At 29.9% G+C, this 115,343-nt stretch carries 91 protein-coding genes and 1 other RNA gene (1 of these 92 running past the window's edge); 44 read left to right on the forward strand and 48 right to left on the reverse strand.

Translation table 11 applies throughout. The features are described 5' to 3' along the window. The 3 genes from Q1A46_RS14530 to Q1A46_RS14540 all read left to right on the forward strand — a co-directional run. The coding region (locus Q1A46_RS14530; protein ID WP_299680195.1) for an Ig-like domain-containing protein at positions 1-3,009 on the forward strand (3,009 nt) is incomplete at its 5' end. A gap of 19 nt (positions 3,010-3,028) precedes the next feature. After that, positions 3,029-3,961 (forward strand): type IX secretion system membrane protein PorP/SprF, encoded by a 933-nt coding sequence (locus Q1A46_RS14535; protein WP_299680198.1) that lies wholly within the window; start codon positions 3,029-3,031, stop codon positions 3,959-3,961. Between the two features lie 11 nt (positions 3,962-3,972). Continuing rightward, positions 3,973-6,120 carry an OmpA family protein gene (locus Q1A46_RS14540; protein ID WP_299680201.1) on the forward strand — a complete coding sequence of 716 codons (2,148 nt, stop codon included), beginning with the start codon at positions 3,973-3,975 and terminating at the stop codon, positions 6,118-6,120. 61 nt (positions 6,121-6,181) lie between these two features. On the opposite strand, the gene Q1A46_RS14545 is transcribed toward Q1A46_RS14540, so the two are convergent. From Q1A46_RS14545 to Q1A46_RS14560, 4 genes are all read right to left on the reverse strand, one after another. Beyond that, positions 6,182-6,634 carry a hypothetical protein gene (locus Q1A46_RS14545; RefSeq protein ID WP_299680203.1) on the reverse strand — a complete coding sequence of 151 codons (453 nt, stop codon included), beginning with the start codon at positions 6,632-6,634 and terminating at the stop codon, positions 6,182-6,184. 65 nt (positions 6,635-6,699) lie between these two features. Continuing rightward, positions 6,700-9,597: an FAD-binding and (Fe-S)-binding domain-containing protein gene (locus Q1A46_RS14550; protein WP_299680206.1), complete on the reverse strand. Its 2,898-nt coding sequence runs from the start codon at positions 9,595-9,597 to the stop codon at positions 6,700-6,702. A gap of 167 nt (positions 9,598-9,764) precedes the next feature. Then, positions 9,765-10,223: an Lrp/AsnC family transcriptional regulator gene (locus Q1A46_RS14555; RefSeq protein WP_299680209.1), complete on the reverse strand. Its 459-nt coding sequence runs from the start codon at positions 10,221-10,223 to the stop codon at positions 9,765-9,767. 29 nt (positions 10,224-10,252) lie between these two features. Next, positions 10,253-11,683: a VOC family protein gene (locus Q1A46_RS14560; protein WP_299680212.1), complete on the reverse strand. Its 1,431-nt coding sequence runs from the start codon at positions 11,681-11,683 to the stop codon at positions 10,253-10,255. A gap of 304 nt (positions 11,684-11,987) precedes the next feature. On the opposite strand from Q1A46_RS14560, the gene Q1A46_RS14565 reads away from it, so the two are divergent. After that, a complete protein-coding gene (locus tag Q1A46_RS14565; RefSeq protein WP_299680216.1) occupies positions 11,988-12,146 on the forward strand; it encodes a YqaE/Pmp3 family membrane protein in 159 nt (52 codons plus the stop codon). Between the two features lie 114 nt (positions 12,147-12,260). After that, a complete protein-coding gene (locus tag Q1A46_RS14570; protein WP_299680219.1) occupies positions 12,261-14,765 on the forward strand; it encodes a M14 family metallopeptidase in 2,505 nt (834 codons plus the stop codon). A gap of 34 nt (positions 14,766-14,799) precedes the next feature. Here the strand turns inward: Q1A46_RS14570 and Q1A46_RS14575 are convergent, their stop codons facing one another. The 13 genes from Q1A46_RS14575 to Q1A46_RS14635 all read right to left on the reverse strand — a co-directional run bounded on the left by Q1A46_RS14575 (position 14,800) and on the right by Q1A46_RS14635 (position 28,098). Beyond that, the gene (locus Q1A46_RS14575; protein ID WP_299680221.1) at positions 14,800-15,144 is read right to left on the reverse strand and encodes a tRNA-binding protein; all 345 of its coding nucleotides are present in this window, start codon (positions 15,142-15,144) and stop codon (positions 14,800-14,802) included. Between the two features lie 6 nt (positions 15,145-15,150). Continuing rightward, positions 15,151-15,618, reverse strand: coding sequence for a DUF962 domain-containing protein (locus Q1A46_RS14580; protein ID WP_299680224.1), 468 nt, complete (start codon positions 15,616-15,618; stop codon positions 15,151-15,153). A 68-nt stretch (positions 15,619-15,686) separates the two neighbouring features. Beyond that, positions 15,687-16,772: an energy transducer TonB gene (locus Q1A46_RS14585; RefSeq protein ID WP_299680227.1), complete on the reverse strand. Its 1,086-nt coding sequence runs from the start codon at positions 16,770-16,772 to the stop codon at positions 15,687-15,689. A 166-nt stretch (positions 16,773-16,938) separates the two neighbouring features. Further along, complete coding sequence (locus Q1A46_RS14590) at positions 16,939-17,619, reverse strand: energy transducer TonB (RefSeq protein WP_299680229.1); 681 nt, start codon at positions 17,617-17,619, stop codon at positions 16,939-16,941. 282 nt (positions 17,620-17,901) lie between these two features. Beyond that, positions 17,902-18,831, reverse strand: a complete 930-nt coding sequence (locus Q1A46_RS14595; protein ID WP_299680232.1) for a peptidylprolyl isomerase — start codon at positions 18,829-18,831, stop codon at positions 17,902-17,904. Between the two features lie 9 nt (positions 18,832-18,840). Continuing rightward, the gene (locus tag Q1A46_RS14600) at positions 18,841-20,394 is read right to left on the reverse strand and encodes a hypothetical protein (protein WP_299680234.1); all 1,554 of its coding nucleotides are present in this window, start codon (positions 20,392-20,394) and stop codon (positions 18,841-18,843) included. An 11-nt stretch (positions 20,395-20,405) separates the two neighbouring features. Continuing rightward, positions 20,406-21,995, reverse strand: a complete 1,590-nt coding sequence (locus Q1A46_RS14605; RefSeq protein WP_299680237.1) for a peptide chain release factor 3 — start codon at positions 21,993-21,995, stop codon at positions 20,406-20,408. 153 nt (positions 21,996-22,148) lie between these two features. After that, complete coding sequence (locus tag Q1A46_RS14610) at positions 22,149-23,117, reverse strand: alpha/beta fold hydrolase (RefSeq protein ID WP_299680239.1); 969 nt, start codon at positions 23,115-23,117, stop codon at positions 22,149-22,151. A 10-nt stretch (positions 23,118-23,127) separates the two neighbouring features. Then, on the reverse strand, positions 23,128-23,535 hold the full coding sequence (locus Q1A46_RS14615) for a nuclear transport factor 2 family protein (RefSeq protein WP_299627146.1): 408 nt from the start codon (positions 23,533-23,535) through the stop codon (positions 23,128-23,130). 50 nt (positions 23,536-23,585) lie between these two features. Then, the gene (locus tag Q1A46_RS14620; RefSeq protein ID WP_299680242.1) at positions 23,586-24,149 is read right to left on the reverse strand and encodes a TetR/AcrR family transcriptional regulator; all 564 of its coding nucleotides are present in this window, start codon (positions 24,147-24,149) and stop codon (positions 23,586-23,588) included. 91 nt (positions 24,150-24,240) lie between these two features. Further along, on the reverse strand, positions 24,241-25,812 hold the full coding sequence (locus Q1A46_RS14625; protein WP_299680245.1) for a kelch repeat-containing protein: 1,572 nt from the start codon (positions 25,810-25,812) through the stop codon (positions 24,241-24,243). Between the two features lie 6 nt (positions 25,813-25,818). After that, entirely contained in the window at positions 25,819-27,303 is a 1,485-nt protein-coding gene (locus tag Q1A46_RS14630) for a DUF5018 domain-containing protein (protein WP_299680248.1), read from the reverse strand. Positions 27,304-27,375: 72 nt separating this feature from the next. After that, positions 27,376-28,098: a peptidylprolyl isomerase gene (locus tag Q1A46_RS14635; protein ID WP_299680251.1), complete on the reverse strand. Its 723-nt coding sequence runs from the start codon at positions 28,096-28,098 to the stop codon at positions 27,376-27,378. A gap of 102 nt (positions 28,099-28,200) precedes the next feature. Between Q1A46_RS14635 and idi the strand changes: the two genes are divergently transcribed. The 8 genes from idi to Q1A46_RS14675 all read left to right on the forward strand — a co-directional run bounded on the left by idi (position 28,201) and on the right by Q1A46_RS14675 (position 33,007). Beyond that, on the forward strand, positions 28,201-28,728 hold the full coding sequence (gene idi / locus Q1A46_RS14640) for an isopentenyl-diphosphate Delta-isomerase (protein ID WP_299680254.1): 528 nt from the start codon (positions 28,201-28,203) through the stop codon (positions 28,726-28,728). Beyond that, positions 28,729-29,142: a 6-carboxytetrahydropterin synthase gene (locus Q1A46_RS14645; RefSeq protein WP_299680257.1), complete on the forward strand. Its 414-nt coding sequence runs from the start codon at positions 28,729-28,731 to the stop codon at positions 29,140-29,142. 11 nt (positions 29,143-29,153) lie between these two features. After that, the gene (locus Q1A46_RS14650; protein ID WP_299680260.1) at positions 29,154-30,128 is read left to right on the forward strand and encodes a type I phosphomannose isomerase catalytic subunit; all 975 of its coding nucleotides are present in this window, start codon (positions 29,154-29,156) and stop codon (positions 30,126-30,128) included. A gap of 208 nt (positions 30,129-30,336) precedes the next feature. Continuing rightward, positions 30,337-31,062: a 3-deoxy-manno-octulosonate cytidylyltransferase gene (gene kdsB / locus Q1A46_RS14655; protein ID WP_299680263.1), complete on the forward strand. Its 726-nt coding sequence runs from the start codon at positions 30,337-30,339 to the stop codon at positions 31,060-31,062. A 2-nt stretch (positions 31,063-31,064) separates the two neighbouring features. Continuing rightward, complete coding sequence (locus Q1A46_RS14660) at positions 31,065-31,757, forward strand: HAD family hydrolase (RefSeq protein WP_299680265.1); 693 nt, start codon at positions 31,065-31,067, stop codon at positions 31,755-31,757. Beyond that, a complete protein-coding gene (locus tag Q1A46_RS14665; RefSeq protein WP_299680267.1) occupies positions 31,757-32,386 on the forward strand; it encodes a CatA-like O-acetyltransferase in 630 nt (209 codons plus the stop codon). Before Q1A46_RS14660 ends, Q1A46_RS14665 begins: the two co-directional genes overlap by 1 nt. 20 nt (positions 32,387-32,406) lie before the next feature. Next, a complete protein-coding gene (locus Q1A46_RS14670) occupies positions 32,407-32,673 on the forward strand; it encodes a hypothetical protein (protein ID WP_095070874.1) in 267 nt (88 codons plus the stop codon). A gap of 133 nt (positions 32,674-32,806) precedes the next feature. Next, the gene (locus Q1A46_RS14675; protein ID WP_299680272.1) at positions 32,807-33,007 is read left to right on the forward strand and encodes a hypothetical protein; all 201 of its coding nucleotides are present in this window, start codon (positions 32,807-32,809) and stop codon (positions 33,005-33,007) included. Between the two features lie 50 nt (positions 33,008-33,057). Here Q1A46_RS14675 and Q1A46_RS14680 read toward each other — a convergent pair whose 3' ends face one another. Genes Q1A46_RS14680 through Q1A46_RS14695 form a run of 4 tightly spaced genes read right to left on the reverse strand, consistent with a single transcriptional unit; the run spans position 33,058 to position 36,141 of the window. After that, the gene (locus Q1A46_RS14680) at positions 33,058-33,519 is read right to left on the reverse strand and encodes a hypothetical protein (protein WP_299680275.1); all 462 of its coding nucleotides are present in this window, start codon (positions 33,517-33,519) and stop codon (positions 33,058-33,060) included. Between the two features lie 15 nt (positions 33,520-33,534). Then, positions 33,535-34,062 carry a hypothetical protein gene (locus tag Q1A46_RS14685; RefSeq protein WP_299680278.1) on the reverse strand — a complete coding sequence of 176 codons (528 nt, stop codon included), beginning with the start codon at positions 34,060-34,062 and terminating at the stop codon, positions 33,535-33,537. 34 nt (positions 34,063-34,096) lie between these two features. After that, a complete protein-coding gene (locus Q1A46_RS14690; protein WP_299680281.1) occupies positions 34,097-34,642 on the reverse strand; it encodes an RNA polymerase sigma factor in 546 nt (181 codons plus the stop codon). Positions 34,643-34,701: 59 nt separating this feature from the next. Next, positions 34,702-36,141, reverse strand: coding sequence for a TonB-dependent receptor (locus Q1A46_RS14695; protein WP_299680284.1), 1,440 nt, complete (start codon positions 36,139-36,141; stop codon positions 34,702-34,704). 81 nt (positions 36,142-36,222) lie between these two features. Here Q1A46_RS14695 and Q1A46_RS14700 point away from each other — a divergent pair, with 81 nt between their 5' ends. Beyond that, a complete protein-coding gene (locus Q1A46_RS14700) occupies positions 36,223-37,023 on the forward strand; it encodes an MBL fold metallo-hydrolase (RefSeq protein WP_299680287.1) in 801 nt (266 codons plus the stop codon). Between the two features lie 128 nt (positions 37,024-37,151). Continuing rightward, positions 37,152-37,661: a hypothetical protein gene (locus Q1A46_RS14705; RefSeq protein WP_299680291.1), complete on the forward strand. Its 510-nt coding sequence runs from the start codon at positions 37,152-37,154 to the stop codon at positions 37,659-37,661. Positions 37,662-37,735: 74 nt separating this feature from the next. Here the strand turns inward: Q1A46_RS14705 and Q1A46_RS14710 are convergent, their stop codons facing one another. From Q1A46_RS14710 to meaB, 3 genes are all read right to left on the reverse strand, one after another. Further along, positions 37,736-38,083, reverse strand: coding sequence for an RDD family protein (locus tag Q1A46_RS14710; protein WP_299680294.1), 348 nt, complete (start codon positions 38,081-38,083; stop codon positions 37,736-37,738). Between the two features lie 100 nt (positions 38,084-38,183). Continuing rightward, positions 38,184-38,894, reverse strand: a complete 711-nt coding sequence (locus Q1A46_RS14715) for an energy transducer TonB (RefSeq protein WP_299680297.1) — start codon at positions 38,892-38,894, stop codon at positions 38,184-38,186. A 155-nt stretch (positions 38,895-39,049) separates the two neighbouring features. Next, the gene (meaB, locus tag Q1A46_RS14720; protein WP_299680300.1) at positions 39,050-40,132 is read right to left on the reverse strand and encodes a methylmalonyl Co-A mutase-associated GTPase MeaB; all 1,083 of its coding nucleotides are present in this window, start codon (positions 40,130-40,132) and stop codon (positions 39,050-39,052) included. 103 nt (positions 40,133-40,235) lie between these two features. Here meaB and Q1A46_RS14725 point away from each other — a divergent pair, with 103 nt between their 5' ends. The 7 genes from Q1A46_RS14725 (at position 40,236) to Q1A46_RS14755 (ending at position 47,204) form a co-directional block, all read left to right on the forward strand. Further along, on the forward strand, positions 40,236-40,796 hold the full coding sequence (locus Q1A46_RS14725) for an RNA polymerase sigma factor (RefSeq protein ID WP_299680303.1): 561 nt from the start codon (positions 40,236-40,238) through the stop codon (positions 40,794-40,796). Then, complete coding sequence (locus Q1A46_RS14730) at positions 40,780-41,331, forward strand: hypothetical protein (RefSeq protein ID WP_299680304.1); 552 nt, start codon at positions 40,780-40,782, stop codon at positions 41,329-41,331. Before Q1A46_RS14725 ends, Q1A46_RS14730 begins: the two co-directional genes overlap by 17 nt. After that, on the forward strand, positions 41,312-42,325 hold the full coding sequence (locus Q1A46_RS14735) for a hypothetical protein (protein ID WP_299680306.1): 1,014 nt from the start codon (positions 41,312-41,314) through the stop codon (positions 42,323-42,325). Before Q1A46_RS14730 ends, Q1A46_RS14735 begins: the two co-directional genes overlap by 20 nt. A gap of 266 nt (positions 42,326-42,591) precedes the next feature. Continuing rightward, entirely contained in the window at positions 42,592-44,073 is a 1,482-nt protein-coding gene (gene cysS, locus Q1A46_RS14740; RefSeq protein WP_299680308.1) for a cysteine--tRNA ligase, read from the forward strand. 5 nt (positions 44,074-44,078) lie between these two features. Next, complete coding sequence (gene yidD / locus Q1A46_RS14745; protein WP_299680310.1) at positions 44,079-44,324, forward strand: membrane protein insertion efficiency factor YidD; 246 nt, start codon at positions 44,079-44,081, stop codon at positions 44,322-44,324. A 15-nt stretch (positions 44,325-44,339) separates the two neighbouring features. Beyond that, the gene (gene lgt, locus Q1A46_RS14750; RefSeq protein ID WP_299680312.1) at positions 44,340-45,197 is read left to right on the forward strand and encodes a prolipoprotein diacylglyceryl transferase; all 858 of its coding nucleotides are present in this window, start codon (positions 44,340-44,342) and stop codon (positions 45,195-45,197) included. Positions 45,198-45,341: 144 nt separating this feature from the next. After that, positions 45,342-47,204 (forward strand): hypothetical protein, encoded by a 1,863-nt coding sequence (locus Q1A46_RS14755; protein WP_299680315.1) that lies wholly within the window; start codon positions 45,342-45,344, stop codon positions 47,202-47,204. Positions 47,205-47,208: 4 nt separating this feature from the next. On the opposite strand, the gene Q1A46_RS14760 is transcribed toward Q1A46_RS14755, so the two are convergent. The 10 genes from Q1A46_RS14760 to Q1A46_RS14805 form a co-directional block, all read right to left on the reverse strand. Then, a complete protein-coding gene (locus Q1A46_RS14760; protein ID WP_299680318.1) occupies positions 47,209-48,846 on the reverse strand; it encodes a tetratricopeptide repeat protein in 1,638 nt (545 codons plus the stop codon). A 70-nt stretch (positions 48,847-48,916) separates the two neighbouring features. Next, positions 48,917-49,075, reverse strand: a complete 159-nt coding sequence (locus tag Q1A46_RS14765; RefSeq protein WP_299680321.1) for a hypothetical protein — start codon at positions 49,073-49,075, stop codon at positions 48,917-48,919. Between the two features lie 349 nt (positions 49,076-49,424). Beyond that, positions 49,425-49,592 carry a hypothetical protein gene (locus Q1A46_RS14770; protein WP_299680323.1) on the reverse strand — a complete coding sequence of 56 codons (168 nt, stop codon included), beginning with the start codon at positions 49,590-49,592 and terminating at the stop codon, positions 49,425-49,427. A gap of 15 nt (positions 49,593-49,607) precedes the next feature. Continuing rightward, a complete protein-coding gene (locus tag Q1A46_RS14775) occupies positions 49,608-51,830 on the reverse strand; it encodes a T9SS type A sorting domain-containing protein (RefSeq protein ID WP_299680326.1) in 2,223 nt (740 codons plus the stop codon). A gap of 282 nt (positions 51,831-52,112) precedes the next feature. Then, positions 52,113-54,581 carry a hypothetical protein gene (locus Q1A46_RS14780; RefSeq protein WP_299680329.1) on the reverse strand — a complete coding sequence of 823 codons (2,469 nt, stop codon included), beginning with the start codon at positions 54,579-54,581 and terminating at the stop codon, positions 52,113-52,115. Positions 54,582-54,596: 15 nt separating this feature from the next. Further along, positions 54,597-55,463 (reverse strand): hypothetical protein, encoded by an 867-nt coding sequence (locus Q1A46_RS14785; protein ID WP_299680332.1) that lies wholly within the window; start codon positions 55,461-55,463, stop codon positions 54,597-54,599. A 7-nt stretch (positions 55,464-55,470) separates the two neighbouring features. After that, positions 55,471-57,258, reverse strand: a complete 1,788-nt coding sequence (locus Q1A46_RS14790) for a hypothetical protein (RefSeq protein WP_299680335.1) — start codon at positions 57,256-57,258, stop codon at positions 55,471-55,473. A 676-nt stretch (positions 57,259-57,934) separates the two neighbouring features. Then, a complete protein-coding gene (locus Q1A46_RS14795) occupies positions 57,935-66,547 on the reverse strand; it encodes a hypothetical protein (RefSeq protein ID WP_299680337.1) in 8,613 nt (2,870 codons plus the stop codon). 186 nt (positions 66,548-66,733) lie between these two features. Further along, complete coding sequence (locus Q1A46_RS14800) at positions 66,734-68,389, reverse strand: tetratricopeptide repeat protein (RefSeq protein WP_299680339.1); 1,656 nt, start codon at positions 68,387-68,389, stop codon at positions 66,734-66,736. A gap of 13 nt (positions 68,390-68,402) precedes the next feature. Further along, entirely contained in the window at positions 68,403-70,286 is a 1,884-nt protein-coding gene (locus Q1A46_RS14805) for a tetratricopeptide repeat protein (protein WP_299680341.1), read from the reverse strand. A gap of 360 nt (positions 70,287-70,646) precedes the next feature. On the opposite strand from Q1A46_RS14805, the gene Q1A46_RS14810 reads away from it, so the two are divergent. Both Q1A46_RS14810 and Q1A46_RS14815 read left to right on the forward strand, forming a co-directional pair. After that, positions 70,647-70,817, forward strand: a complete 171-nt coding sequence (locus tag Q1A46_RS14810) for a hypothetical protein (RefSeq protein ID WP_299680344.1) — start codon at positions 70,647-70,649, stop codon at positions 70,815-70,817. A 163-nt stretch (positions 70,818-70,980) separates the two neighbouring features. After that, positions 70,981-71,208 carry a hypothetical protein gene (locus Q1A46_RS14815; RefSeq protein WP_299680346.1) on the forward strand — a complete coding sequence of 76 codons (228 nt, stop codon included), beginning with the start codon at positions 70,981-70,983 and terminating at the stop codon, positions 71,206-71,208. 67 nt (positions 71,209-71,275) lie between these two features. On the opposite strand, the gene Q1A46_RS14820 is transcribed toward Q1A46_RS14815, so the two are convergent. Next, complete coding sequence (locus Q1A46_RS14820; protein WP_299680349.1) at positions 71,276-72,724, reverse strand: NAD(P)/FAD-dependent oxidoreductase; 1,449 nt, start codon at positions 72,722-72,724, stop codon at positions 71,276-71,278. A gap of 92 nt (positions 72,725-72,816) precedes the next feature. On the opposite strand from Q1A46_RS14820, the gene Q1A46_RS14825 reads away from it, so the two are divergent. The 4 genes from Q1A46_RS14825 to Q1A46_RS14840 all read left to right on the forward strand — a co-directional run bounded on the left by Q1A46_RS14825 (position 72,817) and on the right by Q1A46_RS14840 (position 77,254). Beyond that, a complete protein-coding gene (locus tag Q1A46_RS14825) occupies positions 72,817-73,827 on the forward strand; it encodes an AraC family transcriptional regulator (RefSeq protein ID WP_299680352.1) in 1,011 nt (336 codons plus the stop codon). A 306-nt stretch (positions 73,828-74,133) separates the two neighbouring features. Next, positions 74,134-74,436, forward strand: coding sequence for a hypothetical protein (locus Q1A46_RS14830; RefSeq protein ID WP_299680355.1), 303 nt, complete (start codon positions 74,134-74,136; stop codon positions 74,434-74,436). A 40-nt stretch (positions 74,437-74,476) separates the two neighbouring features. Further along, positions 74,477-76,720, forward strand: a complete 2,244-nt coding sequence (locus Q1A46_RS14835) for a T9SS type A sorting domain-containing protein (protein WP_299680358.1) — start codon at positions 74,477-74,479, stop codon at positions 76,718-76,720. A 237-nt stretch (positions 76,721-76,957) separates the two neighbouring features. Continuing rightward, positions 76,958-77,254, forward strand: coding sequence for a hypothetical protein (locus tag Q1A46_RS14840; RefSeq protein WP_299680361.1), 297 nt, complete (start codon positions 76,958-76,960; stop codon positions 77,252-77,254). A gap of 75 nt (positions 77,255-77,329) precedes the next feature. On the opposite strand, the gene Q1A46_RS14845 is transcribed toward Q1A46_RS14840, so the two are convergent. Beyond that, positions 77,330-78,151: a DUF4249 domain-containing protein gene (locus Q1A46_RS14845; RefSeq protein ID WP_299680365.1), complete on the reverse strand. Its 822-nt coding sequence runs from the start codon at positions 78,149-78,151 to the stop codon at positions 77,330-77,332. Positions 78,152-78,155: 4 nt separating this feature from the next. Beyond that, the gene (locus tag Q1A46_RS14850) at positions 78,156-80,525 is read right to left on the reverse strand and encodes a TonB-dependent receptor (protein ID WP_299680369.1); all 2,370 of its coding nucleotides are present in this window, start codon (positions 80,523-80,525) and stop codon (positions 78,156-78,158) included. Positions 80,526-80,825: 300 nt separating this feature from the next. Here Q1A46_RS14850 and Q1A46_RS14855 point away from each other — a divergent pair, with 300 nt between their 5' ends. The 7 genes from Q1A46_RS14855 (at position 80,826) to Q1A46_RS14885 (ending at position 88,897) form a co-directional block, all read left to right on the forward strand. Next, entirely contained in the window at positions 80,826-81,458 is a 633-nt protein-coding gene (locus Q1A46_RS14855) for a Crp/Fnr family transcriptional regulator (protein ID WP_299680372.1), read from the forward strand. Between the two features lie 70 nt (positions 81,459-81,528). Beyond that, positions 81,529-82,512, forward strand: coding sequence for a DUF3365 domain-containing protein (locus tag Q1A46_RS14860; protein ID WP_299680375.1), 984 nt, complete (start codon positions 81,529-81,531; stop codon positions 82,510-82,512). Positions 82,513-82,570: 58 nt separating this feature from the next. Continuing rightward, the gene (locus Q1A46_RS14865) at positions 82,571-82,987 is read left to right on the forward strand and encodes a DUF983 domain-containing protein (RefSeq protein WP_299680378.1); all 417 of its coding nucleotides are present in this window, start codon (positions 82,571-82,573) and stop codon (positions 82,985-82,987) included. A gap of 130 nt (positions 82,988-83,117) precedes the next feature. After that, entirely contained in the window at positions 83,118-84,413 is a 1,296-nt protein-coding gene (locus Q1A46_RS14870) for a TolC family protein (RefSeq protein ID WP_299680381.1), read from the forward strand. Positions 84,414-84,424: 11 nt separating this feature from the next. Then, on the forward strand, positions 84,425-85,495 hold the full coding sequence (locus Q1A46_RS14875) for an efflux RND transporter periplasmic adaptor subunit (protein WP_299680384.1): 1,071 nt from the start codon (positions 84,425-84,427) through the stop codon (positions 85,493-85,495). Positions 85,496-85,503: 8 nt separating this feature from the next. Further along, positions 85,504-88,707: an efflux RND transporter permease subunit gene (locus Q1A46_RS14880; protein ID WP_299680387.1), complete on the forward strand. Its 3,204-nt coding sequence runs from the start codon at positions 85,504-85,506 to the stop codon at positions 88,705-88,707. A gap of 1 nt (position 88,708) precedes the next feature. After that, positions 88,709-88,897 (forward strand): DUF2892 domain-containing protein, encoded by a 189-nt coding sequence (locus Q1A46_RS14885; RefSeq protein WP_299680391.1) that lies wholly within the window; start codon positions 88,709-88,711, stop codon positions 88,895-88,897. Between the two features lie 49 nt (positions 88,898-88,946). Here Q1A46_RS14885 and Q1A46_RS14890 read toward each other — a convergent pair whose 3' ends face one another. Continuing rightward, on the reverse strand, positions 88,947-90,611 hold the full coding sequence (locus tag Q1A46_RS14890; protein WP_299680393.1) for a tetratricopeptide repeat protein: 1,665 nt from the start codon (positions 90,609-90,611) through the stop codon (positions 88,947-88,949). A gap of 259 nt (positions 90,612-90,870) precedes the next feature. Here Q1A46_RS14890 and Q1A46_RS14895 point away from each other — a divergent pair, with 259 nt between their 5' ends. The 5 genes from Q1A46_RS14895 to Q1A46_RS14915 all read left to right on the forward strand — a co-directional run bounded on the left by Q1A46_RS14895 (position 90,871) and on the right by Q1A46_RS14915 (position 101,293). Next, positions 90,871-97,137: a BspA family leucine-rich repeat surface protein gene (locus Q1A46_RS14895; protein WP_299680396.1), complete on the forward strand. Its 6,267-nt coding sequence runs from the start codon at positions 90,871-90,873 to the stop codon at positions 97,135-97,137. A 4-nt stretch (positions 97,138-97,141) separates the two neighbouring features. Then, on the forward strand, positions 97,142-97,315 hold the full coding sequence (locus tag Q1A46_RS14900; RefSeq protein ID WP_299680399.1) for a hypothetical protein: 174 nt from the start codon (positions 97,142-97,144) through the stop codon (positions 97,313-97,315). A 433-nt stretch (positions 97,316-97,748) separates the two neighbouring features. Beyond that, complete coding sequence (locus Q1A46_RS14905; protein WP_299680402.1) at positions 97,749-98,888, forward strand: FIST signal transduction protein; 1,140 nt, start codon at positions 97,749-97,751, stop codon at positions 98,886-98,888. Between the two features lie 3 nt (positions 98,889-98,891). Continuing rightward, the gene (locus Q1A46_RS14910) at positions 98,892-99,941 is read left to right on the forward strand and encodes an ATP-binding protein (protein ID WP_299680405.1); all 1,050 of its coding nucleotides are present in this window, start codon (positions 98,892-98,894) and stop codon (positions 99,939-99,941) included. 410 nt (positions 99,942-100,351) lie between these two features. After that, complete coding sequence (locus Q1A46_RS14915; RefSeq protein WP_299680408.1) at positions 100,352-101,293, forward strand: type IX secretion system membrane protein PorP/SprF; 942 nt, start codon at positions 100,352-100,354, stop codon at positions 101,291-101,293. Positions 101,294-101,367: 74 nt separating this feature from the next. Here the strand turns inward: Q1A46_RS14915 and Q1A46_RS14920 are convergent, their stop codons facing one another. The 10 genes from Q1A46_RS14920 to Q1A46_RS14965 form a co-directional block, all read right to left on the reverse strand. Beyond that, positions 101,368-103,209, reverse strand: a complete 1,842-nt coding sequence (locus tag Q1A46_RS14920; RefSeq protein WP_299680411.1) for a PLP-dependent transferase — start codon at positions 103,207-103,209, stop codon at positions 101,368-101,370. 50 nt (positions 103,210-103,259) lie between these two features. Further along, a complete protein-coding gene (locus Q1A46_RS14925) occupies positions 103,260-103,784 on the reverse strand; it encodes a hypothetical protein (RefSeq protein ID WP_299680415.1) in 525 nt (174 codons plus the stop codon). Between the two features lie 40 nt (positions 103,785-103,824). Beyond that, positions 103,825-106,416: a glycoside hydrolase family 2 protein gene (locus Q1A46_RS14930; protein WP_299680418.1), complete on the reverse strand. Its 2,592-nt coding sequence runs from the start codon at positions 106,414-106,416 to the stop codon at positions 103,825-103,827. 166 nt (positions 106,417-106,582) lie between these two features. Next, positions 106,583-107,053 carry a YHS domain-containing (seleno)protein gene (locus Q1A46_RS14935; protein ID WP_095070924.1) on the reverse strand — a complete coding sequence of 157 codons (471 nt, stop codon included), beginning with the start codon at positions 107,051-107,053 and terminating at the stop codon, positions 106,583-106,585. 33 nt (positions 107,054-107,086) lie between these two features. Continuing rightward, positions 107,087-107,440 (reverse strand): hypothetical protein, encoded by a 354-nt coding sequence (locus tag Q1A46_RS14940; protein WP_095070926.1) that lies wholly within the window; start codon positions 107,438-107,440, stop codon positions 107,087-107,089. 11 nt (positions 107,441-107,451) lie between these two features. After that, positions 107,452-107,805, reverse strand: coding sequence for a hypothetical protein (locus Q1A46_RS14945; RefSeq protein ID WP_299680426.1), 354 nt, complete (start codon positions 107,803-107,805; stop codon positions 107,452-107,454). Positions 107,806-107,883: 78 nt separating this feature from the next. Then, positions 107,884-108,930 (reverse strand): AraC family transcriptional regulator, encoded by a 1,047-nt coding sequence (locus Q1A46_RS14950; protein WP_299680429.1) that lies wholly within the window; start codon positions 108,928-108,930, stop codon positions 107,884-107,886. Positions 108,931-108,978: 48 nt separating this feature from the next. Next, a complete protein-coding gene (locus Q1A46_RS14955) occupies positions 108,979-109,635 on the reverse strand; it encodes a hypothetical protein (protein WP_299680432.1) in 657 nt (218 codons plus the stop codon). A gap of 6 nt (positions 109,636-109,641) precedes the next feature. Beyond that, positions 109,642-112,035, reverse strand: a complete 2,394-nt coding sequence (locus Q1A46_RS14960) for a carboxypeptidase-like regulatory domain-containing protein (protein ID WP_299680435.1) — start codon at positions 112,033-112,035, stop codon at positions 109,642-109,644. Positions 112,036-112,095: 60 nt separating this feature from the next. After that, a complete protein-coding gene (locus tag Q1A46_RS14965; RefSeq protein ID WP_299680437.1) occupies positions 112,096-113,790 on the reverse strand; it encodes a M23 family metallopeptidase in 1,695 nt (564 codons plus the stop codon). A gap of 147 nt (positions 113,791-113,937) precedes the next feature. On the opposite strand from Q1A46_RS14965, the gene Q1A46_RS14970 reads away from it, so the two are divergent. From Q1A46_RS14970 to rny, 4 genes are all read left to right on the forward strand, one after another. After that, complete coding sequence (locus Q1A46_RS14970; protein WP_299680440.1) at positions 113,938-114,228, forward strand: hypothetical protein; 291 nt, start codon at positions 113,938-113,940, stop codon at positions 114,226-114,228. Positions 114,229-114,240: 12 nt separating this feature from the next. Further along, positions 114,241-114,531, forward strand: coding sequence for a cell division protein ZapA (locus Q1A46_RS14975; protein WP_299680442.1), 291 nt, complete (start codon positions 114,241-114,243; stop codon positions 114,529-114,531). A gap of 56 nt (positions 114,532-114,587) precedes the next feature. After that, a non-coding RNA gene (gene ssrS, locus Q1A46_RS14980) (6S RNA) lies at positions 114,588-114,693 on the forward strand. A 60-nt stretch (positions 114,694-114,753) separates the two neighbouring features. After that, on the forward strand, positions 114,754-115,343 hold the 5' portion of the coding sequence (rny, locus tag Q1A46_RS14985; protein WP_299680444.1) for a ribonuclease Y. It continues 976 nt past the right edge of the window; the window shows 590 of its 1,566 coding nt (coding positions 1-590); it begins with the start codon at positions 114,754-114,756; its stop codon lies beyond the right edge, outside the window.

Consider the following 115,343-nt stretch of genomic DNA (forward strand, 5'->3'; position numbering starts at 1 on the left):
TTTGCAGACTTAGATGGCGATGGAGTTCAAGATCCAGGCGAGCCAAGTACGACTACGAATCCAGATGGAAGCTATACGTTGACAGGCGTTCCAGCGGGAAGTGCAGTAGATATTGTTGTTGTAGAAGGAGATTTACCATCAGGAAGCACACAAACAGAAGGAACGAATCCAACTTCAGTTACTCCAGTAGGAGGCGGAAGTGTTGATGCAGGAAACGACGGATACCAAGTACAAGGTGATGTTAGTGGAGTTGTTTACGGCGATACCAACGGAAACGCAACACAAGACGGATCAGAGAGTGGTTTAGGCGGTGTTACCGTATTTGCAGACTTAGATGGAGATGGAGTTCAAGATCCAGGTGAGCCAAGTACAGTTACTAATGCTGATGGAAGTTATACATTAACAGGCGTTCCAGCGGGAAGTGCAGTAGATATTGTTGTTGTAGAAGGCGATTTACCATCAGGAAGCACACAAACAGAAGGAACAAACCCAACTTCAGTTACTCCAGTAGGAGGTACAAATGTTTCAGCAGGAAATGACGGATACCAAACACAAGGTGATGTTAGTGGAGTTGTTTACGGCGATACCAACGGAAACGGAACACAAGACGGATCAGAAAGTGGTTTAGGCGGTGTTACAGTATTTGCAGACTTAGATGGTGATGGAGTTCAAGATCCAGGCGAGCCAAGTACGACTACGAATCCAGATGGAAGCTATACGTTGACAGGAGTTCCAGCGGGAAGTGCAGTAGATATTGTTGTTGTAGAAGGTGATTTACCATCAGGAAGCACACAAACAGAAGGAACAAACCCAACTTCAGTTACTCCAGTAGGAGGTACAAATGTTTCAGCAGGAAATGACGGATACCAAACACAAGGTGATGTTAGTGGAGTTGTTTACGGCGATACCAACGGAAACGGAACACAAGACGGATCAGAAAGTGGTTTAGGCGGTGTTACAGTATTTGCAGACTTAGATGGTGATGGCGTTCAAGATCCAGGCGAGCCAAGTACGACTACGAATCCAGATGGAAGCTATACGTTGACAGGCGTTCCAGCGGGAAGTGTAGTAGATATTGTTGTTGTAGAAGGCGATTTACCATCAGGAAGCACACAAACAGAAGGAACAAACCCAACTTCAGTTACTCCAGTAGGAGGCGGAAGTGTTGATGCAGGAAACGACGGATACCAATCACAAGGTGATGTTAGTGGAGTTGTTTACGGCGATACCAACGGAAACGGAACACAAGACGGATCAGAAAGTGGTTTAGGCGGTGTTACCGTATTTGCAGACTTAGATGGTGATGGCGTTCAAGATCCAGGGGAGCCAAGTACGACTACGAATCCAGATGGAAGCTATACGTTGACAGGCGTTCCAGCAGGAAGTCCAGTAGATATTGTAGTTGTAGAAGGCGATTTACCATCAGGAAGTACACAAACAGAAGGAACAAACCCAACTTCAGTTACTCCAGTAGGAGGCGGAAGTATTGATGCAGGAAACGACGGATATACAATATTAAATACAGTTGATGTACTAGATGATGTTGCTACAACAAATGAAAATACACCAGTTGATATCAATATTTTATCAAATGATACTGATGTTCCAAATTCAGGAACATTAACAGTTACGAATGGTTCAAATGGTATAGTAACTGTAGACAACGGTGGTACACCAAATGATCCAAGTGATGATACTGTAATTTATACACCTAATCCAGGGTTTACAGGTACTGATACATTTACATATACAGTTTGTGATGATCAAACGCCACCAAACTGTGATACAGCTACGGTGACTGTTGATGTTATAGATATACGTTTGCCTGGAGCAGAGGATGATACAGCTACTACAGATGAAAATGAAGAAGTAGAAATAGATATCTTAGCAAATGATACAGATACACCTTCAACAGGAACATTAACAGTTACAGATCCTGCAAATGGTTCAGTAACGATTAATGATGGAGGTACACCAAACGATCTAAGTGATGATACTGTAATTTACACACCAGATCCTGGGTTTAATGGTACAGATACATTTACATATACAGTATGTGATGATCAAATGCCACCAAACTGTGACACCGCTACAGTTACTGTTGATGTCCTACCAACTCCTGATACTAATCCGGATACAGCAACAACAGATGAAGATGAATCAGTTGAAATAGATATATTAGGAAATGACACTGATGTACCATCATCAGGAACATTAACAGTTACAGATGGTTCAAATGGTACAGTAACTATAGACGATGGAGGTACACCAAATGATCCAAGCGATGATACTGTAATTTATACACCAGATGAAGATTTCAATGGTACAGATACTTTCACATATACACTTTGTGATGATGCTATGCCACCAAATTGTTCAACAACTACAGTAACAGTAGATGTTAATCCAACACCAGATGCAGAAGATGATAATTCTGAAACAAATGGAGGTGATACAGTTATTATTGATATCTTTGATAATGATAATGACATACCAGATGATGGAACATTAACAATAGATGATGGACCAGATAATGGTGATGTAGATGTGGATGATGGAGGTACACCAGATGATCCAAGTGATGATACTGTGACATACACACCAGATCCAGGATTTACAGGAACTGATACATTTACATATACTATATGTGATAGTGCAACACCAGCAAATTGTTCAACAGCAACAGTTACTATAGAAGTTACAGATCCTTGTTTAACAGTTTATAATGAATTTAGTCCAAATGGAGATGGAAAAAATGACTACTTAAAAATTAACTGTATAGATAATTATACAAACAATACGGTAGAAATTTTTAACAGATGGGGTAATACAGTCTATAAGATTAAAGGATATAATAATAATGATTCTAGTAGAAGATTTGAAGGTATTTCAAACGGTAGAGCAACTATCCAAACATTAGATAAATTACCAGTAGGAACTTACTACTACGTAATTGATTTAGGAGATGGAAGTCCTATCTTAAAGGGTTGGATATATATTAATAGATAATAAAGTGTAAAAATAAAGAATGAAGTCACTTTTATTAAAAAGAATAGTTTTATTGATTAGCATCTGTTACATAACAGATGCTATATCTCAGCAAGATCCCCATTATACACAGTACATGTTAAATACGATGTCTGTTAACCCAGCTTATGTTGGGTCAAAAGGACATACAGTGCTTACTGCTTTAGGAAGAACTCAATGGGTTGGTTTTGAAGGAGCACCTGATACTCAAAATTTAAGTTACGATACAAGTATAGGTTATAGCGGATTAGGTATAGGGATTAATTTAGTAAATGATAAATTAGGTCCATCACATGAAACTTATCTTGATGGTAATCTTTCTTATACAGTTCAAACTGGAGATGAAGGAAATCTTGCTTTTGGTTTAAAATTAGGAGGTAGACTCTTAAATGTAGATTGGTCACTTGGAAGATCGAGAGATAATGATCAAATTTTTGATCCATCAAATAATATTGTAAATAAGTTTTTACCAACTGTGGGAGCTGGTATCTATTATCATGAGCCACAATGGTATATTGGTTTATCTGTACCTAACTTTTTACGTCAAGAACATTACGATGCGACTAATAGTGTTGAAGAAACGGCAGTGGAAAGATTACACTATTTTTTAATTGCAGGTTATGTTTTCGATCTTAATGAAAATATCAAATTTAAACCTGCAGCATTAGCAAAATTAGTTTTTGGAGCACCATTATCAATTGATGTTTCTGCTAACTTTTTATTTAATGATAAGTTTAGAGCTGGACTGGCTTGGAGATGGGATGATTCTGTTGCTGCATTAGCTGGTTTTCAAGTAAGTGAATCATTGCACATAGGATATGCTTTTGATTTAACCACATCGAACTATAATGTGGTAAACAGTGGAACTCACGAAGTACTTTTACGATACGAAATTTTTAAACAGGCTAGAATGAAATCCCCCAGATTTTTTTAAAGCTTAAAATAATGAAAAAACAGACACTATCAACCACCTTAATTCTAACACTACTAACAGCATTACCATTATTATCTCAAAGCAAAAGAGTTGCCGATAGATATTTTGAAGAATTTGCATATTTTAAAGCAGCTAAAATTTATGAAGCTGTCTATAAAAAAGGAGATACTTCAAAGTATGTTTTAAAGAGAATTGGAGATTCATATTACAATAATTCTAGAACAGAAGAAGCAGAGATTTGGTTTAAAAAGTTAATAGAAATAGCTAAAGAAACCGATCCTAATTACCTTTTTAAGTACGCTCAAGTATTAAAAAGTAATGGAAATACAAAAAAATCAGATTCTATATACTTTGCGCTTAAAAAAGATAAACCTACAAATGATAATAAGAAATATATAGATAAAGTAAACCATTTTCAAGATTTTTTAAATGGAGGAAGAAAAAAATTAAGTGTTAGAAATTTAGCTACAAATACTCCATTTTCAGATTTTGGAGGGGTTATTTTTAATAATGAAATTTATTATGCTTCAGCAGCTCCAAGAGGAATTAAAGGAGAAAAAGTTTATCGTTGGAACAATCAACCTTTTTTAAATTTATATAAATCTAACGGTTATATTCAAAAGTTAGAAGATACTAAGTATGACACTATTTATGGAGTTGAAGGTAAAAATATATTACCATCTCCAGTAAATACATCATTTCATGAATCTTCTGCAGTTTTTACTAAAGATGGAAAATACATGTATTTTTCTAGAGTAAATTATGATGGAAAAAAACTTCGAAAGGATAAAAAACAAACAGTAAACTTAAAGTTATATAAAGCTGAAAATATAAATGACAATTGGGAAAATATTGAAGAATTACCATTTAATAGTGACGATTATTCTGTAGGTCATCCAGCTTTAAGTCCAGACGAGAAAACATTGTATTTCACTTCAGATATGCCAGGTTCATTAGGAGCAACAGATCTTTTTAAAGCTGAAATAAAAGAAGATGGTTATGGTGAACCAGTTAATTTAGGAAACACAGTTAATACTTCAGAAAGAGAAATGTTTCCTTTTGTATCAGAAGATGGTGTGTTATTCTTTTCTTCAAATGGACATAGAGGTTTAGGTCTTTTAGATATTTTTCAAACAAAAATTTATGAAGATGGAACTTTCAGTAAAGTTGTAAATCTTGATTTTCCTTTCAATAGTAAAAAAGATGATTTCGCTTTTTATGTAGATACCACTGGAAAAAAGGGATTCTTTTCTTCAAATAGATCAAAAGGAAAAGGAGACGATGATATTTACAGTTTTTATATCTCTCAATTACCTAAACCAAAAGAATGTTTACAAACTATAACGGGTACTCTTACAGATAAAGTTACTAAAGCTCCAATAGCAAATGCTATTATAAAATTAGTAGATAAAGCAACTGGTACAATCGTAAATGAAGCTTTAACAAATAGTGAAGGTAAATACAGTTTCGATAAAGTAGTTTGTGGTACAGATGTTTTATCTGTTATTGCAGAACAAAGAGATTATAGATCAGCAGCAAAAAAAGACTTTAATTTAACAAAGGAAAATGGTAAAGTGATTAGAGTTGATTTAATGTTAGATCCATTAATCGTAGGTAATCAAATTGTAATTAAACCGATTTATTTCGATTTTAATAAGTCATTTATTAGAGAAGATGCACAGTATGAATTAGAGAATATTGTTGCTGTTATGAATAATCATCCAAAAATGATTATTAAGATTGAATCTCATACAGATAGTAGGGGAGGAAAAACGTATAACAGAAAATTATCTGACAGAAGAGCAAAATCTACAAGAGATTTCTTAGTCTCAAGAGGTATTGCATCTAGTAGAATTGAAAGTGCAATTGGTTATGGAGAAGATCAGTTGTTAAATCATTGTGATGATAAAAACAGTAGAAAATGTTCAGAAGAAGAACATCAATTAAATAGAAGATCATATTTCTATATTGTTAGCGGTAAAAACGATATTACAATAGAAAATAGTAAACCTAGAATTATTGATAGAAAAGGTTATAAAGATCAAAAAGCGATAATGCAAAGGTTAAGAAGAATACGTACTCCAAAAAGAAAACTTCTAAAAGGAAGACTTGGAAGACGCGACAATAAGTGTTACAAGAGTGAAGAAGATTGTAACTAATTTTAATATAATCCCTAAATTATTTTAAGTTTAAGCGAGAAAGTTTACTTTCTCGCTTTTTTTATGTTAAAACACCAGTAGCTGGTTTATAGTTTTTATAATACTGCATTAAAATAAAAGAACACATAACAGAAGATGCAGTTCCTTCAATAGATAGTGCAAACACAACCATTTCTAAACTGAGCTCTTTCCCCCATAAAGATGAGTTTTCTAAAACCGACATAAAGCTAGAATCTATAAAACCAACATAAACAATTAAGCCTATAATTGTTAATGCAATACCAATAACGGAAGAACCAAAACCAACATAAAAATTATTAAAGTAAGATTCCTGTTCATTTAAATCAATATTTTGTTTTATAGCTCTGTTAACACCATAAAAAACAAAAAGAAAATTTAAAAAACGTAGTTCAGAAACATTATCTAATCCTAATACTTTCATCAATAGAAAAAAAGCAACAATACAAGAATAGATTAATAAACCATTCTTAAAAATTATTTTATTCGTGCTCATACTTAAGAATTTTTAAAAGTTAGATACTCTTAAATATACGAAATAAAATAATGATTTTCAATTAATTAGATTAAAGCTTCTTTTAGTAAGGTGATTGGATGCTTAGCAACTTTGCTTGTACCGTCATATATTTGATGTCTACAACTTGTACCTGAAGCAGCTATTTCTGTGCTGTTAGAAGCATTTCTAACCTTTTTGAATAATGTATCTTCACCAACTTGCATACTAACTTTATAATGCTCTTTTTCGTATCCAAATGAACCAGCCATACCACAACAACCTGTATTCATTATTCGAACAGTATAGTTTTCAGGAATATTAAGCATTGTAAAAATCGAATTTGTGGTTGATAAAGATTTTTGATGACAATGTCCGTGAATCTTAATTTCTTTACTAGAAGATGTAAATTGACTTGAAGTTATATTTCCTTTCTCAATTTCTTTAGAAAGAAACTCTTCAATAGTAAACGTATGTTCAGCAATTTCAGTAGCCGCTTTTTTATCATCAGCTAATCGTAAATATTCATCTCTAAAAGTTAAAATAGCAGAAGGTTCAATTCCTATTAAAGGTTTGTTTTCTGAAACTTTATCTTTAAATAATTCGACATTTTTATTAGCGATAGTTTTAGCTTCTTTTAGAAAACCTTTTGAAATATAACTTCGTCCGCTTTCTTCATGATTTAAAACCTCAGCCTTGTAACCTAAAGCATTTAACACAGCTATTGAATCTTTACCAATTTCAGTGTCATAAAAATTGGTGAACTCATCATTAAATAACAATACCGTTTTTTCGCTGTCTTTCTGATTCGTTCTTTTCAACCAAGCGTTTAAAGTTTGTTTTGCTAATTTCGGAACAGTTCTTTCTTGTGCAACTCCCATTACTTTTTTAGCTAAACTCGTATTGGTTAAGAAGTTTGTAATTGTAGGAAATTTGCTTCCTAACTTGTTATACTTTGCATTATTTGCAAATAATTTACTTCTGAAAGAATATCCGTTAGTTTCTTGATATTGATATAAAAACTCGGCTTTTAAAGAAGCAACATCAACATTACTCGGACATTCACTAGCACAAGCTTTACAACTTAAACATAAATCGAAAACAGTTTTTAACTCTTTATGATTAAATTTATTTACTTGATCTGAGTTTGTTAAAAATTCACGAAAAGCATTTGCTCTCGATCGAGTAGTATCTTTTTCGTCTTTAGTTGCTCTGTAACTCGGACAAAGAGTTCCGCCTGCTTCAGGAGATTTTCTACAATCACCAGAACCATTACATTTTTCTGCCAAACGTAAAATTCCTTGACTATCAGAAAAATCGAAAATGGTATTAATTTCTGGTTCATTTCGATCTACTTCATAACGTAAACTTTCATCCATTTTAAAAGCATCCGTTATCTTTCCTTTATTGAATACGTTATTCGGATCAAAAGCTTTTTTAATACGCTTTAAAAGTTGGTAATTACGATCACCAATCATTAAAGGAATAAATTCGGCTCTTACAATTCCGTCTCCATGTTCACCACTAAAAGAACCATTATATTTCTTTACAAGTTCTGCAGTTTCCGTTGTTATCTTTCTAAATAAATCAACATCCTCAGCTTTTTTAAGATTTAAAATAGGTCTTAAATGCAATTCTCCAGCTCCTGCATGCGCATAATACACAGCTTGTTGCTGATATTTGTCCATAATTGCAGAGAATTCTTCAATGTATTCAGGTAAATCATGTAAATCCACAGCAGTATCTTCAATACAAGCCACTGCTTTTTTATCACCAATCATATTACCTAATAAGCCAAGTCCAGCTTTTCTTAAATCTAGAACTTTTTTAATATCATCACCAAATACTTTAGGATAATGATATCCGAAGTTATTGTCTTTTAAATCTTGAATTAATTTATCAGCTAATTCTTCAACTTTCTCTTTAGAATCAGCTTTTACTTCTAACATTAAAACAGCTTCAGGATCTCCTTGAATAAAAAATCTATTCTTAGCTTGCTCTCTGTTATTTTTGGTACAATCTAAAATCACTTTATCCATCAATTCACAAGTGAATAAATTATGATTCATGGTTGTAATAGTAGCTTTTAAACTCTCATTTACACTAGTAAAATGTGGAGTTACCATAATGCTATGAGTAGGAGGAAGGTCGTCTAATTGAATCGTAATAGCAGTCATAAACGCTAAAGTTCCTTCACTTCCTGAAAGAAATTTTGCTGTATTAACGGTATCATCTTCACCGCCAAATAAATTTGAAGTCAAAAATTCATCAACAGCATAACCAGTATTTCTTCTATGAATTGCTGCTTTCGGAAACTCTTTTAAAATTTCATCTTGAGTTTCTTTAGAACTTAATTCAAAGAAAATAGATTTGTAGATCTTTCCTTCTAAATCATCTTGAGTTGTCTTTTTACGGAATTCTTGAGAGGAAATTTCAGAAAAAGTAGCTTTAGACCCATCTGATAAAAGTGCATCAATAGCAATTACTTTATCTCTAGTAACTCCATATCGAATAGAAGTACTTCCCGAAGAATTATTTCCTACCATACCACCAATCATACAACGATTTGATGTAGATGTATTCGGACCAAAAAATAATCCGTAAGGTTTTAAAAAACGATTTAAATCGTCTCTAATAATTCCTGGTTCTACAGTAATGGTTTTATTTTTTTCATCAAACGCAAGAATATTCGTAAAGTGTTTCGAAACATCAACTATAATTCCATCACTAACACATTGTCCAGCTAACGAAGTACCAGCAGTTCTAGGAACTAAAGTAATATTATGCTGTACAGAAAAATCGATTAATATTTTAATGTCTTCAATAGTTTTAGGAAAAGCAACAGCTGTTGGTGTTTTTCTATATACCGAAGCATCTGTAGCATAAATACTTTTATGAAGATTATCAAATACGAGTTCTCCTGATAATTTTTCTGAAACAATTTGTAGTTGTTTGTCTAGTGTCATGATAAATAAGGAATTTACCTTTTAATAGTTGTGTTGTTTTCTATTGATTTTTGAATCAAAACCTCTAATTTACTACAATCTTATGATTCAAAAGATCAATTTATCTTTAAAAACTATTTTGCTGAGAATATGGCAAAAAAAGTGTTGTTATTTCACAAAAAAGACAATTATTGAATTACTGAGTTTCTTTTGAAACAAGTATCAAAACAAATGAAAGAGTCTGTACCTGCAACTCCATTAATTAAATGCACTTTGTCGTATAAAACTTTTTGTAAATGTTCGTTATCACGAGTATAAGTAAGAATAAAAATAGCGTAACTACCAGAAACAAAATTGCACTCAACAATTTCATCTATTTTTTCAAGTTCTCGCATTACTTCTTTAGCAAATCGAGCTTCTCTTAAACGAATACCAGTATACGATTTTGTTTTGTAACCTAGTTTTTTCTCATCGAGAACAAACTCAGCATTTTTAATTACTCCTTCAGTAGTTAATTTTTTAATACGTTGATGAATTAAAGAATTAGAAACATTCAATTCTTCAGCGATTTGAGAAAATGCTTTTCTAGCATCATCTCTAAGTTTAGATAAAATTTGTCGATCTATGTAGTCAAATTGATTTTCCAAGAGTATAATTTTATGTTTCTAATCATACATTAAGTATTAAGTTCAGCTAAACATTTCTGAATAGTTTCATCTTGCATGTCTTCATACCATTTCATTAATTCGTATACAGGAGCTCCTAAATCTTTTTCAAATAATAATTGATTGGAAGTTCCTTCGTAATTACGTTTGGCATCATCTGTTCCTAAGTTTGAAGCAAAAATTCCTGCTGCACTTACAGGTAAGAAATCCTCGTAAACCATCGGTTCTATTTTTAAATAGCCGTCTTCTAATAGTTGAGGAACATCTTCCTTTCTAAATAAACGATCTTTAGAAATATTTTTAGCTTTTTCAGTTGTAAAATAATGGAAATAGGCTAATTTTTCTGAATGTAATTCAGCATAATTATCTGGAAAAACTGTAAAATTTTCTTGTAGTAATTTGTTGTATTCAGCTGCATTTTCAGCATTAGGAGAACCTCCAATTGCTTTACGTGTTTTACCAAGTAATTCATTATATAAGTCAAGTCCTTTCTGAGTTAAAGCTGCTCCACGTTGTTCAATTTCGCCAAAACGAGCTTTATGTTCACCCATTTTTCCGTTTCCGTTATCGTTTTTAAAAGTAACTTTTTCAGTTAATGCTTTAAAACTTGTTTGACGTAATAGGATAGGACATTTTCTAGTTGGCGGACCTTCAATATTATCTTTCGGTGGAATATGACGAGCTTCCATACTTGCTTGTACTTTATCTATATCTAAACTTCTTGGAGTTAGATGGTTGATATGAGGACCTTTAAAAGCAACTACATCTGCAATTAAACGATGCTGTTTTAGTAAAGCTTCATACATTTCATAATCTACAGTAGCCGTGTCATGCCATCTAAAAGTTTCTAATGCTTCTTGAACAAAAATTTCGGCATCTTCTTTGTTTAATCCGCCTTGTTTTTCAGATTTTTCAATGAGCTCTAAAGCTTTCTGTGTAAAGATTTGACGATCTTCTAAAATAGTTTCAACACGTTCACGTAAATTATTATCATCAATTAAATCTAAACGCAATAAAGAAGTGAAAACTCTAAAAGGAGCTTGATTTAAAGCTGTGTTTTCAATTGCTCTAAAGGCTGTAGAATGTACAGGAACGCCAGCTGTAGCTAAGTCGTAATATCCAACAGGAAACATCCCCATAACTTTAAATAAACGTCGCATTGTAAATAATTCGTATGGTTTTCCTAAACGAATAGCACCATGACGTTCCATGTTTAATCGAGTAATCTCTCCTGTATTAGCAAGTTGTTCTTTTATCAAAGTAGATTCAGAAAGAACAGTATCGTTAATATCATGAACTAAATCTAATAAATCTCCGTATAACGGAACTTCATTTTTATACATGTCAGACATGATTGAAGCAAAACGGTTACGAATATATTCTGGCGAAACAAATGCTTTTGTATCTAAATTAGAATTATCTACAATATTTTTTGATGACATAACGAATCGATTTTTATTACAAAATAAATAAATTTAATCTCTATTCTGGTTTATAAAAGTGAAATTTACTTTTAAATCAGGTTTTTTGAGTTATATTAACTTTTTAGATCTTGTTTTTAAAAGAGAAAAAACATTTTTTATTTTAAAATAGCCTTTTTAAAATCAAATTGACTTTTCTTTGATGATGAATCTATTGATTTAATGTTAGAATGCTTGAAAAAGAATGAATTGTAGAGTGATATTTGTATAAACTGTAACAAATCAGAAATAAAATCGTCTTTTAAATAAAAATGCGATTTTCTATATGAATATATTAAGAGTTTTATTAGCTATTATATTTCCTCCACTATCAATTATCGATAAAGGTTGTGGATCTTTTGTAATTATTTTTCTATTGACACTTTGTGGATGGATTCCTGGAGTAATTGGTGCTTTAGTGATTTTAAATAATCCTAACAGTTAATCTTGTTCATTTAGTTAAGTATTAATTTTTTCTTAAAATTTAGATTCATTTAGGTATTCGATTAAAGTTCAAACTATTGGTCATATCTTTGTTAGGTACACCGAATACTTCAAAATGAAAAAAATACTTACACTATTACTGTCTTCAGTAATCTTGTCTTCTTTTGCACAAAGCAAATTAGATTTATCTTATTATTTACCAAAAAATGTAACTTACAATAAAAATATTCCTACTCCAAAATCTGTTATTGGACATGAGGTAGGAGAGTGGCATATTACTCACGATAAGTTACTATATTATATGAAAGCTCTAGCAAAAGCTTCAGATAGAGTTGTTATTGAAGAAAGAGGAAAAACTTACGAAGACAGACCTTTGATTTTATTAAAAATTACTTCTTCTAATAATCATAATAAATTAGAAGATATAAGGAAAAAGCATATTGAATTAACAGATAATAGTTCAGTAGATGTTTCAAATTTACCTATTGTAGTTTATCAAGGATTTTCCATTCACGGTAATGAAGCTAGTGGAGCAAATGCTGCGTTAGTAGCTGCATACCATTTGGCAGCTGCTGAAGGAAAAGAGATAGAAAATCTGTTAAATAATACAGTTATTTTATTCGACCCGTGTATGAATCCAGATGGAGTACAACGTTTTTCGTATTGGGCAAATAGCAATAAATCAAAAAATATAAATCCAGATCCAAACGATAGAGAGTATACTGAAATTTGGCCAAGAGGAAGAACAAATCATTATTGGTTTGATATGAATAGAGATTGGCTTCCAGTTCAGTTACCGGAAAGTAAATCTCGTATTAAAACTTTTCATGAATGGTTACCAAATATTCTAACGGATCACCATGAAATGGGAAGTAATTCTACATTTTTCTTTCAACCAGGAATTCAAAGTAGAACTCATCCTTTAACTCCAAAGTTAAATCAAGAATTAACAAAAGAGATAGCTACATTTCATGCCAAAGCGTTAGACGAAATAGGTTCTTTATATTATTCAGAAGAAAGTTTTGATGATTTTTACTATGGTAAGGGATCTACTTTTCCGGATATAAACGGAGGAATAGGAATTTTATTTGAACAAGGAAGTTCCAGAGGTCATGCACAAGAAACAGACAATGGAGTTTTAACGTTTCCATTTACTATTCGTAATCAGTTTACGGCCGCGCTTTCTACTTTAGAAGCAGCAAACAATATGCGTGTTAAATTGTTAAATTATCAACAACGTTTTTACAAGAACTCTAAATCATTTGAAAAAGAAAAAGCTATTGTTTTTGGAGATGAAAAAGATGCTGCCAAAGCTTATCAATTAGCTGAAGTATTACACAGGCACAAGATTAAAGTACATAAATTAAAGGCTGATTTTAATGAGGGCAGTTTAAAATTTAAGAAAAACTCTAGTTACGCTGTTCCTTTAAATCAGAAAAATGTACGATTAATAAATGCAATGTTCGATGTAAGAAAGAGTTTTCAAGATAGTTTATTTTACGATGTTTCTGCATGGACATTCAATCATGCTTTTGGTGTAGATTTTTTAAAGGATGTTTCTTTATCTAAGGTTGGTGATGAAATTAAGAAGCCAATATTACAAGAAGGAAATATTGATTTTAAAAGTGAAGTAGGTTATTTAATGCCTTGGAACGAGTATTATGCTCCAAAAGCATTGAATCATATTTTAAATAAAGGTTTACGTGTCAAAGTGGCCATGAAAACTTTTAAAAACGGATTAAAAACGTATGATTACGGAACAATTTTTATTCCTGTTCAAAATCAAGAACTTAACGGTAAAGAACTTTTTGAGTTTTTATCTAAAAGTGCTAAAGACAGTCATTTGAATATTTTTGGTGTTAAAACTGGACTCAATGATGGTATTGATTTGGGGAGTAATAACTTTAGAAACATTAAGAAACAGAAAGTAGCTGTTTTAGTAGGGAATGGAATATCGCCAAGTGATGCAGGAGAGATTTGGCATTTATTCGACCAAAGATTTGATATGCGTATTACAAAGCTAGATGTTTCTAATTTTAGGAGAACAGATCTATCAAAATATTCAACGATTATAATGCCAAATGTATCTTCATTGGATAATATTGTCGATAGTAAGTTAAAAGAGTGGACTATAAACGGAGGTGTTCTTATTGGTTATAAAAATGCATCTCGTTGGTTATCTAACAATAAGTTTATTAAGTTAGAGTTTAATAGTAAAAAACCTCTAATAGCTAAAAATATTAAATTCGAAGATAGAAGATTGTTTTCAGGAGCTCAAGTAATAGGAGGAGCAATATTTAAAGCAAACTTAGATAGATCTCATCCTGTAAATTTTGGATATAAAAATAATTCAATTGCATTATTTAGAAATAGTACTTTATTTATAAAAGCTGATAAGAATAGTTATAATAATCCTATTCGTTATACTAACGATCCACTATTGAGTGGATATATTTCTAAACCTAATTTAGAGCAGTTAAAAGAAACAGTACCTTTTAAAGCTAGTCAATTAGGTAGAGGGAAAGTTTTAGTTTTTACTGACAATACTAATTTTAGAGCATTCTGGTTTGGAACAAATAAGTTATTGATGAACGCAGTTTTCTTTGGAGATAAAATGTAAATCAAATAATATTAAATATGGAATTCAAGTAATCCTAAGAAACTTGAGTTCCATTTTTTATATTTTCTTTAGAATTAGATAATACTACAACTTCATTATTATCATTATATACACCTAAAACTAAGCATTCACTCATAAAATTTGCTATTTGTTTAGGTTTAAAATTAATAATACAGTTTACCTTCTTATTAATTAAATCTTCTTTACTATATAAACTTGTAATTTGTGCACTAGTTTTTTTTATACCTATAGCACTGCCAAAATCTATTGTTAATTGATAAGCAGGTTTTCTTGCTTTAGGAAAGTCATTAACACTTATAATAGTACCAACTCTAATATCTATTTTTAAGAAATCATCAAAATTAATAGTAGTTTCCATCATTAGTTATTTCTTAGAGGATAATTTTTCTATTACCCATAATGGACCAATTAAAAGGAATTGTAAATCTTTGATAAATGAAGGTTTTTTTCCTTCAACCTTATGTCCATAGAATTGTCCAATCCATGCTATAACAAAAATAGCTATAGAAACAATTAATAAATTTGAATGATTATTTATCCAATTATTACCAGCAATTGCTAAAAGTATAAAAATGATCATTTTTATAAAGTACCAAAATCCTAATCTTAAGTAAAAGAAAACAGACAAGAAAACACCTATTACAAAAGCCCAATTCTCAATAAGAGGATTATATAGTTTAAATGTGTTTTTGATTAGGGTAGGAGGTATGGACATAAATAAACCAATAACACTAAAAAAAATTGCAGGCACACAAATGTAATGTATCAATTGATTTGTTTCGTTTTGGTGACTAACTGCATATTCTTCAAACCATTGTTTAGCTGTTCTCATAATTTTTTAAATTAAAAAAGGCCAGAATTACTTCTGACCTTTGTAGTATATAAATCTCTGTTAGTATATTATTTGTTTAAAGCAAAGTTTATAGGGAAACTATATCTAACTTTAACTCTTACGCCTTTTTTCATTGCAGGCTTTAACTTAGGCATTCTGCTTAAAATTGAAACTAAAGCATCTTCTAAGATTTTTCCTCCCTCTGGGCCTTTAGCTCTAATATTTACAACTTCACCGTTAGTGTCAACGATAAAAGAAGCAGTTACTTTACCTTGAATATTTTTTCTTTTAGCTTCTTCTGGGTAAGCAAAGTTTTCATTGATGAATTTAGAAAACTGAACATTAAAACAGCTTTGAGAATCTTTAGCATTACAATCAGAAAATAAAGGAACTGAATCTACACTTTTAAATCCAAAGATATCTTTTGTGTTTTCTGGAATCTTCTTAACTCTTTTTACGTTAGAAGGTCTTTTTCCAGGAATTCTAAAGTTAATAGGTACACCATATTTAACTTTAACACTTTTACCGTTATGCTTACCAGGTTTAAACTTTGGTAATCTCTTAATGATACGAATAGCTTCTTTTTCAAGTAATTCTCCCTGATATGGTCCTCTTACATTTAAATCAGCAACATCACCATTCTTATCGATAACAAATTGAACTAAAACTCTACCTTGGATAGACTCTTCATAAGCTTTACCAGGATAAGAGAAGTTTCTTCTAATATGATCATCGATATTTTTCTTGAAACATTTTTCTTGTTTAAAAATTGCTACTTTCTCACAATCTTCAAATAAAGGAATTTCTTCTACAAGGTTAAAAGGAACCTTTTCTACAACATCTTCACTACTTAAATCTAAATTACCAACTAAAGAAGCTTTTTTCTTTAATTCAGCTAATTTATTTGAAGTAGCACTAGAAGTATTTACACCTGTAACAGCATTTCTTTTACGAATAACTCTTCGTCTAGAAGTTACTTCTACAGATATTTTTTTTGTTTTTCCGTCTTTACTGTCTACTGAACATTTTGTGATACTGTTTAAGTCTAATGCAGGATCTCCTGCTGGTGTATCACATGTTTCGTCTTTTGATTGAGAAAATGCAAATTGCTGAAAAAGGAATATTGCAGCAACTGCGAAAACTTTTTTAAACATACTTTCTTAGGGATTAGAGATTATCTATGCGGCTAAGATATGAATTTATGTCGACTAAAAAAAATTTACGAGTTTTTTTTAATCGATTGCAAATAAGCGAAATACATAATTTAGTCATATATTTTATCTCATCCAAAAAATATGCCAAAAGGAATAAACGTCAAATTTACTCACTAAAATTAATAGGTAAACTGTACTTTACATTTACAGGTAAACCGTTTTGTTTACCTGGAGTAAATCTTGGTAATTTACTTACAACCCTCTCTATTTCTTGTTCAAGTTGTTTGTTTTTATTCCTAGATTTAATAAGAAGATTATTTACGTTACCTTTCACATCAACAGTAAATTGTAAGAAAACTCTACCGTTTAATCCTTCATCAGAAGCTCTTTCTGGATCAAAGTTTTTAGCAAAGTGTTTAGAGAATTGTTCGTTAAAACAATCACTTTTATTTCCATTATTATTTTCACAATTAGGGAATAATGGAACTTCATCTACAACTGAAAATAAAATTTCTTGAGCTATTACTTTTTTTGTAACAAGTTTGCTGCGGATCTCAAGTTTATCGTTACTTGAATTAATTTCCTTTTTAAGATTATTGGTATTACCTAATGAATTAGCCTTATTCCTTTTTCTTATAACTCTTTTTCTGATTTTACTTGAAGCAACATTAAGAGTAACTTTTCTTTTATTGTCTGATTCCTTTTTAATAGTACATTTAGAAATACTATTTAAATCATTAATTAAAGGTTCATTTGGTGTATCGCATGTCTCTTTAGATTGAGAATAAACATAAGTAGATAGTAACATTAAAATGGTTACTAGCAGTGGGGGGGTAAAATGTTTCATGGTTTGAGGGGAATTTTTATTATTAAACTAAACTATATCTTCATTTACAAATTTCGGTTTTAAGTTATTTTATGATGTTAAGGATCTTTTATTGAAAAGTTAAATCAGATGAAAAAGAACTATAAATTTTATTTTTAATTTCATAATAAATTTACAGTTAATTAACATTTGTGTCAGTGAATCTCTAACTCTTTCAAAATTAGTGAATTAAAAAAGCTAATCTATTAACATTTGTTAATAAATTAGCTTTTTATTTGTTTGTTTTACTGTTTGTTAACAGTTTTATTTAATATTCATTAATTCTACGTCAAAAATTAATGTAGCATCAGGAGGAATTACTCCACCAGCTCCACTAGATCCGTAAGCTAAGTTAGAAGGAATTACTAAACGAGCTTTATCTCCAACTTGTAGTAATTGTATTCCTTCATCCCATCCTGGAATTACTTGACCAACTCCAATAGCAAAATCAATTGGTTGTTTACGTTTATATGAAGAATCAAAAACAGTTCCGTCTAATAATTGTCCTTTATAGTGTACAGAAACCATTGCTCCTTTAGTTGCTTTTTTTCCTTCACCTTTTTGAATGATTTTATAACGCAATCCACTTGGAGTTTCATCATAACCAGCTGCAACCTGATCTAAAAGTTCTTTTTGCTTAGCTTTTTCAGCAGCTTCTCTTTTTTCACGTTCTCCTTCAAAAGATCTAAAAGCCTCAACTGCATTCCAAGCTTCGGCAGTTTCACCAACTCTTAAAATTTCAACATTCATATCGTCACCTTGCTCAACAGCATCAACAACATCTTGTCCTTCAATTACACTACCGAAAACAGTATGCTTTCCGTCTAACCATGGAGTAGCAACATGAGTAATAAAGAATTGAGAACCGTTAGTTCCTGGCCCAGCATTTGCCATAGAAAGTTTTCCAGGAGCATCGTGCTTTAATTCTGGGTGAATTTCATCGTCAAATTTATAACCTGGATTTCCAGTACCTGTTCCTTGTGGGCAACCACCTTGAATCATAAAGTCAGCAATAACTCTATGAAACTTTAATCCATTATAATAAGGCTCACCTTGAGGACGAGCTGTGTTTTCTAAATTTCCTTCAGCTAAAGCAACAAAGTTACCAACTGTTCCAGGAGTTTTTTCGTATTCTAAATTCACTAAAATGTCTCCTTTAGGAGTAGTGAACTTTGCGTATATTCCGTTATTCATTATAAATTATTATTTGTCAGTGTTATTTTTAAGTGAGGCAAAGTTATAACTTATACCTATATTAAAGTTGTTTGAATTTACATTTCCGAAAGGCGAATATAATTTTCCACCAGAAACGTGTAAAGCTATATTGTTAGTAGCGAAATAATTGAATCCTATAGTTGGTCTTGCTACAATTCCTTCGTCAGTATCTACACCAGCACCACCAGCAGCACCTCCAACTAAATTTACAAAAGCATTTACTTTATGATTCAAAAATGTATTTGTTTTTACACCAAAACCAGCCAATCCATGTGCATAACCACCAGATCTTCCTCCATAAGCAAAACCAGCTTCACCGATTAGGTATACATTATTAAAGATATCGTAAGTAAAGTTTAAAGCTAATAGTTGTAAATCGGTTACCAATACATTATTAGGATCATCTGTTTTTTGAACTTTAAAATACGTCTGATTTTGTATAGATGCTGAAATTCCTTGAGTTTTAAAGTTTGTATTCGGTGTTCCGTCTGAAGTTTCAGTTCCACTACTCAAGTTCATATATTTTAGTCCGAAACCTAAAGTGTAGGCTTCAAAATCTCCATCTAAAGCTCGGTAATATCCACCATGTCCGCTTAATGCTAGATTGTCGGAAATTTTTAAATCTAAACCAGCAGAAGGATAAACAGTTAATCCGCCTTCAGGAGCAATTCTTCCTCCAGCTGCACCAACAGCCAGTTTTCCAAAAACATTGATATACTTTGATTGATACGGATGATAACCAGCACCAACAAATAAATCCATAAAACCAGCTCTTAATCCTTTATATATAGCATCAGTATGTGCAAATAAAAATGTATTCTCGTTTACATACTTCTGATATTCAAAACCTAATACATATAATGTAGTATCTAAAGGATCTCCATTATCTTTTTTAGATTCTCCGAAAGGAAAGAAGAAATCGAAACGAACTTGCTGTGTATTTTTAACAATAGGTCTTTTCCAATAAGAATCGTTACCCAAAGTGTTTGTGAACTCTTGATTTGCATTTTCATAATCTGTATATCTGAAAATACTTGGAATTTCAACAAAGAAAGAAACAGAATTATCTTTAATACTTCCTGTATAAAAGTTTAAATGACTGAATTGTACTCCAAAACCATAGTTTTTCTTTTTATATTGTAAACCAATATTTGGATTGATAAATGCTCCATCATTTACTAAAACTCTATAACCACCTCCGCCACCGAAGTGGAAGTTAGCATCAAAATAAAGATTGTCAATTATTTTTTTGTTGATACCTAATTCTGCACCTAAAGTGAATAATCCACCTTGATCTCCAGTTACAGCAAAATGAAATCCAGCTCCACCATATAACCAGTCGTTAAAAGGAATTTGATAATGCAATCCGACCAATCCCATAGTAGATTCAGTAAATCTTGCATTGTCTGGCATAGAAACCGGAATAAAATTTAAACGAACTCTGTTGTTTAATTCTTTTCCTTTTAATTCAGAAATATCTTTTTGACCAAATACAGTTGTAGTCACAAAAAGAAGAAAAATGAACTGAATCGTTTTTTTCATAAATCAAAAAATTAATTAAATTCACTAGTAAAATGTAATTTCACTGTTGGAAATTTACTTTGTGTCATTTGAATTGTAAACGGAGAATCTGCTAAGAAAACTAATTGTCCTTGTTTGTCTTTAGCCAAATAACGTTGCTTTACACGTTTGAATTCTTTAAATTCTTCGTTCTTTTCATCTTCAGGTTCTACCCAACAAGCTTTATGTACTGCAATATTTTCGTACGTACATTTAGCATTATATTCATGCTCTAAACGATATTGAATTACTTCGTACTGAAGTGCACCAACAGTACCAATAATTCTTCGTCCATTCATATCTAAAGTAAATAACTGTGCAACACCTTCATCCATTAATTGGTCTAAACCTTTATATAATTGTTTTGCCTTTAAAGGATCTGCATTGTTTACATATCGGAAATGTTCTGGAGAGAAACTCGGAATTCCTTTGAAATTTAATTTTTCTCCTTCAGTTAATGTATCTCCAATTTTGAAGTTACCCGTATCGTGAAGTCCAACAATATCACCAGCAAAAGATTCTTCAACAATTTCTTTCTTTTCAGCAAAGAAAGCATTCGGACTAGAAAACTTTACTTTTTTGTTATTACGAACGTGTAAGTATGGCGTATTTCTTTTGAATGTTCCTGAAACGATTTTTACGAAAGCTAAACGGTCTCTGTGTTTAGGATCCATATTCGCGTGAATTTTGAAAACAAATCCTGTTAATTTATTTTCTTTAGAATCTACTAAACGAGTATCCGACATTTTAGGTTGTGGATTCGGAGCAATATCAATAAAACAATCTAATAATTCTTTAACTCCAAAATTATTTAAAGCAGAACCAAAGAATACAGGTTGTAATTGTCCATCGTCATAAGCCTTTTTATCAAAGTCAGGATATACTTCATAAACCAGTTCTAATTCTTCACGAAGTGTTTCAGCAGCATCTTCTCCAACAAGTTCATCTAATTTAGGATTGTTTATATCATCAAATTCAACACCTTCAGAAATAGTTTGCTTGTTATCACCAGAGAAAATATTGATTTTCTTTTCCCAAATGTTATAAATTCCTTTAAAGTCGTAACCCATTCCGATAGGGAAACTTAAAGGTGTAACTTTTAATCCTAATTTTTGTTCAACTTCGTCTAAAAGATCAAATGCATCTTTACCTTCACGGTCCAACTTATTGATAAAAACAATCATTGGGATATTACGCATTCTACAAACTTCAACTAGTTTTTCAGTTTGTTCCTCGACACCTTTTGCTACATCTATAACAACAATAACACTATCTACAGCAGTTAATGTTCTAAATGTATCTTCAGCAAAATCCTTGTGACCAGGAGTATCAAGAATATTAATTTTCTTTTCTTTATAATTGAAAGCAAGAACAGAAGTAGCAACAGAAATACCACGCTGACGTTCAATTTCCATGAAATCGGAAGTAGCACCTTTTTTAACTTTATTACTTTTTACGGCACCAGCTTCTTGAATGGCTCCACCAAAAAGTAATAGTTTCTCTGTTAATGTTGTTTTACCCGCATCAGGGTGAGATATAATTCCGAATGTTCTTCTTTTTTGTATTTCTTCTAAAAAACTCATTAGCTATAATTGAGGGCGTAAAGATATATCTAATTAAAAAAAGAGCCAAGTGTTTAGAGTTTTATCCAATTACTAAAGAAGTGTTTATAAAAAAGAAAAGCGCAAGTACTATGACTCACACTTTTCTACTAATCTAAAATGAAATTTGAAGGCTTATTTTTTCTGAATATTTTTCATGAAAACTCTAATTTTTTGAATGATTTCTTCGCCATCTTCTTCCAAAGCAAAATGACCTGTATCATATATATTATAGTCTATGTTTTTTACATCCTTTTTGAATGCTGCTGCACCACTTTCTGGAAAAAAAGCATCGTTTTTACCCCAAACAATTAAAAGAGGAGGTTGATTGTCTCTTAAATATTGTTGCCATTTTGGATATAGTTTTACATTATTTTGATAATCGTAAAATAAATTTATATGCATTTTATGCGAACCTGGTCGAGATAATCTTAAATAATCTAAGTGCCAAGTATCTGGATTTACATTTTCCGGATTTCTTGTTCCATGTGTGTATTGCCATTCTAATCCTTCTAAAGAAAAAGCAGGTAATAAGGCATTTTCAGTTTCTTCGTTACGATTTGCCCATAACTCTCTAATTCCTTTCCACGCATCACCTAAACCTTCTTCGTAAGCATTACCGTTTTGATTTATAATAGCTGTAATTCTTTCAGGATGTGCAGTAGCTAACCTAAAACCAATTGGAGCTCCATAATCTTGAATCATTATAGCATAAGAATTAATTCCTTTTTCTTCTAAGAATATATTAATAATGTTAGCAATATTATCAAAAGTATATTCATATTGATCAATAGGAGGGAAGTCACTATTACCAAATCCAGGGTAATCAGGAGCAATAAGATGATATTCATCTGCAAGTTGCGCTAACACTTTTCTATATTGATGTGATGAAGTTGGGAAACCATGTAATAAAACGATAGTTGGATTTTTCGGATTTCCTGCTTCTCTGTAAGCAATAGATATTCCATTAACAGTTTGCTTTTTGTATTTAATTTGTGTCATTGTGTTTTGTTGTATTGTTGTTGTTTGTTTTTGTATTTCTTTTTTCTGACAACTAAATGCCAAAATGATAAAAGAAAAGAGTATAGGTTTTAGAAGTTTCATGTTGTTTGTTTTATAATTTTCTATCTGTTTCTTTAATTTTTAAATCGTTGATACTAGCGTATCGTTTTTGCATAAGTCCATTTTCATCAAATTCCCAGTTTTCATTACCATATGCTCTAAACCATTGTCCTTCTTCATTTTCGTATTCATATTCGAATCTCACTGCAATGCGATTTTCAGAAAAAGCCCATAGCTCTTTTTTAAGTTTATAGTTAAGTTCTACATTCCATTTATTTGATAAAAAATCTTGAACTTCTTTTCTACCATTAATAAATTGATCACGATTCCTCCATTCTGTATCTATTGAATATGCTTCTGATACTTTAATAGGGTTTTTACTGTTCCAAGCATCTTCTGCCATTTGAACTTTTTGTTTAGCTGTCTCCAAAGTAAATGGAGGTAATGGATGTTTTTTCATGTTTATATTTTTAATTACCGAACATTCGGTAAAATTTTAATTTAAATTTTTTATTGATCTAAATATTCGTTTTCTATTTGCACTAAAGTATTTTCAAAAATAGTAATATCATTAAGTCCTTTAGTAACGATTAAACTACCCTGAACTTTAATTAAAGTTTGATATGCTTTTTCTTTTGCATCAGTAGGAGAGAAGCCTAAAGCAAGACCTAATGTTTCAAATGTATTGATCCATTTTTTCATTCCTCCACTAATTTGATTTTCAAATAATTCTAAGCTAGATTGCATAGATAATGCTCTAAAAATACAAGTTTCTTCTCCGCCTTTATATAAAACTCTAACTGCTTCTAAACCTGTTTTTAATCTTTCTTTAGGAGTTTTTTCTGTATTTAATAATTCAAAAAAAACTTTTTCATCAACCCAATTATCAATGTGATTTAAAACGGCATCAGCCATACCTTTTTTTCCATCAGGAAATCTATGATATAAGCTTGCTTTTTTTAATCCAGTTGCATCAGATAAATCTTTTAAACTAGCACCTTCGTATCCTTTTGAACGGAATACTTTACTTAATCCGGCTAAAATTTCAATATCTAATACTTTTTGTGGTCTCATAGGACAAAGATATAAAAATATATTTAATTACCGAACGATTGGTAAAAAAATAAATTAAATCTGAATTAGTAATTCAGATTTAATTTATTTTTTAATAAATATGCCATATATCATTTAATAAACTTCCTTCCCAACCACCAAGAATCCATAATTTATTGTCATAAACGATATTTGCATGATTTCCTCTACCATTAAAATTTGTAATTTCAGTTTCTTTTTCCCAAATAATTCCATCTTTACTAGACCAGAAATCATTATTTAAACTACCAGAAATTACCCACATTCTATTTTTAAATACAGTTGAAGAATGACCGTGTCTAGGACTAAAATTGGAATTTATATTTTCAATTTTCCAATTGATTCCGTCAGAAGAAGACCACACATCATTTAAATCACCCAACCCATTTCCTTGATTGCTATTTATGCCACCGATTACCCAAATTTTATTTTTGAATATTATAGAAGTATGTTCGAATCTAGCTACAAAAGCTGCATTATTGGTTTCTAAATTCCAATTAAGACCATCGGAAGAAGACCAAATATCATTAAATTCTGAATTGTTATTTTTACCACCAATGATCCAAATTTTATTATTAAATACTACAGTTGTATGACCTTGCCTAGCAGGAAAAGTAGCATTGTTGGTTTCTAAATTCCAATTGATACCATCTGAAGAAGACCATACATCATTTAAAATAGAATTGATACCACCACCACCAATAATCCAAACTTTATTATTAAATACTACGGAAGTGTGATTAGTTCTGGGAGAAAAAGATGAATTCATGTTGTTAGCAACTTCTAAATTCCAATTAACTCCATCTGAAGAAGACCATACATCATTCAATAAGCCACCATTAACACTATTGTTAGAAGCATGATAACCGCCAATAACCCAAAACTTTTGATTAAATTTAACTACACTATGTTCAGTTCTAGTCGAAAATTCTGCATTTTGGGTTACTACTTTTCCTATAAAGTTTCTTGTTCTAAAAGAAAATATATTGCTCTCTGTAGTATTACCATTTTGGTCAGATGCTATTACTTTCCATGAATATATAGTGTTAAAATCCAAATCATCAATGATTTGAAATGAGTTTGTTGTCAGATTACTACTAATTACACTTGTAGGGTTTTCATTTCCTTTATCTAATAGAACAGTGTATGTTATATTGTCATTGTCAGGGTCAATAGACTTTTCCCATGAAAAATTAGGTTTTAAAATAACATTGCTCTCATTATTTTTTATTTCATTTAAAACAAAACTTGAAGGAGGAAGATTGTTCCTAGTAGTAAAGTTGTAAACTTCACTTTTAGTTATATTGCCTCTTTCATCTTTAGCAATCACTTGCCAATAATATTTGCGGTTATAATCTAAAGTTTCAGTAATAGAAAAACTAGTTTCGCTAATATCTGAAATAAGTATTTTATTGAGGTTATCAGATTCATAATCTAATAAAACACTATAAGTAACTTTTTCTCCTTCAGGATCATTTGCTCTTCCCCATGATAAAGTTGGAGACAATTTTATATCTGTTGAGTTATTAGGGAGGTTAACCAAGATAAAATTATTTGGAGGTAAGTTGGGTACTATTTCTTTATCATCTGAACAAGAAATAATTAAAAGGAATGTTATTAACAAAAGATATAGTTTTAACTTCATAGTATCTTAATTTACATTAATTCTAACCTGATCTCCTGTTCTGTTATTTGGACCAAGAAAAATAACATTTCTAGTTACTGCATCGTAAGGGAAAAATGCAGAACGACTGAAACTATTATTCATCTTTAGTAAGTACTCTGTTTTTTCAGGGTTAAGCTCTACATCAACACTACCAGCAGGATTAAATAAATAAAAACTACCGTTAGAACGTACACCAATAAAGTCAGTTAAATTTTCACCAGTTATGATTAAATTATCACCAAAGCTGTAGGAATTTTGATTAATAGAGTTAATTTTTGGAGAATTTTCTGCTAAGACGTCTATAACTACATCAGATTTCACAATTAAATCATTTAACTTATAAACGATATTGTAATTATTACTAGTTATTGTGTTTTCTGGTATTTTGGTAGTTACTACATAATTTAAAACTCTTTGATTTTCATAAGTTTCTAATTTATCTACAGATAATTTAGTCTCGTTTACACCGTCATTAAGAAAAATTTCAGCATCTGTAATACTAGGGTTTAAAAAACTTAAGGTAATAAATAATTCACCTCTAGTGAATAGTAATTGAGCACCGGTTCTTGGGCCTATGGCTGTTTGGGCATTAATTTCATAAGCTTTATTTATCTTAACTTCATATTCTGTAGTTTCGCCATTTTCAGCTGTTACTGTATAAATAACAGGATTAGTAAAATCTACAATTTCTCCAGAAGCAGGTGAAATACTTGCATTTTCAGAAATAATAATTTCAGGAGTTAATCTAGAAATATTCAAAGATCCAGTTTCAAAAGAAATTGTTTTCTGATCTTCATCTAATCTAGCTTCAATATTCTCTCCATTTAAACCAACTTTAAAATTTATTATCTTTTTTTCTGTGTTAAAAGGTCTATTTTTAATGTTAACTTGATAACTTTTTTGCTCTCCATTCTCGGCAGTTACTGTGTAATTTACAATTGTTCTGAAGTCTTGAGCTATATTTGGATTAGGAAATATAGTTGCCTTATCTGAAATTTTAATATTTGGTACTAAATTATTTAATTCAGCGCCTACAAGATCTAAGGTAATATTTCCAGTTTGCTGTTCTATATCAGCGGAATAAATTTGATTGTTGATATTTAATTGGAATAGTGTAACTAAGTTTTCAGAACTTAAAATTTTATTATTTACGATTACTACATATTCTCTTTCAATTCCATTTTCAGCAGTAACAGTATATCTAATGTTGTTGTTGAAATTTTGTGGTGTATTAATTTGTGGGCTAATACTAGCACCATCGGAAATTTTAATTTTTGGAATTAATGATGTTATGTCTGCATCAGTTAAATTAAAAGTTATAGAATTGTTTTCATTATTAATATCTCCAGATATTAAATTTCCATTTATTTCTAAATGGAAAAGAGTAATGAAATTTTCAGTTCTTAAAGGTTCATCATCTGAGCAGTTGAATAATAAAAACAACGAAAAAATAAATATTATTTTTTTCATGGAACAATTTATATTTTGAGTTAAACAATTTTCAACGCAAAATTACAACTATTTCATTACTCTTGATGTGTTTTATTCAATAATTTCAACAGTCATAGGGATGTCTGAAAGAGGCCATTCATCACTACCGACTTTTACTTGAGCTATTTTGTTTATAGTAGAATACCCAGAAATTAACTGACCAAAAACAGTAAATTCATCATCTAAATGGTGAGCACCTTTTTTATTTTGTACGATATAAAAGTTAAAAGGACTTGATAGTTTATTTGGATTGTCTTCAATACTTCTAGCTGCTGCTAAAGCACCATAACGATGTCTTCTTTTTTTTCTGAATTCTGGTCTTAATCTATAATGTTGATACTTTTTCCTGAATTTCGCAGTAGCAGTTGTTTCAGAATCTCCACCTTGTACCACCCAATTTTTTGCAACTCTATAAAAAACAGTGGTATCGAAATATTTGATTTTTGTTAAAAAAATAAAATTCGCTCTATGTATTGGAGTATCATTAAAGAGCCTAAGTTTTATATTACCAAAACTAGTTTTAATTAAAACTTTAGTTTCTTTATTTTCTTTACCATATTGTTTGAAAAATTCTTGAGCATTTTTCTTATTCAATGTATCCCAACTAGGTCTAATCTCTTTTTCTTTCTTTTTGATCTTTATTTCTTTCTTAATTGGTTCAACAACTTTAATTTCTTTTTTCGGTTTTGTTTCTTTCGCTTTTTTCTTTGTTTGATTACAATTGAAAAGGATAAAACAGGTAAATAGCAAGAATATAAATTGTAAAAACTTCATTAGAATTAATTTTTAGGTGTGTAAATATAATCGATGTTCACATAAGAATGATTTATTCGTGGTTTTTTTATGAGACCTAGTAATTCATTACATTTGTAATGTATGACAGAAAATGTAATTTTAGTAGATGAGCTTGATAATGAAGTTGGGTTAATGCCTAAGATGGAAGCTCATGAAAAAGCAGTACTTCATCGAGCTTTTTCAGTCTTTGTTTTTAACGATGATAATGAATTAATGCTTCAACAAAGAGCAAAAGACAAATATCATTCTCCTTTATTATGGACTAATACTTGTTGTTCTCATCAAAGAAAAGGAGAAACAAATATTAGTGCAGGTAAAAGACGTTTGCAAGAAGAAATGGGTTTTTCTTGTGAGTTAGAAGAGGTATTTTCTTTTATTTATAAAGCTCCTTTTGATAATGGTCTTACAGAGCATGAATTAGATCATGTAATGATTGGATACTATAATGGTGAACCAGAAATTAATCCTGAAGAAGTAGAAAGTTTCAAATGGATGTTATTAGATGATGTAAAGATTGATATAGAGAAAAATCCAGACGATTATACGGCTTGGTTTAAAATAATTTTTGAAAAGTCTTACGACAAAATTGCTAATTTTAATAATAAATAAATGCCTAGAGTAACTGTACACAGAAAAGCTCATTTTAATGCGGCTCATAGATTATATAGAAAAGATTGGTCTGATGAGAAAAACTTTGAGGTATTTAATAAATGTAGTAATACCTATTTTCATGGACATAATTATGAACTAATAGTTTCTTTAACAGGAGAAATAGATCAAGAAACTGGTTATGTTTACGACTTAGGAAAATTAAAAGATATTATAAAATCAGAAGTTGAGGAGGCTTTCGATCATAAGAATCTTAATGTTGAGGTAGAAGAGTTTAAAGATTTGAATCCAACTGCAGAAAATATTTCGGTGGTTATTTATAATAAACTACGACCTCATATTTCTGAAGATTTAGATATGGAAATTACACTGTATGAAACTCCTAGAAATTTTGTAACTTACTCAGGAAGTTAATTCTGTGAAAAATGCTCAATCAATTTATTAAGTTTACCCCAATTCTTAAAGAAAAGATATGGGGCGGAAACAAACTAGGTAAACATTTAAACAAAGAATCTGAATCAGAAAGTTTGGGTGAAAGTTGGGAGATCTCCGATGTTAAAGGAGATACTTCTATAGTTTTTAATGGAGATTTAAAAGGAAAAGATTTAAAAGAATTAATAAAAACTTATCAAGGAGATTTAGTTGGAGATAAAGTTTTTAAGCAATTTGGAGAAAAATTCCCTCTATTAATAAAGTTTATAGATGCTAAAACTCCATTAAGCATTCAATTGCATCCAAATGATAAGTTAGCTAAAGAACGCCATGATTCATTTGGTAAGACGGAAATGTGGTATGTTATGCAAGCTGATGAAAAAGCAAACTTAATTGTAGGGTTTCAAAAAGAAAGCAATAAGGAAGAATATTTAAAACATTTAAATAATAAATCACTTCTAGATATCTTAAATGTAGACGAGGTTAAAAAAGGAGATGTTTATTTTATTCCTACAGGTAGAATTCATGCTATTGGGGCTGGAGTTTTATTAGCTGAAATTCAACAAACTTCTGATATTACGTATCGTATTTATGATTGGGATCGTCAAGATTCAGAAGGGAATTACAGAGAACTGCATACAGAATTAGCTTTAGATGCTATTGATTTTACTGCTATTCCAGATTATAGAACTTCTTATAGTGAAGAATTGAATTCTTCATCGGAAATCGTATCATGTCCATATTTTACAACGAATGTTTTACCGATAGAAGGAGAGTTATCCATAAATCATCAAAACAAAGATAGTTTTGTAATATATATGTGCGTATCTGGTAAGGTTAGTTTTGTGTACAAAGATCAAGAAGAAATTTTAATAGCTGGCGAAACATTATTAGTCCCTGCTAAACTTAAAGAATTTAGCCTTAAATCAGTTGAAAAATCTGAGCTTTTAGAGGTATATATAAAATAAAAAGCCCAAAATCTACGTTTTGAGCTTTTTAAACAAACAAACCAAATTAACTTACAAAAGAATTTACTCAAACATAGTCAGATTACTATCAGCGGCAAAACCGACTCCATATTATAAATGTTAAAGTTTTGGTTTTTTAACATTTTTAAAGTGCTATTTTCAGAATATGTAAATATGTATCTTTGACCTATTCTAATGACCATTTTTTATGAAAATTATCGCAATGATTCCTGCTCGATTTAACGCAAGTCGATTCCCTGGAAAACTGATGAAAGACTTAGCAGGTAAGCCTGTTATTTTACGTACTTATGAAAGTGCATTACAAACTAAATTATTCGATGAAGTTTATGTTGTAACTGATTCAGATGTTATTTATGATGTAATTAAGGCCGCAGATGGAAAGGTAATTATGAGTAAAAAAGAACATGATTGTGGTTCTGATAGAATTGCAGAAGCTGTAGAAGATTTAGATGTAGATATTGTGATTAATGTTCAAGGAGATGAACCTTTTATAGATAAAGTTTCACTGAGTAAGTTAATTGAAGTGTTTAAAGGAGATATTAATAAAAAAATTGATTTAGCTTCTTTAAAAGTAAAAATGAATGCTACAGAAGATATAGAAAATCCTAACAATGTAAAAGTAATTACCGATCAGGATGATTTTGCAATTTATTTTTCAAGATCTGTAATTCCTTATCATAGAGATCAAACTTTAAAGGTTAATTATTTCAAACATAAAGGTGTTTATGCATTTAGAAAAAATGCATTGATGGATTTTTATAATACACCAATGACTCCTCTAGAAGCAGCAGAAAAAATTGAAGCAATTCGTTATTTAGAAGTAGGGAAAAAAATAAAAATGATTGAAACTTCAGTAGAATCTATTGGTATAGATACACCTGAGGATTTAGAAAAAGCCAAAAAGTTATTCTAAAAATGTATAGAGATATTAAAGTAATTGCCTTTGATGCCGATGATACCTTATGGGTAAATGAAACCTATTTTAGAGATGCAGAAAATGAATTTGCTGCTCTTTTAAATGATTATGAAACTGAAAATAAAATTCATCAAGAGTTATTTAAAAAGGAAATTGATAATTTAGAATTGTATGGATATGGTGTAAAAGGATTTACGCTGTCTATGATAGAATGTGCTTTAGAATTATCAAACTATCAAATACCTCAGAAAACTTTAGATCGAATCCTTACTATTGGTAAAGAAATGTTAGAAAAACCAATAGAATTATTAGATGGAGTAGAAGAGGTTTTACAGCAATTACAAGGGAAATATAAATTAATTGTAGCAACTAAAGGTGATTTGTTAGATCAGCAACGTAAACTAGAGAAATCTGGAATTTCTAAATATTTTCACCACGTAGAGGTAATGAGTGAAAAAAAGCCTGTTGACTATAAAAAAATGTTACAAAGATTAGATATTAATCCTGCTGATTTATTAATGATAGGAAATTCTTTAAAATCTGATGTCTTGCCTTTAATAGAAATTGGAGCTTCAGCAATTCATATACCTTTTCATACTACTTGGGCGCACGAAACAGTGTCTAAAGAACAAAAATCAACAACGGAATATAAAACATTGTCTAATATCAAAGAAGTTATCGATTTATTATAATGAAGTCATATTTAGATATTGAAACTTGGAATAGGAAAGAGATATATGAACATTTTAGATCTTTAAACGATCCTACTTTTGCAACCGTTGTAAATATTGATGTGACTAATGTTCATAGTATTTGTAAAATAAAACAAAAATCTTTTTTTACTACATATTTACACGAGTGTACTAAAGCGCTTAATTCTGTAGAAAACTTTAAATATAGAATAGAAGAAAACAAAATTACGATTTACGAAAAGTTAGATGCTTCGGCAACAATTTTAAGAGAAGATAAAACTTTTGGTTTTTCATTTATTGAATTTCACGAGGATTATGAAGTTTTTCACAATAACTTTTTAAAAGAGAAAGAACGTATTGTAAATTCGACCAATCTCTTTCCTCCAAAATACTCTCTAGGATGTTACCACTGTTCAGCAATACCTTGGTTTACATTTACAAGTCATAAAGAGCCTGTTTCTGGAGACAAAGACAATAGTGTTCCACAATTATCTTTTGGTAAAGTTTTTAAGTCTAATAATAAATTATTTATGCCTGTAGCAATTAATGTAAATCATGCTTTGGTAGATGGATATCATGTTGGTAAGTTTTTTGAAAATTTTCAGAATGGTTTAGATAAAATCGACTAATTTTGTCAAAAATTTTAATTATGGCAAGCGTTAAAAATTTAAAGAAAGATATCAATTATACTCTAGGAGATATTATTGAAGAATGTTATTTATGGGAGTTAGAAAACCCTGGAGCTGATACTGCTACATCTCAAGGAATAATTGACGAAGCTATTACTGCTTTTGATGAATTATTAGATAAGGTTAATGCTAAAGATGTAGAAAATAAAAGATCTCACTTTAAAAGCATAAGTTCTGAATTAGAACAAAAAGCAAAAGCTTTAGTTGATAAAGTAAATGCTTTATAAGAAAAAACACTTATTAATTAGGTAATTAGCTCTATTTCTTTAAGAAATGGAGCTTTTTTTTGGTAGTATTTTAACAAAATGCTTTTTATTTTTTTGTATATTTAAAATGTAATAATTCAAATTCCCTTAACTTATGCCTAGAGCAATGTTCGAATATACCAAAGTGGTATTGCAAAAAGTGAGTTTTAATACAGAGCTTTTTTGCAAAGAATTAGAAAAAGCAATGAAACGATTATTACCTTATGAAGTAGACGAATTAGTAATTTGGGTAAAGCAGTATACTGCGAATAGACCAGAACTTTATGTTTGCATGGGAGTAATTGATAATAAATAAAAAAAGAAGCTTTAAAGCTTCTTTTTTAGTTTATATAAAGATATATTCAATTATTGATTTCTCCTGTTTCTTCCTCTTCTTTCCTTAAAACGTTTAATCATAGTTTTATTAAAACGATGTTCTAAGATTTCTAATTGAAGAACTTTCTTCGCTGATAAGAAATTTAAAAGATCATTGTGAAAAGAAGCTTTTATTTCTTCGTGAGAAGCTTTAATTTTATGGAATAAATTCAAATATCGTTTAGCTTCTTCTTCGGTAATATTCTCAAGTCCTCCAGCAGATTTTATTTTATTTCTGATCTCTTCTTTCTCTTGTTTAAAAAGCTTATGTTTTGCTTTGTCAAACTTATTATACAAAGGCCAAAATTTTTCAGCTTCTTTTTCAGAGAGATCTAAATTTTCAGTTATAAAAGCTATTTTTTTAGCTTTTATTATCCTTGATTTGTCTGGTCTTTGAGCAAAAGTTGCTAAAGAGACAAAAATTAATAATATAAAAAGTATTGTTTTTTTCATTTTCTAAAATTTCATTTACTGTATTTCATCTAGTAAAGATGAATTGTCAATATTATCTAAATAATCTTCTATACTATTATCATCAGAAGCGTAAGATAAATCATTTTCAGAAAAATCTTGATCATCAAATAATAAAGCAAGCTCATCAGTTGTTACATCACTGTTTTCAAACCACTCATCTATAGTGATATTAGTTTCTTCGGTTGTAGTTGGAATATTTATAAATTGAAAGGTAATAAACAAGACAACTGAAGCTGCAGCTGCAAAAGAAGTGAACTTTACCATTCTCTTTCTAAGAGAAATAACTTTTGGTTCACTTGTTTTAGTTTCGTCATTAATTTTATTTAAAATTTGATCTTCTAAACTGTCAAAATAATGTTCTGGAGTTTCAAAACCACATTTTTCAGGTAAATCTTCTACAATTAATTTACTCATTAGATCATTTTCCAAATTGTTAAAGTAATTGTCTGGCATATTAAAGCCAGGTTGTTTACCTAATTTTTGGTTTAAAAAATCTTCGTTATGTTGTTTATTATCGTTCATTTCTATTAGTTAGACCTTAGAAATAGGAAAAGGTTTAATTATAATTCTTAATAAATTCTTCAATCTTTTTTACTGCATGAAAATAAGATGCTTTTAAAGCTCCAACAGAAGTATCTAAAACATCTGAAATTTCTTGATATTTTAAATCATCAAAATATTTCATGTTAAAAACTAACTGTTGTTTTTGAGGAAGTGTTGCTATAGCTTTTTGTAAGATAATTTGTATTTCATCACCTGAGAACCAGTCATCGCTTTTTAAATTAGAAACAATTTGTTGTTTATAGTCAGAAATGTCCACATTATTTTGCTTGGCTCTCTTATTTAAAAATGTAATAGCTTCATTGGTTGCGATTCTATACATCCAAGAATACAACTTACTATCTCCTTTAAAATTATCAATACTTTTAAAAATTTTTATAAAAGTATTTTGTAATACATCATCAGTATCGTCGTGCGATATGACTATTTTTCGAATATGCCAATACAAACGCTCTTTGTATTGCGATATTAAATTACGAAAAGCAGCTTCTTTTGTCGCTACGTTTTGTAATTGCGATACTAATGTAATTTCGTCAGTCAAATGAATTGGTTTTTCACTATGACTTTAAAATTAGTAAAAGGTTTAATTAAAAAAAAGAATTATTTTCTTCGTGAGTAACCAAATAAACGTTTTTCTTCGATCATTTCAGCGATTCCAGATGGTAACAATTCTTGCCAACCATCTTGTCCTTCTTGAATCATTTTTAAAACTTCTCTAGAGAAAATAGATAATATTTCAGGATCAAATTCTTCTATATCTACAAGTCTACCATTAATTTTAAAGAATTTATATAATTCCTTAATTCTAGGATGAACTTTTAAATTTGCTGAAGTAATGTATTCATTGGTTTCTTTGTCTTTATATGGATAAAGATATATTTTTAGATCTTTATAGAATAACTTTCCAAAAGCTTCTAAAATACCACCACTTACATTACGATAATATTTCTCATCGAAGATTTGAACTAAGTTATTTACTCCCATGGCAAGTGCCATTCTTTCTTTTGTGAATTCGCTAAAATATTCTACTAATCTGTAGTATTCCTGATAATTTGTAATCATTACATTCTGACCTAACGAACATAATAATTCAGCACGATCTAAGAAATCACGCTCATTAATTTCTCCTTCAGCTCTTAAATTACTTAAAGTGATTTCAAAAATAATCTGAGTCTTCTCGGGATTTACTTTTTTCTCATTTAAGAATTGAACTTTAGACTTTTCGTACATATCCATATTAACTTTAGTTACAGGTCTAAAGCTTCCACGTAATGCAAGAATGTTCTTTTTGTATAACACTTGAGCAGGTAATAAGTTATTACCATCTGGCCCAAACATTACAGCGTTAGTCATTCCGTTTTTAACTAACTGTAAACTCATTAAACGGTTATCAACATACATAAAACGAGGACCAGAAAAGTTAATCATATCTATTTCTAGTTTGTCTTTATCTATATTGTCGTAAAAAGATTTTAAAAGTTCTTTAGGATTATCATTTAAATAAAAAGCTCCGTAAATTAAGTTTACACCTAAAGTACCAAGTGTTTCTTGTTGTAATCTAGCCTCTGTTTCTTTAAAACGTAAGTGTAAAACAATCTCATTGTAATCTTCTAAAGGATCTAACTGAAAACGAATTCCGACCCAACCGTGTCCTTTAAATTTTTTAGCAAAATCAATTGTAGTAACAGTATTTGCGTAGCTGAAGAATAATTTTTCTGGATGTTTTTTACGATCTAAACGATCTTCAATTAAATTAATTTCATGTCTAAGCATTTTCTTTAATCGAGATTCCGTTACATAACGTCTATCATCTTCAATTCCATAAATTGCATCAGAAAAATCTTTATCGTAAGCACTCATTGCTTTTGCGATTGTTCCTGAAGCTCCACCAGCTCTAAAAAAGTTTCTAGCAGTTTCTTGTCCAGCACCTATTTCAGCAAAGGTTCCATAGATATTAGCATTTAAGTTAATTCTAAGCGCCTTCATTTTAGATGTTGGGACACTGCTTATTTTTTGATCCCCTTTTAAGATAATAGCCATTTTAGTTGTTTTTGTTTACGTGGACAAATGTACTGAAAATAGAAAGTATCAGTCAATTTTTATCTTATTTTTGTGGTAACAATGAATAATAAAAAGAAATTAAAAGTAACGTTTTTAGGAACAGGTACATCAACTGGTGTTCCTATGATAGCAAGTAAGAATCCGGTACGATTTTCAGAAGACGAAAGAGATAAAAGATTAAGAGCTTCAATTGTCTTTTCTTGGGAAGATAATAATGAAGAGATTAATTATATTATCGATTGTGGACCAGATTTCCGTCAGCAAATGATTAAAGCAAATATTGAATCAATAAAAGGTATTTTATTTACTCATGAGCATGCAGATCATATTGCGGGTTTTGATGAAATAAGACCATATTATTATCAAATGGGGCCAGTCCCAATTTACAGTGATAGCAGAGTTTTAAAATCACTTGAAAAACGTTATGAGTATATTTTTACGACAGAGAATAGATATCCTTCAGCTCCTGAAGTTAAACCTACTATCATTTCAGAAAAAGATCAGTTTCAATTTCATGGAGTAGAAGTAAAGCCGATAAAAGTAATGCATGGAGATTTACCAATTTTAGGATATCGCTTTGGTAATATTGCTTATTTAACAGATGTGAAAACTATTCCTGTTGAGGAAAAGGAAAAGTTAAAAGATTTAGATATTTTAATAACAACTGCTTTACGTTTAGAGCCTCATAAGACTCATGCTACTTTAAATGAAGCTCTAGAGTTAGTAGAAGAATTAAAGCCTAAAAAGGCATATTTTAGTCATATCAGTGAGTTGTTGGGGTTTCATGCAGATATAGAAAAGGACTTACCTGAAAATGTTTTTTTAGCTTACGATGGTTTAGAAATAACTAGTTGCGATTAATTTTTGAATCAAAATACATTTTAAGTTACTACAAATATTTGTTTTCAAACTACGGAAATTAATTTCATAATTTTTTTGAGTAAAAGTGCTTCTACTTTTGAAGTGTAAATTATTAATCAATTTAAATTATGAAAAAAGTATTTTTAACTATTGCAATGTTAACATTTGGTTTTGCAATTAGTGCTCAAAATTCAAATGAAAAGAAAACTAATACCCAAACTGAAAAAGGTAAATTTATTATTGAAGCTAATACAGGTTCTAATACTACAGGAAATACCGGGTTTTATTTAAGATCTACTGATGGTAATACATCTTTTGCAGTTGGTTTAGATGGAGGTTACTTTTTTATGGACAATTTTGCAGTTAAAACAGGATTAGGATATAATGATGGAAATGAAGCTTTTGTTTATAAAATAGGAGCAGAGTATTACATAGAAGGACAGTTTCCTGTGGGGATAGATTTTACAGGAACTTCGTTTTCTGGGGGAAGTGAAAACTGGATTGGAGTTCAAGGAGGTTATGCTTATTTTATAGGAGATAAAGTGAGTATTAAACCTACAGTTCGTTATAATATTGGTTTAGATGACGGGCAAAAAGGAGTTTTCCAAGGTTTAATTGGTTTTGCTCTTTATTTATAAAACGAATATTTATATCTGAAAATAAAAGTCAGGGGAATTTCTCTGGCTTTTTATTCTCAGATTTCATTTATTAGTTACTTAACTGAAATTAACTTTGTTCTAGATATCGAATCATGACCATTTTGTCCGCATAAAAAAGATAAAATATCGAAAGGATTTAAACGAAGTACAGATCTCCAAAAAATTCTTAAAGAAGAAGGTTTCTTATTATTTAACCCGATAACTTTTGTTTTGGTAATTAATTTACCCAAAGTTTGCCCATTATTAAAAGACTCTAAAAAGAAATAATACGAGATGTAAACGACCAAATAGAGAAACTGAGTAGGGTAAAAGAATATACTGAAAAATATAGTAATACATATAATTACCATATAATCAATTGTATGATTAATTATTCTTGCTCCTTTATTAATATCGCTCATAGTTCTTTTGCAAATCTAAACAAAGTTTAATTTAGATGATGATATAAAACAAAAAAACCATCAATAAATTGACGGCTTTTAAAAATGATATATTTTGATATTAATTATCTTCCAAAGAGAAATTAATTGGGAATCCGTACTTTACAGAAACTGGCTTACCATCTTTAGTAGCTGGAGTAAATTTTGGTAAATTAGAAACCACACGAACAGCTTCATCATTTAATATTTTACCTCCTTTAGGCCCTAAAGTCTTAATGTTAGTAACATTTCCATTTTTGTCAATAATAAAACGTACCCAAACTTCTCCTTCTTGCTTATTTAATAAAGCTTCATTAGGATAAACGAAATATTCTTGGATATGTTTAATCATTTCAGTGTTAAAACAATCTAATTGATCTCCATCATTGTTACAGTTTGGGAAAGCAGGAATTGCATCTACTGTAGCAAATTTTTGAGCTTTTCTTAATTCTTCTCTCGATAAGCTGTTTTTTAGAGCAGCTATATTAGTTTTTATTTTAAGAGATTTAAGATTGTTGGTACCTTGAACTGTAGATATACCAGAACTATTTAACGTATTAGCTTCTGATGCTGCATTCTTTTTACGTCTCTTTAAAAAACGTTTTTTTGAAGCAGATACTCTTACACTAATTTGTCTAGTTTTTTTATCTTTCTTATTAGTTGTTTGTTTAACTGTACATTTAGTAATACTGTTTAAATCTTCAACTAAATTTTCCTCTGTGTCGCATGTTTCTTTCTGAGACCACACTAAGGTAGTCACCATTAGAAAAGATAAGTATACTATTTTTTTCATAAGTTGGGGATTAATAATTTACACACATTTATGACCCATTTATATCCCGTAAGTCACATTCATAACGAGTTAGACTTGTAAATGTTTCATAACTTACATCAAATTAAAGAAAAATATAAGTTAAAAAATGTTAAACATCGATAAACGGTTGAAATTTAACTGTTATTGGTAATTTTCAATAGTTTATCGGCGCTAAAAAAAGGAGTAGTTTTACCTGAGTTTAATTGAAGAATTTCTTTTTTTAATTGATCATTAACCTCAGGATTTTCATAGAAACGTCTTTTTAATTCTTGTTCTATTGTTGAAAAAAGCCAGTGTTTATTTTGATTATTTCTTCTTTTATTAAAATAACCAGTTTTTTTAGCTGAATCGATATAAGAAAGTATCATTTGATAAATAGCATCTATACCAGAATTTTTAAGAGCACTTGCAGTTAATACTTTTGGTTGCCAACCATTTTCTTTTGGAGGATATAAATGCAAAGCTCTGTTAAATTCAACTTTAGCAATTTTAGCATTTTTTACATTATCGCCATCAGCTTTATTAATAACAATAGCATCTGCCATTTCTATAATTCCTCTTTTAATTCCTTGTAATTCATCACCTGCGCCAGATAGTTTCAGTAACAAGAAAAAATCAACCATAGAATGTACAGCAGTTTCACTCTGCCCAACGCCAACAGTTTCAATAATAATTGTATCAAAACCTGCAGCTTCACATAAAATTATACTTTCTCTAGTTTTTTGTGCAACACCACCAAGTGAAGTTCCAGAAGGAGAAGGACGAATAAAAGCATTTTTATCAACCACAAGTTGTTCCATTCTGGTTTTATCACCTAAAATACTTCCTTTATTAATTGAACTACTCGGGTCTACAGCTAAAACAGCTACTTTTTTGCCTATTGAAGTTAAATGTTTACCAAAACTTTCAATAAAAGTACTTTTTCCAACACCAGGAACTCCAGTAATACCAATGCGAACAGATGTATTGGCATGAGGTAAACACGCATTTAAAATTTCATTTGCTTTTTGTTGATGTCTTTTATTAGTACTTTCAATTAAAGTAATAGCTCTACTTAAAAATGTAATATCACCTTGAAGGATTTTTGCTACAAATTCTTGAGTATTTATTTTTTTTCTTCTGTTTAATTTTATTTTTTCAGCAGAAGTTTTGCTTGTAGTTTCAGGTTGTGAAACTCCATCTTTTTCCGATAAATTTGATTTTGAATTAGTTGCCATAAATCAAGGTGTGCATCATTCTATTTGTAAATTTAGAAATAAAAAATTATCCAAAATGCAACGCGCTAAAAAATGTGTCGTCTTTAAGACAAGAAATCAATAAATGAAATCAACTAAACAATTTCATCAAAAATTAATCCGTGCTTGTCAGAAGCGCGATAAAAAAGCACAGTTACAACTTTATAAGAGTTATAGTAAAGCTATGTTTTTGGTTGCGTATAGGTATGTAAATGATCAATTCTTGGCTGAAGATATTATGCAAGAAGCTTTTATAAAAGCATTTAAATATATAGGTAATTATAAAGGAGAAGTAAGTTTTGGTGCTTGGTTAAAAAAAATAGTAATCAATCAAAGTATCGATGAACTTAAGAAGAAAAAATTGGTTATGGTTTCTATAAATTCTGGAATATACAGAGAGTTAGAAGATGAAAATGATTGGGAAGTAGATAATTCGATAACATCAGAAATGATAATTGAAGCAATAAATAAACAAAAAGATAAATACAGATTGGTACTCACCTTATACTTGCTAGAAGGTTACGACCATAAAGAAATCTCAGAAATTTTAGGAATTACAGAAGTAACTTCTAGAACACATTTAATGAGAGGAAAAAAGTTAATAAAAGAACATTTAAAATTAACAAACTATGCCGAAGGATATTAGAAACTTAGTAAAAGACTTTCAGGAAGAAAATATTGAGTTATCTCAAAATCATGAAGGAAAGTTTTTAAATAAATTGGAAGAAGCATTTCCAGAGGAAAAGAAATCATATCGATGGTTGTATGCAGTTGCATCTATAGTTGTTTTACTAGGTTTAGGAATTAAATTTTATCCTGGTTTAGTAAAAGATCAACCAAAAGAAAATGAAGTATTAGAACAAGTAAGCTTAGGAGAAATTTCTCCTGAAATGAAAAAAATAGAAGATTATTATTTAACAGCTATAAATTATGAAATAGCTAGTTTAAATGTTACTCCAGATAATAAGGCCTTATTGGATGAGTATTTTGAGAAGATTAGTAAACTAGATACAGATTATAAGAGGTTAAATCAGAAGTTAAAAACGGATGGTATTACCAATGAAATAATCAATTCTTTAATCACCAATCTTCAATTACGTTTACAACTTTTAATTCATTTGAAAGATCAATTAAGTGATCTTCAATCTAAAGAAAATAAAAATGAAAATATCACTATATAAAATAACAGCAGCAGTATTCACACTAAGTACATTTCTTGTATTTAGTCAGAAAAAAGACAATAATTTTAAAGAAGAATTTAAAGTAAAGTCTGATGTAGTTATTGATATCAATACAAGACATTCGGATATTCAAATAGAAACCTGGAACAAAAATAAAGTAGTAGTAGAAGCTTTTATGATGGTGGAAGGTGAAGAGGTGACTGAAGAAATGAAAGATCACTTTTATGAGAAGTGGGATTTTGATGTTCATGGTAACAGTAAGAAAATAACAGTTAAATCAAGAACTAATCCTAGCTTTAATTTTCACTCATTCAATTTTGATGATCCAGACTATAGTTTTATCGTTAACGATTTATCAGATTATTCAATTGGTAGCTTAGATGTTTTAGATTCAATAGATTTTATAATGCCTCCTTTGCCACCAGAACCACCAATGATTTCAGGAGTTATTGCGCCTCCAGCACCACCGATGCCACCTTTTACGACATTTAAAATGTATACAGAATTTGATTTTGAGGAATATAAAAAAGATAAGAATTATTTAAAACGTTGGAAAGAAGAAAATAAAGAAGCGCTTGGGGAAAATGCTAAAGTGAAAATAGGAGACAAATCTATTTCTATAACGACAGACGATTCTAACATTACAATGTCTGGCTCAATAAATGGAGATCAAGATTTAATGATTTTTCTTAAAGATAGAGAAGAAAATAAAAAAGAACGAGAAAAGAAAATGAAAGCTTATCAGAAAGAGTGGAAAGAAAAGTCAAAAAAATTAATAGAAAAAGCTCAAAAACAATTAAAGAAAAATCAAGAAAAATTAGAAAAACAACTTAAAAAAATAGAAAAGCAAAAGAAGGAGCGCAAGAAAATTCAAATGGTTTTAAAAGATAGAAGTAAATTAAAAATTAAAAGATTAATTGTAATAAGAGCTCCAAAGAATGCAAAATTCAATATGAATGTGAAATATGGAGAATTGAGCTTCGGAAATGATTAAAACATAGATTACTGTATATTTATATTTCAAGGTTAATGATCTAACAATCATTAACCTTTTTTATTTCTTTAGAAGAAATAAAGAATATGGTTTTAAGTGATATAATATTTCAATAGCTCACTAGAATTATTGTTGACAATGTTTAATTTTAAACATTGTGTATCCCTTGTAAATACTCAAAATATCTTAAAATTACTTTTTTAAAAAAATTATGATTTCACTTTGTTAAAAGTACCTATATTTACATTTCAAAATAGTGTAATCTAATGGAGCTATACAAAGAAAATCAACTGAAAATTTATAATTCACTTTCTAAATCTAAAGAAGTATTTGAAACCGTAACAGAAGGAAGAGTAGGAATGTATGTTTGTGGGCCAACAGTATACAGTAACGTACATTTAGGAAACTTAAGAACATTTATGTCGTTCGACATGGTGTTTAGGTATTTATTACATTTAGGTTACAAAGTTCGTTACGTAAGAAATATTACTGATGCAGGACACTTAGAAAGCGATGCAGAAGAAGGTGAAGATAAAATAGCTAAAAAAGCACGATTAGAACAAATAGAGCCAATGGAAGTTGTACAGCGTTATACTGTAGATTTTCATGATATTACGGCAAAATATAATTTTTTACCTCCAAGTATAGAACCAACAGCTACTGGTCATATTGTTGAACAAATTGAAATGATTAAAGAAATCATGGATAAAGGTTTAGCTTATGAAGTAAATGGATCTGTTTATTTTGATGTTGTTAAATACAACGAAGAAGGTAATAATTACGGGATTTTATCTGGTAGAAATATAGAAGATGCAATTCACAATACAAGAGCTCTAGATGGGCAATCTGAAAAGAAAAATCCTCAAGATTTTGCTCTTTGGAAACAAGCAAATGAATTTCATATTATGCGTTGGCCTTCGCCTTGGGGAGAAGGATTTCCAGGTTGGCATTTAGAATGTTCTGTTATGAGCTCTAAATATTTAGGAGATCAAATTGATATTCATGGTGGAGGAATGGATTTAAAATTTCCTCATCACGAATGTGAGATAGCACAATCTCATGCTTGTTCAGGAGTTCAACCAGTTAATTATTGGATGCATGCTAACATGTTGTTGTTAAACGGACAAAAAATGTCTAAATCAACAGGAAATAGTATCTTACCTGGTGAAATTTTAACAGGTGAAAATTCAATTTTAAGTAAAGCTTTCGGGCCTGGAGTAGTGCGTTTTTTCATCATGCAAGCTAATTACAGAAGTGTGTTAGATTTTTCTAACGATGGATTATTAGCTTCTGAAAAAGGTTATAATCGTTTAATGGAAGCAGTTTCATTATTAAGTGCCTTAAAAACTAGCGGAAGTTCTTCTTTTGATGTTGTAAAATGGAGACAAGAATGTTATGATGCTATGAACGATGATTTTAATACACCAATAGCAATAGCAAAACTTTTTGATGCAGTTAAATTCATTAATCAGATTAAAGATAATAAAGCAACAATAACTTCTGAAGATTTAGAGTTACTAACAAAAACAATGAATGCTTTTGTTTATGATATTTTAGGATTAGTAAATGATGCTAAAGATCAAGGATCAAATAAACTAGATGGAACAGTAGAGTTATTAATTAAGTTAAGAAAAGAAGCAAGAGAAAATAAAGACTGGGCTTTATCTGATAAAATTAGAGATGAATTAGCAGAATTAGGAATTCAGTTAAAAGATGGTAGAGAAGGAACAACGTTTACTGTAAACTAATTTTTTTGAAAAAAATACTAATATATCCGTTCGTTTTATTAATTCGTTTTTATCAAACAGCAATATCTCCATTTACACCTGCTACTTGTAGATATAATCCTACATGTTCAGCTTATACATTAGAAGCTTTAAAAAAACATGGATTATTTTACGGAGGTTGGTTAGGTTTAAAAAGAATTTTTAGCTGTCATCCTTGGGGTGGAAGTGGTTATGATCCAGTACCGGAAAAGAAAACAAAAAACAAAAACTAAACTTATTTACAATACATGAATTTTTTAGCAATTACTTGGGATTGGGATCCGGAAATCTTTAACATTGGAGGTTTTAGTGTCCGTTGGTATAGCTTAATGTTTGTTATAGCATTTATATTAGGAACACATTTAATGAAAAAGATCTTTACGCAAGATGGAATTTCTCATGATAAAATGGATCCGTTATTTATGTATACTTTCATATCTATGTTAATAGGTATGCGTTTAGGAGAAGTTTTCTTTTACAATTGGCCAGATTATCAAGATAATCTTTGGAAAATCATTTTACCTTTTGAAAAAAGGGAAGGAGCTGAAGCTTTTTTTGGTTTAATTAAAGGATGGAAATTTACTGGGATTTCAGGTTTTGCTAGTCATGGAGCAGCAGTGGCAATACCAATTGCTTTATATTTTTATGCGAAAAAACATTTAAATAAATCTTGGTTATTTATTCTAGATAGAATGGGAATTATGGTTGCCTTAGCTGGATTTTTCATTAGAATGGGAAATTTTTTCAATTCAGAAATTTATGGAAAATTAACAGGAACGAGTTTTGGTGTAATTTTTAAAAGAGCAGGAGAGAGATATCCTGCACATCCTACACAATTGTATGAAGCATTTAGTTATTTAGCTTTATTCTTTATCCTTTGGAGATTATACTGGAAAACAGATAAAAAACTTAAAGAGGGCTATTTATTTGGAGTTTTTATGGTTGCTTTGTGGTCTTTACGATTTACAATAGAATTTTTAAAGAAGCCTCAAGTAGATGCAAGAGAAGATTGGATTTTAATGTTTAACACTGGGCAAGTACTTAGTATTCCTTTAATTTTAATAGGTCTTTGGTTTATTTTTAGAAAACCAAAAGAAACAAATTAAAAGCCAGAAAGATTATAAATTAATGAAATGCAGAAATACTTTTTAAGTTCTGCATTTTTTTTTGCTAAATTTCAACCGTCTAATTTTAATAGTTTATTTAAAAGCTATTCTATTCATATTTATTAACTAATTACTACAAAATCAATGATTAGAATTGTGAGTTTTCTTGCCTTGTTTTTTATAGGTATTTCTATTTTTGGTCAGAATAAAGCAGAAGAATTACTTAAAAAACTAGATAAAAGTACTGAAGTTGACGATCGAATTGCCTATTTAGATACGTTAACTAATCTCATGGTACGTAAAAATCATCCAAAGAAATTAGAATATTTACAAAAGTATGTAGCACTTACTACAAAAGAAGGAGAGTTTGATTTAGCTGCAAATAAATCTAGATTTATTATTCAAGAGTATATTAATAAAGGTGAATCAGAAGCAGCTTTTAAAGAGATTAAAAATCAATTAAATAATGTAAGTAAATTCAAGAAAAAAAATTCTGAAGCTCATATTTTACTTAAAAGAGCAGCTTATTATTACAATAAAGAGCAGTTAGATAGTGCAGCAATAGATTATGATAGATCTGGTGATCTTTTCTTAGAAAGTAAAGATTCTATTTTTACTGCAGATTCACGTTTTTTTGCTGGTCAGGTTTATTTTGATTTAAACAATTTTATAAATAGTGTAAAACGTTTTGAGGAAGCCTATGAGTTATACAATAAATTAGGCGATGCTAGTTATGCTAACTATGCATTAAATGAACTATCGAGTTTATATGGTAAAAACGGATTTCATGATAAAGCTATTTATGAGAGAAAAAGAATTTTAGCAGGAGCTAAAAAAGTGAATGATCCCGTAGCAATTTCTTATGCTTATTCACATTTATTTACGTCACATATCAAAAAAAATAAATTTGATATGGCCAGAAAGTATTTAGATTCTATGCATACAGCTTCTAAAAGCATTAAGAATGAAATGAGAAGAAATGGATTTAATCTTCACTTAGCTAAAATGAATACTAAATATTATTTAAAAGCTAATAATTTAGATAGTGTTGCAAAGTATTTAAAAGATTTCGAACAGAAATTAAAGCTTAATGAGCGAGGAGATCAATTTCATAAGAATTCCTTTTTATCTTATTCAGGACAGTATTACAAAGCAAAATCTGATTATTCTACCGCTGAAAATTATTACAAGAAATTACTTGATAAAAACAACAAATTAGGAGATGTAAAAATGATAATGGAAGCTAATAAACAGCTTTCAGAAGTTTTAGCAGCTCAAAATAAGTTAGAAGAATCATATCCGTATTTAAAAGCATATTCAATTGCTAAAGATTCAGAAGAAAAAAGAATAACAACGAATACTTTTTTATACTATCAATCTGAATTTGAAACTCAAAGAAAGGATAATGAAATTTTTAAAAATGAAACTGAAATTACTTTATTAGAAAAAGATAAAGAGATAGGAGAAGCTAAACGAAAAGTCTTATGGATAATTTTAATAGCTGTACTAATATTATCTGCTGTAGCAATATATTTAATTTGGTTAAGAGGAAATATAAAACGAAAAGCATTAGCCAAAAAGTTAGCTAAAAATCAAAAAGATTTAGAAGATTTTACCAATCAACTTTTAGAAAAAAGTAAAGTTCAAGAGTCTTTAACTCTAGAATTAGAAAAATTAAAAGAAGAAATAGGTAATCAAAAATCAATAGAAAAAATTAGAGATTTAACAGCAACAAAGATTTTAACTTCAGATGATTGGTATATCTTTAAAGAAAAGTTTACCAAAGTTCACCCAACCTTTTTTATTGGATTGAAAAATAAAGGTTATAATCTTACTAAATCTGAAGAACGTTTGTTAGCGATGGAAAAACTATACTTGGATACAAAACAGATAGCTACTATGTTAGCAATTTCAGATGATAGTGTAGTAAGAAGTAGATCTCGTCTTCGTAAGAAAGTAAACGCACCTAAAGGAAGTTCTATATTAGAATATCTTGAAGCTTCTTAATAAACTATAATTTTAATAAATAGTTATTTAAAGAATCATCTTTAGTAAGACCAAGTTTCTTCTTTAATCGAAATTTAGTAGATTTTACTGCTTCTAAACTTGTATTTCTTACGTGAGCAATTTCAGATCTAGAGAGACCAACTTTAATTAAAGAGCAAATTTCAACATCTGTTTTAGTAAGTTCAGGATGTTTTGTTTTTAACCTTTTTAAGTATTTGTTGTTCAATTTTTTTATATTTTTTTTAAAAAGGTTGATTTTCTCTTCTTCTATTTCTTGATCATTTTTTAATTGATTAATAACTAATTGTACTGATTGTTGTAATTCTTTATCAGATAATTCTTGAGGTTTTTCTGTAGATATTCCTTTTGTATCAAATGAAGATATATTATTCTCATTTACTGTTGTAATTTCTGATGTTACTTGATCTTTCTTTAAACGCTTATAGCTGAAATAAATTATTAATAAAAGAACTGTTATTACAATAACCATTATAATGCTATATAACTTACTTTGCAGTTTTTGATTTTTAATTTGAATGCTTAACAGTTTTCTTTCTCTTGCTTTTATAAGGCTATCTTTTAACTGTTTTTTCTCGTATTCATTTAAAATTTCTAAAGCTTTTAGTTCACGAGTCTTTTTAATACTATTTATTTCTTTATCAATTTTATTGTATTTTTCAATATCATTAAACGCTAAATCATACTTTTTCATAGCTTTATATATCTTACTTCTAATTTTATATGCGTTGAGAAGATATTGTTTAGAGTCTTCTGAAATAGCCATTTCTATACTATCATTAGCATAAATTAGAGCTTTGTCGTAATCATTAGTCCGTAAGTAAATATTAGCAATATTGGAGAGAGTTTTAATAATAGAACGTTTCTTATTTATTAATCTAGTGTACTTTAAATACTCTAAATAAATATGAAGAGCTTTGTCGTATTCTTTCTGAATAGAATATAATGAAGCTTTATTAGCAATTGCTTGTTGCTTCCCTTCTTCATAATCGCTCAATTCAAAGTAATGAATAGCTTTATCTAGTACATAAAAAGAAGAATCTATTTGTTTTGAATTTTTATAACAGGCAGACATCATGCTGTAGTTATTAGCAAGATTTTTGTACCTTTTATTAGCTAAATTTATAGCTATTGCTTTTTTAAATAATCGAATTGATTTTTGATGTTCTTTCTTAATTCTATATACGAACGCTATATTGTGATAAATGGTAGAAAGTTGTACTGTATCATTTATTTTTATATAAATTTTTTTGGCAGCATAGTAATCTTTTAAAGCACCACTGTAATCAGATTTTCTTCTTTTATAAATTCCAGAATTACCATATGCTTTAGCTCTTTGTAATCTAGTATCGTAGTTGGCTAAATCGAGAATTTCATGAATTTGATTGCAATACACAATTACTTTGTTGTAATCTCTTTTTTTTTGGTATTCAGCAAGTTTAATTAAAGCTTCAACTTTTAAAGAATCAGTTTCAGCTTTTTGTAAAGCACTTTCTAGTTTTACTAAAGTTGTATCGATTTTTTGTGCTTGTACAACAATGGATATAAACAGAAAAACATAGGAGACAAGTTTTTTCATGTTATGATTAATAATTGGTTTTTCTTCTTTAAAATAGTTTTTCATGTTAAGTTAAAAAATGAAGGTCAACCTCAGAAGTATAGTCGACCCTCACATAAAATCCCCGGTTTTAACTTTAAAATCCTTCACCAGGAGCTTCAGGTGAAGCTGCTTGTGCTTTTTTAGGACTCAAAATCAAGTACGTTCCAATGGCAGTTAATGCGGTATATTTTCCAAAATTCCCGATTTTTTTTAAAGCTTCTTTACGGGTAATTTCTTTTTGATTATTGTTCATCTTATTTACTCTATTATTTTACTTATTCCTATACTTTCTAATTGTATTTTCAACAATGCTTATACTTACTTTTTTAATTAAATATTTCAGATAATTTTTCATTTCAGTGTTTACGTTTTAAGCATGGTGCAATAGTATTTCATTTTTTTAATTAGAAAAAGGAATCGTAGGGTGCAAAAGAGGGTGCAATTCGTATAAACCTTTGTTTTATAGGTGTTTTTTTAGTTTTTATGAACCCTTAGTTGGTTTTTAGTATTAGAGTTTTGTTTCAGAGAATAAGCTAATTATTTCTTAGCTAGAAAAAGGCCAGTTTCTAAACCGACCTTTTGAGAATACTCCTAGTGTTAACTTAAAACCCGTCAAACCCTTCACCAGGAGCTTCAGGAGAAGCTGCTTGCGCTTTTTTAGGATTCAATATTAAATATGTTCCTAAAGCAGTTAAAGCTGTATATTTTCCGTAGTTACCTATTTTTTTTATTGCCTCTTTTCGTGTTATATTATTTTGATTATTTTTCATGATATCTACCTGCAATTATTCTATGATTATTTTTTTACTTGAATTTGATGTTTCCGATTGAAGTTTAACAATATAAACTCCAGGAGTAACATCGTTTAAATTAATTTTTGAAGAAGTAGTTGGATCAATTTTAGTATTTACAACCTCTTTTCCTAGAATTGAATATATTCTCACAGCTGTGGTAGAACTAATTCCAGTGATGGTAATTTCTTTAGTGCTTGATTTAAAGATATTAACCTTGTCAGATACTAAATTTTCATCTTCTGTATTTAAAACTTTAGCACTTGTATGTAAGTAAAATCTACCAGTTGTATTTTCTGTATCTTCTACTTTTATCTTATAAGTATCATCACCAAGTTCTACAAAAGTGCTGTTTAATTTATCTTCTAAATAGATGTTCGTATCAGAAGGTAATTCAGTAGTAAGAATAGAAAACTCAACTTCAGTATTTTTTTCAGCAACTAAACCTACTGGAATTACAACATCTCCAAATTCACTAATTGGTAATGATTGTACTGTAAAATTAGTTGTAGTACTTTCATCTGCAAGTTGAGTGAAAACATCTAAGTTTGCACCTTCGAAATTTCCAATATCATAACCAGCATCTAATCCTTTTGTAGCTGTATCTGTAAATAAAATTTTAGTAGTAACTTTATTACCATTAGCACTTACATTTAATTCTATTTTAGAACTTTCTTTTGTGTTTACAAATCTCATAGAACTTCCACTAGAAATATCTATTCCTCTTTGACTTTGACTAAAAGTTACTTCAGTTTCTCCTGATTTTGTTCTAATAAAGAAACCTTGTCCTGGAGCTAATTTACTCTCAGCATCAACTAAAGAAGTTGCTACATATTTGTTTTGAGCAATATCCCAAGTATACACAGCCATAAATGAAGGATCGAATTTACTAGAGTTATTAGCGATAAAGTTATCACCAGAAACATCATTTATAGGGAAATAAGCAGTATATGGATTTCCAATAGCATTCCATTCGCCTTGTGCAACAGTTTTAGTTACATCGTTAGTTGCTATAGTTCCTGTAAAAGATACACTACCGTTAGAAGCTCTAGATATAGCATAACTTCTACCTACTTCGAAAGTAAGTGAATTTGAAGCTAAATCGTCAGTAGTATAATATACCCATTTAGAACCATCTGCATTGCTATCATCATAGTATGCAATGGCATATCTATTTGGTGTAGCAGTTGTGTTAATACGAACATCATTTGTAACATCTTCTGCAAATTCTTTAATACTTTGTCCGTCTACAGGTGCTGTAATTACTGTCCATTCATTTGCAACTAAACCGTTTTGTTGAAAAGTAACTTCTCCAGTTGCACTTCCGTTTACAATAAAAACACTGCTATTACTAGCATCAGCTTCAACAGTAATTGCACCACTGTTCGTTAAATCTCCATTTACGTTTAATACACCATTTGAAATAGTTAAATCAGCTCCAGAATTGATTATTAAATCATTTATTACATAGCTTCCAGTGTTTAAAATAGGATCATTGGTAACATCTGGAATTGTTACATTATTTGTTGTATTTGGTATTGCAGTATTATCCCAATTTGAAGTTACTCCCCAAAAAGCACTAGATGCTCCTGTCCAGTTTACATCACTTACCAAAGCAGCTCCTGTCGAATCGTAACTATCTCCTGTAATTTGAGTTCCTGGTTCTCCTGTACAATCTGCAGTTCCAAAGGCGACAGCAGTTGTAGGTCCACATGCTGTATAAAATTGATCTAAGAAAACACCACCAGTTTCAAAAGAAACATTAGGAGATTTACTTACATCAGTATATTTAATTTTAATGCTGTATAAATATTGTGGTGTACTATTTACAACTGGCATTCCAACAGTTCCGCTACTTGCTAATTGTTGAAAAGATGTAGAAACTCTAGAAATTGTGTTATCGTTAACAATAAATGATTGATAAGCTTTTACAGTACCTCCAAAAAAACCAGTAGCTAAAATAGATCCATCAGGTTGTGACATTTCAAAGTTGTTATTAGCATGAACATTTTCTCCAAATGCTTCTGTATTGTAATTAAAATATATTTGTCCAGAACCAACAATAAAGTCTGTATCAGAAGCAATGTAAATATCAGCTTCATAGAAATCGTCTGTTCCGTCGTTTGTGTTTCTTGCGTTTACAAAAGAAAAACTAATGTTTTGTGAAAATAGTTGGCTAGTGCAGGCAACTAAAAAAATGAATAGTAAATTTCTCATCATGAATAATTGTTATTTTTTATCTTTTTACTCTTAAACCTTTTTTGATTTTTTATAAGTTATGTTGAGGTTTTTTGTAGAGTTTTAATACATTGTTTTTAAAAATTATACTCTTTGAATATTGATTATTCTCATTGACATTCCATTAAAAGATTTTTCAATTCTAATCTTCGATAACCAGAAAAAACTTCCACGATAAACTATCGGCAGATAGGCAAATTTTCTAATCTCTCTTCTAACTTTAAATCTTTTGTTCTTAATTAGTTTCATAATTGTTTGGGGTTAAAATTGTTCTCCTTTACCAATATTGGTATTTAGTATGTTTGTTATATCTATGTTTTGTATTTGTCCGTTTAGATCTAAATCTTGCTTTAAATACCCAGAGTTTCCTAAAGCCTGAATTATAGAGTTGATATCTATATTTTGAATTTGTCCATTTTCATCGTTATCACCAGCAATAAGCGCATAAGTTTTTGTTCCATCTGCAGGATTTGTATATACTAAGTGTAGTGCATCAGTACCACCAAGAATGCTAGTTTTATCTGTAAAATCTACATGAAGTACTGAAGAAGTTAAGTTTACTGTATTGCTAGTTATAATTGCTAAATGATTGCGATGAGATACAGCAATGAAATAGGTATTACTCGTTTCTGCAAAAGTTAAATTTGTAGAACTATTTTCTGGGTCAATTAAAGTTCCGTTACGTTGTAGTAAAAATGATTTACTTGAAATGATTTTAGTGAAATCGGAAGCATCTCTAAGTTGAAGTTCAATCCAATCTACAATTGCTGTTTCGCCAGTTGTATTAAATATATTAGAATCACAAGTTAAATGATCTGTGTAAGGAGAATTACTTGGTAAAACACCATTAATTCTTAGATCGTCTCTCATTAAATGTTCTTCATCTGAAGTAACATTTTTCATAGCTCCTTCTAAAAATAGTTTAGCAGTAAATTGAATAGAACAAGCATTTTTTACCTGATCAAAACTTGAGTAATTTCCAGAATCAGCATAAAAAGAAGAAAAACTAGGTAAGCTTCCATAATTAGCAAAGTTTGCTAATCCACAAACATTAGAAGTATTTGGAATATATAATGACCAATAATTTCCATTTACAGCTCTTAAAGATGTTAAATTAATTGATTGAAGATTTTCTTCAGCTAGGTAATGATCAATACTACCATTATCAATATTTAAAGAAACTAAATTCTGTAATCCATCAACATTTAATAAACCGTTACCAGAGATATTAATTTGCCCAATATTTGTTAACGATTCAAAACCATCTAATGAAGTTAAAGAACTATTATCTAGTAGTAATAAATAACCAACAGTTGAGATATTAGGAAAACCATTCATGTTTGTAATCCCTGTATTACGAATCGTTAATCTATCAAGAATTGTAATATTTTGAATTCCGTTTAAAGAATTAAAGTTGGAACAGTTTTGAACACTTAACGAGGTCATAGTTGTAAAACCATCTAAACCACTAAAGTTTCCAATTGTATCGTTATTTTTTATTTCAATATTATCTGTAGAATTTACTTTTAAACCAGAGAAATCAGTAAAACTATTACAGTTATCAATTGTAATACTTTCAATAGTATTTGTATTAGATAATCCATTAAAGTTTTCAAAAGCAGTTGCGTCTGTAATTGAAAGATCACCTAATGAACTAACATTATTAATTCCACTTAAATCGATTAATTTATTGCAAGTATCGATGGTAAGATCGTTTAAAGATGTTATGTTTTCTGCACCAATTAGGCTTGAAATAGAAAGATATTTTAACGAGAAAAGAGAAGTAACACTATCTAAGTTTGTAATTCCAGACAAAAAAGATAATGAAGTACAATTTTCAATTTCAAAAGTTGTAACTGTTTGTAGGTTGCTTAAACCATTTAAGTTAACAATAGTATTTAATCCTCTAAATTTTAATCTAGGTAGATTACTAACATTTGGAAAATAGTTCAAATTAATTAAGGCTGTTAAATCTGAAAATAAGATTTCACTAACACTAGTTATATTCTGTAATCCTTCTAATGAAGTAATTACAGCATTGCTTTGTACAATTAAGCGATTAACACTTTGTAATTTACTAAGATCATTAAGATTTAAAAGATTAGGTTCTGTAATTGTAAGGTTTTTTACAGCTGTTAAATTGTGTAAACCTTGTAAATCTGTTAGTTTGTTATATCCTATAGAAATATCGAAATCAACATCAGTTAAATGATTAAAAACACTGATATCTGTTAAAGCATAATTTGAAGTTACTGCAATTGATGAAACTGTAGAGATATTACCAATTCCATTTAATGTTATAATAGCATCATTTCCAGTAATGGTTAATCCATTTCCGATTGAAGTTAAATTATCTAATGCAGTTAAATCAATTAAACTATCGTTATTGTTTATTGATAAAGAGCTACCAATACTTTCAATACCCTGAAGTCCATTTAAATTAGTAAGACTAGTACTAGAAATAGATAAAAGTCCTGTGACACTTTTAATCTTATTATTTAACCCAGATATATTATTCACTGATGCGCTAGAAATTACTAAGTTTCCAGAAATTGTAGTACAATCGGCATAGTTGTTTATAAAATCATCAACTGCAGTTTGAGAGTTAAGATAAATAGATCCTGAAGGGCATTGGGCAAATAGGGGAAGCCCAATGCTCAGGAATAACATAGAAATTAGCACAGATAATTTCCATGTTTGTAGTTGTAATTTTATATTGTGATAAATCATGGGGATATAATGTTTTTAAAATTGTTCTCCTTTTCCGATGTTAGGATTTAAAAGATTATTGATGTCAGAATTCTGTACCTGACCATTCATATCTAAATCAGCTTTGTTATAGCTTGAAATTCCTAATAATTGAATAACTGAATTTGTATCAATATTTTGAATTTGTCCATTTTCATCAAAATCACCAGAGATCATTGCAAAGATTCCGTTCCCCATATTTAAAACAGAATTTGTTCCACCAAATACAGCTGAAGAAGTATCACTAAGATTAACAGTTGTTGCTGTAGTTGTGTTTAAAGCAATTGGGTTTGTACTTATAATTCCTAAGTGATTTCTATGATTAATACCAACGAAATAACTATCTGAAGCCAATTCTACTTGCAGAGGAGAAACACCATCTACATCAACTAAATCTCCGTCTGCTTGTAGTAATGCAGATTGACTTGCAAGTACTACGGTTTTATCGTTTTTATCTCGTAAAGTAACCCAAACCCAATCGATAATTGCATCGTTTCCTGTATTGTTAAATACTGAAGATTCACAAGTTGCACTATCTGTATACGGACTAGTAGTTGGTAATAAACTGTTACTTCTTAAACTATCATCCATAGTTGTAGTTCCTGAAGTAGCCAAGGGTCCCTGTAAAAAAGCTATTGGAGAAAGTCTAATTTTAAGTGTGATTGCTTCTTGATGAAACCCTTGGTTTAATATTATTGTACCATTAGAATTAGTTGTAACAACTAGTTCTCCTATAGTAAAATTCATACTAGCGTTTGCATTGCTGAATGTTGTTCCGCTTGATCCAATTACAGTTCTTTCTATTGTTTGAGAAGACAAAGAAGATGTAATCAGCAATATTATAATGAATAAAAATTGTTTCATACTCTGATTATCTTTTACCAACGATGTTTACAATTGTCATAGCATCTGTTTCGGAATTATTATTTTCACTTTTAACCTTATAGGTTACTTTTCCTTGACCAAGCGTTATGATTTGACCAATTCTAGTTCTTGCTGTAGTTGAAAGACACGTAATTGTTACTGCTGGTATATCTGAAAAATGATTATTGTAATTGATGGTATATGTTTCATCACTTAAAGAAGTTGTAATACCACTTGAACCTGTAACATTTGAATTAATAGAACCATCTGCACTTATAATTAGGGATATCATTTCTACATTATTAGCTGCGCCAGCAGCTCTAAGATCATCACCATCTTGATCAATAATTATATTTCCATCAGTAGCGATGTTTTCATCAACTTTTAATTCTCCTTTTACTTGTAATAAATCATTGTCAAATTCCCCATAAACTAAATCTCTAATATGTAATTGATTAGAAAATGTACCACCTGCTCCTGCAGCAGTTCCGATCAATACATTAGAATCTCCATTTAAATTATATCCAGCAAAGTATCCAATAACAACATTACTTCTTCCTGATTGCGCACCTTCTGCTGCTTGATGTCCTATAATTATATTTCTATCAGTAAGATTCGAAAGGTTACTTGTATCATCGTATGATCCAAAGATTTGGTTTTCTGTAGAAGTAGTTGTTAGAATACCATCAAATTCAAAATTTCCAGTAGTTTTTACATCTCCAGAAACGTTTAACAATCCATCTTTGATGTTTACTTGATCTTTTCCGTTTGTAACAAAATGAATTTCGTCATTTTTACCAAATGTACTACCTGCACCAACAGTAATTAGAGTTGAAGAATTATCACGTTCTCCAACAGATTCAATTGTTGAAGTATATAACCAATTGGTAGTAGTAAAACCTTGATCTTTTTGATTTGAAGCACTTTGATCAGAACTTTGAGTACCCACAGCAATATTACCAATAACTGCAGTATCTGCTACATCTAAGCTGGTTTGTGGATTCGATTCTCCAATTCCTACGTTTCCATTAGCTAAAATTGCAATTCCTTCGTTATCTCCATCATTTGAAATCCAATTAGAATTAATTTGAATATTTCCTCCTGAAGAAATTTTAGCAGATGTAATTACATTACCACTTGCATCAAACTGAATTCCTTTATTATCGGTTCCGTCACCATTAATCCAGTGCGTATCTAAATTAATATTACTTCCAAGAAATAATTTATTGGAAGTGGTTACTCTTCCTGCATCTCCTATTAACAAACCTTCATCATCACCGTCATTAGAAATCCAGTTACCTCTAATTTTTAAATTCTCTGTTAGCGTGTGGTTTCCAAGATCGTCTCCATTTTCTACATATTTAGCTTGTAACGCATAAGGAACACTTAATAACTGTGTAGTTCCCATACTTACATAAGTTGTTCCTCCAGCTGTATCGATACTTACTTCTAAAAAGTGGCTATTAGATGCCCAATCTATTGTTGAAAAAGTATCTGCTGTTGTTCCTTGTCCTACTACTAAACTAAAAACTCCATATGCATTTGTTGTTGGCGTATGTGTTTCTGTATATATTACAGTTCCAGTTGCAGTTGTTTGATGTAGTTTAAACTGAACACCTATATTAGCGTTTGCTAATATCTCTCCTGAAGCATTTCTAACTACCGATTGATAATTGAAACCTTCTGGAGTTTGTGAATAAGCTATTAAAGAAAAAAGAAATAGTATTAAAAGAGTGCTTAATCTTTTTGTACAAATTGAATTAAAATTGTTGTATGAATCTTTTATAAATTTCATGACCAGGGTGTGTTATTTTATCTATAAATTTTTATTTAAAAAGTGATAATTACTTTATAAAGTTTAAAATCCAGGCTCTTGGATTTAGTCTTAAACGGCTAAGTAAAATCACACTGCAATACTATTTGATTTTAGAGATTTAAAAAAGAAATCGTAGGGTGCAAAACGGGGTGCAAAAAACAAAAAACCCCATTTTACTAGGGGTTTGAGGTGTTTTTTCTTGAACCCCTATAATGATGTTATTAAAAAAAACACATTTAAAAAGGTCTTTAGTTTTTTTATTGAAGAGATCTTAAGTTATGTTTTTGTTTAAAAAATATTCTTGAGAAAAATAAAGTGAAACATGAATTCATAAATAGATGATTTCACAACATGAATTTTGATTAGAAAAATGCTTTTATGATTTTATTTAAAATCAAATAATCTTTAATTTTTATGAATCAGTTTAATTATCATAACAAGTAATTTTATGACTAAAGTTTATTGTAAAAATTTAAAACAATTTAAGTTGTATTTTATTTACTAATTAATGGAGGAATTATTTTTATTAAAATATGTAGCTATTAAAGAAAAAGAGATAATACATTTTTTAGTTTGTATTATCTCTTATTGATATAAGTAATATAATAATTGAGTAAGCTTAATTTTTCTTCATAATAAAATATATTTTGAAGTATTAGAATTGCTCTCCTTTACCAATATTTGGATTTAGTAAATTGTTAATATCAACGTTTTGTACTTGTCCGTTCATATCCAAGTCTGCTTTATTGTAACCAGAAACTCCTAATAACTGGATAATAGCATTTGTATCAATATTTTGAATTTGTCCGTTTTCATCGAAATCACCAGAAATCATTGCGAAAACACCATTACCCATATCAACCATAGCATTTGCTCCTCCAGAAATAGCAGTGCTACCTGAAGCGATATCAACAGTTGTTGTAGTAGTTGATAAACTCATAACAGATGATGTCATAATGCTTAAATGATTTCTATGTTTAATTACAATGTAGTAATCAGCAGGAGTTACATCGAATAAAAGTGGTGTAGTTAAATCATCAGTTGCTTCAACAATAGCACCATCACGTTGTAAAATTCCAGATTTTCCTGCTACGATAATATTAGAATCATTAGCATCTCTTAATTCTACCCAAATCCAATCTACCATAGAATTTGCTCCAGCATCGTTTAATTTTATAGCGTCAGAAATAGTAGCATTATCCAAATAAGGAGAAGTTGAGCCGTAAGTTCCTCCGCCAACTCTTAAATCATCTCGCATTAAACTTTCTTCTCCTAAATTCGGATTTATATATGCTCCTTGTAAATAAACGTTTATTGCTACTTGAATGTTTCCACAATTAGTATCACTATAACTAGTCCCGTTGTCTTTATCAAACCACCAAGTAGTACTATATGAAGCATCATCAACTAGAACACAGCTTAGTAAATTGCCTCTAAGATGAATATTCTCAATAGTAGTGTTGTTACCACTCTTAAGATTTAAATAGGTTAGTTTATTTCCAGATAAATTCAATTCTTTTAATGCAGTATTGCTTGATAAATCAAGAGTAGTTAAATCATTTCCTGCCATTCTTAATTCATATAACAAAATGTTCTTGCTAAGGTCGATAGTTGTAAGGCTATTGTTACCAATATGTGCTGTTTCAAGTAATGTATTATTTGATAGATCAAGAGTAGATATTCCTGCATTATATGAAAGACGTAGATCAACTAATGCTGTATTTTTAGAAAGATCTATTGATGTTAACGACATAGCATCTAATCTTAAATACTCTAAAAAAGTTAAGTTAGTAAGATCTATATTTGTAGCACTATTATTTCCAACATCTAAAGAAGTAAGTCCTACGAAATCTTCAATTCCTGTAAAATCTGTGATAGATAAATTAGTTACATTTAACGTTGTAATTTCTTCAATTAATATAGTTGGAACTTGTCCATCATTTGAAATATCATCATAACCTAAGCCTTCTAAGGCAGCTTCAAAATTAGTGTCTGGAATAGTAGTATAACGACAGTAACCATCGGTAAAACTTGTAGTACCATCAATATCTGTCCAATTTGTTGTACTGTATGTGGCATCGTCTACAATAATACAAGTTAAGTTAAGGTTGTCTTCAGCTCTAAAAGTAGTTACATTCGTATTGTTTCCGTTTTTCACATTTAAGTAACTTAAATTGGCATCATGTGCATATAAATTTTTCAAAATTATTTGCTTACTTAAATCTAAAGATGTTATACCTGTATCATTTACACGTAATGTTTCAATATTTGGATTATTACTCAAATCCAATTCGGTAATATTTGTGTTATCAACACGTAGTACTCGTAACACAGGATTATTAGAGAAATCAATAGTACTAATTTGTGTACCGTAGCATTCTACTGTTTCTAAATCAGGATGAACGCTGAAATCAAAAGAAGTAATATTCGTAGAATACCCCTTAAATTCGACCAATTTTGTATTCTGACTAATATTTAAACTTGTTAATCCACCATTACCATTAACTAATAATTTACGTAGTGAAGTGTTGTTAGTAAGATCTAATGTGGTTAAGTTACTCCCAGCTAAGTTTAAAATTTCTAAATCTGTATTTTTAGAAAGATCAATTGAATTGATAGAGTTACTATCAGCAGTTAATGTTTTTAGAAGTGTATTCTTAGTTACATCTATAGCTGTTAAGTGATTCAATCTACAGTTAAGAGATGTTAAAGCTATAAAATCTTCAATTCCTGTTAAATCATAGATTCCTTTATTAGGTAGTGCTAAACTTGTTACTACTTCAATTAAAGCTGTTGGTACTTGTCCGTCACCAGAAATATCGTCATAACCTAAAGCTTCTAACTCTGTTTCAAAATTAGCATCAGGAATTTGTGTGTAACGACAACCTGTACTACTAAAATTAGCGGTATCATCAACACCTAGCCAATTCGTTGTACTGTAAGTAACATCATCAACATTAATACAGGTTAAATTAGTATTTCCAGTTGCAATAAAATCAGTAACATTAGCATTGTTACCATTTTTTACATTTAAACTAGATAAATTGTTGTTGTTTACTGTAATTGAAACTAGTCCTGTCTGATTACTAAGATCTAAATCTGTAATTGAATTTTCTTGACACCAGAAAGATGTAAGTGCTGTGTTTTTAGTAACATCAATTGCTGTTAAACTATTACTACCACAACGTAAATCCAATAAAGCAGTGTTTAAAGAAACATCTAAACTTGTAAGATTATTGTTGTTACATTCTAAATATGTTAATGCTGTGTTTTTTGAAACATCTAATGTAGATAAATCATTAAAAGAACAAACTAGCATATCTAAATTCGCACTGTTACTTACGTTTAAGGTAGTAATAGGAGTGAACTTGGTAATTACTGAAGTTAAATTTGGATTGTTTGATAAATCTAAATTGGTAAACGAATTACTAGCACAATTCAATGTTTTTAAAGCAGTAAAACCTTCAATTCCCGTAATATCAGTAATAGATTTTGCAACGATTGTTAAATCTTCTACAGTTTCTATTAAAGGAGTTGGTACTTGTCCATCACCAGAAATATCATCATAACCTAATGATTCTAAAGTAGCTTCAAAATTTGCATCAGGAACAGCTGTATATCTACAATAGGTATCACTAAAACTTGTAGTGTCTTCTTTATCTGTCCAGTTTGTAGTACTATAAGATGCATCATCTACTAAAACACAGCTTAAACTTGGATTATTTTCTATTCTAAAATTTCCTACATTGGTATTATTTCCATTTTTTACATTTAAATACGTTAAATTAGTATCATGAGCATGCAACCCTCCTAATACATTATTGTTACTTAAGTCTAAACTAGTAATACCTGTATCATTCACACGTAACGATTCAAGTTTTGTATTATTAGTTAAATCTAATGATAAAAGATTCGTTTCATCAACACGCAATGATCTTAATTCAGCATTATTAGAAAGATCAATTGTAGTGATTGAAGTTCTATAAGCAGAAAGTATTCTAAGTTCTGTATGAATACTTAAATCTAAGGTTGATACACCAGAACTGTATGTGTATAATTCTCTTAATTCAAGATTTTTACTAAGATCTAAAGAAGTTAATCCTTTATTTCCTTGTACCCATAAATCTCTTAAATCTGGATTATTAGATAAGTCTAATGAAGTGATACCATTAGAACCTATATTTAAATTCCTTAACAAAATATTTTTAGAGACATCAATTGATGGTAAACTATTGCTATTGATATATAAGTGTTCCAATAAAACGTTTTGACTCATGTCCAATGTAGTAAAGTTGTTACCTCTTGCGTTCAACTTTACTAATGCAGTAAAATCTTCTATTCCTCTTAGATCGTTAATTCCAAGATCGTTTACAGTTAATGAAGTTACTGTTTCAATTAATGCAGTTGGTACTTGTCCGTCCCCAGAAATATCATCATATCCTAAAGCTTCTAATCTAGCTTCAAAAGTTGCGTCTGGAATAGAAGTATAACGACAATAGGTATCATTAAAACTAGCTGTTACATCAATGTTTGTCCAATTTGTTGTACTCCAAGTTGCATCATCTACTAAAATACAAGTCAGTGAAGAGTTTCCTGTAGCAATAAAATCAGAATTTGGCATGTTAGTATTGTTACCATTCTTAAGATTTAAATACGTAAGATTGTTGTTTTCACACTCTAATCGAACTAATGCTGGGTTGTTTGAAACATCTAATGAAGTAAAACTATTATCAGCAATTCTAAGTTGTGTTAAAGCTGACAAATTAGAAACATCTATTGAATTGAAGTTTACACGTTCAATTACAATTGTTTCTAAAAGAGGGTTTTGAGAAACATCTAATCCAGTTAAAGCGGTATCTTGAAAAAATAGACTTTTTACGTTTGGATTATTACTAATATCGATACTTGTTAAGTTTGAACAAGCTCTTAAATTAATGGTTTCTAAAAGAGGATTACTAGCTACGTTTACGGTAGTAAATAAATTATCTCTTAAGTTGATAAATGTTAAATCAGGATTCTGACTTAAATCAATTGTAGATAATTGATTATATCTTCCTTCAATACTAACTAATTTTGAGATTGAACCTAAATTTAAAGTTGTAATATTATTGTTGTCAAAATTTAAGTTCTGAAGATTAGCATTACTACTTAAATCTAAACTTGTTAATACATTCGTTTCTACATTCAAATCTGTAAGTGCAGTGAAATCCTGAATACCTGTTAAATCAGCAATATTTTGATTACTTACATCTAATGAGGTAACAACTTTAATCAATGTTGTTGGTACTTGTCCATCATTTGCAATATCATCATAACCTAAAGTATTTAATGCAGCTTCAAAATTAGCGTCTGTAACAGTAGTGTATTCGCAATAGGTTTCACTGAAAGTCATGCCAGAATCAATATTTGTCCAGTTTGTAGTACTATAATTTGAATCATCTACAATTACACAACTCAAGTTAGGAGTGTTATCTGCATGGAATTGGGTAACGTTGGTGTTGTTTCCATTTCTTACATTTAAATACTCAATATTCGTGTTATTTGCATAAACTTGAATAAGTTTAGATTGATTACTAAGATCTAAAGTTGTTAAGTTTGAATCACTAGCTCTAAGAGTTTTTAGATTTACATTATTAGTTAAATCAAGTACAGAAATTCCTGTATTGTTAATTCTAAGTTGCTCTAATAAAGTAAGGTTAGAAACATTAAGGCTAGTTAAATCATTATTATTATATACTTGAACATTTGTTAGAAGTGGATTGTTACTGAAGTCATAACTAGTAATATCTGTGTTGTAAGCATTTAATGAGTTTAAATTTGGATTATTACTAATATTTAAAACTGTAATATCATTATATAAAATATCTAATCGTTTTAACAAAGTATTATTAGAAACATCTATAGAAGTTAATTCATTAGCACCAATAATTAGCTTTTCTAATTTAGTGTTTTTTGATAAATCAATACTAGTGATATTATTGGCATTTGCTGTCAACTCTATCAATTCTGTATTTAAGTTAACATTAAGTGCTGTAAGATTATTTGATTGACAACTCAATGTTTCTAAAGCTGTAAAATCTTCAATACCTGTTAAATCCGAAATATTTTTATTTGCTACACTTAAGGAAGTTATGTTTTCAATAAAACTTGTTGGTACTTGCCCATCACCCGAAATATCATCATAACCTAAGCTTTCCAGTTCAGCTTCAAAATTTGCATCAGGAATAGTAGTGTAATCACAGTACAATTGATTAAACGATGATGCAACATCTATATCTGTCCAGTTTGAAGTACTATATGTTACGTCATCTACTAGAATACAAGGCACAGGTGAACCAGCAGTTTCAAATGTTATAATATTTGTATTTGCACCATTTTTAATGTTTAAACTTGTAAGTGTTGTAATATTTTCTGCAAGTAAATATTTTAAAGCTGTATTATTAGATAAATCTAATTCAATCAAATTGGTATTATCAATTTCTAAACCTGTCAGATTAATATTTGTACTTAAATCTAATGTTGTAATGTCAGAACCTTCTAAATCTAATGAAGTTAAGTTAGTATTTGCACTTGTATTTAATGTAGTAAGACTACAATCTGTACACATAAATTGAGTTAAAGCTGTGTTATTAGAAATATCAAGTGAAGTTCCAGAGTATTGTATTCTAAAATCTTCTAGTGCCAAGTTTTTACTAACATCTATGGAAGAAAAATTATTATTTCCTTGCCTGATCCAAAGTACTTTTAAAGCAGTATTATTAGTTAAGTTAATGCTTGTTAAATCATTTTGATTTGCTTTTAATTCTTCAAGTGCAGTAAAATCTTCAATACCAGTTAAATCTGTTACACCTTTACTACTAATATTTAATACGGTAAGTGTTTCAATTAAAGAAGTTGGTACTCGTCCGTCACCAGAAATATCATCGTATCCTTGAGATTCTAATACTGCTTCAAAAGCAGCATCAGGAATTGTTGTGTAGTTACAGTTAGTTTCACTAAATCGTGTAGTTGATTCAATATTAGTCCAGTTAGTTGTACTATAAGCTAAATCGTCTACAAGTACACATAGTATAGGTGTACCTATAATATCAAAAGCGCTAATATTTGTGTTGTTTCCGTTTTTAATATTCAGCGTTGTTAGTGTTGTAATATCTTGCGCATACAAATATTTAAATGAAGTATTCTTTGATAAATCTAATGCTACTAAATTTGTGTTTTCTAGTTCTAGAATTTCTAAGTTAGTATTAGTGCTTAGATCAAGTGTAGTAACTGGTGTATCTTCAAGATCTAAATGTCGAAGGTTTGGATTACCACTAGTATTTAAAGTTGTAAATGTACAGTCTACACAAGCAAAGCGATCTAAGGCAGTAAGATTAGAAATATCGATAGCACTAGTTAAAGATCGAATTTGAAGATCTTCTAATACTGGATTATTACTTACGTCAATAGAACCAAGAGAAGAACTACTTGTCATTTGAAACAATTTTAAAGCAGTGTTATTAGATAAGTCAACCGCAGTAATATTATTTCCGTTAGCTTTTAATTCTTCTAATGCTACAAAATCTTCTATTCCAGTTAAATCTGTAATACCTTGTCCAGCTAATTGTAATTCAGTTACTACTTCAATTAAAGGAGTTGGAACCTGTCCATCACCCGAAATATCATCATATCCTAGTGCTTCTAATCGAGCTTCAAAATTAGCATCTGGTATAGCTGTATAAGTTGCTTGATTTATAGTTACTGTTCCTAAATCTAACTCACAAGAACCATTATTAAATCTTGCTTTTAAATCATAAGAACCTACACCTAAATTGGTGATATCAGCTGTTCCTAAATCATCGTTAAATGTGTAAGGATAGGTTACACCGCCATCTACACTAAATTGAATTTCTGCTCTAGTAGCTTCATCAGAAAAATTAAGTGTTATAGTTGCATTATTTTGACCTATAAAAGCATCAGTAGATTTTGTAATTGAAGCCGTAGGTGTAACTGAACTTGCCAAAGGAACAAAGTGAATTGCTCCCGAATTTGAAGGTGAATCATCTTCGTTTTGACCTACAAGTAAATATGGGTATGAAACTGCGACGGCTCTATTTGCGAATTCATCCCATCCACTACCAGATGTTAACTTGGTTAATTGAGTCCAATTATTGGTTCCATCATCTTTGAAAATATATACTGTATCTCCGTTAGTTGTTCCGTCTCCCCAAGTACCCACATATAAAAATCCATTTTCTATGGCTACATCCGTTCCAAGACGTTGATCAGTAAAACTATCTTTATCTGTATTTTGAATCATTACTCTGTTTGAATCTGAATAATCTCCATTAACATCGGCTTTGTATACATATACTCTTCCTTGATCTGCTTCGCTTGTAGAACTAGTTTCATAATTCATAGCACCAACGACTAAATAATTGTCTTCTACATCAATACTCCACCCAAAAGATTCAGTTGTTAATGTACCTCTTAAACGATTTGTACGTGACCAAGATCCATCATTAGCTTGATCCCATACTTGAACAGATCCTGCTGAAGTATTCCCTACAGAAGAATAATCATAAGGACCACTTACATAGGCACGACCGTTTTTAATTAACACATCATGACCAAAACGAGCACCAGAATAATTGGATTGCACTTGAGGTTCTAGCTTGGTTTCTGTATATGTAAATGATCCTGTTCCATCATTTTCATATAAATAGGCACAACCTCCCACAGAGCCATTTCTAGCACCAATTAAAATAAAATTTCCTTCTATAGAAGCCGATACTCCAAAACGATCATCAGAACTTCCATCACTAGGTTCGAAAACAGCTACTTGAGTCCAAGTACTTGAACCGTTGTATTCAAATAAATAAGCTACTCCAGTATCTACTGCAGAGGAGTTTATTTGAGAGCTAGCTCCAACAACTAAGTAATTACCCTGTAAAGCGATACTTGATCCAAAATTATCACCTGCAAAGCCATCACTAGCTGTTAATATAGTTTGTTGTGACCAATTTCCTGAACCATCATTAATATATATATATACTTTTCCTGCTGCTTCACCATTACTTCGAGATACAGTAACAGCAATATTACCATCTATGACAACTCGCTCTCCAAATCTATGATTTGAAGTAGCATCACTTGCTTTAATTTTTGTACCACCAACTTCGGTTGTGGTAAATGTCCCTGTTAATTTAGTTTCGTCTAGAGTACAAGAGTTTTGACTATACGCTAAAAACGAAAATAAGGTAAGTACTAAAAGTATTTTTTTCTTCATCTTTATTTAAAGAGATTTACATTAAACACAATGCAATACTATTTTATTTTTGAGCCAGTGCAAAGAAATGAAAGGGTGCAAATAAGGGTGCAAAAAACAACTTCTCTTATTTTATAAGGGTTGTAGCATTATTTTTTTGCAACCTCAAATGGAGTTTAAAATGTTAAAAAGAAGAGTTTTTAAGCTTTAAAGAGATCGAATATAATCATCAAGAGAATCTTCAGCAGTTAGTTTTAGTTTCTTTTTTAATCTAAATCGAGTTGATTTTATAGCGTCAAGACTTGTTTTTCTTAGGTTGGAAATCTCTTTTCGAGAAAGACCAATTTTAATAAAAGAACAAACCTCAATATCTGTTTTGGTAAGATTAGGATGTAGATTTTTTAAATTCTTCAAAAATTCATAATTCAAAGATTCAATGTTTTGCTTTAGAACGACAATTTTAGCATCTTCTAATTTGTCAGCTTTTAAATCTGCAATGATACTTTTTAAAGAAACACCTTCTTCTTCATGTGAAAGCTTTGATAAATTTTCGGCAAGTTTCTCTTTAGATCGAAGATGAATAATTGTTTCGGTTAACAACTCATTTACTTCTTCTTTCTTAGTAGTAACTTCTGTATTTAGTTCATCGATTTGATTAGAGAGAAGGTCTTGTTTAATTTTATTTTTTCTTTTAATTTTTAAGTATAGCAAATAGCCTAGATATAAAACTAGCAAACCAATTATTAATGTAATAATCAAGCTAGCTAAATACAATTGTTTTTGTATTTCTTCTTTTTCTAGTTGTAATTCTATTCTTCTCCTTTCTTCTGCATTAACTATACTATCTGTTATTCGTGCTTTTTCAAAAGAATGCGTCATTTCAATTTCTTTAAATCTTTTCGCATTGTTTACAATATTGATATCCTTTTGAATTTTATTATAAGTCTTTAAATCGTTAAAAGCTAAGTCTAACTTACCTGAAGATTTGTATATTTCTCCTCTTAACTTGTACACATCATAAATACGACTAATCATATTTATTTTGTTTCCTACTTTTATGGCTTCATTTGCGTAAAACAAAGCTTTATCATTATCATGTAATTGAAAATACGTTTCAGCAAGATTTCTATTCGTAATCGTTTGTGATAAATACTTGTTAACACTTTTCGTGTATTCTAAAAAGTTGAGTTGTAAAGGAAGTGCTTCTTTATATCTTTTTTGATTTAATAATAAACTTGCTTTATTACCATATACACCTTGTAAAACATCATAAGCTTCAGCTAATTTTGAATGATAAATTCCTTTGTCAAAAGCATAAAAAGCAGAATCTATCTGATCCATTTCTGCATAACATTTTGCAATGTTGCTGTAGTTAAGACCTAATAATCTGTGTTTTTTATTGTTCGTATTTGTTTTAATAGCCTTTTTAAAGTTAACAATTGCTTTGTCGCACTCATTTTTAAACTTATAAAGCATAGCTATGTTTCCATAATTTACACCTAGATATATGGAATCATTTGTTTCAATAATAATTTTTTGAGCAGCCAAATAATCTTTTAAAGCTCCTGAATAATCTAAAGATCTTCGTTTATACACTCCAGATTGAATCAGTAATGTTTTGTGGTGTTTTATATTATCATAACTGTTTTTCTTAAGAATCTCTCTAACCTGTTGATGATAGGTTGGAAGTTTATCGGTATTTCTACTCTTTTGATATGTGCCTAAATCTAAAAGATGTTGCACTTTTAAAGAATCATTAGGTGCATTATCAATTTTACTATGAAAGTTTATTACAATAGAATCTTTTTTCTGAGAAAAGGAACTCAGAAACAAGAAGAAAAATAATATACTTAGGTTACGCATTTAATTTTTAAAATTAGATAGATTTTATATAATCGTCAAGAGAGTCTTCTGATGTAAGGTTTAGTTTCTTTTTTAACCTAAATCTTGTCGATTTTATAGCATCAAGACTCGTTTTTCTTAGGTTAGAGATTTCTTTTCGAGAAAGTCCAATTTTTATAAACGAACACACTTCAATATCTGTTTTAGTTAGATTAGGATGTATGTTTTTTAAGTTCTTTAAAAATTCATAATTCAAAGACTCAATATTTTGCTTTAGAAATACAATTTTAGAATCTTCTAATTTGTCGGCTTTTAAATCTGCAATAATACTTTTTAAAGAAACACCTTCTTCTTCATGAGAAAGCTTTGATAAATTTTCGGCAAGCTTTTCTTTAGATCGAAGATGAATAATGGTTTCAGTTAACAATTCATTTACTTCTTCTTTTTTAGTAGTTACTTCTGTATTTAAATCAACAATTTCTCTAGCTAATGCTCTACGTTTACGTTTGGCTTTTCTCCAAAGCACATAAAAAATCATGAAGGCTATTAAAAGTGCGATCAGTAAAAGTGCTACAGTTACACGTCTTTTATATTTTTCAATTTCTTTATCTTTTTCTAAAAGTTCGATTTCAGTCTTTCTTTTAAAGATCTCCTGATCTTTTCGTTCAGTTTCAAACTTAGATTGATAATATAAAAAGGTGTTGTCTTTAATTAATTTATTGTCAGCTTCTTCTAATTCTAAATAGGTGTTTAAATGTTCAAAAGCTTTTTTATACTGACCCGTAGCTCCGTATACTTTGGCAATTTCTTTTTCTGCCTTTTTTACTTTTTCTTCTTGTCCATTTTGTCCTTTAAGTGCTAGAACTTTTTTAAATGCATTTTCTGCCTTAGCATAATCTTTTTTTCGAACATATACTTTCCCTTGATACTCATAATTCATTCTTTGAAAGAAATCAGGAGCACTTGTTTTTTTAACCCAACCTTTGGCTTCTTCTAGATATTTTTCAGCTAGAGTAATATTATTTAAATCTAAATTATAGTCTACTTTTAAATTAGCTAAGAATAATTGAGATAAAACCTTCTGCTGTTTGTTCGTTATACTATCAGAATAAATTGTTGTTGAATCTATGTATTTTTTTACGTCATCATAATTTTTAGCTTTTTGACTGATTTTTGCTAAATTTCCATAGGCATAATATAAAGATGGATAATCTTTAATTTCTTTAGCATTAGCCAAAACTCGTTTACGTTCAGCAATAGCCTTTTCAAGAAAACCGTTTTGAGAGTAAATACCAGCTAATTCTGATAATGTAAAGTTTTTATAAAAGTTATCTTTTAATTCATCATATAACTTATATGCACTTTCGTAATAGGTAACAGCATTTAAAAAATCATTTAGGTCATTATAAACTTGTGCAGCAAATAAACGAGCATCAGCTGCATTAATTAAGCCTTTATTTTCTTTAATAAAAATATCGCCAGAACGATTATAATCTGTTATTGCTTTTTCATATTGATCTGTATTGTAATAATAACTAGCTCTTTTAAGTAATATGTGGGCTTCTGTAGTTGGATCTTTATAAAGAGGTAAATATTCTAACATTTGATCTACATAGTATTTTGTAGAATCTAGCTGAGAAATACTAGTAAAATGTTCTATTAAAAAACGAGATTTGTTACCTAATTTATCATATTCTTTAAGCTCTTTAGCTAAAGCAAGATATTGCTTTAAAAATTTAACTTTCCTTTCAGATTCTTCCCGAATCGTTTTTTTGGTAATATCATTTAGAATTTCAAGCTGAGTCTTTTTATCTGTAGTATTTTGTAATTTCACCGATAATTCTTCTACGGAATCTTGAGAGAAAATATGAGTAGTAAAAACTAAAAAGAAGATTGATAGTAAAACTTGTTTATTCATTTATCAATTATTAAAAATTAAAATGACTTTTTTCTATTTCTTTTTTTAGCTCATATTGTACAGCAATATTAATATAATTTATATCTAAAATCAAACTGTTATACGGTTAATATTTAAGGTTTAATTTCTTAAAATCGATAATAGAATATATAGTTAAATCATGTATCTATTTTAAAGTTAGGCAATAATATTTTAATTTAATAGTAGTTGCTTGTTTTTTAGAAATTGAAATTGTCCGTTTTTTGTCCGGGTTAATTTTTATGATGAAAAAGAATTTCTTAATTTCTTTGTGCTAAACAAAATTTTGTTGCAACAAATTTTGAGGGAAAAATATAAACAACTACTATTAAATTATCAAAAATGTTATTTGCTACTAAAAAACAGAAGAGATACAAAGTTAGAAGAACTAAAATTAAATTTTTAATACTACCAATTTTATACAAAGGAAGGTTTTTGTGGTTATCAAGAGTAAAACTAGAAGAAGCTTTTAATGGCTATAAAATGATGATTATTGGAATAGAAAGAATTTAAGCATACTTACAAATTTAGGAAAGGGGATTACCTAAATTAAATGTGCCGAATAAGATTTCATTATAATTTATAATAAAACTTATTTGGCACTACTTTTTATATTTAAATTTGAATGGATGAAAAGTTTATTAACTACATTCTTTATTTTTTTATAATTTCCTTATTGGCACAATCTTTAGATACTAAGTTTGCTAACTTACAAACTAAAATTAGTGAGCTAAATAACAATGAAAAAAAGGTAGCATTTATGCTAAATTTAGCAGAATATGAATACAATTTTTCTCTGTCGAAGCAAATAGTGAATAATGCAATTGAAATTATCAACTCAGATAAAGATGTTTCAGAAAATGTTTATATTATAATAGCAAGAAAGTTTTTTAGGAGCTTTTGATGTTTAGATTTATAAGTGAAATAATAAAAAGCACAAATCATCACTATTAGATTTGTGCTTTTTGGATTTAGGGGATCCATTCGAGAAATTGATCTTCAATTGGCTCTTTTAATATCTTCTTATCTTTTTTATAATCGTGTAAAACGCGCCAAGGAAGTTGTTTTCCTTGTCTAGGTAATACTTTGTTTCCTCGTTTTACATAACCAGAGTTTAAAGAATCTAGAACACTTTCATCAGAATTACTAGTACTTGAGGTTCTAGGAATTACAATTCTGGCATTTCTAGATTTTAATTCATTTAAAAGTCTAGCTACATAATTTGCAGCAATATTTATTTTTAAAGTCCAAGAAGCGTTAGTATAACCAAATAAGTAAGCAAAATTCGGGGTGTCTTGTGCTAACACACTTTTGTACGTCATCTTTTCATTTAATTGAAACGGCTTTCCATCAACATGAAGTTTCATACCACCAAGAACTTGTAGTTTTAATCCAGTAGCGGTAACAATAATATCAGCATCTAAATGTTTCCCCGATTTTAATAGAATTCCATTTTCCGTAAAACAATCAATATGATCGGTTACTACAGAGGCTTTTCCACTTTTTATAGCTTCAAATAAATCATTATCAGGAACAGCGGCTAAACGTTGATCCCATGGATTATAATTAGGAGTAAAGTGCTGCATATCATAATCAGATCCTAATTGTTTTTTAATTTTTGAAATCAAGAATTTTTGAATTCGTTTCGGATATTTTTTACTCAATTTAAAAACCAGTTGCTGTAATAAAACATTCCTTGAACGCGCAATTTTGTAAACAGTTTTCTCAGGTAAAAATTTTCGTAATCTTACAGCTAATTTATCAACAGAAGGAACACTGTAAACATAAGTTGGAGATCGCTGTAGCATGGTAATATGAGAAGTTTTGTTGGCCATAGAAGGAACAATAGTTATAGCAGTTGCTCCACTACCAATAACAACAACTTTCTTTCCATCATAATTTAAATCTTTAGGCCAATGTTGCGGATGAACAATAGTACCTTTAAAAGTATTATAGCCTTTAAATTCTGGTAAATAACCGCTATCATGATTGTAATATCCAGATGCAGCAATTAAAAAGTTACAGGTATAGACTAACTGTTCTCCTGCTTTTAAATTATCTACAGTTATTTCCCATAAAGCATTTTGGGTATTCCATTTTGCAGCAATTACTTTAGATTCATAAACAATTTTTTCTTCTACATTAAATTCTTTAGCGGTATCAATAAGATATTGTTTTATAGAAGGACCGTCAGCTAATATTTTATTACCATTCCAAGGTCTAAAATCAAAACCAAAGGTTAACATATCAGAATCAGATCGTATTCCTGGATAATTAAATAAATCCCATGTTCCACCAATTGCGCTTCTTCGCTCTAAAACTGCATAATTAGGATTTTTAATTTCTCGTTCTAATTGACAAGCCATTCCAATCCCAGAAACTCCAGCTCCAATAATAATTACGTCAAAATTTTTAACCATAATGATAGTTGATATCTTATTGTTTCTTACAAATTTTGCTTTTTTAAATTAAATTGACTTGACATATTCGGACATTTTAGTAAATTGATGTTATGGAAGTAATGGTAAGATCAAGTGGTTTACAAGGAATTATAACTTTATTAGAATCGTTTTCAATAGATGCAATAGCATTAAGTGAAAGAAATGGAGTAAAGAAAAGTGAGTTAATGAGTTCAGATAGTTTAATTCCATTAAAATCGGTTACAGCCATTCTAGAAGAAAGCGCTCAAATAACAAAATGTGATTTTTTTGGTTTAGAATTATCTAAGTTTCAAGATATAGAAGTGCTTGGTCCAATTGCTATGGTTATTAAAAATGCAAAAACCATTCGAGATGCATTAAGACTAGCAACAAAGTACATGCATATTCATAGCCCGGGAATTGTTTTAACAGTTTTTGAGCAAAGTTCTTATATATCTGGAGCAGTAGAATTATCATTAAGCGTAGATTCAGAATCACAATCGGAGTGTAAGCAATGTTTAGAATTATGTTTGGCAGACTTACATAAAATTTTAAAGTTTATTATTGGTGAAAGTTATCACCCAATTGCAGTAGCATTTACTCATAGTAAGCTTTCTAATAAATATAGAACTGTATTTGGATCCAAGATAATATTCAATCATTTTCGAACAGGTATTCATTTATCACCAGAAATTTTGGATACTCCAATTAAATTGAGAAGTGAAGCTTATTTAAAAATTGCTGAAGATTATATTAAAAATAATTATCAACTTAAGAATGATGAAATTGATGTTAAGGTTGAAAAGATGTTATATAGTTTTTTAGGAACAGAACAAGCTGGTAAGGAACATATTTGTGAAGCGCTAGCGATTCATCCGAGAACATTACAACGAAAACTAGCTAAAAAAGGGACTAAATTTGAAGAGATAAAAGAACAAGTTAGAAAGAAAGTGCTTTTTGGTTATTTGACGAAAACAAACACAGAGTTACAAAAACTAACAGAAATTATAGGCTTTTCAGAATTGTCTAGCATGTCTAGAGCATGTAAAAAATGGTTTGAAAAATCGCCAAGTGAACTAAGACAAGCTTATACAATAGAATAAAATGTAAAAAGCTGACACTTTTTAATATCAGCTTTTATTTATAACCAGTTTTTTAGAAATAGATTCTAAATACAGCTCGGCGTAATACCTAAAGAGAAACGCTGAATTACTTGTTCTAAAATAACTTCAAGTTCTTCTGGTGTCGATCCTGTTGTTTCAGGTATTACAATTCCTCCGTCATCTAATGGTTTTCGTTCTGCTTTGTAGATTAAGTCTAAAGGACGAACACTGTTGTATAGATTTAATACAGAAACTCCTAATTGTGCTTTAAAGTTACATAATGGGAACTCTAAATTCTGCTAATGGTTGGGGAACTATAATGCAGTGTTTGGAGTAACCAGCTTCCAAGATGTTCGATATAGACTAACAAATAATACAGTAACCTTAGAAAGTTTGGTAAGAAAAAATGTAGCGATAACTAATGGAGACATTATTATGACTTTGCCTGTTGGTTATAGACCTGTTAAAACAAGAATTTTCTCTGTTCAAACAGAAAATGGAGCAATAAGAGTCGATGTTAATCCATCAGGAACAGTGGTTGTTGCAAGTAGATTTAGTGTAAATCAGAATTGGGTTTCTCTGGACGGAATTAGATTTAGCATAGATTAATCAACATATTAGTATTTTTACAACACATTAAAAGAAAAGTATGAAACAAAAATTATTCTCAATTTTTACTTTAATTACGGTGGCAATTAATGCTCAGTCTCTAGAAAGATTTGTAGTAGCTTCTTCAGGCGGTTCATCATCTAATGGAACTTTTCAGATGGATTTCACAGTTGGTCAACCAGTAGGAAAGATAATAGAAAACTCAAATACAATAATAACACAAGGATTTCAACAATCTAGAATAAGTAGTGTACCTACGGTAGAATTATCTGCAAGTTCTGATGGAACAACAGTAATTACAACAATAGGATATCGTAACACAGCTACTTTAGGGTTAGATCCTGGTTTCGATGTGGGTAACTTTGGAGGTGCTAGTTTTGATGTATATACGCATTTAGTTGACGGTTCTTCTACAAATGATTTTACATATCAATCTTTACCTGATTCAAATTATGAAACTATGGTTGTTCCTATAGGGTTACAAGCAAATTCAGGAAAAGAAGTTGAGTTTTCTGCGAACAATTCAAATTTACCAGCAGGATTACAGGTAGTTATTGAAGATAGAACATTAAATATTTTTACAATTTTAGATGGAGTATCTACTTATACAGTGCAATTAACGAGTAATGAAAGTGGAATAGGTAGATTTTACTTACATACAAGACCAGAAGAGGTTTGGGATGGAAGTGCAGGTTCTGTTTGGACTGAATCTACTAATTGGAGTACAGATATTACACCATTAATAACAAGTAATGTAAGAATACCTAATATAATAAACAGTCCTGTTATTACTGGCATTGTAGTCGAAGCGAATAATGTAACAGTTGAGAATGCTTCTAGATTAGATATTAATGCTGATGGAGGAATTACAATTAATGGAAATTTCGACAATAGTGGAGCTGTTACAATAGCATCGTCTGCTACATCAAGCGGAACTTTTATTGTAAAAGGAACAGCTTCTGGATCAGTAACTTTTGAGCGTACAGGTTTACAAGCTAACAAATGGAGTTTAATCACAGCTCCAGTATCTGGTCAGAGTGTCAAAGAATTTGTGGAAAATGCAAGTAACAATATTCGAGTAAATTCTACAGTAACTCCAAATCGTTATGCTGTTGCATATTACGATGACACAAGAGCTGCTGGTTCTAAATGGGTATATTATACAACGGATGATTTAGCTTCTAATACAATTACATTTCAAAAAGGACAAAGTTATATCGTTTCAAGAGGAACAGATGGAACTGTAAGTTTTACGGGTACAATAAATTCTACAGATGAAACAATTATTGTGAATGCAGACCAATGGAATGCTGTTGGAAATCCATACACAGCATATTTACCAGTTAACAATAATACTGATGTAAACTTTATTCAAGAGAACTTAAGTAAGTTCGATCCTGTAAATGTTGGAGTATATGTTTGGGATAACACTCAGAATAAATATGTAGCAAAAGGATTAATAGATGCTGCTACTTCTTTAACAGTCGGACAAGGATTTTTTATGAAAACTAAATCAGGAGAAACATCAATTACTTTTAAAGAAAGTCAACGTTTACATGATGCTTCTGAAGTACAGGTTTTTTCAAGAGGAACAGAAACTCATATGATAACAGTTTCAGCGAGACAGAATGATGTTAAGGTTGATACTAAAATTAGATTTTCAAATACATTTACAAAAGGTTTAGATCCTGGATATGATTTAGGAAACTTTGCTAGTGCTAATTTTGATGTGTTTACGCACTTATTAAAAGATTCGGAAGGAAAAGATTTTACAATTCAATCGTTACCAGAATCAGAAATATCAACAGCAATTATTCCTTTGGGAATAACTTCTAAAGCAAATCAAATTGTTAAAATTTCTGCTAAGTCAACAAACTTGCCAGTAAATTCTGGAGTGTATTTAGAAGATAAAGAAACAGGAGAATTTATAGCGTTACATAATGGAGAAGAATATTCGTTTAAAACCTCAGAAAAGTTAAACGGAATTGGTCGTTTTTATATTCATACAGCAGAAAGAGTTTTAACTGTTGAAGATGAATTAGTAAATAATGAAACTATCAATATTTTTAAATCAGGAAAACAAGAAATTACAATTGCAGGTATAACTACTAAAAAACCAGTAAAAATTCAGTTATTTTCAATCTTAGGCAGTGAAGTATATAGTGAAACTATGCAAGGAAATAACACTATAACTATTACTCCGAATATTGTAAAAACTGGAGTTTATATTGTTAGAGTAGGAGTGAATGGAAAACAAGTAAATAAGAAAATAATTTTTGAATAAATTATTGACAACAAATAAGAAATGATTAATAAGATATCGACGAAAACATATGTAAATCCTTTTAGTGGTGAAAATTTTTACATGATAGAAATAGATGGTAAATCTTTAGAAGATATTATCTTATAAAATCGTCCAGATATAAAAAAAGGCATTGTTCCTACATTTCTGAATTGGCTCACTAATGAAGATGAAAGAAAAATAGTATGGGAAAGAGCAATTCCAAAAATTGGAGAAAAATTGAAACTACCAATATTAATGTGTTCAGATGATATAGATTTATGGTGCACGTTAATTATGGTAGAAGTTGAAACTGATAAAGAATATGTGTATTGGAATAAATTTGGTCTTGAAGATTCTGATGCTATAAAACCAGAAGAAATAGGCAAAAGCGTAGAATGGTTTACAGGAATAAATAGCATGAGGTTTGATAAAAATGAATATTTAAATCTTTTGAACCAATATAGATTAAGGTTAAGTGAAGGTCAAGAATACTTACCAAAAGAAAATGAAATAGTAGAGATTTATAGGCTCTAAAACAAAAAATCCCACAGATGATGTGGGATTTTTCTTTCTTATAAAGAATAAACTGTTTAAGTATCTTCTTTGTAGTTATTGAATTGTATAATTTGTTCTTTCAAACTGACTCAAACGGAAATAACCTAAAACTTCTTCATTAGGATCATTAATATTAACACAATTTCCTTTTAACTGCGCAGGAGTAGTTTGAAATGGTCCACCGCCACCTTGAGTTCCCGATAGCTGTATCAATTGTTCAATATAAAAATAGAAGTCTTCTGAAATACCAAATACTTTAATGTCGATTTCTGTTCCAGGAACATTTTTCTCATCAAAATGTAAAACAAAAGCCTCATTACCATTTACAAATTCATCTCTTACAGAAGCTAGAGAAGGAACAGCTAAATTTTCTTGAATAAATTCTCCTAAATAATAATTTACTTCATCTGCAGGGTCATCAAAAAGTACACGAACTCTAAATTCATCTTCATTAAAACCGTCTTCTTGAGTAACTCTATTAATTTCAGTAAAACCTACTAATGTCTCTGAGGCAGCATACGTTTCTCCGTTATAAACAATATTTAAATTATAAACAGCTCCGATTTCAGGAACAAAATTAGTAGTTGCATATTCACCATTATTCTGATCAGCAAAAATAAATTGAGTACCGTCATTTTCTTTTGTAACAGTAACTGTTGCACCAGTTACAGGAACATTAGGATTGTTATCGAAAAATGCTGTAGAAGTACTTAATTTAATAGTTTGTTCGTTTCCAAGAGTTCCTTTTTCCCAATTAATAGAAGCTTCAACCACTAAACGATCACCACCATTAGGAACATCAACATCAACTACATCAGTACAAGATGAAAAAATAGTACTGATTGTGATAAACAGGATATAAATTGATTTTTTCATGTTTTTAGAATTTAAAATTATAAGTTACTGAAGGAGTAATTCCGAAAATTGAAGTACGTTCTGCTTCATTAGCTCCTGTTTGATTATTTACACCAAAACTAATAGATGCCGCATTTCTTCTAGAGTACAAATTGTAAATACCAAATACCCATTCCGATTGCCACTTTCTATTTTTATTATTTCTTGGTTTTAATGTTGCAGAAACATCTAAACGATTGTAAGATGGTAATCGATCAGCATTTCTGGTAGAATACGTAGGAATAGATAAACCATTATATTGAAATTGTCCGTTCGGATATGTTACAGGACGACCAGTTTGGAAAACAAAATTCGCATTAAAAGTCCATTTATCATTGTATTTATAATTTCCAGTAACCGATAAATCATGTGTTCTATCGAAAGGAGTATTGTACCAATCACCATTATTTAACCCAGGACCACCAGCTCGACCTCCTAAAGTTCTTTGTTCAGATTTAGAAAGAGTATAAGCTATCCAACCAGTAAAATCTCCTTTGTTTTTTCTTAATAAAAATTCTAATCCATAAGCTCTTGCACTACCATTTAAGATTTCTCTTTCTATTGTATTCTGTGCAATTAGTTCAGCTCCATTAATATAATCTACTCGATTTTTTACAGTTTTGTAATACGTTTCTGTTTCGATAGAATACGTATTGTTGTTAAAGTTTCTGAAATAACCAATAGCATACTGATCTGCAATTTGTGGTTTTAAAAACTCTCCACTTGGAGCCCAAATATCTAAAGGAGTAGCAGAGGTTGTATTGGATATTAAATGTAAGTACTGAGCCATTCTGTTATAACTAGTCTTAATAGATGATTTCTCATTTAATTGATACGATAAAGCAAATCTTGGTTCAAAATTCCCGAAACTTGCAATACTTTCTTTGTCTCCGTAAGTTATTTGTCCTGTTGGATTAGCACGTTCATAAATTCCAAATGAAGCATTATAAATTACAGGTAAATCATTGGCATAAGTATTTAAAACCTGACTTCCAAATCTATTGAAATAGCTATAGCGTAATCCATACATTGCTGTTAAGTTCTTAGATATTTTGTGTTCTAAACTTGCGTAAATACCTGTTTCTACAGCAAATTTCTTATCTAAGAAATCTTCATTAATTGAAGACTGAGGAGTAAGCTTACGAATTTCACCAGGATTAAATTTGTAGTAAATTCCACTAACACCAAAATCAAATTTTAATTTATCATTCAGGTAATAATCGATGTCGTATTTTAAGTTGTAATTATCTATTCTAGATAACCAATCTAAGCCAACAAATTCAAGTTGTAAATCGTAATTGTATCGACTGTAAATAGCAGATAAATTAGAGAATAACTTATCACTAAAAATATGATTCCATCTTAAGTTTGCTGATAAATTTCCATAAGAATTAAAGAAAGAATTTTGAAAAGTTACATCGTCATTTCCAAAGTAAGCCGAGAAAAATAAACGGTTTTTGTCATTAAGTTGGTAGTTCGTTTTTAAGTTTAAATCGTAAAACCCAACTCTATTTTCATTATTTGCTAAAGCAAGAAAAATATTAGCATAAGAAGCTCGACCAGCAACTAAGAAAGATCCTTTATCACCAAATAACGGAGCTTCTGCAGTTAATCTACTCGATATTAAACCGATTCCACCTGTAAGTTTAAATTCTTTATTATTTCCATCTTTTTGACGAACATCTAAAACCGAAGAAACACGTCCACCAAATTTAGCAGGAATTCCTCCTTTATAAAGTTTTACATCTTTAATAGCATCGTTATTAAAAACAGAAAAGAATCCGAATAAGTGAGAAGCATTGTATATAATGGCTTCATCTAAAAGAATTAAATTTTGATCTTCAGCACCACCACGAACATTAAATCCAGAAGCACCTTCACCGGCATTAGTTACACCTGGTAATAATTGAATAGATTTAATTACGTCAACTTCACCTAAAACAACAGGGATTTGTTTAATGGTTTGTGAGCTAATTTTAGTTGTACTCATTTGTGGACTACGAAGATTTACTTTCTTACTTTCTTCAGCACTAATTACAACTTCATCTAAAACGTTGGCATCTTCACTTAAATCTGCATTAAATTTTATGTTATTGTCAAGTACTATTTCTTTTTCAATCGGTTGATAACCGATATAAGAAACACTTAATGTGTAATTTCCTTTTGGTGCGGTTAGAGAATAAAAACCATATTCGTTAGTTGTTGTTCCTAAACTCGTTCCTTTTAAAAATACGGTTGCACCAAATAAGGTTTCTCCGTTAGCTTTGTCTTTTAATGTTCCACTGATTGTAAATTTACTTTGGGAAATTCCCAAAAGTGGAATTAAAAACAATATGATAATTGCATAAATTCTCATAGTTTATTACTGCTTTTTGTATGTGTTACTCTTAACTTTTTTAGTTAAAATTTTAATGGTAGTTTCTTAATTTCAAATAAAAACCTTTTTATAATGAGTGAATTAAGGTTGTTTAATGATTTTATGAGAAAACTTAAACAAAATTAGATGTTTAGTTTTTAGTATCAAAAGATGAAAGCTAAATTTTATATTAAAAAAATGTGAATATTGTATATATAATGGTTTTTTGAAATGAAGAATTATTATTCAATTTTAAAAAAGTAGAATAGTTATCTTACTTTTACTTAAAATAACAAAGCATTGTCAGAGCTATTACAACAGAACTACGGTTTTTTATTCCAAGAAGAACTTCTTAAAGAACTACAAGAAGTAGGAGTTTACAAGAAAATTGATGCAAATTCAACAATTATTGATATAGATAATTATATTACTTCTATGCCTTTGGTATTAAGTGGTGCCATTAAAATTATGAGAGAAGATAATGATGGTGATGAGTTGGTATTGTATTATTTAGAAGTAGGAGATACTTGTGCTATGACTTTGTCTTGTTGTATGGGACAAGTTAAAAGTCAAATAAGAGCTGTGGCAGAAACTGATGTTGAGTTACTGATGATTCCAAAGAAAAAAATGGCGGAATGGTTAAGTAAATACCAATCATGGCAAGAGTTTGTTTTACAGAGTTATCATAATCGTATGGAAGAATTTATAGAAGCAGTAGATACAATAGCTTTTTTAAAGATGGATGAACGATTGTACAAATATTTAAAAGATAAAGCAATGGTGAATCATAGTGAGGTAATTCAAGTAACTCATCAACAAATAGCTAATGATTTACATACTTCTCGAGTTGTAATTTCTCGATTATTAAAAGGATTAGAGAAAGAAAATAAAATAGAATTACATAGAAATCATATTAAAATTCTTCAGTTATAAATGTAAAGTAACATAGGTTACATAACAGAAATATTCATCGTTGTATTTTTATATAAAATTTACAACAACGATGAAAACTAAGATAAATCTGCTACTAATTTTAATATTTCTTAGTTGTGGAAAATCGAAATCGAATAATTCAAATTATTTAGATAAATCTGAGAATAAACAAAGTTCAACAACAGAACATCCAGGGAAAAAGTTGTTGAAAAATCAATGCTTTGTTTGTCATAATCCAACAATTTCAAAAGAAAGTAGAATTGCTCCACCTATGGTTGCAGTTAAAGCACATTACATTTCTGAAAATACTTCCAAAGAAAAGTTTACAAAAGATTTTGTAGCATTTCTTCAGAAACCTTCCAAAGAAAAAGCAAAATTGAAAGGAGCAGTGAATCGATTTGGAGTTATGCCTTACCAGTACTACAAGAAAAGTCATTTAGAAAAAATAGCTGAATATATTTATGATTATGAAATTCAAGAGCCAAATTGGTTTAGTGATCATTGGAAGAAGAGAAACGGAAATAGTAATTATAATCAAGGAAAGAGAGTAATAAATCAAGAGAAAAACAAAACTACATCAGAGATTGGACTTGAGTTTGTTTTAGGAACTAAAAAAGTGTTAGGGAAAAATTTAATGAGAACTATTCAAAGTCAAGGAACATTGAAAGCCTTGGAGTTTTGTAATGAAAAAGCAATTCATCTTACCGATAGTATGTCCACAAAATTTAACGCGATTATTAGACGAGTTTCAGATAAACCAAGAAATCAAGATAACCTGGCTAATAAAAGAGAAAACGAAGTTATAGAAATTTATAAAAAAGCTTTGATAGATTCTTTAGATATCAATCCTATAACAGAGAAAAATAAAGATAACATCCAATTTTATTATCCAATCATCACAAATGGAATGTGCCTTCAATGTCATGGAAAACCTAAAGAACAAATCAAAAGTGATCTATTATTACACCTAGATAAATTATATCCGAAAGATAAAGCTAAAGGTTATAAAGAAAATGAAATTAGAGGTATTTGGAGTATAAGTTTTAAAGAATAAAAACTAAAGATATTTTACAAAGAGTACAATTAAAAGTAAAACACTAAAAGATATATTTATGTTTAAGAAAGGAACAAAACCATATAGTATTATAAATTTCAAATGTCCTAAATGTAACGATGCAGATTTTTTCACACATCGCTTCACTTTTAACCCAATTCATATTGGTAAAGTTAGAGAAACTTGTCCTAATTGTGGATTTAAACATATGATAGAACCTTCATTCTTTTTCGGAGCTATGTATGTTAGTTATGCTTTGTTTGTTGCAATTGCAGTAGCTTTATTTATTATAACTAAAGTTTTTCTTGGATTATCACTTTTACAAAGTTTTATTTCAATTATTATTTTGCTTTTATTATTAGGTCCGTTTTTAGTAAAGCTCTCAAGAATTATATGGAGTAATATTTTTGTTGATTATGAAGTAAATCATCAAGAATCACAAAACCACAAAAATCTTAAAGAAGTTAATGCGTAATAATAGATTTTATATCATTAGAAAACACTTTTGAATTTTCAAAAGTGTTTTTTATTGCTACACACTGTAACATTAGTTACTGTACACATTTTTCTTCTAATTTAATTTTGCTCAAAAGTAAATTAACCACATGCGAGCAATACTATTTATAAGTCTGTTTTCTTTTTTAATTGGGTTTTCTCAAGATGAGAGAATGATTTCTCAAAAGGAAGTTTTAGAGAAAGTTCATGAAGAAAACAGTTCTTTAAAAATCACGAATGAAGAATATATAATGGCTAAAGCTGACTTTAACCAAAGTCGAGCAGTTTTTCTTCCAAATATCACAGCATCTCATACAGGAATTATTACTACAAACCCATTAATGGCATTTGGTTCAAAATTGAATCAAGAAGTTTTAACTCCGAATGATTTCGATCCAGCAAGGTTAAACAATCCTAATGAAACTCGAAATTTTGCTACAGTTTTCGAGATTCAACAGCCATTAATAAACATTGACGGAATATACAAGCGAAAGGCTTCTAAAGTAAAAATGGAAGCAGTGAAGCTGAAATCAAACCGAACAAAAGAATACTTAACACTCGAAGTGAATAAAGGCTACATGCAATTGCAGTTAAGTTATAAAGGAGTAGATGTTCTAGAAAAAGCTTTAAGTACAGCAGAAGCAAATCTGCAATTAGCTGAAAATAGTTTTAAACAAGGATTCTTGCAAGAATCAGATGTTTTGGCCGTGAAAGTTCATGTTACAGAAGTAAAAAATCAATTACAAACAGCAAAAAGTAATGTATTAAATGCATCAAATTATTTGTCTTTTTTAATGAATGAGTCTGATGACGTTCGTTACCAACCAACAGATAGTTTAACCATTAGTATTTCAAAAGAATCTTCAAAAGTAATTTCTGAAAATAGATCAGATATTAAAGCAATGGAATTTTCAACAGAAGCGTATAAAAAGATGTATCAATCAGAGAAAATGAGCTTTTTACCTCGATTAAATGCTTTTGGAAGTTATCAATTGTTTGATAACGATGTGTTTAATGCAAACGCAAGCGGATATTTAGTTGGAGCACAATTAAGTTGGGATATTTTTCAAGGATCAAAAAGGTTTGCTAAAGTCCAAAAGAGTAAAGCTCAATATGAAAAATCAGTTTTAGAATACGAAGAGTATAAATCAAAAAGTAAATTAGAATTGAATAAAGCTTTACGAATGTTATACGATGCTGAAAATAAATTAAAATTGACTGAATTGGCGATGAAACAATCAAAAGAAGCTTTACGAATTCGTAAAAATAGATTTAAAGAAGGTCTAGAAAAGTCAACAGATTTATTAATCGCAGAAACAAAATACGTTCAAAAACAATTAGAATATTATCAAACGATTTTCGAGTATAACTTCTCGAAAGCTTACGTTGAATTTTTAACGAAATAATAAGTACATAAATGAAAAAATATATAACTCTTATTCTGGTAACTATTATAGTAAGTTGTGGAAAAAAGAAAGCTGAAACTACAGTGAATAATGATCCTGCAATTTCAGTTAAAGTTCAAAAAGTTGTCTCAAATGAAAATGCATCATTCATCAGTGTAAGTGGTGTTATACAAGCTGAATCAAGTGCAGATTTAAGTACGCGTATGATGGGATTTGTGAATGAATTATATGTAAAAGTTGGAGATAAAGTTACAAAAGGGCAGTTGTTATTGTCGATCAATAATTCTGATCTTCAAGCTAAAAAAGCTCAAGTGGAAGCTTCAATAATAAAGGCTGAAACTGGTTTAAAAAATGCTGAGAAAGATTACAATCGTTTTAAAAATTTGTTTGCTAAAAATAGCGCTTCTCAAAAAGAAGTCGATGATATGACTGTTCGTTATGAAATGGCAAAAGCAAGTTTAAAAGTAGCAACACAAATGAGAAATGAAATAAATGCTCAGTTTACATATACGAATATTCGTGCACCATTTTCTGGAGTTGTAACAAACACTTTTATAGATAAAGGTGGTATGGCAAATCCAGGAATGCCTTTAATTTCTGTTGAAGGAAAAGGAGATTTTGAAGTTCTTGCTAGAGTTCCGGAAAGTGAAATTTCAAAAATCAAGCAAAATACTGAGGTTGAAGTTTTGGTAAAATCTATCAATGAAACAATAAAGGGAAAAGTAAGTGAGGTGAGTTCTTCTGCCAAAAATACTGGTGGACAATATGTGGTGAAAGTTGGTTTAGAAAAAACAGATGTATCGATATTGTCAGGAATGTTCGCAACAGTTCAATTTCCTGTAGAGAAATTAAACACATCTGAAACAACGGTAAGAATTCCTAAATCAGCTATTGTTGAGCAAGGACAATTGAAAGGTATTTACACAGTAAGTCAAAATAATAAAGCATTATTACGTTGGTTACGATTAGGTCGTTCATTTGGTGACGAAGTAGAGGTATTATCTGGGTTAAAAGCTAAAGAAACCTACATACTTTCTGCTGAAGGTAAATTATATAACGGTGCTAATATTTCAATTCAATAAATAAGAAAATGAAAGAAGGATTAGCAGGAAAAATAGCAAAAGGTTTTATAGGATCTAAAATCACCGTGTTGTTAATGATTGTGTTTATGGTCATTGGTGTGTACACTTCGTTTTTAATTCCTAGAGAAGAGGAGCCGCAAATTGATGTTCCAATGGCAGACATCTTTGTTGGATACCCTGGAGCAAGTCCAACAGAAGTTGAATCGAGAATTGCCAAACCGTTAGAAAAAATAATTTCTAACATAAAAGGAGTAGAATATGTGTATTCAACTTCCATGAAAGAGCAAGCAATGGTAATTGTTCAATTTTATGTGGGAGAAGATATTGAACGTTCTTTTGTGAAGTTATATAACGAAATCAGTAAGCATATGGATCAAATGCCAAAAGGAGTTACGATGCCTTTGGTAAAAACACGTGCTATTGATGATGTTCCAATGTTAGGTTTAACCTTATGGAGTGAAAATTATGATGATTATCAACTAAAGCAAATTGCAGAGGAAGTAACCAATGAGATTGAAAAGGTAAACGATGTTGCCATTACTCATAAAATTGGAGGAAGAGATAGGGAATTACGAGTAGTTTTAGATAAAGATAAATTGGCTGCGAGTGGTTTAGATTTTCTTTCGGTTGCTGAAATGATAAAAGCGAGCAATCAGCAAATGAGTGCTGGAAAGTATAATCGAAATGATCAAGAATTTTTGGTGTCGACTGGACGATTTTTAAAAACGACAGAAGATGTTAAAAACTTGGTAGTTGGAGTAAAACAAAAACAACCGATTTACCTAAAGCAAGTTGCTAAAGTTATTGATGGAGGAGAGATTCCTAAGAATTACGTGAGTTTAGGGTTTGGACAAGCAAATGAAAAATCTCAAACATTTAAATCGGAATATCCTGCAGTAACGATTTCTGTGGCGAAGAGAAAAGGAGCAGATGCCATGCAAATTGCAGCTATTATTTTAGATAAGGTTCAACATTTACGAAGAAACTTAATTCCAGATGATGTGCATGTTGAGGTGACCAGGAATTATGGAGAAACCGCTTCTCAAAAAGTATCTGAATTATTAATGCATTTAATCGGAGCAATTATTGCAGTTACGTTAGTTGTAATGTTAGCTATGGGTTGGCGTGGTGGATTGGTAGTTTTCTTATCAGTTCCAATCACATTCGCTCTCACATTGTTGAGTTATTATATGCTCGATTACACGTTAAACCGAATTACTTTATTCGCTTTGGTTTTTGTAACCGGAATTGTAGTAGATGATAGTATCATTATTGCAGAAAATATGCACAGGCATTTTAAAATGAAACGTTTGGCATTCAAAGAAGCTGCGTTGTATGCAATTAATGAAGTCGGAAATCCAACAATATTGGCAACATTTACAGTAATTGCTTCAGTTTTACCTATGGCATTTGTATCAGGATTAATGGGGCCTTATATGAGTCCGATGCCAATTGGAGCTTCTATAGCAATGATTCTTTCCTTATTTGTTGCATTAACAATTACACCATACTTAGGATATATTTTCTTGAGAGAAAAAGACAATGGAAATGAAAAAACTTTTGAAGCAGATGAAACAAAAGCGATGCAAGGAACTGCAATTTACAAGTTGTATGAAAAGTTCCAACGTCCGTTAATTGAAAGTCCTACAAAAAGATGGATTTTCTTAGGAATTACGACTCTGTTATTATTTGGATCTTTAGGAATGTTTTTCACCAAATCTGTAGCTGTAAAAATGTTGCCTTTTGATAATAAGAATGAGTTTCAAGTAGTAATTGATATGCCAGAAGGAACAACATTAGAAAGGACATCTGTGGTAACTAAAGAAATAGCTCAATATTTATCAACCAGAACAGATGTTGTGAATTATCAAAGTTATGTTGGTACTTCAGCGCCTATTACGTTTAATGGATTAGTTCGCCATTATGATTTACGTGGAGGAAGTAACATGGCGGATATCCAAGTGAACTTAACCGACAAACATAATCGAGATGAACAAAGTCATGGAATTGTAAAATCAATGCGTGAAGCAATTCAAAAAATAGCAGAACCATTTGGTGCAAATGTAAAATTAGTTGAAGTTCCGCCAGGACCACCAGTATTATCAACAATAGTGGCTGAAGTTTACGGACCAGATTATAACAAACAAATTGAAATCGCAAATGAAATTCAAAACATTTTAAAGAATACTGAAGATGTTGTAGATGTCGATTGGATGGTTGAAGATGAGACGGTTGAATATGAATTTGTAGTAGATAAAGAAAAAGCAATGCTATATGGAATCGCTCCACAGCAAATAGTATATACATTAAACTCAGCACTTTCAAACAGAGCAGTTTCTACCTTATACAATGAAAATTCTTCAAAACAAATAGGTATTGTTTTAGCTTTAGATGAAAAGGAAAAATCAACTATTTCAGATATCTCTCAACTTCAAATCAAATCTAATTTAGGAACCATGGTTTCTGTTGGTGATTTAGTTGAAGTTAAAGAAAAGAACAATGAAAAAAGTATTTATCGCAAAAACCAAAAGAGAGTTGTTTATGTAATGGCTGATATGGCTGGAGCATTGGAAAGTCCTGCGTATGCAATTTTAGGAATGGAAGCAAAGTTGAAAGAGATTCCATTACCTAAAGGATATCAATTAGAAGAAAAGTATTTAGGACAACCAGAGTACGAAGATAATTACACTGTGAAGTGGGATGGAGAATGGCAAATTACATTGGAAGTATTCCGGGATTTAGGAATCGCATTTTTGGGAGCCATTATCATCATTTACATGTTGATTGTAGGTTGGTTCCAAAACTTTAAAGCTCCAATAGTTATGATGGTGGCAATTCCATTATCAATGGTAGGTATTGTTTTAGGTCACTGGTTAATGGACGCTTATTTCACGGCTACATCTTTTATCGGAATGATCGCTTTAGCAGGAATTATGGTTCGGAACTCAGTATTACTAATTGATTTTGTAAACCTTCGTTTATCAGAAGGAGTTCCGTTAGCACAAGCAGTAATTGAAGCTGGAGCTGTACGAACAACCCCAATTTTATTAACTGCAGGAACAGTTGTTATTGGAGCTTTCGTGATCTTATTCGATCCAATATTTCAAGGTTTAGCAATTTCATTAATGGGAGGAACAATTACAGCAACTATACTGACATTACTAGTCGTTCCACTAGTATATTATTTAATAGAACGTAAAAATTATAAGTAACATGAAAATAGAACGAATTATTAGAGCTATAGCTGGAGTATTTATTCTAATAAGTATTCTTTTAGCTATAAAAGTGAACATAAATTGGTTGTGGTTTACTGCATTTGTTGGAGCTAATTTATTGCAATCATCGATAACCAAATGGTGTTTAATGGAAGATATATTAAAGAAATTTTTTAGTGTTAAATAAAAATAAAACACCAATTTTTATATAAGATTGGTGTTTTTTAATTTTTATTTTAATGAATATTCTGAATAAAATATTCTAGTTCTACTTCTTTCGGAATTTCCATTTTTTTTCGAATTCGATAACGAGCCGATTTTACAGAAGATAAAGTCACGTTTCTAATATTCATGATCTCTTTAATGCTTAAATTGAGATAGATAAGATTACAGATTTCACGTTCTGATTTTGTGAGCTGTGGGTACAGTTTACTAATTTTTAATTCAAAACCTTCGTTTTTAAGTTGTTGGTCATTAGAGATTTCATCTAAACGTTTTTCAGTTCTTACCTGATGTTCAATTTGAGATAACATCGATTGGTATTGTTGTAGGAGTTCTTTAGAATTATTTTGTGATTGTAGCTTCTTTACATTTAAAATTAGTTTTTCCTTAAAATCAGAACGCATTTTATGATCGGCCAATAAACGATCAATCTTATAACGTAGCGAAACTACTTTTTCATTTAAAAGTTCAGTTTCTAATTCTTGCTCTTTAAGTTGATTTTGATATACTTTACGTCGTTGCCTAAAAAATAAAAACAAAACACTTAAACTAATTAAAGTTAGAGTTAATAAAGCAGCATACAATTGTTTTTGTACACGTTGATTTTTAGCTTCAGCTTGTAAAAGTTTTTTATTGGTTTCAAAACTAAGTTTATCTACAGAGAATTTTTTATCCTCTTGATACGCTAACTCCAAAGCTGCAATCTTTTCAATTTGTTTTAAAGAGAATACAGAGTCGTTGTATTTTTTATACAAACGATACTTTTCTAAAGCTTTTTTATAATCGTTTTTAGCTTTATAAATTCTGTATCGATCTAAATTAATTAGAGAGATTATTTTTTTGTTTTCATATTGTTTACTGAGAATTTCAGAACTGTCTAAATAAATTAAAGCATTACGATATTCTTTTAATCTTCTATAACAAGTTGCTATGCTTTTATATGTGGTTGCTTTACGTTCTATTTTTTCAGCCTTGTTATATATATCAAGATTTGTCTTTAAAATGTTTAATGCTTTTTCATATTTTTTTTTTGCTCGATATATTCTTGCATAAACAGTATTTACATCAGCTGTACGAATCTTATCATTTAATAAGTACAATTGAGCTTTATCTAAAGCTTCAATAGCTTTATCATAGTTTTTCCTTTTGTAATAAAAATTTCCATAATTATGTAGAGAAATTCCATAATCAATAGAGTCGTGTTCACGAAGAGGAAGTGCTAAATCCATATAAGATATTGCCTTGTCATATTCTCGTTTGGCAGAAAATAGCATAGCTATGTTATGGTAAGATCGACCAATTTTAGTTTGATCTTTACTTTGTTGTTTTACTTTTAAAGCTTTTAAGTAGTATTCTAAAGCAGTATCAAAATTACCTTTTCTTCGTTCTATAATTCCCAAACAATCGTAAGCCAAAGCAATCATTTCTTCTTTATTGGCGTAAATATAGTTTGAGTTTAATTTATCTAAAGAGTTATTAAAATATTGCTGGGCTAATGTTGGATTAGAAGTGTCTGTTAGAATTCCTAAATCCATTGCATGTGTAACATAAAGAGAATCGTTTGATGCATTTTTTAAAAGAAAAATAATAGAATCTTTTTTCTGCTGAAGTTGTTGTGCAGAAGCAAAAGACAACACAAAAAAACATATAGGGATTAAAAAAAAACGAAATGTCTTCATAAGCCGCAATATCCGAATAAATTTGGAGATTTTCTAGTTTTGCGACCTTTTGCGACCACTAAAATTTGCATTTTTTGAAATGGTAAAATTCCTTTGCAATTCGTTTAAATCAATTCAAGAACGATAATAATTGTCCGTTTTTTGTCTGATGAATTTTAAAAACATTTTTAAAACTAATTTTTTTCTTTGAACTCAGTTTTAAAGTGTGTAAAACATCAGAAAAACTATTTAAAAAACATAATCTCTATACCTCATCAAAATGAAAAAAAATTACTTCTTATTACTATTTCTTTTTCTCTTTATTAAAATTTCAAATGCGCAATTTATTTTTAAAGTAGAAACTACAACAGCTAATGAAACTTTTGTTATTCCTACAAAACCAGGAGAGACATATAATTACCAAATAAAGTATACAAAAACTCCAGGTGATTTACCGCGAATTGTAACTAGTAGAGGAGATAAAACATTAACATTCGATAATCCAGGAATTCATACCGTTGAAATAAGTTTAATTCCAGGAGATTTTTTCAATGAATCGTATTTTCCAGCAATGTATTTCAATAAATCTGGGGATAAAGATAAAATAGTATCTATCGAAAAATGGGGAGGTAATAAATGGACAACCATGGAAAATGCATTTGCAGGTTGTTCAAAATTAGTTATCAATGCTACAGATACTCCTGATTTAAGTTTAGTAACAAACATGTCTTTTATGTTTGAAGGAACCATAAATCTTGAAGATTTAAAAGATAAAATTGGAAACTGGGATATCGAAAATATTGAAAATCTTACTGGAGTTTTTAAATCTTCAGGTTTTAACGAAAATATTAACTCATGGAATGTGAGTAATGTACGTTTCATGGATTCTCTTTTTGAAGGAGCTTCTAATTATAATCAACCTTTAAATAATTGGACGACGACAAGTTTAGAATACGCAAATGCTGTTTTTAGAGAAGCAATAAACTTTAATCAGCCATTAAATAATTGGAATATGAGTTTGGTTAAAGAAATCGGACAAGTATTTCTTTTAGCAGAATCATTTAGTCAAGATTTAAGTTCTTGGGACATCAGTAATGTAACTGAAATATCACAAATATTTTTTGGATCAAAACTTAATGTGGCAGATTATGATGCTACCATTTTGGGTTGGTCAACTTTAAGTGCGGGCGAAACAGCTATTCCTTTAAACTTAGAAATAGCAAATTCATCTTCAATGAAATATTGTGATCTAGAAGCAAGGTTGAAATTAATAAACGATTATAATTGGTCTTTTACAGGAGATGTACATTTTTGTCCGGAAGAAGATAAGTTTATTACTACTTGGAAAACTAATGCAGACGGACTTTTAGGAGGTGATCGTAAAAAAGTAACAATACCAACCGACGATTCTTATGATTATTACTATACAGTAGATTGGGGTGATGGAAATGTTGTTAGTAATTATACTGGTGATGCTATACATACTTACGCTACGCAAGGAACATATCAAATCAAAATTTTTGGAATTTTCCCAGCGATAAAAGCTAACGTGAATACTTCTAAAATGATTCTTCAAATTGAATCAGTTGATCAATGGGGAAATATGGAATGGCAAACATTCAAATCAGCATTTGATGGATGTCGAAACTTAGATGTTTTTGCAACTGATATACCAGATCTTTCTAAGGTGACAGATATGTCATTTATGTTTTTTGAATGTTTTAATCTTGGAAATACAGCGACTATAGATTTCTCAGGATGGAATACAAGTAACGTAACTAATATGTCTAGTATGTTTTACAATACTAATAATTTAACAAGTGCTAATATTGGAAATTGGAATGTTGGTAAAGTAACAGATTTTAATAACATGTTTTCAAGTGCATCAGTATTCAATGAAAACTTAAATAATTGGAATATTGGTGAAAATGTTACTGGTACAATAGATATGTCTGCTATGTTTCTTGGTGCGGGTAAATTTAACTCACCTTTAAATAATTGGGATGTAAGTAAAGTATACGATTTTGTGTATACATTTAGAGGGGCTACTGAGTTCAATCAAGATTTGAGTTCATGGGATATTTCTAGTGGAACCGATTTCATAGGAATGTTAGATGCTACTGCTTTATCAGTTGAAAACTATGATAAAACGTTGCAAGGTTTTTCAGCATTGGAAGCAGGAGAGACTAAAATACCAACAAATATTAGATTTGGAGCTTTAAACGTTGGTTATGGAAATCCTGAGTACAGAGAAACATTAAAAAACACATACACTTGGACTTTTGAAGGTGATATATTTGAAGGAATAGAAGAAGAAAAGTTCATAACTACATGGAGAGTAAAAGCTGGAGATTTAACAATTCCTATTTACACTTTTGGAGGAGCAACTTACAATTACACTGTAGATTGGGGAGATGGAACAATTGAATCTGGATTTACAGGTGATATTACACATACTTATGCAACTGCAGGAACGTATACTGTAAAAATTTACGAAGATTTTCCACAGATGTACTTTTTTAATCGTGATGGAAAAGAGAAGTTAATCTCTATCGATCAATGGGGGACACAAAAGTGGTTCAATTTAGATTTTGCTTTCTACGGATGTTCTAATTTAGAATTAAATGCAGATGATATTCCAGATTTATCACAAGCTACTTCAATCGGAGCAATTTTTCAAAATGCTACAGCTTTTACAGATGCTAAAGACAAATTAAAAGATTGGGATGTAAGTACAATTGAAAGCTTTTCTTTTGCTTTTCAAGGAACAGCATTCAATAGAAATATTAGTGGATGGAATATGCAATTAGCGAAGGAAATCGACTTTATGTTTGCTGATAATGCAGTATTCAATAAACCTGTAGGAAATTGGACATTCAATAATTTAAAAACAGCATCTGCAGTTTTTAGAAATGCGACTAGTTTTAATCAAGACCTTTCCAATTGGGATGTAAGTCAAGTTGATTTATTCGAATTGATATTTGAAAATGCAACTGCTTTCAATCAGAGTTTAGCAAATTGGGACATTAGTGAAATGCGTTTCATTAACAAAATGTTAGACAACTCAGGAATGAGTGTGGCGAATTACGATGAAACGTTATTGGGTTGGGCAAGCTTAGATGTTGGAGAAACAAAAATTCCTACTGGAATGGATTTCAATTCTTCATTACAATATTGTAACGGAGCTTATGCTAGAAATCAATTAGCAACAACGCATTCTTGGACTTTTAATGATGGGGGACAATCTTGTGCCGAAGAAACTAAATTTATTACGACTTGGAAAACAACATCTGCAAATGAAAGTATTCAGGTTCGTACTTCTGGTGGAACATCAATTTATACAATCGAATGGGGAGATGGTTCAGTAGAAACAGATCGTGGTGGAAATTCTTCTCACACTTATGCTACTCCAGGAATTTATACTGTGAAAATATCGGGAGCTTTTGCAAGATTATACACAAACAACTTTACCAATATTGGTAATAAAATGCAATCTGTTGAGCAATGGGGAACAGGAAAATGGGAATCTTTTGATAGAGCTTTCGAAGGTGCTGGAAATGTTGTGATAAACGCAACAGATATTCCTAATTTATCGAATGTAACAAACATGTTCGAAGCTTTTAAAGATTGTAAAAAATTAGTTGATAATGGTGGACAAATGAAGAACTGGAATGTAAGTTCTATAGAGAATTTTACAAGTACTTTTCAAGGAGCAACTTTGTTTAATGAAAATTTAAGTGATTGGGATATTAGTAATATGAATAGTGCCAATAACATGTTAAGTGGAACAGGATTTTCTACTTCAAATTATGATAAAACAATTATTGGTTGGGCTACAATTCAAGGAGATGAAACTATTCCACAGAACATTAATTTAGGAGCAAATGGAATTAATTATTGCGTTTCAGGAACTGAACGAGATTTTTTAGCAAGTAATGGATGGAATTTTACAGATGCAGGGCAACAATGTGAAAGTCAAGATGCATTTATTACTACTTGGAGAACAACAAGTGAAAATGAAGAGATTATTTATCCAGGAGTTACCAACGGTAGAACTTATAATATCGATTGGGGAGATGGAACTTTAGAAACAGGAGTTACTGGAACTATTTCTCATACTTATTTAACATCAGGTGATTATCAAGTTAAAGTAACAGGAGATTTAACGTCATTTTTTATTAATGATTCACCAAACAACGATAATTTATTGTCAATAGATCAATGGGGAAGTATTCGTTGGATGAGTTTAGCAAGAGCTTTTAATAATTGTAATAATCTAGTTTTAAAAGCCAATGACACACCTGACTTGACAAGTGTAACAAACATGAATTTGTTATTTAGTCGTTCTGTTAATTTTGAAGATTTAGGTGGACGAATTGGAGATTGGGATGTTAGTAATGTTGAAGTTATGGGATATTTATTTAGAGGTACAGCTTTCAATAGTAATATTAATAATTGGGATGTTCGTAAGGTTACTTTCGTCGGATATATGTTTGCAAACACAACTAAGTTCAATCAGCCTTTAGATAAATGGAAATTTGAAAACACGAATAGTTTATCAGTTATGTTTATTGGAGCAGAAGTATTTAATCAAGATTTAAGTAATTGGGATGTAAGTAGTATAGAAAATTTTGGTAGTATGTTTGAGAATGCCAAAGCTTTTGATCAAGACTTAAGTAATTGGAACATTTCTAGCGTAATGAACATGACAGATATGTTTAAGGGAGTTACATTATCAAATGAAAATTATGATGCTATTTTAGAAGGTTGGTCTACTTTAGATAATGGAGAAACTCAAGTACCAATTAATATCACTTTTCATGCAGGAGATAGTAAGTTATGTTTAGGAACTGATGCTAAGTCAATTTTAGAAAGTTCACCATATAATTGGACAATCACAGATGCGGGAAGTGATTGTGAAAATACAGTGGTGTGGTCTGGAGATACTGATGTTAATTGGACAGATACTGATAATTGGGAGGATAATAATGCGCCATCAACCACAAATGATGTGCTGATTCAAAATGTAACAAATCAACCTGTAATTGACAATGGAGTAATTGCAGAAATGAATGATTTAACGATTAGAACTTCAGCTGGTTTAGAAATTTCAGAAAATGGAGGAGTTGTTGTAAATGGTGATTTAGAAACTGAAGGAGTTATTGAAATTAATTCAGCTACAAATACAAGTGGAATTTTAGTAGTAAAAGGAGAAACTAATGGAATAGTAAATTTTGAACGTTCTGGTTTATTGGCGAATAAATGGAGTTTAGTTACTGTTCCAGTTTCAGGTCAAAGTATTAAAGAGTTTATTGAAAATCCAACAAATGATATTCGTGAAAATACCACTGTAACTCCGAATCGTTATGCTGTTGGTTATTATGATGATAGCAAACCAGCAGGATCAAAATGGACCTATTATACTACAGATGATATTGTAACGAATACACTTACGTTTGAACAAGGTAGAAGTTACATTGTATCAAGATCAACAGATGGTTCAGTAATGTTTACAGGAACATTAGAAACAAATGATGTGGTAATTCCTGTAAATGAAGATCAATGGAATGCAGTTGGAAATCCGTATACAGCGTATTTACCAGTCAATAATAATGCGAACATAAACTTCATACAAGAGAATATAGATAAGTTCGATCCTGTAAATGTTGCCGTTTACATTTGGGATAATGCACAAAATAAATATGTGGCAAAATCTTTATTAGATCCGAATCTTTCATTAACAGTCGGACAAGGTTTCTTTATTAAAACCAATGTAGGCGTTTCAGCCTTAGATTTTAAAGAAGACCAGAGATTAACTGATGCTACAGGAGTTGAAATTTTTTCAAGACAGCAAAATGTACCAACAATTAAAGTTGTAGCATCTCAAGATAACGTAGTGGTAGATACAAATATTAAGTTGATGAATTCTGCTACTAAAGGTTTAGATGCAGGATTTGATATTGGAAATTTCGGTGGATCAAACTTCGATATTTTTACACGTTTAGTGGAAAATTCAATGCAGAAAGATTTTACAATTCAATCGTTGCCATATTCAAATGAGGAAGAAATCAGAATTCCTTTAGGAATAAAATCTGATGCTAATAAAGAAATTGAAATTTCAGTTCAGTTAGAAAGTTTACCAGAAAGTTCAGAAGTGTATTTAGAAGACAGAGAAACAGATGAGTTTATCAAGTTAGACAACACAAATTTATATACATTAAAAACTACTTCAGCAATTTCAGGAATAGGACGTTTTTATATACATCTAAAATCAAAAACATTAGATATTTCAGAAGAAACTTTAACTACTGAAAACATCAATATTTTTAAGTATGGTAAACAAGAAATTACTATTTCAGGAATTACATCTACAGAAAAGGTTTCAGTTAAAATGTTTTCGGTTTTAGGGAGCGAAGTTTTCAAAACGAATATTAAAGGAAATCTAAATATACGTATTCAACCAACTTCAGTTGAAACAGGAATTTATATAGTTCAAGTAGAAATAGAAGGAAAGAAAATTAATAAGAAAGTAGTACTTGAAAAGTAAGAGGATGAAGAAATCAAATCATACAGAAAGTCATCAAGAAATCACAAGAAAAGAAGCGTTACAGAAAATAGGAAACTATGGAAAATATACAGCAATAACAGCTTTAGGAACCTATTTAATATTAAACCCTAAGAAAGCACAAGCATCTAGCCCTGAAGTACCAGGTAGCGGATTTTAAAGAGAATAGATAAAAAAAACTCCTTTTAAGTAATTAAAAGGAGTTTTTTATTGATTTTTTGAAAATAATCTCATAAAATTTGTGTTTTTATATCTTTTAAAAACTTAAAAATTAATTTTCTTAACTATATCATTAGAAAAATTAAAAACAAAAACTTATATTTAAAGAGTAAATGAAATCTAATTTTTATAATTAGATAGTGCATTAAGTACAGATTTTAATATACCTCCTTTCGTATGTGTTTTTGTGTAAAAAACATGTCGTTTACTTACTATTCGTCTACACTTATATGCATTTGGTCTAAAAAGAAGTGCCTTGTCATATTGTGTGGCTTCAAGTTTTCATAATATACAGTACTTTTAGTTTAGTTTAAACTCAACCAAACAAAAAATTCCAATGAATTTAATGTTTATTATTTGTCTTTTTAAATGATATGAAAACTATACAATTACAAAGAACCCAAAATTCAGATTGGACATATTTAAATGAAAAAATTACTCTAAAATCTCCCTTAGTTTTAGTTTTTGGGAAAAGAGAATTACTTGAAGATGAAAAAATTTACGAAGAAGTAAAAAATCTTTTTAATGATGGGCATATTGTTTTTGGCTCAACTGCTGGAGATATTACTGAAGAGAAAGTTGATAATGACAGTATAACTATAACTGCAATTGAGTTTGAAAAAAGTACATATGAAGTAAGACGTTTAAATATTTTAGATTCCGGTGATAAGGCTAATAGTACAGACACAGGTAGAGCTTTAGTAAATTCTTTTCCAAAAGATGGATTAAAGCATGTTTTTGTTGTTTCTGAAGGGAGTTTTGTTAACGGAAGTCATTTAACACAAGGTATGAACGAAGCTGTTAATAATGAAGTCTTAATAACAGGAGCTTTATGTGGAGATGCAGCTAAATTTGAAAAAACTTTAGCTTCTTATAATGAAAACCCGAAAGTTGGAGAAGTTGTAGCAATAGGTTTATATGGAGAATCATTAGAAGTTTCATGTGCAATTAATGGAGGTTGGACTCCTTTTGGTCCTGAAAGAATAGTTACAAAATCAGAAGATAATATCTTATATGAGTTAGATGGAAAGCCTGCTTTAGATTTATATAAGAATTATTTAGGAGACAAAGCTAAAGAACTTCCTGGAGCGGCATTATTATATCCGTTAAAAGTAAAATCAGATAATGAAAATTATTCCATAGTAAGAACGATTTTAAATATTAACGAAAAAGAACAATCGATGATTCTTGCTGGAAATATTTTAAAAGGAGAACGCGTGCAACTCATGATGACCCACGTAGATAATATTGTAAATGCTTCTGAATCTGCTGCTATATATGCAAATAAAGATAGAAAGAAAGAAGCTGAATTGGCAATTTTGGTAAGTTGTATAGGAAGAAAACTTGTACTCGACCAAAGAGTGGAAGAAGAAATAGAAGAGGTTATGGAAACTATAGGAAAAAAAGCAACTATTTGTGGAATGTATTCTTATGGAGAAATTGCACCGTTCAACGGAGAAAAAAAATGTCAATTGCATAATCAAACAATGACAATAACTTTAATAAGTGAATAAAGAATGAATTCTCTCTTAAAAAGGCAGATTAGAAAATATTTACCTGAGAATTTACAGAACAGTTCAGAATTAGAAGCGTTTTTAGATGCTGTAAATAAATCGTACACTAATTCTGATAATCAATTTTCAATGCTTCAACGGGCTACTATGATAAGTTCAGAAGAGCTGTCTGAAGCAAGTGAAAAATTGAGAAAGGAAACTGCTAAACAAAAAGAAATTATTGATAGACTTAAAAATGTAATAAATACATTAAAAGTATATAAATTAGAAAAAAACGATTCTTTAGAAAATACATCTACATTAAAATTAGTCGATTTTATAGATCATCAAACCAAAGAGATTTTAAAGATTAATCAATTAAAAGATAAATTATTAATTAATCTTGAAAAACAAAATGAAGAGTTGAGTGAATATGCGCACATGGTTTCACACGATTTGGTTTCTCCATTAAGAAATATAGAAACTCTTGTACATATGTTAGCGGAAGATTATGATGGAGTAATTGAAGAGGATGGATTAAAAAAACTACAATTGATTAGTGAAAATGTAGAGAGAATAGATGTTTTAGTAGGAGTTATTAGAGATTATTCTTCAATTAAGGTTAATGCAAAAAAACAAACTGATTTATGTGTAAATACTTTGTTAGAAGGTATTTTGTCTAAGATAAATCTAGGAGAAAATATAAAGGTAAATATTACAAATCAGTTACCATGTGTAAAAGGGGATAAGCATAGTTTATCCCAACTTTTTAATAATTTAATTGTTAATGCAATTAAATTTAATGACAAAGAAATTAAAGAAATAGAGATTGGTTGTGTAGATCAAGATGATTCATGGAAATTTCACATAAGAGATAACGGAAACGGAATACAAGAATCATATTTAAAGAATATTTTCACCGCATTTTACAGATTAGAAAATGATTATCAATCAGCAGGTATGGGATTATCGATGGTGAAAAAAATAATTGATATGTATGAAGGTGAAATATGGGCTGAGTCAAAACCAGATGTAGGATCCACTTTTCATTTTACGATTAAAAAAGCACAATAATAGTTTTTTTGATTACTTACATATCCAAACAGTTAAAACCCTGTTTATAGGTGTTTTTTTGGTTGGTAAAAAATAAATGCTTAAATTATAAAAGAAGTTTATTGAAAAATAAACAGTTAAAATCCCCTTTCCAAGTTAAAGTTTAATTCAAGAATAGAAATTAAAAACGGTAAATTCCCCCGAATTTATGGATGTGAAGTGCATATTAAATAGATTTTATTTACTAAAAGCAAAAGCTATATTAAATTTTAAAACAGAATCGTAACAATTTAGTTGATACTAAATAATTACGGTTTTTTATTACCCCAAAATTAAATTTTCGGTTTAGTTTTCTTTTAAAAATATTAGTGAATCATAGGAGTTAAAACATTAATTAGAAGCATTCTGGTAAACTAAAGTAAATGTTGAATATGAGTAAAAGAATAATTTATAACTTAATATTAAGTTTAATATTGAGTTTCGTTTTAAAAAAAACAGAAGCGCAACAAGATCCTCAGTATACCCAATATATGTATAACACGATGAGTGTTAATCCGGCTTACGCTGGATCTAATGATCATACAGTAATTACATTATTAGGAAGAACCCAGTGGGTTGGTTTAGCAGGAGCACCAGATTCACAAACTTTAAGTTATGATACGCCTTTAGGATATAGTGGAGTAGGTTTAGGAGTCAATTTAACCAATGATCAAATTGGTCCAGCTCAAGAGATTTATTTAGATGCAAATATTTCTTACACAGTTCGATTTAGTGAGAATAGTAACTTAGCATTTGGTTTAAAATTAGGAGGAAGGCATTTAGCGATTGATTGGAGTAAAGGAACGGCTTTACAACAAGAACGAATTTTCGATCAAAATGTAAGTGAGTTTTTACCAACAATAGGAGCAGGAGTTTATTTTTATAAATCGAATTGGTATGCAGGAATCTCAATTCCCAATATTTTAAGAACAAATCATTATGATGATACAATTGCTACGGTTTCCAATGGAAACGGAGATTTAGCAGAAGAGCGTTTACATTTCTTTGGTATTTTCGGATATGTTTTCGATTTGAGTGAGAATATAAAGTTTAAGCCTGCAACTTTAGTAAAGGTTGTAAATGGAGCACCTTTATCGATAGATGTATCTGGTAATTTTTTATTCAATGAAAAATTCACAGCAGGATTAGCATGGAGATGGGACGATTCGATAAGTGCTTTAATAGGTTTACAAGCTACCGAGAATTTAAATATAGGATTCGCTTACGATTTAACAACATCAAACTACAGTAATTACAATTCTGGAACTTATGAATTAATGATACGTTGGGATATTGCCAGAGATCGAATTATGAAATCTCCTAGATTCTTTTAAAAGATAAATTATATCAATAAAAAAAGGAATCATAAAAAATGATTCCCTATTTATTTCTTAAGAAAGTTTAAAACTTAAATTCCTTTTACAAAATCTAAGAAAACTTTCTTATGTAATTCTAAATTAAGATCAGGTGAAACTGCCACACGAGCAATATAATCTTTATCACCTTCTTTAGTAGTTCCTTGAGTAGAAGTCGCAGGAATAGTCCAGTAACAACCTTTTAATTGTCCGTAACTCACACAATATTTACTCTCATCAGGAATTTCGTTAATCATTAAATTAATTAACTTTAAGTTTAAAGCTCTTTTATAAGTTTCTCTTTCTTCATCAGTATTTCCTTTAGTAGGTAAATCTAAAGAGAAAACAGAAGGAGTAAATCCTTGAGAAGCTAATTCTTCAGAAACAAAATTAATTTTTGCATCAGGTAAATTTTCTTCAATAAAAGTCACAAACTCGCGAGTATTTACATAAGCATCCTTAATTCTTTGATTCATTGAAGGCATTTGTTCAGCCAAAATTTCTAATTGAAGAGCAGTAGCTTCATTGTCACAAAGTTGAATATGATCTTCTATTTTATCCATTAAAGAAGCTGCTTTTGTATTTGCTGTACAATAGCCAGCTGTACATTTTCCACCGCTAGGGAATTTAGATCCACTAACATATGCTATCGTTTTTACATCAGCTAACATTTCATTGTCGCCTAAAAAGTGCACATTCGGACAAAAAGTTTGATCTAAAATAAAAACAGGTTCAACGGCAGATACACCATCAGCATTAACACGTTTTTTACTTAAGACCTCTTTTAATTTTACTAAGTCCGGAACTTCAACTCTCGGGTTTGTAGGGATTTCCGCAATAATATAAGGTACAGCATTAAGCTCTGTAACTTTAGTTAAAACAATATCGATACTTTTTACCATATCGTTATCACCATCCACAGGTAAATCCATTACTTCAACATTATCTATGCATGCAGCAACTCTTCTGGCTTGATCATTCGTACCTCCATAACAATTCGGAGGAACTATAATTTTAATGTCTTTACCTTTATGATTTTCAACAGCATCATGAATTAATCCCATCATAATTGCATATTGAATTGAAAGTCCACTAGATCCTATAACAGCTTTGGTATTAACTCCAGTAATTTCATTAACTAAATTAGAAACGGTTACTTTATTTTTTTCTGAGTCGTAGTTTACCGTATCAAAAGATTCTCCAATAAATTGTTGTAGAGCAATTAAGGTATTCGCAGGAGTCATTGCTATGGTTTCTCTTCTTCTTACATGTTGTATTTCAGAAATATAATTTTCATTTTGTTCTCCATTAACATATAAGACACTACCTAAGTTTTGCTGCGTATTAACAAAAAAATCAACGTTTAAAGTAAGATCAAATTCACAAATACTTTCTTTTTCAGAAAAAAGAATAGTAGTTCCGTCAAATTCAGGAATTTCATCTGAAGCATTTATTTTTTTAGTTTCAAACTGATATCCATATACCTCTTTAACATGATTAATATTGAAGTTTTTAGGTAATTCATCTTTAAAAAGAATTAAAGTGTTCTTTTTTAAGAATAAGTTTTTTCTAAGAATAGCTAAAACCGGAATACTTACTGATGAAAAACTAATAACATTACTTGGTTTTGTGTTATTTGTTTTTGCAATAGTCCATTCTAAAACAGAAGATAAAGGATGTCCTAATCTAATATAATCATAAGCTGTAGGCAATTCACTCAATGCAATTTTATCTGCATTATCATTTTTGAATAAATTTTCAAATTGTTCTAAAAATTCAGTTTTAGCCTGTGATTCATTATAAATATCTAATCTGTGTGTAGTTAAATTTAACCAATCTTTAGGAAGATTATTTACTACTTTTTTTATATAGTTAAACAGGGTGTTGTCTTGCATAATTTTCTCCTTAAAAAAACGACTGCAAGATACGTTAATTAAATGTTTTTTTATTGAATTAGAATTGAAATGACTTTAGAGTTTAACGGTATTTTTTCTATAGAAATAGTAGTAGTGTCAGGAAAAAAATCTAAAGTATAATGAAGGTGATCTACGCTAAGAATAACACTAGAATCTTTTTTGTCGATATGAATTTGTAATAGATCATTATCTATCTGAGTTATAATCTCATTAAATATAGTGCCTATTTTAAAACCATGTTCAGTAATTACTTCATTATTAATAATAACAATACTTCCAACTTTTTCATTATTGTTAAAATCTGAATAAAGTAAAGCTATACGTTCTTGGTTAGGAGATATTAAGTAGTATATAGTTCGATTTTCATCTTTTATATGGAATGGAAATTCTTGTAATCTTTCTTTAGGAATAGTTTTTATGCTTTGTCCAATAGTTATGCCTAATAAAGATTTCTTATTTTCAATATAAAAATCAAATGTGTTTTTATACTCTTGTGAAGTTATTTTAAGAGTTAAAAAGAAGAAAAATAATAAGGTTCTGTATGTGAATTTCATAGAAGAGAATCAATATATACAGAACCTTAAAAAGTTTTATTTATTTTACAATTGTCTCATAAGTATCTACTAAACTAGATACTTTTAATTCTTTTTTGAAATCTGCTAAAGTTTTAAAGTTTCCTTTTTGAATAGTAATTGTTTTCTCTGTATTTGGTTCCATAGTGAAATAATTATCAGAGAAATTTTCATCAAAGTTTCCAGAAGCAAAAACACCGATAGCTAGTTTTTTAGTTTTTAAACTAACAATATATTCTGTGTCATTTTCAGAAACATTAAAAGTAATTTCTGGTTCAGGCAATTCTAAAGTCTTAAAAGGAACTAAATAATGTTGTTTTTTAGCAACAGTAGTTTCACCAACTTTTAATGAAGCACTTAAGAAAGCTGTATTCCATTGCGATGAGAATTCTTCTAACTTTTCTTTTGATATAGAAAGATAACTTTTAGAAGCATTAGCTTCTATTTCAATACTTTCATTCCATGATGTAATAACTTCTCCATCAAAACTTAATAAATCTACCTTTAACTCACCTTTTTGATTTGCTAAATCGTCAGTAGCGATAAAAACGTTTACTCCATTTTCTTTTTTATCGAAACTAACAATCGTTTTTTCAAAAGACTTTTTTACACCATAATGTAATGCTTTCCATTTTCCATAATAATCAATACTAGACCAAGAAGCAACTGGCCAACAATCGTTAATTTGCCAATATAACGATCCCATACAACGATATCTATTTTTTCGATGTGCTTCAATTCCAGTTGTAATTCCGTAAGCTTGTAATAAATGACTTACATGTAAAAAGCTAGCAAAATCTTTTGGCTTTTTATAGTGTCTAAGCATATATTCTTCAATAGTACCATTTCCAATACTAGAACGTTGATGCGATTTCATTACTTCTGAAAAAATATCATGATCTTCTGGAATAGTATATTTATTTACAGTAGCCAATTCTGGAAAAGATTGAAAACCGAATTCCGACATAAATCTAGGAATCTTAACATTATAATTTTCAAATGGTTCTTTTCCCCACCAAACGCCCCAATAATGTGCATCTCCATCGGTATGAGATTCTGGAACACCTAATTCACTACTTGGAGAAGAAGCCCAATATTCTCTATCTGAATCGTAACCTTTTACAGCTTCTGGTAAAACTTTATGAAAAATATCTGTATACGCTTTCCATATAGTATTAGCAGCTTTTTCTGATTGTTCTTTAGTTACTTGTTGTTTCCAGCCCCAACGTTCCCAGGCTGATAAAACTTCATTATTTCCACACCATAAAGCAATAGAAGTATGGTTACGTAATCTTTTAATATTATCAATGGCTTCTTGTTTTACACTTTCAAGAAAATCATCGTCACCAGGATACATTGCACAAGCAAACATAAAATCTTGCCAAACCAATAATCCTTTTTTATCACATAAATCATAAAAAGCTTTACTTTCATAAACACCACCTCCCCAAACACGAATCATATTCATATTTGCATCTTTTGCTGAATTTAAAATATGCTCGTAGTTTGATTGTTTTACTCGAGGTAAAAAGATATCCTGCGGAATATAATTTGCTCCTTTCATAAAAGTTGGTTTCCCATTTACAGTGAAGTAAAAAGAGCTTCCAATACTATCTTTTTCACGAATTAATTCTATTGTTCGTATACCGATTTGATGTGATTTAGCATCTGAATGATTTTTATGACTTACTTTAACTTTTACGTCATATAAATGCTGTTCTCCCATACCATTTGGCCACCAAAGTTTCGGATTCTTAATTTCAAATGGAATGGTAAATGTATTTTTATTTATTATTAAAGGTTTTTCTTCTGTTTTTACTAATGTGTCGTTTACAAAAATCTCAAAAACACTTTTTTCAATTTCTTTAGAACTATTGATTTCTATTTCTGCTGAAAGTTGTGCAGTTTCTCCTATGTTTTTTTGACGAATAAATACATCGTCAACTTTAAAGTTATCCCAACTTCTTAAAATCACAGATCTCCAGATTCCTGAAGAAACTAATCTTGGTCCCCAATCCCAACCGAAGTGATATCCAGCTTTTCTAGAAAATATACTTACTTTTTTCTCTCCTTCAACTTTACCAATCTTAGCTAGATCATTATCAGAAACTGTAATTTCATAATCGATAGCATCATATTTTTCAATTCCTTTTTTAATTGGAGATTCTAATATTACACGTAATTCATTTTTACCTTCTTTTACATAAGGTTTACAATTGATCGTATATCTTCTGAACATATTATCAGAAGTCATAATTTCTTGATTGTTCAGAAATACTTTTGAGTAGGTGTCTATTCCTAAAAATTCTAACTCAATGTTTTCTTTAGAAAAATCTTCTTTAGAAACTTCGAAACTCGTTTTATATTCCCAATCACTTTTATCGATCCATTGCACATCATGTTCGTTTAATCGATAAAAAGGATTTTCAATGTCTTTGTTGGCAAGTAAATCTGTATGAACTGTTCCTGGAACTGTAGCGTTTTTCCATAAGGTATCGTTGGCCTTTTTGAATGTCCAATTTTGATCAAGTTTCATTTCTTTTACGATTGATTCTTTACATCCAGTAAGTAACATTACTATAGTAGAAATAAAGAAGAACTGAGTTAATTTCATTATTTGGTGGTTTGTTGTTTGGTTGAGCTAATAAATATATATAAAACCAGTTATTTAAGTTTTTAATATTCTCGCATTATTTGAACAAAAATTAACTCAGTAAAAAGAAAAACCTTATCCAAATAGTATGAATAAGGTTTTCAATTTAAAACAAAGAAGTATCGACTTAGTTATAAGTACCCTTTAACTTTTTCCAATTTTTATTGGCAACTTTCACAAGTTTCTTATCATCGTTTTCTTTTAGCCATAATTGTTTAGCATCTAACTCTACATTATTAAGAAATAGATAGTATTTACCATTGTAAACTAGAAACTTATTCGGATCTACTCTAAATTTTGCTCCTGCATAAGTACCAAAAGCACAATATCCCCCGTACTGTGGAAGGTACTTCGCAGGATTCTTATCAAAAGTAGTTTTTTGTTGAGCTGAAGTGAAATAATACACAACACCTTCGTGAGTAGATTTATAATTTTTATTTCCTCTTTGCGCTAAATTTAAATCTAAGTAAGAAACAGGACTGTAACCTTGCAAAGCAATATTACTATTGTCGATATTATTAGCTTTTTTGTCTTGACTGAATGCTGAAATACTTAAAAGAAATAATCCAGCGATTGTTAATGATTTTAAAATTTTCATAATGTTATAATTTTGAATTAATGATTTGAGTTATTAAATATTTGTTTGAGGTTTGTGTGCGCTTACAACTAGTAAAACAGCAGCTCCGTTAATCCAGTAGAAGTAAGCATCAATTCCTTTAAATGAGAATAAAAAAGGAACGAGTACAAATGTTAATCCGACTAAAAAATCTACTGTTAAATGGAATTTATAGGATAGTACTTTTAAAATTCCCAAGTGATGATCAGTAAGAACAGTTAAAACAAAAGCAGCTATACCAGTAATTACTGAAATCCAAAGTGCTAAAGGATTTGTTTTTCCTAATTCTAATAAAAAAGGTAATGCAATTAGTGCTATTGCTACAGGATAATCTAAAAATGCGTGAATTCTTTTAGTAACAAATTTCATAGTATTTACTTTTAATTAGCGTTAAAATATGCTTCACGAATTACCTGTCCTTCAGCATTCCATTCTCTTTGAATGATTTCATGCCAATAGATTTTCGATCCGTCTTTCATGTCAAAATCAAAAGTGAATTCAGATGCCGAGTTGTTACCATCAACTATAGAATTATGATGTGTAATTCCATTTACGTTAGCTATTGCTCCTAAAAATCCTTCCATTTTTTCAACCATTTGTGATTTTGTGTTTGTGGTTGAATTTGAATAATCTGAAGTTGCAGCATTGTCTGCGAAAAATGTTTTAACTGCGTTTACTATATCTCCTTGAGATACCATATTATCTATGCGTTGTACTTGATCTTTAATATTCATTTTAAATAATTTTAAATGGGTTATTAATCTGATACAAAGATCAATCAGAAGTAGGAGGAAGGAGGTACAAAAAAGGAGCTACCTATTGTACTTTTTTAAAAAGTCGGTTGGTGTGAGTTTAGTATGGAGTTTAAAAAACGAAGAAAAATGATTGGCTTCTTCAAAGCCTAAGAAGTAAGCAATGTTTTTAATTTTATCGCCTTGTAAAAGTAATTCTTTTGAAGTTCGAATAATTTCTTGACGAATTAATTGTCCCATAGAAGAATTTAAATTCTGACGAACTTTTTTAGCTAATGTCTTTTCAGAAATATGCATTTGATCTGCATAAAAAGAGAGTTTTTTTTCTGAAGTGTGAAATTCTTGTATGAGTTTGAATAAATCATTTTCGAAATGATCATCTAATTGATATCCTATTTCATCTCGAAATTCACTAGGAGTAATTCCTGTATTTTTCTTGAAGTTTTTATTGAAGTAAGCAACGTCTTTATAACCTTGTTCATAAGCAATTTCTTTAATAGAACTATCTGTAAAAGCAATTAGTTTTTGGTCTTCGATTAGACGTTTTTTAGTTTGTAATTTTTTTACAGTAACACCAATTTTATTCTTTAATAAGTAATTTATATTCTGATTATTCTTACTTATTTTTTGAACGAGTTCGCCTACAGAAAGATGGTTTTTAAATTCTTGATCGATAACTTCCTTTACATCAAAAATAACTTGATATTCTTTTTTGTCAGCATTAAAAGGATTTTGCCAGTACCACTGATTGATTGAGATATCAATAATATCTTTTGGAGATGAAAAAATAGTGTTTTGTAAGTATTCCTGACAATCTTTACATTCTAAATAATCAATATATCCAAGAGAAATTAAATGCTTGAATAGAATTCGTACATCTTGACTTTCGAATAAAACCTGATTGTCAAATTCTATTTTTCTAACCGTAAAAGAATCTGATGAGAATTTAATGTATTGTCCTTTTTCTAAAAAAATAAGTTTATCATCCCAATTCAAATAGTTTTTAAAATCAACCTGAATAGTTCCTTGTCCTTCCATGATATGAAAGAGCGTGTAGGATTCAATAAAATAAATCTTATTGATTTCGGGATTAAACTTAGAAACCATAAATTCTTTTTTACAACGGTAAAGATATATTATTTCAAATAATCAGATTTAAAATACACCTAAACCGAAAGTTTGTTCATAATGCCACTTTTCCTTTTTCTTTGAGAAGAATATAAGAGCATTAAAACCACAAGTTCCTCTTCCTATGTAAGTGTACTTAAAAAATCCATAGTTATGTTTTGGAGAGTAATAAACTCTGGAAAAATACATAAAACCTACATTTAATATGGAATCTTGTTTACCAAATCGAGAAGTATTTATGTTTCTGAATTCTGCCTGTTTTTTAGTCAAAAATTCAACTCTTTTTTGTTTCAGAAGTTCGGGGTTAAATTGTAAAGAAACCAGCTTTTCAGAGTTTTTTATAACTTGATAAGCTATAGAAGTTTCTCCTAATCTTCGTTTAACATAGCTTTTAGTTTTTTCTTCTAAAAATAATTCATCAAGAGAATTATCTTTTAAAAGTACTATTTTCTGAATAGTATCTCTTTCTTCTATAGAAGACAATCTGCGTTTATTTACTCTGAATTTCTTATTACTTTTATTAGAAAAGCGATAGTCTGGATAACATAATTTTATAGTATATATACTATCTAACAGACTATTAATAATTTGTGTTTCACTAGAAGCTTGAATCTGTTGATTATATTTTGTACTTGAACAACTAGCTAAAGCAATAAAACTTAAAAGAAGAAATATAGTTTTCAAAACACTTTAAAATTTCATTTTCAGTTTAACATTTAGTACACGTCCTGTCATAAAATTAGGAATACCAAATTGACGTTTACTAAATACATCGCGTACCCAAGTGTTTGTAATAGAGTTTTGAATATCAAACATATTGAATAACTCAATACCAGCAGTTAGTTCTTTAAAATTAGTTAAGAATCCGTTTGTAGCTTTCTTATTAGCGTCAACAAAAATATAGGAAACCCCTAAATCTGCACGTCGGTAATCACGAAGTCTATTTTGAAAATCATAAGGATTAGCATAAGCTGGTGCTCCGCCAGGAACTCCTGTATTGTATACTAAATTTAAATAAGCTTTTAAATCTGGTAAGTTTGGTACATAATCTTGAAATAAAACTCCAAATTTTACTCTTTGATCTGTAGGACGAGCAATATATCCTTGATTATTTATGTTTTCTTCTGTTTTTAAGTAACCAAAACTCACCCAACTATCACTACCAGGTATAAATTCTCCATTTAATCGAATATCTAAACCATATGCATAAGCATCAGTAACATTATCGGCTCTGTAGCGAATACGAACATTATCGATAGAATAAGCGTTAACATCACTTAAATCTTTATAATATAATTCAGTGGTAAGTTTAAAAGGTCTGTCCCAAAGTTTAAAACTATAATCATTACCTAATACCATATGAATAGCTTTTTGAGCTTTTGTATTTGGGTTAACTTGACCATCAAAACCTCTTAATTCTCTATAAAATGCAGGTTGTGCATATAAGCCACCAGAGAGTCGGAATAACATGTCGTTTTCCCAATCTGGTTTAATAGCAAATTGAGCTCTAGGACTAACAATTGTTTGACTTTTTGAAGTTAATCCGACTGGGTTTACAGACCAATGTTGTGCTCTCACACCTACATTAAACCATACGTCGTGTTCGTTCCAAGAAGTTTTTCTACTGAATTGAACAAAACCAGAAAAACGATGCGTATCTACTTCGTTATCTGCTCTAACGTTTTGAAAAGGTTCTATTGGTCCTGTAAAAGGAACATAAGGTTGTTCGTTGATGAAATTTGTAGCTGGAGGTCTCACAGAAAAACCAACACTATCTATTACTTCCCATTCACGAATTCTGTCTTTAATATTTTCTGTTTGATATTTTACACCAGCTCTCCATTCATTATCTCCGTCTTTTAAAACACCACGAACTTGTGCGCTTGTAATTAAAGCGTCTAAATCATTTCTAGCGTGATTTATTTGCGATCCTATTCCTTGTGTAAAATCTGCTTCTCCAAAATTTTCATCTCCAATATTTGTATTTACTTCTCCTAAACGATAAGCAGCAGCAATATCAAAATGCTCTTCTTCTTGTGTATTGAAAGAAGAAAGTGTTCCTGTTAAATTGAAATCTTCAGAAACTTTATAATCTACAGAAAGAGCACCGAATAAAGTTTGAAATGTATCTTCTTCCTGACCTTGATAAAATACAGTAAGCTCGATAGGATCGGCAACAGTACCAAAACGAGTACTTCTACGTAATGGCTTATAATCGTAATTATTCAATGAAAAATTCCCTAAGAAATTAATATCGATTTTATCGTTTAAAGTATAAGTTACTAGAGTTTGAATATCTGTAAAATTCGGATTGAAATCTGCTTCTATTTGTTTAGAGTTTACGAGCAAACTATTATCTCTGTAACGTGCACTTACTACAGCGCTTAGTTTTTTGTCTAAAAACACATCTTCAACAGTGATACTTCCACCTAGTAAACTTAAGTCAACTTGAGTTTGAAATTCTTTAGGTTTCCTGTAAGTAATATCTAAAACAGAAGAAAGTTTATCCCCATATTTAGCTTGAAAACCACCAGCAGAGAAGTTAATGTTTTGAACTAAATGTGTATTAATAAAACTTAAACCTTCTTGTTGACCAGAACGAATTAAAAACGGACGATAAATTTCTATACCGTTTACATACACCAAGTTTTCATCGAAGTTACCACCTCTAACGTTATATTGAGTACTTAATTCATTATTATTATTTACACCAGGTAAAGTCATTAAAACATTTTCAATCCCAGAATTAGCTCCAACACTAGTTTCTACAGTTTTAATATTAATACCTGTAATTCCTTGAACTTCTTTTTTCCTGTTCTTAATGATGATTTCTTCTAAATCTTGATTTTTAATTTCAAGAGTAGGAGAAAACTTAATTGTTCTTACACCTCTTGTCGTAAACTTTTTGGTAAAAGTTTTATACGATACATGAGAAAAAGTAACAGCTACAGTTTTTCGTACTGGTATTTTAAACTCAAAAAGACCATTTTTATCTGTGGTAGTTCCTTGTCCTAAATAAGAAATAGCAACTCCTTCAATAGGATCTTTGAATTTATTAGTAATCTTTCCTTTAACGGTTGACATTTTTTGAGCAAATATCAATGCAGGGAATAGAAGGGCGAATAGAAGTTTTTTCAAAATGACTTATGGTTTACGATAAAACGTTGCAGAAATGGTTTCAGTATTTCCAACATTATCAGAAACTACAATTTTAAAGATATGTTTGCTACCAACCAATTTTTTATCGGAAAAATCGTAGGTTAAAATTCCTTTTTTATGATTGTACTCCATTAAAACCCACTCATTATCTATATAACCGCGAAAATCTTTAATACCAGATTCTTCATCTTTAATTTTAACTTTAAGTGTTTTATTCTTGGTAATCCATTGTTGATCTGCAAAATTTACCAAATTGATTTTTGGAGAAATCGAATCTAATTTTAATGTATAGCTTCCTAATGTTTTCTGATTTGTATATACTTTATTTTCTTTCTTTTTTGTTGAAACATATTTAGGGTACTTTTTCTTAGTAACATTAGCAATATATACTTGTTGTTTTTTCTTAGTGTTTAAATGAGAAGTGTTAAAGGTTAATGTAAAACGTTTATCTAAAGGAATTGTAGGCTCATGTATTTTTGCTATTCCATCATTAACATCAAAATTTAAATAGCAATCGTGATAAAATGAGTTCTTAGGAAAAGCAATTGTTACATTTTCTTTCTGAAACTTATTAAAATTTACAGCAGTAATTTTATACTCAGTAGTATCCTTTTTAACGTCAAGCTCATTTTTTGAAACTCCTTTTATGGGAATTCTTAATTTAGAAGCATTACCTTCAAAATCTTTAGCTATAATTTCGATATTGTAACTAGCCAAAGGTTCAATATTTAATTTTCCTTCGTTAATTAAGTTCTCATAAAGGCTTAACTTGTTTTTTGTAACTCGATGTGTTTTTTGAAATTTCTTCTTGAATTTTCCATAATGATCATAATCAATTAATAAATTGATATACTTACTTTCTGCAAACGAAAAAGTTTCTACATCATGATAATAAACACGTTCACCGTTTACATTCATTTCTAAACTATAAATTCCATTTCGGTTCATAGCATCATCTTGTCTGTCAAAAGCTACAACACCTAAACCAATAGTTCCACTAGCTTCAATTCTTTGAGATACATATTTACCTTTGTCAACTTTTTTGATAGGAATAATAGATTTAACATTAGCATTATTTACCCTTGCATTTGTATCAAGAGGAAATACCATTAGTTTTTCTATAATTGGATTTCTAGTATCCTTAACTGCTAATCCAAAATGTAATGGATTTATAATTTTATCTGTTTTAGAGTCTCTTATTTCAAAATGTAAATGAGGTCCTCCAGAACTTCCAGTATCTCCAGAATATCCTATAATTTCTCCTTTTTTAACAGGGAATTTTTCTTCTCCTGGGAATAAATTTCCTGTGTAATAGCTTTTCTTTTTGTATTGAATGCTTTTTACGTACTTCTGAATTTTAGGAGAAAACCTTTGTAAATGTGCAAAAACAGTTGTAAAACCACTAGGATGCTTTACATATAAAACTTTCCCAAAACCATATTGAGCTACTTTGATACGATATATATAACCATTAGCAGGAGCTAAAATTGGTATTCCTTCCTTTTGCTGTGTCTTTAAATCTATTCCAGAATGGAAGTGATTACTCCTCAGTTCTCCAAATGTTCCAGCAACAACTACAGGAATATCCATAGGGTTGGAAAAATAACTTTGAGAGTATTTTCTTTGAGAAAAACCAACACTAATTGTGAATAATAAAAGTATAGTATGTAAATGTTTCAAAGCATATCTGTTTACCAACGAAAGTACTAAAATTATACCAAAATGTATTCGTTTGATAATCAGTGATATTTATAAAAAAGGGGTAAAGAGTTGTGATTGTTAAAAGAGATTGTTAATTTTGTTGAAATAGTTTATTTTTATTAATAAATGAATAACACATTAGAAGCAATTCATTTACTGGAAGTTAAGTTAAAAGACTTATTTGTCCGATACGAGTTTCTTATTGAAGAGAACGAGGTGTTGCTTCAACAAAATGGTGAGTTACAAATTTTATTAAGTAAAAAACAAGAGCAATTAGAAGAACAAAAAAAACAGTTTGATCTTTTAAAAGTAGCTAAAACTATGGAAGGCAGTAATGAAGATTCGAGAAATACCAAACTCAAAATAAATGCTTTAATTCGAGAAATAGATAAATGTATCTTACTCTTGAATTCGTAAAAGTTCTTTAAAATGAATAAAATAAAAGTTAATGTAGTTATTGCTGGTAGAACGTATCCTTTAATTGTAACTTCAACAGAAGAGGAAGAAGGAATGCGTAAAGCAGCAAAAAACATTAATGATTTAATTTTAAGTTTCGAGCAAAATTATGCTGTTGCAGATAAACAAGATGTACTTGCTATGTGTGCTTTACAGTTTGCTTCGAAATTAGAAATAAATACAATTAAGGCGTTAAATGAGTCTGATAAGATAAAAAATAAAGTGAATGAGTTAACTAATTTATTAGAAGCTCATTTAAAATAAGTTCATTACATAGTAATAAGTAAGATACTGCCTACATTAGTACATTAGTTTAATAAACTCAACACTATATCTTTAAAAAGAATGAGTCTTGGTTAGTAAAGCAAGCCGTTAGTTCGGATCCTTGATCAGCCAGTTAGTTCTAAACCTGTTTTTAAGGAGTTTATAAAACCATACTAATGTGGGCTTTTTTATTAAATAAATATATATAATCAAATCATTGATATGGAAGATTTAGTTATGCCAATCTTAGCTGGAGTAGTTGGTATTGTAATTGGTTTTATTGTAGCTAAGATTTTAGAAAAATCTAAGGCAAACAAATTACTTAAGGAAACGAATAAAGAAGCTGAAAATATTTTAAAAGAGGCTAAAGTAGAAGCCGAAGCAATAAAAAAAGATAAAATCTTACAAGCAAAAGAAAAATTTATAGAGCTTAAATCTGAGCATGAAAAAGTAATTTTATCTAGAGAAAAGAAAATGTCTGATGTTGAGAAAAGAATCAGAGATAAAGAATCTAGAGTATCTTCTGAGTTAGATAAAAACAAAAAATTAAGCCAATCTTTAGAGAAAAAAACAGCTGATTTAGATTATAAGTTAGACTTTTTAGATAAAAAAGAATCAGAATTAGAGAAACTTCATAAGCGTCATGTAGATATGTTAGAGCAAATCTCTGGTTTTTCTGCAGATGAAGCAAAAACAGAATTAGTTGCTTCTTTAAAAGAAGAAGCTAAAACTGATGCAATGAGTTTTATTCAAGAAACTATTGAAGAAGCTAAAATGACTGCTCAACAAGAGGCTAGAAAAGTGATTTTAAA

Origin of the sequence: uncultured Tenacibaculum sp. (assembly GCF_947502995.1) — a bacterium.
Lineage (GTDB): Bacteria > Bacteroidota > Bacteroidia > Flavobacteriales > Flavobacteriaceae > Polaribacter.

Coding starts and splice junctions, on each gene's coding strand:
- Q1A46_RS14535 (WP_299680198.1), top strand. CDS start 3,029: ATGAAGTCACTTTTATTAAAAAGAATAGTTTTATTGATTAGCATCTGT.
- Q1A46_RS14540 (WP_299680201.1), top strand. CDS start 3,973: ATGAAAAAACAGACACTATCAACCACCTTAATTCTAACACTACTAACA.
- Q1A46_RS14545 (WP_299680203.1), bottom strand. CDS start 6,634: ATGAGCACGAATAAAATAATTTTTAAGAATGGTTTATTAATCTATTCT.
- Q1A46_RS14550 (WP_299680206.1), bottom strand. CDS start 9,597: ATGACACTAGACAAACAACTACAAATTGTTTCAGAAAAATTATCAGGA.
- Q1A46_RS14560 (WP_299680212.1), bottom strand. CDS start 11,683: ATGTCATCAAAAAATATTGTAGATAATTCTAATTTAGATACAAAAGCA.
- Q1A46_RS14565 (WP_299680216.1), top strand. CDS start 11,988: ATGAATATATTAAGAGTTTTATTAGCTATTATATTTCCTCCACTATCA.
- Q1A46_RS14570 (WP_299680219.1), top strand. CDS start 12,261: ATGAAAAAAATACTTACACTATTACTGTCTTCAGTAATCTTGTCTTCT.
- Q1A46_RS14575 (WP_299680221.1), bottom strand. CDS start 15,144: ATGGAAACTACTATTAATTTTGATGATTTCTTAAAAATAGATATTAGA.
- Q1A46_RS14580 (WP_299680224.1), bottom strand. CDS start 15,618: ATGAGAACAGCTAAACAATGGTTTGAAGAATATGCAGTTAGTCACCAA.
- Q1A46_RS14585 (WP_299680227.1), bottom strand. CDS start 16,772: ATGTTTAAAAAAGTTTTCGCAGTTGCTGCAATATTCCTTTTTCAGCAA.
- Q1A46_RS14590 (WP_299680229.1), bottom strand. CDS start 17,619: ATGAAACATTTTACCCCCCCACTGCTAGTAACCATTTTAATGTTACTA.
- Q1A46_RS14595 (WP_299680232.1), bottom strand. CDS start 18,831: ATGAATAACGGAATATACGCAAAGTTCACTACTCCTAAAGGAGACATT.
- Q1A46_RS14600 (WP_299680234.1), bottom strand. CDS start 20,394: ATGAAAAAAACGATTCAGTTCATTTTTCTTCTTTTTGTGACTACAACT.
- Q1A46_RS14605 (WP_299680237.1), bottom strand. CDS start 21,995: ATGAGTTTTTTAGAAGAAATACAAAAAAGAAGAACATTCGGAATTATA.
- Q1A46_RS14610 (WP_299680239.1), bottom strand. CDS start 23,117: ATGAAACTTCTAAAACCTATACTCTTTTCTTTTATCATTTTGGCATTT.
- Q1A46_RS14615 (WP_299627146.1), bottom strand. CDS start 23,535: ATGAAAAAACATCCATTACCTCCATTTACTTTGGAGACAGCTAAACAA.
- Q1A46_RS14620 (WP_299680242.1), bottom strand. CDS start 24,149: ATGAGACCACAAAAAGTATTAGATATTGAAATTTTAGCCGGATTAAGT.
- Q1A46_RS14625 (WP_299680245.1), bottom strand. CDS start 25,812: ATGAAGTTAAAACTATATCTTTTGTTAATAACATTCCTTTTAATTATT.
- Q1A46_RS14630 (WP_299680248.1), bottom strand. CDS start 27,303: ATGAAAAAAATAATATTTATTTTTTCGTTGTTTTTATTATTCAACTGC.
- Q1A46_RS14635 (WP_299680251.1), bottom strand. CDS start 28,098: ATGAAGTTTTTACAATTTATATTCTTGCTATTTACCTGTTTTATCCTT.
- idi (WP_299680254.1), top strand. CDS start 28,201: ATGACAGAAAATGTAATTTTAGTAGATGAGCTTGATAATGAAGTTGGG.
- Q1A46_RS14645 (WP_299680257.1), top strand. CDS start 28,729: ATGCCTAGAGTAACTGTACACAGAAAAGCTCATTTTAATGCGGCTCAT.
- Q1A46_RS14650 (WP_299680260.1), top strand. CDS start 29,154: ATGCTCAATCAATTTATTAAGTTTACCCCAATTCTTAAAGAAAAGATA.
- kdsB (WP_299680263.1), top strand. CDS start 30,337: ATGAAAATTATCGCAATGATTCCTGCTCGATTTAACGCAAGTCGATTC.
- Q1A46_RS14660 (WP_299680265.1), top strand. CDS start 31,065: ATGTATAGAGATATTAAAGTAATTGCCTTTGATGCCGATGATACCTTA.
- Q1A46_RS14665 (WP_299680267.1), top strand. CDS start 31,757: ATGAAGTCATATTTAGATATTGAAACTTGGAATAGGAAAGAGATATAT.
- Q1A46_RS14670 (WP_095070874.1), top strand. CDS start 32,407: ATGGCAAGCGTTAAAAATTTAAAGAAAGATATCAATTATACTCTAGGA.
- Q1A46_RS14675 (WP_299680272.1), top strand. CDS start 32,807: ATGCCTAGAGCAATGTTCGAATATACCAAAGTGGTATTGCAAAAAGTG.
- Q1A46_RS14680 (WP_299680275.1), bottom strand. CDS start 33,519: ATGAAAAAAACAATACTTTTTATATTATTAATTTTTGTCTCTTTAGCA.
- Q1A46_RS14685 (WP_299680278.1), bottom strand. CDS start 34,062: ATGAACGATAATAAACAACATAACGAAGATTTTTTAAACCAAAAATTA.
- Q1A46_RS14695 (WP_299680284.1), bottom strand. CDS start 36,141: ATGGCTATTATCTTAAAAGGGGATCAAAAAATAAGCAGTGTCCCAACA.
- Q1A46_RS14700 (WP_299680287.1), top strand. CDS start 36,223: ATGAATAATAAAAAGAAATTAAAAGTAACGTTTTTAGGAACAGGTACA.
- Q1A46_RS14705 (WP_299680291.1), top strand. CDS start 37,152: ATGAAAAAAGTATTTTTAACTATTGCAATGTTAACATTTGGTTTTGCA.
- Q1A46_RS14710 (WP_299680294.1), bottom strand. CDS start 38,083: ATGAGCGATATTAATAAAGGAGCAAGAATAATTAATCATACAATTGAT.
- Q1A46_RS14715 (WP_299680297.1), bottom strand. CDS start 38,894: ATGAAAAAAATAGTATACTTATCTTTTCTAATGGTGACTACCTTAGTG.
- meaB (WP_299680300.1), bottom strand. CDS start 40,132: ATGGCAACTAATTCAAAATCAAATTTATCGGAAAAAGATGGAGTTTCA.
- Q1A46_RS14725 (WP_299680303.1), top strand. CDS start 40,236: ATGAAATCAACTAAACAATTTCATCAAAAATTAATCCGTGCTTGTCAG.
- Q1A46_RS14730 (WP_299680304.1), top strand. CDS start 40,780: ATGCCGAAGGATATTAGAAACTTAGTAAAAGACTTTCAGGAAGAAAAT.
- Q1A46_RS14735 (WP_299680306.1), top strand. CDS start 41,312: ATGAAAATATCACTATATAAAATAACAGCAGCAGTATTCACACTAAGT.
- cysS (WP_299680308.1), top strand. CDS start 42,592: ATGGAGCTATACAAAGAAAATCAACTGAAAATTTATAATTCACTTTCT.
- lgt (WP_299680312.1), top strand. CDS start 44,340: ATGAATTTTTTAGCAATTACTTGGGATTGGGATCCGGAAATCTTTAAC.
- Q1A46_RS14755 (WP_299680315.1), top strand. CDS start 45,342: ATGATTAGAATTGTGAGTTTTCTTGCCTTGTTTTTTATAGGTATTTCT.
- Q1A46_RS14760 (WP_299680318.1), bottom strand. CDS start 48,846: ATGAAAAACTATTTTAAAGAAGAAAAACCAATTATTAATCATAACATG.
- Q1A46_RS14765 (WP_299680321.1), bottom strand. CDS start 49,075: ATGAACAATAATCAAAAAGAAATTACCCGTAAAGAAGCTTTAAAAAAA.
- Q1A46_RS14770 (WP_299680323.1), bottom strand. CDS start 49,592: ATGAAAAATAATCAAAATAATATAACACGAAAAGAGGCAATAAAAAAA.
- Q1A46_RS14775 (WP_299680326.1), bottom strand. CDS start 51,830: ATGAGAAATTTACTATTCATTTTTTTAGTTGCCTGCACTAGCCAACTA.
- Q1A46_RS14780 (WP_299680329.1), bottom strand. CDS start 54,581: ATGATTTATCACAATATAAAATTACAACTACAAACATGGAAATTATCT.
- Q1A46_RS14785 (WP_299680332.1), bottom strand. CDS start 55,463: ATGAAACAATTTTTATTCATTATAATATTGCTGATTACATCTTCTTTG.
- Q1A46_RS14790 (WP_299680335.1), bottom strand. CDS start 57,258: ATGAAATTTATAAAAGATTCATACAACAATTTTAATTCAATTTGTACA.
- Q1A46_RS14795 (WP_299680337.1), bottom strand. CDS start 66,547: ATGAAGAAAAAAATACTTTTAGTACTTACCTTATTTTCGTTTTTAGCG.
- Q1A46_RS14800 (WP_299680339.1), bottom strand. CDS start 68,389: ATGCGTAACCTAAGTATATTATTTTTCTTCTTGTTTCTGAGTTCCTTT.
- Q1A46_RS14805 (WP_299680341.1), bottom strand. CDS start 70,286: ATGAATAAACAAGTTTTACTATCAATCTTCTTTTTAGTTTTTACTACT.
- Q1A46_RS14810 (WP_299680344.1), top strand. CDS start 70,647: ATGTTATTTGCTACTAAAAAACAGAAGAGATACAAAGTTAGAAGAACT.
- Q1A46_RS14820 (WP_299680349.1), bottom strand. CDS start 72,724: ATGGTTAAAAATTTTGACGTAATTATTATTGGAGCTGGAGTTTCTGGG.
- Q1A46_RS14825 (WP_299680352.1), top strand. CDS start 72,817: ATGGAAGTAATGGTAAGATCAAGTGGTTTACAAGGAATTATAACTTTA.
- Q1A46_RS14835 (WP_299680358.1), top strand. CDS start 74,477: ATGAAACAAAAATTATTCTCAATTTTTACTTTAATTACGGTGGCAATT.
- Q1A46_RS14845 (WP_299680365.1), bottom strand. CDS start 78,151: ATGAAAAAATCAATTTATATCCTGTTTATCACAATCAGTACTATTTTT.
- Q1A46_RS14850 (WP_299680369.1), bottom strand. CDS start 80,525: ATGAGAATTTATGCAATTATCATATTGTTTTTAATTCCACTTTTGGGA.
- Q1A46_RS14860 (WP_299680375.1), top strand. CDS start 81,529: ATGAAAACTAAGATAAATCTGCTACTAATTTTAATATTTCTTAGTTGT.
- Q1A46_RS14865 (WP_299680378.1), top strand. CDS start 82,571: ATGTTTAAGAAAGGAACAAAACCATATAGTATTATAAATTTCAAATGT.
- Q1A46_RS14870 (WP_299680381.1), top strand. CDS start 83,118: ATGCGAGCAATACTATTTATAAGTCTGTTTTCTTTTTTAATTGGGTTT.
- Q1A46_RS14875 (WP_299680384.1), top strand. CDS start 84,425: ATGAAAAAATATATAACTCTTATTCTGGTAACTATTATAGTAAGTTGT.
- Q1A46_RS14880 (WP_299680387.1), top strand. CDS start 85,504: ATGAAAGAAGGATTAGCAGGAAAAATAGCAAAAGGTTTTATAGGATCT.
- Q1A46_RS14885 (WP_299680391.1), top strand. CDS start 88,709: ATGAAAATAGAACGAATTATTAGAGCTATAGCTGGAGTATTTATTCTA.
- Q1A46_RS14890 (WP_299680393.1), bottom strand. CDS start 90,611: ATGAAGACATTTCGTTTTTTTTTAATCCCTATATGTTTTTTTGTGTTG.
- Q1A46_RS14895 (WP_299680396.1), top strand. CDS start 90,871: ATGAAAAAAAATTACTTCTTATTACTATTTCTTTTTCTCTTTATTAAA.
- Q1A46_RS14900 (WP_299680399.1), top strand. CDS start 97,142: ATGAAGAAATCAAATCATACAGAAAGTCATCAAGAAATCACAAGAAAA.
- Q1A46_RS14905 (WP_299680402.1), top strand. CDS start 97,749: ATGAAAACTATACAATTACAAAGAACCCAAAATTCAGATTGGACATAT.
- Q1A46_RS14910 (WP_299680405.1), top strand. CDS start 98,892: ATGAATTCTCTCTTAAAAAGGCAGATTAGAAAATATTTACCTGAGAAT.
- Q1A46_RS14915 (WP_299680408.1), top strand. CDS start 100,352: ATGAGTAAAAGAATAATTTATAACTTAATATTAAGTTTAATATTGAGT.
- Q1A46_RS14920 (WP_299680411.1), bottom strand. CDS start 103,209: ATGCAAGACAACACCCTGTTTAACTATATAAAAAAAGTAGTAAATAAT.
- Q1A46_RS14925 (WP_299680415.1), bottom strand. CDS start 103,784: ATGAAATTCACATACAGAACCTTATTATTTTTCTTCTTTTTAACTCTT.
- Q1A46_RS14930 (WP_299680418.1), bottom strand. CDS start 106,416: ATGAAATTAACTCAGTTCTTCTTTATTTCTACTATAGTAATGTTACTT.
- Q1A46_RS14935 (WP_095070924.1), bottom strand. CDS start 107,053: ATGAAAATTTTAAAATCATTAACAATCGCTGGATTATTTCTTTTAAGT.
- Q1A46_RS14940 (WP_095070926.1), bottom strand. CDS start 107,440: ATGAAATTTGTTACTAAAAGAATTCACGCATTTTTAGATTATCCTGTA.
- Q1A46_RS14945 (WP_299680426.1), bottom strand. CDS start 107,805: ATGAATATTAAAGATCAAGTACAACGCATAGATAATATGGTATCTCAA.
- Q1A46_RS14950 (WP_299680429.1), bottom strand. CDS start 108,930: ATGGTTTCTAAGTTTAATCCCGAAATCAATAAGATTTATTTTATTGAA.
- Q1A46_RS14960 (WP_299680435.1), bottom strand. CDS start 112,035: ATGTCAACCGTTAAAGGAAAGATTACTAATAAATTCAAAGATCCTATT.
- Q1A46_RS14970 (WP_299680440.1), top strand. CDS start 113,938: ATGAATAACACATTAGAAGCAATTCATTTACTGGAAGTTAAGTTAAAA.
- Q1A46_RS14975 (WP_299680442.1), top strand. CDS start 114,241: ATGAATAAAATAAAAGTTAATGTAGTTATTGCTGGTAGAACGTATCCT.